Raw genomic sequence first — 115,343 nt, forward strand, 5'->3', positions numbered from 1 at the left:
TTTTCGAGTCGCTGTGGCGGTTGGAATTTTGCTTAGAACCTCTAACCTCATCCCCTTTCCCCAGGTTACCTCTTTCATCATGTTGGTGCGCCGTTCTCTCTCGAATGCGGGTGCAAAAGTAGTCGATTACTATATACACTCCAAACTTTTTACAAACTATTTTTCATTTATTTTTTAACCGGAGACAATGTTATATAATGTACGCACAAAGAAAGAGAAAATTATGCATCTGACTTTCCGCTTATCTTATAATGAATGAAACCTCGCTTTGGAAAAGTTAGTTTCTCGCTTGGAATATTTAATCGTTCGATATCTATTCTCTATTCGTTCGACAATTGTCTAATGAATAGAGAACGCCTGTTTAATGAATAGAGAATGATTGTCGAACGATTAATTATTCCCACAGAAAGAATAGTTATAACATTGGGAGATTTGCAGGGAGGTCGGGGAAAACTCAGAAAAAAGATATATAAATAGGATCTGTTTACTTCTCTTACCCCAGTTACAATAAATAGTAATAGAGTCTATACCAAAGTTCTAACAGCAAAGAGACATATCTCCCGAAATAATTCAAGGCAAAAGAATGGTTAGTATCAATAAGTTAACTATATTTGCTGTCTGATAAAAACTTACGAAATATAGATATGAAACAATTTTTTAAAATGATGTTCGCCTCAGCACTAGGTGTTTTTGTTGCTGTTGGCCTGATTTCCATTGTATTTGTATTCACTCTGATTGGTATTGCAGCCAGTGTAGGCAGTACTCCTGATTACACCCCAAAAAGCAATACCGTATATAAATTAACGCTTGAAGGAAACCTCTCCGACAATACCGAAGAAAACCCAATCGCTATGCTGATGGGTGAAACAGATAAGTCTCTTTCATTAAAAGATATTCTTTCCTCTATCCAGACTGCCAAAGAAAACAAAAACATTAAAGGCATATATATAGAAGCAAAAAGTCTTAGCACCGGCTCTGCCAGCCTAGAGGCCATACGCAGAGCATTGAATGATTTCAAAGAAAGCGGAAAATTCATTATTGCTTATTCTGATAATTATACGCAGGGTTGCTATTATCTATGTTCTGTTGCCGATAAAGTCTTCCTGAATCCACAAGGTACGTTAGGACTTGTCGGAATGGCTTCACAAACGATGTTCTATAAAGATTTATTAAAAAAGGTCGGCGTAGAAATGATGATATTTAAAGTCGGAACTTACAAGGGCGCTGTTGAACCGTTCATGCTCGACAAACTAAGTGACGCCAATCGTGAACAAATCCAATCATATATAAGTACCATTTGGGACAATGTAACCAACGGCATTGCCGAATCCAGAAAAATCCCGGTTGCCGACATCAATAGCTTTGCCAATCAAGGCTATGCTTTCTCTGCGGCCGAAAAAGCTGTCGAATGCGGCCTGATTGATGAATTGAAATACCGTCCCGAAGCCGAAGAATTCGTAAAAGAGCTGGCCGGACAAAGCGACAAACGCCTACAGACTGCCAGCCTTTCAAATATGAAAAGCATCAAAACCATCAGTCGTGAAAAGGCAGACCGTATAGCAATCCTGTATGCAGAAGGCGAAATCAAACCCGAAACTCCCTCTTCACCTTATAATACGGAACAGGCTATTACGGAGAAAGTAGCTTCCGAACTCATCAAGTTAAAAAATGATGAAAACGTAAAAGCCGTTGTTTTCCGTGTCAACTCACCAGGTGGAAGTGCCTTCGTATCCGAACAAATCTGGCGCCAGGTCATTGAATTGAAAAAAGTAAAACCGATTGTTGTTTCCATGGGCGATGTAGCCGCCTCGGGAGGTTACTATATTTCGTGTGCCGCCAGCAAAATTGTAGCTGAACCCAACACGCTTACCGGTTCTATCGGTATTTTCGGTATTTTCCCGAACGTAACGGGTTTATTCGATAAACTGTCGCTTACTACCGATATTGTAAAAACAAATACATACGCAGATTTGGGAGACATGAGCCGTCCGATGCGTGAAGACGAAAAAGTCCTGATTCAATCATTTGTTGAGAGAGGATATGACACATTCATTACCCGTTGCGCCGATGGCCGCGATATGAGCAAGGAAGCAATCAACGAAATAGGGCAAGGACGCGTTTGGACCGGCGAACAAGCAAAAGAACGTGGACTGGTTGACGAACTCGGAGGTATAGATAAGGCTATCGAGACTGCCGCCTCTTTAGCCGACCTGACTGATTACAGCCTGACTTATGTTTCCGGTTCCAAAGATTTCTGGAAAGAATTCATCGAAAAACAACTCGGTGAAGTAAAAGTTTCTGTTGTAAAAAGTGTATTGGGCGAAGAATATGAGTACTTCAAAACACTGAATAATATCAAATCGACAACCGGAGTCCAGGCGCGACTTCCTTATGATGTTAAACCATTATAATCCGAGATGCCGACAGAAAACGACATAAAAATACACTCTCTGCTTTCTCCCTTTTCCTTCCTGTATGGAATAGGAGTCCGGTTCCGCAATCAGCTGTTCGACTGGCGACTGCTGTCTTCGGAGTCATATCCTATACCTATTATATGCATTGGGAATCTGGCTGTGGGAGGAACAGGGAAAACACCTCATACCGAATATATCATCCGTTTATTAAAGGATGATTACAGGATAGCCGTACTCAGCCGGGGATATAAACGAAAATCTTCCGGTTTTATCCTGGCAAACGAGCAGAGCACAAGCCACGAGATTGGTGACGAACCTTATCAGATGAAACATAAGTTTCCCGATATTCTCGTGGCCGTAGATGCCGACCGTCGCGAAGGTATCGGCAAACTGCTGGCACTTCCTGAAGAACAGCGTCCGCAAGTCATCCTTCTTGACGATGCCTATCAGCACCGCTACGTCGCCCCTTCATTCTCTATCGTCCTGACTGACTACCATCGTTTGTTCTACAACGACAAGCTACTCCCCGCCGGCCGCCTGCGTGAACCTATCTGCGGAATACGCCGGGCAGACATGGTTATCGTCACCAAATGCGAGGAGGATATGAAACCTATCGAGTACCGCATCATTGAAGAAAACATGAAGTTGCTGGCCCACCAGTCCATCCACTTCACACATATCGCTTACGATGAAATTAAACCGGTATTCGGGAATCAGGGCAAACCGCTCAGCCGGAAAGACATTCAAAAAGAAGACGAACTGCTGGTTATATCCGGCATCGCTTCTCCCGAAGGGTTCATCAAAGAAGTCGGAAAGTTTTCCGACAAGGTAACGCCGCTGATTTTTCCGGACCATCATGCCTTCGAAAAATCCGATATACGACGCATTAAAAATACCTTTGATAAAATGAAGTCATCCGCCAAATACATTCTGGTTACAGAAAAAGATGCCGCCCGGCTATTGGATAATCCGCATATTCCGGAAGATTGGAAAACGTGCATGTATTATTTGCCGATTACCATCGAATTCTGCCTGGACAAGAAATTTGACGATGAAATCAAAAAACATATAACAACTTTCCATAAAGATAATTTGTTACGATAAATAAAAGATGAGCAAAAGAACAGAAATTGCAACATTAGGCGAATTTGGTTTAATCCGCCACCTTACAGAAAAGATAGAGTTAAAAAACGAAAGTACAGTAAAAGGCGTTGGCGATGATGCCGCAGTACTAGACTATAAGGAAAAGCAGGTATTGGTAACAACCGACCTTTTACTTGAAGGCATTCACTTCGACCTGACGTATGTTCCGCTAAAACACCTGGGATATAAATCTGCAGTCGTCAACTTCTCCGATATTTATGCAATGAACGGAAAACCGAAACAGATAACGGTCTCCCTCGGTATATCCAAACGTTTTTCGGTAGAAGAACTGGAAGAATTCTATTCGGGTCTCCAACTGGCCTGTGATATTTATGGAGTTGACATTGTAGGTGGTGATACTTCCGCATCTTTGACCGGCCTGTGCATCAGCATTACATGTATCGGTGAAGGTGAAAAAGAAAAAATAGTCACCCGCAGCGGAGCAAAAGATACCGACCTTGTCTGCGTATCCGGAGACCTGGGAGCCGCCTATATGGGTTTGCAGTTGCTTGAAAGAGAAAAAAGGGTATTTAAAGGAGAAAAAGAATTTACCCCCGACTTCACCGGCAAGGAATATCTACTGGAACGCCAGTTAAAACCGGAAGCCCGCAAAGACATCATCGAGTTGCTTGACAAAGCCGGTATTGTTCCTACCTCCATGATGGACATTTCGGACGGCCTTTCTTCCGAATTACTTCATATATCAAAGCAAAGCAATGTAGGTTGCCGTATCTATGAAGATCGCATTCCTATCGACTACCAGACAGCAGCTATGGCAGAGCAGTTCAACATGAATTTATCGACGGCAGCCCTGAATGGCGGCGAAGATTATGAGCTTTTGTTCACCGTCCCTCTAACCGCCCACGACAAAGTTTCTGAGATAAAAGGAGTTAAAGTCATCGGTCACATTACCCGTCCCGAACTGGGCAATTATCTGGTAGGCCGTGACGGTGGAGAAGTTGAACTGAAAGCCCAGGGCTGGAATTCACTTAATGAATAATTTTTATCATTTTTTCCACCAAACTATTGCATATTAAAAAAAAGTCCGTATCTTTGCACCCGTTAAACAAAACAACGGTGCCATAGCTCAGTTGGTAGAGCAAAGGACTGAAAATCCTTGTGTCCCCGGTTCGATTCCTGGTGGCACCACTGAAAATCAAGCAGTTACAATCAAAAGTAACTGCTTTTTTTGTGTCTTTTCGGTGGTTTTTTCCTTCAAATCCCATTATTTTCTGTGTTTTTTGTGGTCTGTTTACAGAGGCATGTAAACCATGAGTGCTACAATTAGTATCGTATGTCACAAATACGAATCACCTTTAATGATTAGAATCTGTAAAGATAGAAAAATGAAGTATGAAAGCATTGGAGTCTCACTTGAACCTAGATATTGGTTTATAATGTATGATTTTAATATAATTCTTATATCTTTGTTGTTGAATATTTGAAACTAATCTACCATGAAAAAATGTATTTTATTTTTATTCGTTGCCACCCTCCTATTCTCGTGTTCCAAACCTAAAACTCCCTTAAAGACAGGAGAGATAGAGAAGCAAAGCTATATCTTTTCCATCAAAGGGACAGATACCTTGCGGCTTGACAAATATGATATTCCTTCCCAAAGGGTAGATAAACCCTGTGTACTTTTCGTCTTTGGCGGAGGTTTTGTAGGAGGTTCCCGGACATATGAAGCAAATATTGATTATTTTGAGAAGCTGGCCGAAAGAGGATATGTTGCCATCGGCATCGATTATCGTTTGGGATTGAAAGATGTTAAGAACAAAGATATATCCGGGCCCGATGAGATTACCGGATTATTGATACATGCGATTCATATAGCTGTCGAAGATTTGTTCGACGCCACCAATTTTGTATACAATCATGCTGCCGAATGGGGAATTGATAAGAATAAGATTATAGCCAATGGGTCGAGTGCCGGGGCCGTAACCGTATTACAGGGAGAATATATGATAAGCCATAAAGCCGAACTGACAAAACGATTGCCAGAGGGCTTTCGCTATGGAGGCATTATTGCTTTCGCCGGCGCTATTGCTAGTGAAAACGGCGACTTGACCTGGCCGGTAAAACCGACTCCTATCCAGCTTTTCCATGGAGATGCCGATAAGAATGTCCCTTTTGATAAGGCTGTATATGGAAATGCGGGATTGTATGGTTCGAAATATATTGCTAAACAATTAGACGAGATGCAGGCGCCCTATTTCTTTTTTGAAGTAGAAAATGTAGCACATGAAATGGCCGAGTCGCCTATGAAAAATAATCTGGACGAGATTACGACCTTTATAGAGAAGTATGTCGTAAAGCAAAAGCAATTTATCATCAACACCAAAGAAGAGATGATAGGGAGTCCTGAATTGAAGAAGGACTTCGACTTTATGGATTACATCCAAACCAACTATCAGTAATAGGTTATGCTCCTCCGCGAGCAGTTCCTTTATAATTGGTTTGTTCCTAAGAGAAGTTCTCTTTCTTGAATCAGCTCGTGCCCTTGTAATGAGATTATCAAATACAATTTCCGAGAGATTTCATCTTTGAGGAGTTTGGAAATTACGTTTTGTCGGTATCCGAAGAAGGCATCCTTTTCAGACACCTTCTAAACGTACAGGCTATTTATTTACAAATTCAAAATCATACTTATTGTATCTATCTCCAATATTAGGGTATTTCTGTACAAGTTGCTTTATCTCTGTCATATCCTCTTCCGACAACTCGATATTAGCAGCCTGTACATTTTTTTCTAAATATTTCATACGTTTCGTACCTGGTATGGGTACAATATTTTCACCTTGCGCTAATAACCAAGCCAAAGCAAGCTGAGCAGGAGTAATGTTTTTACTTTTCGCAATAGTTGCCAGTCCGGTAGCTAAATTGCGGTTATTCTCCCAATGTTCACTATTATAACGAGGTAAATGCTTTCGAAAATCATTTTCTCCTAAAGCATTAACATCAATGGTATTAGTGACCAATCCTCTGCCTAGTGGAGAAAACGGAACTAGAGTTATTCCCAATTCTTTAGTTAAGGGTAGCATCTCTTTTTCCACATCACGGGTTAATAAGGAATACTCACTTTCAACGGCTGATATAGGATGAACAGCATAAGCTCTCCGCAATGATTCGGATGAACATTCGCTTAATCCTAAATAACGCACTTTCCCCTCTCTCACCAGTTCAGCCATAGCACCAACGGTTTCTTCAACTGGTATTGCCGGGTCTATCCGATGTGCATAGTATAAGTCTATGGCTTCAATATTCAACCTTTTCAAACTGCTTTCTACTGCTTGTCTCATATATTTAGGAGATGCATCCACATAACTCTCGCCACCGGTAAACACACTGCCTTGATTATTACGTAAACGGAAACCGAATTTCGTTGCAATAAAAATCTGATTTCTTCTTTCACCCAGTACCTTAGATAGTAATCGCTCATTAGCACCATTGCCATACACATCAGCTGTATCCCAAAAGTTGACACCAAGCTCCAATGCACGGTACAATGTTTTGATGCTTTCTTTTTCATCGGCTACTCCATACGCAGCACTCATCCCCATGCAACCTAATCCGATAGCGGACAGATTCTCTCCTGTTTTACCTAATTTTCTGTACTTCATAATTCATATTTCTAGTCGGCACAAAATTAGGGAGAGGCATTCTGATTGAATGATACAATTCAAAGCATCATTTGCACAAATCAAATAATTGCCTGTTCTCTGATTTCACTAGGGGATTTACCGGTATGCTTACGATAAAATTTACTGAAATAAGAGACCGTTTCGAATCCCAAACTATACGCTATTTCTGATATAGAAAGATTACTGTGTAACAAATATTGCGTACATTCTTTGGTAATTCTTTCCGCAATCATCTCAGAGGTTGTTTTTCCTGTCGTATCTTTAACTACTTTATTTAAATGATTAATATGCACAGACAGGCGGTTTGCATAATCGGCAGGAGTACGTAAATTTAATATCGCGTGCGGATAATCAACCGGGAATTGCCTGTCTAACAATTCTATGAATAATTCAGTAATACGCTGTGAAGCATTCGGGAACGACTCATACTGATTGAAATCTTGCATTTTCAAGGCTGTATGTATCAACAAATGAAGGTAGCATCGCAACACATCAGACTTATTTACATAGTCGGATTGGTTTTCTTCCTGCATCTGCATGTATATATCCAGTACTTTATCAACTTGTGTATCATCCAAAAAGAAAACTTTATCTCCTGTTATTTTAAACAATGGAGTATTGGCTAACGAACCGTTTTTTTCTTCCGACTGCACAAACTGTTCATTGAAAATGCAAAACATTCCTTTCTGTTCTTCGCTGATTGATTCCCAAGCATAAGGAACCAAAGGATTGGAAAACAACAATGCAGGCCGGTTTACCAAAATCCATTTATCTGCATAATATAGTTTTCCCACACCTATAATCAATGTAATTTTATAAAACTCCCTATAACTGAATTGCACTGTTCCAAAATTACATTGCCGGGAGAAAATATTAAAATAGGGTTTCTCCTTAGAATAGGTAGCATCCGGTTGAGAGGTACGAAGCTGTATCCTTTTATAGAATTGCGAAATACTTTCAGGCATAATAACGAGTATTTATTGCAAAATAAACAATTATTATTCAATGGACAGCTTACTTTGCAGGTAATAACACTATTAAATCCTCACACTCTTCGATTAAATAGTATGCAATGAAAACTAAAGATTCAGAATCTGATGCATTATCAAAATGCAGTATCGGCTTATTCTTAGGTTCGTAAAATGCTTCCCCACCTGTTAGCAATTGAGGTTTTTCTCCTTCAACCTGGAACAATAAAGTACCTGAAACAACATGCCCCACAACTGAGCAAGGATGTAAATGATACTCAGCCTTTCCACTTTGCGGAATAACGACTCTTTTAATTTCGACTTTTGATAAACCTTGCTTTTCCTTCAATTGAATAGAAAGAAGATTGGTTCTTGCTACGTTATTCTTTTCCATACTTGTGCAACAATTTAAAATGATTAATACAATGAATACTGCTATCTTATTCATGATAGATTTGTTTGCTGCAAAGATAGGACAGAGCAAGAGCTTATTTCATTGACCTATGTTAAGAGATTTAAGACGGCTCAAGGATTCAGGTTTTATTCCAAGATATGATGCTATATGATATTGTGATACATGTTGTTCTATATTAGGATAAGTTTGTAGAAGTAATTTATATCTGTCTAAAGCGTTATCCATAAACAATGATGTCTCTTTCCTGCATTTTTTAATAAAGAGAGTGTCTGCTATATATTTTCCCAATTTATACCACTCATTCGAGGCTTGTAGTAATTGGTCATAATTAGTTTTAGATAAACAATATATAACCGAGTCTTCCAATGCCTGTATGCTTCCTACACTTGCCTCTTTAGTTAGAAAACTTCTATAAGATGTGATAAATGAACCTTCAAAATAAAAGTCACTGATATAATCGTCTCCTTCCTTTTCTATGTAAGAGCGTAAAACTCCCGATTCCACAAAGCCTATAAATCTACAGATTTGTCCCTGATGCAATAAATAGTCTTTCCGCTTCAAAAAAACTTTATCGCATGTATCTATCAGCCTTCCATATAAATCGGACGATAGACCAACTTCATTGATTAGAAAGTTCTCTAATATCATATTTTATCTATGCCGCAACGCCCCCCATTTAATACACCGTTACTATTTCCCCCCTCTCCTTTCGAGTTGAGAAACGTTCGGGTTGTTCTGCGATATATCCCAATGGTATAATCGCTACCGGATATTTTTCAGCAGGCAATTGAAAGTTCGTTCTAAGTAAGTCCAAATCAAAGTTACAAACCCAGCAACTACCTAACCCCATTTCTGTAGCAGCAAGACAAATATGTTCTGTTGCAATGGCGGCGTCGATGTCTGCATGATTTTTATTATCAGACTTCCGTACCCAGGCTTCTGATTTATCAGCACATACCACGATATAGACTGGCGCTTTTGCAAACCATTCCCTATTATAACATTGCTGTACCTTCTTTTTCTGTTCTTCACTGATTACGACCATGAAATGCCACGGTTGATAATTTACCGCAGAAGGAGCTAAGCGGGCACATTCAATAATATAATCTATCTTATCCTGCTCGACCTTATCCGACTTATAATTTCTTGCTGAAAAGCGTTTCTTTGTTAGTTCTAAAAAGTCCATACCTTCGCTGTTTTTAATATTTGGAGTAAAATATCTGTAAAATTACGCTTTACAAACTATATTTGCTACATGAATAGAGAAAATTTGTAATAACTTCACCCTTTTAAAAACAAAATCACTAAAAGACAAAATCATGGCTACAATTTTAAAATCAAACGACAGAAACTTTCAGGAAAATCCGAACAGGATTGAGCCTTTCAAATTATTCACAGACATCTCCAGAATCCAAAAAGGAGTGAAACCGGAAAATTTAAATTTCGACTTGCGGCAACTGAATCCCGGACAATACTGCTCTGCGTACCATTTCCACCGATATGCAGAAGAATTATTCTTAATAATCTCCGGTTCTGCCACCCTAAGAACACCCAAAGGGTTAGAAGCCGTAAGCAGCGGCGATTTGATTTTTTTTGAAAAAGGTGAAACCGGAGCACATCAATTATACAATCACACGACAGAACCCTGTGTATACCTTGATATAAGGACATTTATCGGACACGACATTTGCGAATATCCGGATTCCGATAAAATATATCTTGTTCCGTCAGGTGAGATATTCAATAAATCCGCCCAATCCGCTTATTTTGACGGAGAAGAAAATCCCCAGGAGAAATGGAGGGAACTTCAATGAAGCCAGACAATATCACCCGCGAAGAATTATGGGCCAGACAAAACCTATCAGCTACCGGCATCGATTACGCCGTTTGGGAACGCGATAAAACCATGCTCCTGCAAATGGCGAAAATAAATCGTACCTGTACCTTCGTTGTCGATGTCTACAAATGCAGATATGCTTTCGCATCTTCTAACTTTTCCGACTTGCTGGGATATGACAACCATAAAATTGCCACTCTCGAAAAACAGGGCGACTATCTGGAATCACGTATCCATCCGGACGACCGCCAGCAACTGGAGGCTTTCCAAATCCGGTTGGGAGAATTTATTTACAGCCTCCCTGCCGCAGAACGCAACAACTATTGTAATATTTACAGTTTCCGTGTCCGTAACATCCGTCAGCAATACGTACGTGTCATCAGTAAACATCAGGTAATGGAGCAGGACGCAACAGGAAAAGCATGGCTTATATTAGGGAATATGGACATTTCACCCAACCAGGAAGAAACAAATGGGGTAGATTGTACCGTCCTCAACCTCAGAAACGGAGAGATGTTCTCCCCTTCCCTCCCGGCCTGTCAACAGCCTGTTCTCACTCCGCGGGAAACGGAGATATTACATCTTATCCAGGAAGGACTGCTAAGTAAGGAAATCGCTCATAAACTATGCATCAGTATCCATACGGTGAATATCCACCGTCAGAACCTGTTACATAAATTAGGAGTTCAAAACTCCATCGAAGCTATAAATGCCGGATTGGAATCAGGACTGTTAAACCGGTTTACGGCATCCACTCCACCACACCGGTAACCGGATATTGTTTCCTCCACTCCTCAAATTCAGTATAACTCCGCACACCGTCACGGATAACGGCCTGATAATACTCCACTCCCATGACCTTTTCCGTTACAGGTGTTTCAAATTTCAGTTGCAGGATAGCCCGTCTTGTTTCATCCGTCAGAACAGCAGCGATTCGCCTGGCTACCTTTTCAAAATAACCGTCATATCGGGAACCTTTTCGGATATGAATCATATCTATCTGCCAAAGTTCACCCTCCGGTTCCTGAAACCAGGCATGCCACTCCACGCACTCTTCAACCGTATGTAACAAGTTCGCACACTCTATTTTTTTGACAGACGGATTCTCCGCCATTTTTGCCATCGCCCGGAAACTGTCTGATAATTCCAACGGAGAGGTATAAATATGAAAATCAATATCCCGGTGCGTCATCAGTAACCCCGTACTTAAGGAACCAACCAGATTGATTTCAGCCCCTACGCTTTCCCAGGCGGGGATAACGCCGCTGTCCTCCACTACTTTCCAGGCCCGCTGCTGATTCAGCCGTGCTATATCGAGAATATCCATTTTTGTATTTTTAATGTGCAGCAAAAGTATGAAAAAGGCCGGAGATATAGTTATAAATCACTATTTAATAGCCGGGCCGGTTCATGTAACTTTGCCCGTCCTTTTCAATCATTTTAATATAACAACAAGACAGCTATGGCATTCAACGAAACAGAAAAACAGGAAAAAGAATATTTACAAAAGATACTCAGTATCATACACGCTACGATTAACAATACCGACAAATCAGTTAAAGACCATGTAGACACCCTGCAAGAATACAAGGATTATTTATGGTCTAACAAAGACATAGACCCGCACGAGATTCGTTCCATGCGCGAAAGTATCCTGAATCATTTCGCATTGGGAGAAAACGTCATCGATAAACGCAAACGGTTAGGCCAGATTCTCGATATTCCCTATTTCGGACGGATAGATTTCAAAGAAAAGAAAGACGGCAGCCCAACCACACCTGTTTATATTGGAATACACACATTCTACGACTCCATAAGCAGGACCAATCTGATATACGACTGGAGAGCCCCGGTTTCAAGCATGTTTTACGACCATGAACTGGGTGAAGCCTCCTACACCTCCCCGACCGGTGAAGTCAACGGCAAAATATCGCTCAAACGCCAGTACCGCATCCGTAAAGGCCGGATGGAATATATGATTGAAAGTTCCCTCACCGTCCATGACGACATTCTACAGAAAGAACTCAGTGCCAATGCCGACGACAAAATGAAGAATATCGTAACGACTATCCAGCGTGAGCAGAACCAAATTATCCGTAACGAAGAAGCTCCCGTACTTATCATACAAGGAGTAGCCGGTTCCGGTAAAACCTCCATTGCCTTGCATCGTATCGCTTATCTGCTTTACACCCTGAAAGGAAATATTTCTTCCAGGGATATTCTGATTATATCCCCCAATAAAGTCTTTGCCGATTACATATCCAACGTACTACCCGAACTCGGAGAAGAGACAGTTCCTGAAACCAGCATGGAACAAATCCTTTCGGAATTACTCGAAAATAAATATAAATACCGGAATTTCTTCGACCAGGTAACCGAATTGCTGGAAAAACCATCCCGGGATTTTATCGAACGAATACAATACAAGGCATCGTTCGATTTCATTTCCCTGTTGGACAAATTCATCCTCCACATGGAAAACAATTATTTCAAGGCTACAGATGTCCAGCTCACCAGACATATCACCATCCCCGCCGGCTTCATCGAGGAACAGTTCAAACGATTCAACCGTTATCCGATGCGACAACGGTTTGAGACAATGACCGATTACATACTGGATATGATGAAAATCCAATACAACATATCCGTAACCACGTCAGAAAAGAACCTGCTGAAAAAAGAGATAAAAAAGATGTTCGGCGGAAACAACGATCTTCAGGTATATAAAGACTTTTTCAAATGGACCGGGAAACCTGAAATGTTTAAACTGCGCAAAGGCCATATCCTTGAATATGCAGACCTTGCCCCGTTGGCCTACCTGCACATGTCGTTGGACGAAAACACGACATATTCCCATATCAAACATCTCCTGATAGACGAAATGCAGGACTATTCGCCCATTCAATTTAAGGTAATTCAAAAACTTTATCCCTGCCGGAAAACTATTCTCGGCGATGCATGCCAATCGGTAAACCCCTACGGTTCATCGACAGCCGAAATGATTCGCAAAGCATTTGCAGCAGGAGAGGTCATGAAATTATGCAAAAGTTATCGTTCGACCATCGAAATAACCGACTTTGTCCAAAAGATACGCTCTAATGACGAACTGATACCGGTTGTACGTCATGGCAAAAAGCCGGAAATTCTCCGGTTCGGAAATGCAGAAGAAGAAATATCCGCCATCGTTCATTTGGTTTCTGTATTCAGAGAATCAAAATACAATTCATTGGGAATCGTATGCAAAACTGAATTACAGGCAAAAGAAATGGCAGAAAAACTTCAAAAACAAATCGAAGACATATATTTCCTGTCCAGTCAAAGTTCCGCTTTCATAAACGGTACCATCGTCACTTCTTCCCATATGGCTAAAGGGTTGGAGTTTGATGAAGTAATCGTCCCCCAAACCAATAAGACAAATTACTATTCGGAAATCGATAAAAGCATGCTTTATGTGGCAGTAACCCGAGCGATGCATCAATTGACAGTGACATATTCAGGGGAACAAAGTGAATTTATCCGTACGGCTACTCAACACTAAAATCCTCGGATTTGAACCCACTATAATATCTTCCCGAAAAAGCGGTGAATTTCAACACACAATAATCCGGGTCGGTAACACCTTCTTTATAATACATTGTATCTCCCGGCAACCAGATTAATTCTTTGCTTGCCGGGTCGGTCAGGACTTCGATTGTTCCTTTCAGCATCACGCCTTTGAAAAAGCGCCGGTCGCAAAAGTAAATACAGGAACGGTCATTCTCCCTGAACTGAGCCACACGCATGGAAGATGTATTGGTAGTAAAATAAAATGTACGGATTCCTTCCCGTTTACGAGGTTGAAGCATTGCTTTGATATTAGGGAAACCTTCCTCATCAACCGAACCAAGGAATGAAACTGTCTGTTTGTCAACAATATTACCTATCGTCTTTTCCGGATCTCTCATAATTAAACTGTTATTCGTTTATAATAAGGGCAAAAATAGAGTATGAAGCTATCCCAGATGCAACAGTAAACAGGGAGAAAATGTCACTTTTTACGGTTTGTGCATTTTTCTGTATGCCAATGGAGTTTGTCCGGCATGTTGACGGAATGACCGGATAAAATAAGATACAGTTTCATAGTTCAGCTGGGCGGCTATTTCCGAGACGGGTAAATCAGTATAGGTCAGCATCCTTTTGGCCTCTCCCATCACTTTGTTATGAATATATTGTTTGGCACTGACCTGCATGGAGGCCGTAATCATTTCATTCAGGTAATTCGGCGTAATACATAATTGATCAGCATAATAGCTGACTGCACGATGTTCTTTAAAAGACTTGTCGACCCAACGGATAAAGTTAGTAAGATGAAGGCTACGCCCCTTCACTATATCCGTTTTCCCTTCTTCCTCCTTGTATCCCCTGTCAAGGAGCATAAGAACCTCATAAAGCAGTGCCCTCAACACATGGTCACCATTCCTGGAGGACAGACCGATCTCATCCCTAATATTACATATCTGTTGGAAGATACGATCGGAAACTGATTCCGAAAGATGTATTTTTGCCGCAGTTTTATCAGGTTCAAAATAACTGAGATGCTGAACGAACCGCTCGTCTTTGAAAAAAGAGGAAAGAAACTCTTCCTCGAAAATAAGTGCATACCCATTTATAATATGGTCTTTATCCCAATTACGTATCTCCCCCGGCTTTGAAAAAATCACATCACCAGGACAGACGTCATACTGTTGGTTATCAATCGAAAAAGAGCCTGACCCTCCGGTGACAAAAGTAATGTCATAGTAAGTCAGCGTATGCACCGGATTGATATCCAGAAACTTCTTGATGTTTTTCAGTTCGACAACATCCACCAGTAACTCACTACCATACTTGTGCTTATAAAATGTATAGCGGGGTACATAAAGAGCCGCCAGTTCGTCAAGATGATGCGTTGAGCCTTGTTCTATAATCATTGTACAATATTACATTAAGAAAAAGAATGTATTACCCGTTTAATTCATTACGGCAAATATACAGATTTGTTTATTTCGAATTGGACCAAAGCCTGCCCCAATATATAATAATATCTAAAAAGCATTGATTATTGGTGACTTTTATTGCTTGACAGCATCTGAAATATCAAAATAAGCATTTAATTTGCATTCCATATCGAGGGTAATATTCATAGGCTATATTTATATGAAATGCTATATTAAACGATGCGATCCCCATGCGGGAAACCCAATGGTAAAATTCGTTTATTTTATATTGGTAGTAATTCTTTTCTCTATCATATCTCCGGTGAAGGCAGGAAATCCTACCAACAAAGAAGATATAGATTTCATGGTTGACAGTCTGGACAAAGAGCTGGATGCAATGCCCCGTGACTCTTTCTACCTGTATAAAATAGTAGGATTAGAACTCCTTCTGTTCGACTCACCTAGATTTCTATATTATGCAGAATTGAAGGAAAAAGAAGCCAGACGTCAGAACCGGTTCGACTTTGTATGTGAATCATACAGCGACAGGGCACTTTATTACAGTAATCAAAATAACATTGATTCATTCTATTACTGGAAGAACATAATGGATCCGATTGCTTTGGAATTCAAGGAATTCAATTATTATTTCTATCTGTCAAATTCGGAAGTCAATCTTTTATTGCAAAACAAACGTATTCAACAAGCAATTCAGACTGCAAAAAAAATGTATGAGACAGCCAAAGAAAATGAAAGCCTGGAAGGATTGGTTGCGTCAAACATGAGTCTGGGAAATGCCATGTTTGCAGCCAAAAGAAACAAAGAAGCCATAAATTCCCTTGAAACGGCTTTATCCTTAATTCCCGTGAACGAAACCGGCTGGAAAGGCTGGAAAATAAAGACATATCTGGGGCTTATCTCTATTTGCAACAGTATAAACGAATATTCAAAAGGACTGGATTATATCAGACAATATGAAGAATTAATTGAAGAAGTCAGAAAAATACGTGTCGACAACAGCGGGAAAAAAACTTACATGCTAAACGAATGGATGGAGTTGCAGACATGGAAAGCTAATTTCTATATAAAGTTAAAAAAATACGCTGAAGCACAGGTTATTCTCAAAGAGGTAAAGGAAAGCTATCCGGATCTTTCAGAGAAAAATCAGATAGATTATCGTTTGGCTGTAGCCAATTACTACGAAGCAACAGGAAAATACTATGAAGCTTTCAATGAATTCCAGAAGGCTTACCATCATCCCGGCCAAACGACTCCAAATGAAAATCCTGAACTTTTGGAACAAAATGCCAACCTGCTGGCTCATACAGGGGCATTGAATGAAGCGATCAAATCGTATCAGGATTTGAATATCCTGAAAGATTCGCTAAATAATGCTTGGCTAGACTCACAACTGAATGAATTCAGAACGATATACGATACCGATCAATTACAACTGAAAAACAGCGAACTGGAACTAAAGAACAAACATAATTTATTACGGGCAAGTTGGATCATCCTGGCAATGTTGATAGTTACTCTTGTTTTCATATCCATATTTTACTTCCGCCTGGCACGAATCAAAAAGAAACTGCAAAAATCGGAAGACGAACTGAAAAAAGAAAGAGACGAACTCATCATATCAAAAGAGAATTTGAGAATCGCTAAAATAAAAGCGGAAGAAGTAAGAGATATGGCCCTCAAAGTGGAACGCAAAGAATCATTTTTTGCCAACATGAACCACGAAATACGCACACCACTGAATGCAATTGTCGGTTTCTCCAATTTACTGGCATCTGACGAAGATATCAGTGCGGAGGAACGTTCCTTATTTATCAATACGATTAACCAGAACTGCGAATCATTACTAAAATTAATAAATGACATTCTTTACCTCTCGCGAATGGAATCAGGGAAAATGTCTTTCTCTTTAGAAAATTACAACTTATCTGAGTTGATATCTGAAGTATATAGTACACATCAGGTGTCCATTCCCCGGAATCTGGAATTTATAAAATCTGTTCCCGGGAAAGCATTATTTGCACGTGTAGACAAAACCAGACTGAAACAAGTCGTCTCCAACTTCATCAACAATGCAGTGAAGTTCACTCCGGAAGGACATATCAGGATCGGTTATCAACTGGACGAAACAAATCGTGAAATAGTCTTATTTGTAGAAGACACCGGACAGGGCATCCCGGAAGAACACCAGAAAAAGATATTCGAGCGTTTCTACAAAATGGATGACGCCGACAAAGGAACCGGGCTCGGTCTGTCGATCAGTACAATCATTGCCGAAAAACTCGGAGGTCATCTGGATCTCCGCTCAGAAGTAGGAAAAGGAAGTTGTTTCTCAATTGTATTGCCTTACGACGAAAAGCTAAATGCCTAATATCTTCCGGCAGGCAATGTAAAAGTCTCCTTATCCGTCAGATAACCGTCTGAAGATTTCAGGCGGACAGACAGCACTATTTCTCCGGCTTTCAACTTGGGAGAAGCATGCAAGGTGACAGTATAACTGACTCTTTTATGCGGCGGTAATTGACGGATAACAAGAGGTTTTGAAAGTTTCACATATTTGCCTCCCTGTTCAACCTTGATAACAGGCTCAATATTGTAAGCCGTTTGTCTGCCTTCATTCGATAAGATAAACGAGATACGGCAACTTTCTCCTGCATCTACGATCTGGTTGTTATTCCGGTCTTCCAGATAAATATCCTCAATAACCAGATAGGGGACCTGATACTCTCTGGCACTCGCTGTATTCCTGTCACGTTGGTTTTGAGAGGAAGCGGCAGCCGCACCCAGAACTGTTCCTCCGACCGATCCCACAAACGAACCGATCGCTTCTCCGCGATATCCTCCGGCCGCATGCCCGATCACTGCACCGGTAACCGTACCCGCCAACATCCCGACCTGCGAACCCACTATCGTACGCGATGTCGGATCCATTGTCGCACAACCCGTGCCAATCACAGGTATCATCAGAAACAGGAGCCAATTCTTCATTCTCATATCAACATTTTTTATTTATCCGCTAAAATACAAACATTTAGCGGATAAAGGCTGATCAAAAACGTTATAATATTCGTCTAAACAGAAAACCGCCCTTGTTTCATCCGTTGAAAGAATTAATCCAGTGTCAGATTGAACTCGTCTTTCAGTTTTCCCAAGACAGGATTTACGGTCAATAAATGTTCGAACTTCTCGGTTGCCGTATAGGCTAAATGCTTTTCGTTCGTTTCGATAATCCGGACACGCATCTGAATACGGGTATTTCGTAGTTGCGTACGCAAATAATTCAATAAATCCACACAACCATTACTCAGTTCATCCTGCTGACCGGGATTATGCACACCTACTTCAAAGAAATAGTTTTCCTGCAAAACAGGCTTACAGTTGATCATCGTATTCTTCAGATAAACTTTCTTATCGATAATTCCGCTTGTCGCATAAGCATCCCAACAACGCACCAGGTCTTCTTCTGTGAAATGGTTGACCATCTCCTGTACTGTCCGGTTTTCCTGCTGCCCCATCTGGTTCTTCGGTTTTTCCACACCGATTTCCTTCAGTGACGTACCCAAATGTTGCGGACGGGAAGGACGTTTAGGAGGAGTTGCAGCAGGAGGCTGCGGAATAGCTGTTGCCGAAGAAGGCATATTTGAAGTCACTACACGACCATTGTTATTACCCGTATCAGCCGGTTGCTGTGAAGCCGGCAAACCGGGATAATTGGATGGTTGAACTGGCTGACGGACAGGTTGCCCCTGCGGCGAAGCCTGTGTGCCCTGAGAAACAGGCTGTCCAGGAGCACCGGATGCGATCGGTTCAATTACTCCTTTTTTTTTATCGTCGGCCGTCTGCCCTGCATTACTCAGCTGGCAAAGCTGGATAAGCGTCAGTTCCAACAGCAAACGTTTGTTACGGCTGGCACGATAATTCAGATCACAGGTATTAGCCAGTTCGATCGCCTTAAAAAGCAACTGATCCGGACAGCGTTTTGCCATCTCTTTATATCTTTCGCGGATCGAGGCTCCGACTTCAAACAAAATCAGAGTTGCCTCATCCTTACAAACCAGCAAATCACGGAAATGGGCGGCCAACCCGGTAATGATATTCTGCCCGTCAAATCCTTTGCTCAATATTTCATTCAGGATCAGGATAGACGAACGTACATTTCCTGCCAAGATTGCGTCCGTAAGACGGAAATAATATTCGTAATCGAGTACATTCAGATTGTCGATGACAGCCTGATAAGTAATATTGCCATTGGTAAAACTAACTACCTGGTCGAAAATAGACAGAGCATCACGCATACCGCCATCAGCTTTCTGGGCAATTACGTTCAATGCTTCCGGCTCAGCAGTCACATTTTCCAGAGAGGCGACATATTCCAGATGTTCCACCATATCGGCAATCGAGATGCGGGAGAAATCATATATCTGGCAACGCGACAGAATAGTCGGAAGTACTTTATGCTTCTCCGTAGTCGCTAAAATAAACAGGGCATGATGCGGCGGCTCCTCCAACGTTTTCAGGAAGGCGTTGAATGCAGCCGAACTCAACATATGAACCTCATCGATGATGAATACCTTATATTTTCCGATTGCAGGCGGGATACGCACCTGGTCAATCAACGAACGGATATCGTCGACCGAGTTGTTGGATGCAGCATCCAGTTCATGAATATTATAGGAACGCTGTTCATTGAAAGCCTGGCATGATTCACACTCGTTACAAGCCTCACCGTCTGCTGCCGGATTCAGGCAGTTTATTGTCTTCGCAAAGATTCGTGCACACGAAGTCTTCCCGACACCACGCGGTCCGCAGAAAAGGTAGGCATGTGCAAGTTTGTTACTTTGTATTGCATTTTTTAGTGTAGTGGTAAGAGACTTCTGCCCTACAACACTACGGAAGGTTGACGGGCGATATTTTCTTGCCGATACAATATAATTGTCCATTCTTTGCTTTTTTATTAACAACACAAAGATATACAAAATAATTCATTTACCTTTGCAAAAACGAAGTTCCATGTCACGCATAAAAGACTTTTACAACAAGTATCTATCCAGGATAAATGCCTATTGGCTGGTTATCATCGGATTTCTGATCCTCACTTTTACGGTGGGCGACAGCAATTTGTATAAGCGGTATACGTACGACGAAAAGATCCGCAGCCTGGAAAGAGAGATCAAACATTATCAGAAAGAGATCGAGATAAACAGTAAGAAACTGAACGATCTTCGTACCGACAAAGAAGGTTTGGAACGCTTCGCCCGTGAAGAATATTTCATGAAGAAGCCGAACGAAGACGTCTATATCATCAAAAAGAAATAATGAATCAAAAAGCAAGAACAATCATTTTCAGTATGGCCGGTTTACTGATACTGGCCGGGGCAGTCCTTTTCCTTACCAAATGGTTTCTGGCACCTTACCTGTTTGCCGTCGGAGCTGCCGGAATGGCTGTATGCTTCCTGACGCTCCCTACTAAAGATATGGAGTTTCGCGAACGCAGGTTGCACCGTTTTAACATAATAGCCTCTGTCCTGATGATCTGTGCCTCCGGGTTGATGTTCAAAGATATGAAAGAGTGGATTATCTGCCTGACAATTGCAGCCGTACTATTACTCTACTCATCATTCGTTTCCGGAAAGCAACAAAAATAATCCTATCAATTTTCCCCACCCTATTTTATTATGTGGGGACTTTTCCCCTTCTATATGGGGAAACACCCCCATTGCAGTGGGGAAACACCCCCATTAGAGTGGGGAAATACTCCCATTGCAATGGGGTTTATTCTCTGCATAACAATAAATAAAACGGTATGATACAAAAAAAGCTGTTACATTTAATGCAACAGCTTTTTGTATATCGTTTTGATACTACTTATTTTCCGCTGGAATAACTCTTATTCAACAAGTCGATCAATTCGTTTGTGATATCGTAAGCATCGCCGGCTAACAAAATATTATCATCTGCGGTGTTACTGAAAATTACCTGATATCCTTTTTCTTTATTATATACTTTCAATTTTGAAACCACTGTATCACGAAGTTGTTCGTTCAGCTTCTGGCGTTCCTGTAGCAGTTCCTGTGACAGTTTATTGTCCAATGACTGTATTTCCTGTTCTTTCTTCATCAGACGTTCCTGTTCCTGTTGAGCTCTTTCGCGAGTAAGGAAAGCGTTGTTTTCCACTTTACGATAGAATTCCTGAACTTCATTCTGCAATGCACGTGCCTGCTGTGTTACATTAGCACGCGAATTTTCTTCTTTTTTCAGGAGCTGTTCATTCAGATCCTTGAAATAATTATAATTAAGTAAAAGCGAATCTACATTGACATAGGCTATAGGAAGGAGGTTTGTTGTATCACCTTCTCCGGATGCAAATGTTTTTGTTACTGTCGATTCTTTCTTGTCGGAAAATTGCATTATGAACAATATCACGACAGCCACCGCGAGCACACCATTAATTACGTAGTTAATGTTCTTCATAAAGTGTAAATTAAATCCTTATTTTATTCTTCTATTTCTTTTACTCTATCATATAGATTCTTTTGCTTCTTCTGTTCGCGGTCTTGCGTCTTGGCACAATGGATGCCTTTTTTACTCAGTGCTCTGTTACCTCCGACATGCGTATTCGGGAACCTTCCCCCCTTCTTGAATATCACTTTTACAGCAAGTAACACAACACAAATAACAAGAATTATGACCGTTAATAATATCGTTGTAAGCATTTTCTCTATATTTGTGGACGCAAATATAAGAGTTTAAGTGATTATAAAGTATCTTTTTGGTATTTAATTCTACTTTTTTTCATACATAACTCCTGAAACGATCGCATTATTAACTATATAGTAACAACTATAATATATTGTAACATTATGAAGATTACTGACTTAAAGCCTGAAATCGTCTGGAAGTTTTTCCACCAGGTAACACAAGTGCCCCGCCCTTCAAAGAAGGAAGGCAAAATGATCCAGTATCTGGAATCGTTCGCAAAAGAGTATAAAATCGCCATAAAGAAAGATGCAGCCGGAAACATCCTGATGTCGAAACCTGCAACACCCGGATATGAAAAGCTGCCGGTTGTTATCCTTCAGTCGCACATGGATATGGTTTGCGAGAAAAACAACGGAACAGTTCACGATTTCGACAACGACCCGATCGAAACAATTGTAGACGGAGACTGGCTGCGTGCTAACGGAACAACTCTGGGAGCCGACAATGGTATCGGTGTTGCCGCCGAACTGGCTATCCTGGCTTCCAACGATATCGAACACGGACCAATCGAATGCTTGTTTACTGTTGACGAAGAAACTGGCCTGACCGGAGCAAAAGCTCTTGAAAAAGGTTTCATGACCGGAGATATCCTGTTGAACCTCGACAGCGAAGACGAAGGCGAAATCTTTATGGGTTGTGCCGGAGGAAAAGATACACAGGCCGTGTTCCATTGCAAACAACGCCCGACCAACCCCAATATGCTATATTTCAAAATTGATGTAAAAGGATTGAACGGCGGACATTCCGGCGGTGAAATACATAAGGGGCTGGGTAATGCAAACAAAATACTGGTTCGTTTCCTGTATTTATTGAACAATGAAGCTGACTTCACTTTGTGTTCGATTGAAGGTGGTAATCTGCGCAATGCGATAGCCCGTGAAGCGCATGCAGTCATCGGACTTTATTCGGAAGATAAAGAACAGGTTCGCGTACTGCTCAATAACTATACGGCGGATATCGAAAACGAACTGAAACATATTGATCCTAACGTACAGATCACCATGGAATCGACCGACCGTCCGGAATTATGCCTGTCTAATTTCGATATGGAAAAGGTAATCTGGGCTTTGCATGCTTGTCCTCATGGCGTTATCGGCATGAGCCATGACATCGAAGGATTGGTTGAAACTTCTACCAACCTGGCTTCCGTAAAAATGAGACATGAAGCCGAAACAGAACAATTGATAATCACTGTCGGAACCAGCCAGCGCAGCTCCATCGAATCATGCAAAAACATGATTGCCAACCAGGTAGCCTCCGTATTTAAACTGGCCGGAGCGATTGTTACCCACGGTGACGGTTATCCGGGATGGGCTCCTAATCCGGATTCCAAAATCCTGAAAGTCGCACAGGATACATATAAACGTTTATTCAATAAGGACGCCAAGATCATGGCTATCCATGCCGGACTGGAATGCGGACTGTTCCTCGAAAAATATCCTAATCTGGATATGATTTCTTTCGGACCGACTTTAAGAGATGTTCACTCTCCGAACGAACGGATCGAAATTAAGACCGTCGGTTTGTGGTGGACTCATCTTTTAGAATTATTAAAAAGCGTACCGGCAAAATAAAATTAAATATTCTGCGTTATAAAAAGAGGATTAACACTTTAATCGTGTTTTTCCTCTTTTTTTATGTTAATGCCTGAAAACATTCTTTATAAATCGTTTGTTTATAAAGAAACAAGAACACAAAGGCATACATTTTAACATTTAGAGAAAATGAAAAGAATTACAGCGCCGTTGCTTATAATATGTACACTTTTACTCAACCTGTTGGCTGGATGCGACGGGCTGGACGAAAATTATTCGACCAATCCGAATCACCGGTTGAGTTTCTCGACAGATACCTTATCATTCGATACTGTCTTTACCACGATAGGCTCAGCCACTAAACAATTCATGGTTTACAACAAAAACAGTGAACCGCTGAATATAGAGAGAATCATACAAGCTTCGCCTGCTACCAGCGGATTCCGTATCAACGTGGACGGACGAAAAGGTGACAATTTCGACAATATCAGAATTGCAGCCAAAGACAGCATGTATATATTTGTGGAAGTCACTGTCAATCCGAATGGAAAAGACCAACCGTTATTAATCCAGGATTCAATAGTGTTCACCTACAACAGCGTGAAACAAACAGTTTTACTGGAGGCATGCGGACAGGATGTCAAGCTGATAAAAGGCGGACAGACATTGAGTGAAGACACCAAGCTGACAGCCGAACGTCCTTATCTGATATACGACAGCCTGATGATAGACAAAGGTGTGACAGTTAATATCGAAGAAGGCACCACTTTCTATATGCACGACAAAGCAAAGATCATCGTTGACGGAACAATCGTTGCGAACGGAACCATGGATAAACCGATAGTCTTCCGCGGTGACCGTCTCGATTTCATTTTGAACGACGTGCTCCCGTACGACCGTACACCGGGACAATGGGAAGGAATTGTATTCAACAGTGAAAGTTTTGACAACGTATTTAATAATGTAATAGTAAAAAACGGAAACAATGGTATAACCTGTAAAGCATCCGACCCGGAAAAGTCGAAATTGAAGATCAGCAATTCGCAGATCACTAATATGGACGGAAGCGGATTAAGAGCTGTCAATTGTAACATAGAAGCAGCAAACAGTGAATTTACAAATGCAACAGCAGATGTTATGGTCTTAGCCGGAGGAAAATACAACTTCACACATTGTACAATAGTGAACTACATGTCATTAAAATCGCGCCATTCACTATCACAGGACGGTGAGAGCAGCCAGACATTACGCATATTGGATAATTTCAAAGTTAATGACATAGGCCCATATCCCTTGCTAGAAGCTAATTTTGACAATTGCATAATCGACGGAAGCTATAAAGCCAGCAACAATCTGAAAGAAGGAGAATTGCAAATCGTATCCGATGAGAAATACATTTTACGTAGTAGCAGTTCCAATTATCTGTTCAATCATTGTGTCATAAAATTACAGAAGATTTCAAATGATAATTTCAAAAATGTTATTTTCATTACTGAAAACGATGAAAATAAAATGGAGTACCGGATGACCGGCGGAGAAAAGAACAAATATATGTACGATTTCCGTCCGGATAAAGAAACAACTCCCGGCGTAGGTAAAGCCGATTTGTTTGTTTCCCAGAAATATCCGGTCGATCGTAACGGCGTCAACCGACTGACAAACAACGGGCCGGATATAGGTGCTTATGAATTTGTTCCTAAAGAAGAAGAATAAAAACAATTAAATATGACCAGAACCTTAGCTATATTAATTTGCGTTCTCGCCTTTCTCTCCCATCCGATAAACGCCCAGCCCGGATTCAGGGTTATGAGTTACAATGTAGAGAACCTGTTCGACACCGAAGACAATCCGGACAAGAACGATAATGACTTCCTCCCATCAGGTAATCATCATTGGACACGCGGACGATATTACCATAAACTTCAGCAAATAGCCAAAGTGATCAGCGCCGCAGGTGAATGGGATACTCCCGCCCTAATCGGCCTCTGTGAAGTGGAAAACGATTCCGTCCTGATCCATTTGCTGAACCGGACACCTTTGAAACAACAACAATACCGGTACTGTATGACACACGGTTCAGATACAAGGGGAATAAATTCTGCCCTTCTTTATCAACGAACTCAATTCGGATATATCAGCCATAAAGAGCACCCGGTACTCTTCACCCATAAAACACATAAACAGACACGTAACATTCTCCATGTATGGGGAAAAATAATAACCTCCGACACATTAGATGTATTCGTCTGTCATCTTCCTTCGCGCTACGGAGGAGAAAAGGAAAGCGAAGCCGACCGTTTCGATGCTGCCCGTACATTAAGGTATCTGTGCGACTCCTTGCTACAAATCCGGAAAACGCCTCAACTCCTGATCATGGGAGATTTTAACGACACACCGGAAAACGCCAGTATCACACAAATACTGTCTGCCGGAAAAATCTCCGAAAATCCGGAATCCGACAAACTCTACAACCTTTTTGCCGATCCCCATGTCCTGAACAATCCCGGAACCCACAAGTATCAGGGAGAATGGAATCAGCTGGATCATATCGTCGTATCCGGCAATCTGATCGATAAAAACTCCCTCATGCATGTTGTTCCCGGAAGCAATCGAATATTCATGCCTCCCTTCCTGCTCACGGATGATAAGACCTGGCACGGCAAACGACCTTTCCGCACCTATTACGGTTTTAAATACGAAGGCGGTTACAGTGACCATTTGCCTCTCATTACCGACTTTTTACTATCTTTGCCTAACAAAGATTGAATTAAAACAGACATGCAGATACACCATATACTGGCAGGGATTATCCTCCTCGCCGGAATAACAAGTAACATAGCCGAAGCCCAGCAACTTCGCAAACCGATGGATATTCCGGTCTTGCTAAGCGGGAATTTCGGAGAACTGAGAAGCAATCATTTCCACTCGGGAATAGATTTCAAAACACAAGGTGTCGAAGGGAAACCGATCCACTCCGTGCAGGACGGATATGTTTCACGCATCTCCGTAAGTCCCTGGGGATATGGCAACGGCCTGTATATTACACATCCGGACGGCACGACTACGGTTTACGGTCATCTTCAGAAATTCTCTCAAAAGATCACCGCTTATCTCAAAGAAAAACAATACGAACAGGAAAGTTTCAATGTAAACCTGAGCCTCACTCCGGATGAACTTCCTGTTAAAGAAGGCGAACTCGTCGCGCTGAGCGGAAACACGGGAAGCTCCGGCGGTCCGCACCTCCATTTCGAAGTGCGCGACACAGAGACGGAAGAACCGATGGACCCGATAGAATACTACAAAGATTTAATAAAAGATACTCAGGCTCCCAAGATACAGGGAATCATGGTCTATTCAATGCCTGGAAAAGGCGTCGTGAACGGAAGCCGCCGGAAACTGGAACTAAAACCGGTCACAGCCAAGAACGGAAAACAAACACTGACCGGAAAGATTGAAGCCTGGGGAGAAATCGGGCTGGCTGTAAAAGGATACGATTACATGGATAACACCTCCAATATTTATGGTATCAAAGACATCACACTGACGGCAGACAGCCAGGTTATTTTTCATAGCAACCTGGATCGTTTCGCTTTCGATGAGACACGCTATTTGAATAGTTTCACTGACTTTGAAGAATGGAAAGAACACCGTTCGTTCTATATCAAAAGTTTTGTCGACCCGGGAAACCGGCTTCGTTTCATCGAAAGCCTTAACCGCGGGATCCTGACTATCGACGAACCCCGCACCTATCACCTGACTTACAAACTGGCAGACGCTTTCGGCAACACAACCCAGCTTTCTATCCGGATCGAAGGTAAAGAACAACCGATCCCGGAAATCGACACGGAAAACGCCGAATTATTCCATTGGTGGAGCGACAACCGTTTCGGAGCCAAAGGAATCCGCCTGACAATCCCGAAAGGAAATCTTTACGACGACTTATATTTCCGCTATTCCGTCAAAGAAGACAGCGCTGCGCTGGGTGCCACACATATATTACACAACAAACCGGTCGCTTTCCACAAATCAGCCAAATTATCCCTCCGATTGCAAACAGACACACTGGATAACAAACAGCAATACGGTATTGTCCGACTGCAAAACGGACGCCGGTCATGGACCGGAGGTGTCTACCGCAACGGCTGGGTCGATGCCGATATAAAAGAAATGGGAAGCTACACGCTCGGTCAGGACCTTGTCCCGCCGACCATTACACCTCTCAATCCGGCAACATGGGTTAGCCAGCAAGCCATCACACTCAGACTGTCGGACAACCTGAGCGGCGTACAAACATACCGGGGTGAAATCGACGGTCAATATGTTTTATTTGAAATGAATAGTAAGTCCGTCATTACCTACCACTTCGATAAAGAGCGGCTGGCAAGAGGGAAACACACGCTGAAACTGGTCGTAACAGATGCCTGTGGAAATCAATCTACTTATACTTATCCGTTTACGTGGTAAAAAATAACTTTTTCTTTTTTCTTGAAAATAAGGCTGCGAGCCATTGTTTACAACAATTAATTTGTATCTTTGTTTTCTCATAAATTAGGAAATAACACATATATAAATGCAAGATATTTGGGTATGGAAAACAACGAACTGCTAGAAATGGTAAGAAGTAAAGCGCAAAGCTGGCTTACCAAAAGTTATGATGCCGAAACAAAAGCAAAAGTTCAGGAATTATTAGACAGCGAAGATCCGACCGAACTGATCGAATCTTTCTACAAAGACCTTGAATTTGGTACAGGAGGTTTAAGAGGTATCATGGGTGTAGGAACCAACCGTATGAATATTTATACTGTCGGTGCTGCTACACAGGGTTTGTCAAATTATCTGAAAAAGGAATTTGCCAATCTGGATCAGATCAAAGTTGTTATCGGCCATGATTGCCGTAACAATAGCCGCAAGTTTGCCGAAATCTCGGCAGATATCTTCTCTGCTAACGGTATAAAAGTGTACCTGTTCGAAGACCTTCGCCCGACACCGGAAATGTCTTTTGCTATCCGTAAACTGGGATGCCAGAGCGGTATCATCCTGACAGCTTCACATAACCCGAAAGAATACAATGGTTACAAGGCTTACTGGGACGACGGTGCACAGATGATCGCTCCGCACGACCGTAACACGATCGCCGAAGTAAACAAGATCCGCAATGCCAGCGACATCAAATTCAAAGGCAATAAAGACCTGATTGAAATCATCGGTTCTGAAATCGACAATTTGTATATCGACGCTTTGACAACTATTTCCCTTTCTCCGGAAGCAATCAAACGTCACCATGACATGAAGATCGTTTACACCCCGATCCACGGAACCGGTGTAAAGATCGTTCCGGATACATTGAAAGCATTCGGATTCACTAATATCATCCATGTTCCGGAACAAGATGTTGTAAGCGGTGACTTCCCGACAGTTATCTCTCCGAATCCGGAAGAACCGGCAGCGTTGGCTATGGCTGTTGAGAAAGCGAAAGAAACAGATGCCGAACTGGTAATGGCTTCCGACCCGGATGCTGACCGCGTTGGTGCAGCTGTTAAGAACAATGAAGGCGAATGGGTATTGCTGAACGGTAACCAGACAGCTTTGATGTTCGTTTATTACCTGATTACCCGCTGGAAAGAATTAGGCAAGGTAAACGGCAAAGAATATATCGTAAAAACAATCGTTACAACCGAGTTGATCCGTACGATCGCTGAGCGCAATGGTGTTGAAATATACGACGTTTACACCGGTTTCAAATGGATTGCCGACGTAATGAAGAAAAACGAAGGAAAGAAAAACTACATCGGTGGCGGTGAAGAAAGCTACGGATTCCTTTGCGAAGACTTCGTTCGCGATAAAGATGCAGTTTCTGCATGCGCTATCCTGGCAGAAATCGCAGCATGGGCAAAAGATCAGGGTATCACCATGTACCAGTTGTTGCAGAACATCTATGTACAATATGGTTTCTCTAAAGAAAAAGGTATCTCTGTTGTGAAAAAAGGCAAGAGCGGTGCAGAAGAAATCGAAGCGATGATGAAGAACTTCCGCGAAAACCCGTTACAGGAAATCGCAGGTTCCAAAGTTTCATTATTCTATGATTATGCTTCACTGAAAGGTTACAGCTACAACGATAACGAAACGATCACACTGGATATGCCGACAACTTCCAACGTTCTGCAATACTTTACTGAAGACAATACGAAAATATCTATCCGTCCGTCAGGAACAGAACCGAAGATTAAATTCTACTGCGAAGTTCATTCAAAAGTAAAAAGCCTGGAAGATTTACCGGAAGCAAACAAAGCTGCCGAAGAAAAGATCAACCAGATCAAAGCTTCTTTGGGTATCTGATCAGATAGTTAAATAAAAAAAGCGGGACAAGAGGTTTGACTTCTTGTCCCGCTTTTTTTACTACGTACATTCAGAACTTATTGTATTATTCCGATTTCAAATCTTCTTTCCCAAAACAAAGCGGTAAAAGCGATACCGCACTTGGAGCAACCATCACATCCTTTGTTCCGCAAAGCAACACTTTCACAGACTGACCATATCGCTGTTCTGTTTCCAACAGTACCTGCCGGCAAGCACCGCAAGGCGAAATACTTTCCACCTGTTTCCCTCCTGTTGCCGCTGCAATCGCCAGGGCAACTACCGGAATATCGGGATACTGATGTCCGGCATGGAACAAAGTAACCCGCTCCGCACATAAGCCGGATGGGTAAGCCGCATTCTCCTGGTTACTTCCCGTCACAATTGTCCCGTCAGCCAGTAACGCTGCCGCCCCGACATGAAATTTTGAATAAGGAGCATATGATTGTTCCGTTGCCTTCAAAGCCGCATGAACCAAAGGCAGTTCCTCATCCGGAACTTCGTTCAGCGAATAAACCGTTATTTTTGTTTCCAGTTTGATTTCTTTCATAAGACTAATGATTAGATAAACAAAGATAGTAAATTTGTATCTTTGTCCGATAAAATACGAATAATTCCAAATCAGGATATGCAAATACCCTTACTCACACCCCAAAAAGACCCGATGGGCGCCGCTATCGCAGATTATTTCGCGAACGGTAAAGCTAGTAAACTCCGCGTTTTTTCTTCCATGTTCGATGAAGATGAAATCCCGGTTAAACAGTTATTCCGCAATTTTACGGAAATGCCGGCACTAGAACAGGATGCACTCCGCATGAGTGAAGGCAGAATACTCGATGTCGGTGCCGGAAGCGGCTGCCATTCGCTGGCATTGCAGGAAATGGGAAAGACGGTAAAAGCCATCGACATCTCACCTTTGTCTGTAGAGGTCATGCAGAAAAGAGGCGTAAAGGATGCCTGCCTGGAAAATTTCTTCAACAAACAGTTCAGCGGCAGCTTCGATACGATCCTGATGCTGATGAACGGTTCGGGGATTGTCGGAAAGATAGCCAATCTCCCGATTTTCTTCAATACCTTAAAACGCCTGCTTGCTCCCGGAGGTTGTGTATGGATGGACTCTTCCGACCTCCGTTACCTGTTTGAAGATGAAGATGGCAATCTCGACATAGATATTGATGATGACTATTACGGAGAAGTGGATTTCCTCATGCAATATAAAAACATCAGGGGCGACCGATTCGACTGGTTATACTTAGATTTTCAGACGCTCAGCCTGCATGCGGCAAACAATGGGTTCAAAGCAGAGAAGATACGGGAAGGAGAACATTATGATTATCTGGCTAAAATTAGCAGGATATAAACCAGTATTTTATAGATTATTTAGAAGAATAATATATCCAGCTTCATTATCTTTGCGAAAATAAATACTTTAGGAGCTCGTTTTATGAAACTAACAATACGGATTTTTTGCCTCTTATTTTTCATTGCTACATTAGCGGAGGCAGCCACCCAGCGCAAAATACCTTCATACGAAAAGTATATAAAAACATACAGCGCTCTGGCTATAGAACAACAAAAGAAGTACAAAATTCCCGCCAGTATCACTCTGGCACAGGGATTACTGGAGTCTGGAGCCGGACAAAGCGACCTGGCACGCCGCTCAAACAACCACTTCGGCATCAAATGTCATTCCGACTGGCGCGGCGGACGAGTTTACCATGACGACGACCTGCGCGGAGAGTGTTTCCGTAAATACAAACGGGTAGAAGATTCGTATGAAGATCATTCCAAATTTCTGAAACGTTCGCGTTACGACCAACTGTTCCGGCTAAAAATAACCGACTATAAAGGCTGGGCCAGAGGTTTGCAGAAATGTGGTTATGCAACCGATCGCGCTTACGCCAATAAACTAATCAAAGTGGTTGAAGATTACGAGCTTTACCGCTTCGATTCGGGCAAAGAACATAAACCGACACGCGAAGAAAGAAAACAACAAAAATATCCTGCCGTAAAATATACGATATACCGGACGTATGGTTTGCTATATGTATATGCCAAAGACAATGACAGCTTCGACCAGATTGCACGAAATCTCGATTTCAGCGTCAGGGATCTGAAAAAATTCAACGAAGTGCCCGAAGACTTCCCCTTGCAGAAAGGCGACATCGTCTATCTGGAAAAGAAGAAGAAAAAGGCAGACAAGCCTAATTACGACCATGTTGTACAAATCGGAGAATCCATGCACAGCATCGCACAGAAATACGGAATACAGATCAAGAGCCTGTATAAGATGAATAAAAAAGACAAAGATTACATTCCTGAAGAAGGAGATGTGCTTAAACTTAGATAAGTAACATAAAAAAATAGTATCTTTGCAGCCAAATATGTAAAAACAATGAGTGACCAACGTTACAACCTGCGCGGTGTATCCGCTTCAAAAGAAGATGTTCACAATGCAATAAAGAACATCGACAAGGGAATATTCCCTAAAGCATTTTGTAAGATCATCCCTGATATATTAGGCGGTGACCCTGAATACTGTAACATTATGCACGCTGACGGAGCCGGAACAAAATCATCCCTGGCTTACATGTACTGGAAAGAAACCGGTGACTTGTCAGTGTGGAAAGGTATTGCCCAGGATGCACTGATCATGAACATCGACGACCTGCTGTGTGTAGGTGCGGTCGACAATATACTTGTTTCTTCCACTATCGGACGTAACAAACTGCTTATTCCCGGCGAAGTAATCTCCGCCATTATTAACGGAACGGACGAACTGCTGGCCGAACTGCGCGAAATGGGTGTAGGCTGCTATGCTACCGGAGGCGAAACGGCCGATGTGGGCGACCTGGTTCGCACGATCATCGTCGACAGCACCGTGACTTGCCGCATGAAACGTGCAAACGTGGTTGATAACAGTCATATACAGGGTGGCGACGTAATTGTCGGAATGGCATCTTACGGACAGGCTACCTACGAAAAAGAATATAACGGCGGAACAGGCAGCAACGGTCTGACCTCTGCCCGTCACGACGTATTTGCCAAATATCTGGCAACCCAATATCCCGAAAGCTACGATGCAGCTGTTCCCGATGAACTGGTTTATTCAGGCGGACTGAAACTGACCGACAAAATCGAAGAACTGGGTATCGACGCCGGTAAACTGGTGCTTTCCCCTACCCGTACCTATGCTCCGGTAATCAAAGTATTGCTGGATAAACTGCGTTCGCAGATACACGGAATGGTACACTGTTCAGGCGGAGCACAAACAAAAGTAATGCACTTCGTAGAAAACAAGCGTGTAACAAAGAACAACCTGTTCCCTATCCCTCCTCTTTTCCGCATTATTCAGGAACAGAGCGGAACCGACTGGAGCGAAATGTACAAAGTGTTCAATATGGGCCACCGCATGGAGATCTATCTGTCGCCCGAACATGCTGAAGAAGTGATCAGCATTGCCAAGAGCTTCAACATTGATGCACAAATCGTAGGCTTCGTGGAAGAGGCGGATAAGAATGAATTGATTATTGAAAGCGAAAAAGGTCGCTTCGTATATTAATCTGATAAATGGCTGATAATAATTTATTAGGAAGACTGGACGGATTAGTAAGCCGTTTTGAAGAAGTCGGAACACTGATTACCGACCCGGCAGTGATAGCCGATATGAAACGGTTTGTAAAACTCAATAAAGAGTATCGCGATCTGGAGAAGATCGTGACTACCCGAAACGAATATGTCAATACATTAAATGGTATAAGTGAAGCACGGCAGATGCTCGATACCGAGCAAGATCCTGAAATGAGGGAAATTGCCCGCGAAGAGTTGGATGCCTGCAATGCCCGCATTCCGGAACTGGAAGAAGAGATCAAGCTGTTGCTTGTTCCAAGCGATCCGGAAGACGATAAGAATGCTATCGTTGAAATTCGTGGCGGAACGGGAGGCGACGAGGCCGCCCTTTTTGCCGGCGACCTCTATCGCATGTATATCAAATACTGCGAAGCCAAAGGTTGGAAAGTCGCCCTGTCAAGTTGCAGCGAAGGTTCGTCGGGCGGATATAAAGAAATTATTTTCACCGTTAGCGGTGAGAAAGCATATGGTACGCTCAAATATGAATCGGGCGTACATCGTGTTCAGCGTGTACCCAGTACCGAAACTCAGGGACGTGTACACACCTCAGCAGCTACCGTGGCTGTGCTCCCCGAAGCAGACGAGTTTGATGTTGAAATTAATGAAGGTGAAATTAAGTGGGATACTTTCCGCTCGGGAGGTGCCGGCGGCCAGAATGTGAACAAGGTCGAATCGGGCGTACGTTTGAGATACGTCTGGAAGAACCCGAACACCGGCGTGAGCGAAGAGATCCTGATCGAATGTACGGAGACGCGCGACCAGCCGAAGAACAAGGAACGCGCACTTACCCGCCTGCGTTCTTTCATTTATGACAAAGAACATCAGAAATACCTGGACGACATTGCCAACAAACGCAAGACAATGGTATCGTCGGGCGACCGATCCGCGAAGATCCGGACATACAACTATCCGCAAGGACGTATCACCGATCATCGTATCAACTACACAATCTATAATTTATCTGCTTTCATGGACGGCGATATACAAGCCTGCATCGACCAACTGACCGTTGCCGAAAATGCAGAACGCCTGAAAGAAGCTGAACTATAACAATTTCACTATTTGACACAAGACAAGATGAACAAGCAACAATTATTCGAAAACATTAAAAAGAAACAATCTTTCCTTTGCGTAGGATTGGATACAGATATAAAAAAAATCCCGCAGCATTTACTCTCTGAAGAAGATCCGATCTTCGCTTTCAACAAGGCAATCATCGATGCTACAGCCGATTACTGTGTAGCTTACAAACCGAACCTGGCTTTCTACGAAAGTCTGGGCGTGAAAGGTATGCTTGCCTTTGAAAAGACTGTTACTTACCTGCGTGAAAACTATCCGGACCAGTTCATTATCGCCGATGCGAAACGTGGCGATATCGGCAACACATCCGAAATGTATGCCCGCTCTTTCTTCGACCATATCAAGGTGGATGCCGTTACAGTGGCTCCTTACATGGGTGAAGACAGCGTAAAACCGTTCCTGATCTATCCCGAAGCATGGGTAATCCTGCTGGCGTTGACTTCAAACAAAGGCTCACAGGATTTCCAGATGACGGAAGATGCCAACGGCGAACGTCTGTTTGAAAAAGTATTGAAGAAATCGCAGGACTGGGCTACCGACGAACAGATGATGTACGTTGTCGGTGCAACTCAGGGAAAAATGTTTCTGGACATCCGTAAGTATGCTCCCAACCATTTCCTGTTGGTTCCGGGTGTCGGAGCACAGGGTGGCAGCTTGCAGGAAGTGGCTCAATACGGAATGAACGATCAGTGCGGTTTGCTTGTTAACTCTTCACGTGCGATCATTTACGTAGATAAATCCGAGAATTTTGCCTCATTTGCCCGCGAAGCAGCACAAGCTGTGCAGCGTGAAATGGCAGGATATCTGCATGATAAGGGAATTATTCCCTGCAAAGCATAGGCTATCCCAATATTTTTCACCATTTTTGCAAACTGCTTTGTTCTTAGTGGAGCAGTCTCAATTCAAAATACAATATAACAAAATAAGTAATGGAGTTATCAGCCCAACAAATAGCGGACTTTCTTGGTGGAACCGTTGATGGCAACCCGGAAGTGAAAGTTAGCAACTTCTCAAAAATAGAGGAAGGACAACCCGGAACACTGACGTTCCTGGCTAATCCCAAGTACGAACATTATATCTATAATACAGAAGCAAGCATTGTTCTGGTGAATAACGACTTTTCTCCGGCTGAACAGATCACCGCAACTTTAGTGAAAGTTGAAAATGCATATTCTGCTCTTGCCATGTTACTCAACCTGGTAGAACAGTCAAAACCTAAAAAGGCCGGTATTTCTTCGGCTGCTTTCATCGCAGCCTCTGCGACAATGGGAGAAGATTGCTTTGTCGGCAACTTTGCCTATATCGGAGAACATGTAAAGCTGGGTAAGAACTGCCAGATATATCCCAACGCATACATCGGTGATGACGTGACTATCGGAGATAACTGCATTCTTTATCCGCATACAACCATCTATAACGGATGTAAAATCGGAAATAATTGTATCCTCCATGCCGGTTCTGTGATTGGTTCGGACGGTTTCGGTTTTGCTCCCGAAGGAGAGAATTATAAAAAGATCCCGCAACTGGGGAATGTTGTATTGGAAGACAATGTGGAGATCGGGGCCAATACCACGATCGACCGTGCCGTAATGGGTTCAACCATCATCCGCCGCGGTGTGAAACTGGATAACCTGGTGCAGATCGCCCATAACGTAGAAGTCGGAGAAAACACTGTAATGGCAGCCCAGGTAGGTATCGCCGGTTCAGTCAAGATCGGCAGCCATTGTATGTTTGGCGGACAGGTAGGACTGGCCGGACATATCCATATTGCCGACGGCGTCGTATTCGGTGCACAATCCGGTGTGATCAGCGACATCAAGGAAGCTAAGACTGTATTGGGCGCTCCGGCAATCGATGCGAAGAACTTCATGCGTTCAAGCGCCGTATTCAACCGCCTGCCCGATATGTACCGTACACTGGGACAGTTGCAACGCGAGATCGAACAATTAAAAAAGGAAATCAATAAATAATTAATATACGTATGCAGAAACAAAAGACGCTAGCCAAGAGTTTCTCGATGCAAGGTAAAGGCTTGCATACCGGACTGGACATACAGATCACGTTCAATCCGGCACCGGAAAACCACGGATACAAAATTAAACGTGTTGACCTGGAAGGACAACCTGTTATTGATGCGTTGGCAGAAAACGTAGCCAGTACACAAAGAGGTACCGTTTTATCAAAGAACGGCATCCAGATCAGCACTGTAGAACACGCAATGGCAGCATTATATGCCTACGAAATCGACAACTGCCTGATTGAAGTGAACGCTCCCGAGTTTCCGATTCTGGACGGTAGCTCACGTTTCTTCTCCGAAGAGATCCGGAAAGCAGGAATCGTTGAACAGAACGCTCCGAAAGATTTTTACATCGTAAAACATAAGATCGAAGTAAAAGACGAAGAAACAGGCTCTTCACTGATCATCCTCCCTGACGAGAAGTTCAGTGTGAATGTGCTGATCTCCTTCGATTCGCCCGTTTTATCCAATCAGTTCGCCACCATGAACGATCTGAGCGAGTTTCCCGAAGAAATTGCCGCTTCCCGTACATTTGTATTCGTTCGCGAAGTGGAAATGCTCCGCCAGAACAATCTGATCAAAGGCGGTGACCTTGACAATGCAATTGTTATCTACGACCAGAAAATGCCGCAGGAAACCCTTGACAAACTGGCAGACGAAGTCGGCATACCCCACAAAGACGTATGCGACCTGGGTTATATCAACAACAAACCGCTGGTATTCGACAACGAACCGGCACGCCATAAACTGATTGACGTACTAGGCGACCTGGCACTGATCGGTAAGCCTATCCGCGGACGCATCATCGCAACCCGCCCCGGACATAAGATCAACAACCAGTTGGCCCGCATGATCCGCAAGGACATCAAATTAAACGAAGTACAAGCTCCGATTTACGATCCGAACGTAGCTCCGATCATGGACATCAACCGTATCCGCGAGTTGCTTCCGCACCGTTACCCCTTCCTGCTGGTCGACAAGATCATTGAAATAGGCGGTAACTATATCGTCGGAATAAAAAATATCACGACAAACGAACCGTTCTTTACCGGACACTTCCCGCAGGAACCTGTTACACCGGGTGTATTGCTGGTTGAAGCGATGGCACAGACCGGCGGTTTGCTCGTTCTGAATTCAGTAGACGAACCGGAACGCTATTCCACTTATTTCATGAAGATCGATGGCGTTAAATTCCGTCAGAAAGTAGTACCGGGAGATACACTGATCCTGCGTCTGGAACTGCTGGCTCCTATCCGCCGTGGTATTTCCACGATGAAAGGTTATATCTTCGTTGGCGACAAGCTGGTTTGCGAAGCTGAATTTATGGCTCAAATCATTAAAAACAAATAATAATAACAGAAGAAGGCAATGAATCAATCCCCTTTAGCAGTCGTTCATCCCGAAGCAAAGATCGGTCAGAATGTAACGATAGATCCTTTTGCAGTGATTGAAAAGGATGTAGTAATAGGCGACAATTGTCATATTTATTCACATGCAGTCATTCTCGACGGGGCAAGGATCGGAGACAACTGTTCCATCTTCCCGGGAGCTGTAATTGCCGGTATTCCACAAGATCTCAAGTTCAAAGGAGAGCAGACCACCGCTGAAATCGGAAAAAATACGACGATCCGCGAGTGTGTCACTATCAACCGGGGAACAGCATCAAAGGGAAAGACCATAGTCGGAAGCGATTGCCTGATTATGGCATATTCCCATATCGCACACGATTGCGTACTGAAAGATCATATTATCCTCGGGAACGCATCTCAGATAGCCGGAGAAGTGGAGATTGACGATTTTGCTATTGTCAGCGGCGGCAGCCTGGTCCACCAGTTTACCCGCATATCGAAACACGTGATGGTACAGGGCGGTTCCCGTATCGGTAAAGATATTCCGCCTTATACGTTGATCGGCCGCGACCCGATTGTTTACTGTGGCATCAATATCGTAGGATTACGCCGCCGTGGATTCACCAACCAGCAGGTATTCCTGATACAGGATATCTACCGTACGTTATATACCCGTGGCCTGAATAATACGGAAGCCATCAAGGCTATCGAAACCGAATACGAAGCCAGCGAAGAAAGAGACTTGATACTCAACTTTATCAAGACTTCCGAACGCGGTATCGTAAGAGGTTCGATCGACGAATAATAATCTGCCAATCAGGCAATATGCCAATACGCCAATGAAAATATCAACAGATAGTATTTTTCTTGGCATATTGGCATATTATTTTATTGGCACATTATTTTTATTTTACTACTTTTGAACCAACAAAAAACTAAAAAGACTATGGTATTTAGATTCCTCATTCTATCAGATGAAGTAGATGACTTCAAACGCGAAATCAAGATTGATGCGGAAGCAACTTTCCTTGATCTGCACGACGCCATCCTTGAGTCGGTTGGCTACACGAAAGATCAGATGTGCTCTTTCTTTATTTGTGACGACGATTGGAGCAAAAATACGGAAATTACATTAGTAGAAATGGACACCACTTCGGAAGTGGATAACTATATAATGGCTGAAACTCGTCTGGAAGAATTGCTTGAAGACGAACACCAGAAACTTATGTTCGTTTTCGACTATATGACCGAACGTGCTTTCTTCATGGAACTCCGCGAAATAGAGCCGGGCAAAGATCTCGACAAAGCAATCGTCAGCAAATCTATTGGTATTGCACCTGCTCAAACAGTAGACTTTGAACAGTTCGAAACCAAAAACGGAAGCACAGAGATCGGCGAAGACTTTTACGGTGACTCGGAATACGACATCGACGAACTGGACAAAGGCGGTTTCGAAGGCTTAGGCGACGTACCGATGGAAAACCCATACGACGACGAGCGTTTTTAATTGATGAATTCTCTTGTCATATTACTCGGGCCGACAGGAGTCGGAAAGACCGAACTGAGTTTGCGCGTAGCAGAACATTTCGGTTCGCCTATTATTTCCTCCGACTCCCGTCAGCTCTATAAAGACCTTCCTATCGGAACGGCAGCCCCCACCGCCGAACAAATGGCAAGAGTAAAACATTATATGGTCGGGACACTGGACCTGACCGATTATTACAGTGCCAGTAACTTTGAAGAAGACGTAATCTCCCTCCTGGAAACACTCCACCGCACAACTCCCACCGTTGTAATGACAGGCGGTTCCATGATGTACATCGACGCCGTATGTAAAGGCATTGACGATATTCCAACCGTCACCCCCGATATACGTGAGGCTATTTACGCCCAGTTCGAGCGTGAAGGACTGGAAAATATCCTACAGGAGTTAAAAGAATCCGACCCTGTCCATTATGAAGAAGTAGACCGGATGAACTACAAACGGGTAATCCATGCCGTCGAGATATGCCGGATGACGGGAAAGCCTTATTCTTCTTTCCGCACCAATATAAAGAAAGAACGCCCTTTCAAAATCATTAAAGTGGGACTGACACGCGACCGCGAAGAATTACGCGACCGTATCAACCGCCGTGTCGACCAGATGATGGTTGACGGCCTGCTGGAAGAAGCGCGTAAAGTCTACCCTTTCCGCCACCTGAACTCCCTCAATACGGTCGGCTATAAAGAACTGTTCAACTATTTCGACGGAGAATGGCCGCTCGACCTGGCCATAGAGAAAATAAGACGCAACTCCCGTGTCTATGCCCGCAAACAAATGACCTGGTTTAAGCGGGATGAAGAGATCAAATGGTTTCATCCGGACGAAGAAACAGAAATATTACGGTATCTGGATGGGATAATAAAAAACCAATAGCATGTTAAGGATGGAATGCTTTCTTCAAACGATTTATCAAACCAACTATCATACTATCATTTAAAATCATAAGACACTAACTACAAGACTATTACCCTATGACAGTTGTTATTATTAACTATCATATAACTATCAGGCAACTATCATAGCCTTATCCAAAAGCCCAGTGTAAGCTTCTTTTTTTGTTGAAGTATATTGTTTATTTTCAAGGAAGTAATTACTTATGTTGTTCGAGACCCGGGTCTCAAGGTTGCCAACACCCGGGTCTGAGCATCGTCAACATCCGGGTGTCAAACAGGATAAAACGGGCATCCTGACAACAATAAATAGTTGTTTCGATGAAATAAGTCTATATATTTCGGCAAAAAAGACTTTAAGGTAGAGGCTTTTTAATAGATATAGGAACGATAGTTTAGTTAAAACAATGTAAATATGATCGTTGCATGATAGATAAATGATAGTCAACAGCAACAACCATCATAGACTAACACACTCATTATACGCATATTACATCAAATTATGATAGTATGATAGTTGAATTCTAAATTAAGCCCATCCCACCCACGCAAAAGAAAGTCAGAGGGATATACTGCCTTCTACAAAACCAGGATCGAATAAAAACAAAGGTATTAAGAGATAATCATAGCTGGTTCACAGATATTTGCTAAATTTGATGGAAATAGCAACTATAATATGAATAAAATAACGGTAAAGAATACAGAAATAGTCTTTTACAAGAAAGATCAGGAGGATTATATCTCGCTAACCGACATTGCTAAAATTCGAGATGCGGAGAACCCTTCACAGATAATCAGCTTGTGGTTAAGGACTTACAGCACGATCGAATATATCGGTCTGTGGGAAATGCTGAACAATCCGAGTTTTAACCCCCACATTTATGAGGGGTTTAAAAACGAATCGGCAAAGCCTCATTTCTGGATGTCGCCTCAAAAGTGGATCAGCGAAACAAATGCCATTGGGATGACCTCAAAATCTGGACGCTATGGCGGAGGGACATATGCCCATTCTGATATTGCCTTTAAATTTGCAGCATGGATTTCGGCAGAATTTGAACTATACCGTTACGGAGTTCAAACGACTGAAAATCGAGGAGCAAAAAACGCTTGGTTGGTCTGCGAAGCGAGAATTAGCAAAAATCAATTACCACATTCATACAGACGCCATTAAGCACAATTTGATTCCTGCCGAACTCACAGCAAAACAAACTTCGATTATTTACGCTAGCGAAGCTGACGTGCTGAATATGGCACTGTTCGGAGTGACGGCAAAGGATTGGCGGGAGACTAATCCAGATCTCAAAGGCAATATCCGCGACTACGCAACGATAAATGAGTTGATTTGTCTGTCAAATATGGAAAACCTTAATGCTGTATTTATTAATGAGGGAGTTCCACAACGTGAACGACTGATAAAATTGAACAAGATTGCTATTCAACAAATGCAGGTTCTGGCAGAGGTTGAGGGAAGAAAAATGTTGAAGTAAATTGGGAACACAAGGTTGGGAGGTTATAACTATCGCTCCCGTAAAATTGTGGAAGCAAGTCGATCGTCCAGAGAATTTAGTCGCTATTTTAAAGCGTAAGTCGGTATTGATGTAAAATAGTCAAAATAACCTTCCCCATACAACGAACCCACCTTCAGAAATACATTCATCCAATGAATGAATTCCCGAGGTGGGTTCATTTTATGCCGATTACTTATTTATTTCTTAAATACCAGGTATACTGCCGCCACCAGAAATAGGCAAGCCAGCGCATGATTCCATTTAAACGATTCTCCTTTAAAGGCGATCGCACTGAAAGCCACGAATACGACAAGCGTAATAACCTCCTGTATTACTTTCAATTGTATCAGATTGAACGGTCCGCCATTCTCCCTGAATCCCATTCGGTTTGCCGGTACCTGAAAACAATATTCGAAGAAAGCGAGAAACCAACTGAATAAGATTACACCGATCAACGGCAAATGTTCGAACCAACTGAACTGCTGTTTCATCTTTAGGTGACCGTACCAGGCACATGTCATAAAAATATTTGATACGACCAATAACAGAATAGTATAAAAACCCTGCATAACTTATCTATTTTTTTGAGGAAGATAATCCTGTTGTACATTCGACATACTGTTCCAGATGCTGTAACGTGCTTCCGGATTTATAGCTTCGAGCCGGGCCAGGACCTCTTTCATATCCGAACGGCTGGAACCGGACTCATACGGACAGTTCTTTATTTGTTTACGATACCCTTTCCATTCGGCAATACGGACCAGTTCTTTTTCTTCAACCAAGCACATCGGACGGATGATCTCCATATCGAACTTATCCATCTTCAACCGCGGAGGCATAGTCCCGAAAGCCCCCTGATGGGTTATATTCATCAGTAATGTTTCGATAATATCATCCTGATGATGCCCCAGGGCGATCTTATTGCAATTATACTTCTTGGCTATATCGAACAAGGCCTTTCGCCGTGTCCAGGAACAAAGAAAACAAGGAGACTTACGTGTATCGGTAGAAGCGTCGAAACTCGTTTCGTGAATAATAAACGGCAACCCGTGTTCATCGGCACAGCTTTTCAGATACTCCGCATCCGAGCAATAAGGAATATTCGTCATCACCACATGCGCCACGACCACTTCAAAGCGGGGATTATAGATTTTTGAACGGCGTCCCAGCAGGTCGACAAGGGCCAGCGAATCCTTTCCGCCCGACAATCCGATCAGGATGCGGTCGCCATTTGCGATCAGGCTATATTCGAAAATTGCCCTCTTCACTTTCTCTTCTATTTTCCGGAACAGGAGTTCTTCTGCTGTCAGCTTTGCCATATCTACTCTAAATCGGGCACAAAAATAGATATTTATCCAATGAATTGTACGCTTAACTAAAAATATTATTATCTTTGAATCAGTATAATTATATCATAACAAGAGACAATGAGCCGGTTATCTAAAAAACTGTTTTACACAATTGGAATTACATTTCTTTGCTGCAGCCTGCAGGCACAGAGCCTGGACCAGGCCAAAAAACTATACAACGAAGGGCAATACGCTGAAGCTAAACCTGCTTTCGAAAAACTGGTGAAACAAGCTCCCAGTAACTCGTCCTATAATCATTGGTATGGTGTGTGTTGTTACGAGACCGGAGATCTGGCCGGTGCCGAAAAACATCTGAAAGTGGCAGTCAAGCGCAAAGTTCAGGACGCTTATCGCTATCTGTCGGATGTTTATTATCAGACCTACCGTTTTGATGAAGCGGCGGAAATGATGGAAGAGTACATCGACCTGCTGACTAAAAAGAAACAGGACACACAAGCATTCGAAGAAAAACTCAGCCTGGCTGAGAACGCCCACCGGATGATGGAAAAAACGGAAGATGTACAGATTATAGACAGCATCGTTGTCGACAAAGATGATTTTCTGGCAGCTTATACACTGAGCGAAGAAAGCGGCACATTGACATCTTTCAAAGATTTCTTCCAGACAAATGAACCTGTATCCTCAACGGTTTATATGAACCAGAAAGGCGACAAGATTTATTATGCCCATGCAACAGATAACGACCGATACTGTCTTTTCACCCAGTCCAGATTGATGGACAAATGGGGGGATGAAAAACAGTTGCCGATGAATATCAACAGCAATAACGACGATAATTATCCTTTCGCTTTGTCTGACGGAGTCACCATCTACTATGCCTCTCAGGGAAACGGTTCATTGGGAGGATACGACCTGTTTGTTACGCGCTACAACATCAACTCCGATACTTATCTGGCACCGGAGCAGTTAAGCATGCCTTTCAACTCACCGTTCAATGATTATATGATGGTGTATGATGAGACCAAGGAGTTGGGATGGTTCGTTTCAGACCGCTTCCAGCCCGAAGATAAAGTATGCGTTTACCTGTTCATCCCGAACAATGAACACAGCCGCGTAGAAAGTGAAGATATCGAAATGAAACGTGCCCGTGCCGCCATCACTTCCATTCAGGACTCATGGAAACCGGGAAGCGACTACAGCAATCTGGTCGAACTGGCCCATAAAGAAATACCTTACGGGGAAGCGAAAATCGAAAAAGATTTCGAGTTCGTGATAAACAACAGCCTGGTTTACTATAAACTGGACGATATCAAAAGTCCGGAAGCAAAGAGTTACTATGGAAAAGTTGTTTCACTGAACAAACAGATAAAAGAACTGAATGATAAACTGGCCGACCTCAGAGCCTCCTATTCTTCCGGGAACAGTGCAAAGAAGGAACAGTTGAAACCGGCAATTCTTGAAGCGGAAGAGCAATTGAACAGTCTGCTCGACCAGCCTGAAGAGTTGGAGAAGAAAGCTCGTAATACGGAGATAAACTATTTAAAAAGTAACAGATAATTCAACCGCGACTATTATGATCTGGGAAATAACCATTATTGTCTTTTTGATGCTGGTAGCCATCGTGCTTATCCTGCTGGAAATATTCCTTTTGCCGGGAATAACAATTGCCGGTGTCGGAGGATTTCTTTTCGCGGCATCAGGCGTCATTTATGCCTATACGGTAGGTGAAACGGCCGGACATATCACATTGTTCCTGTCATTAACAGCCTTTGCCGCCTCATTTGTATGGTTATTACGTGCCCGGTCATTCAACAAGGTCGCCCTGAAAACGGATGTCGACTCCAAACTGACTTCAAGCCGTGACCTGGGCATCGAACCGGGTGACGAAGGTATCACCCTTTCACGCCTTGCCCCTATCGGCAAAGCACGTATCAAGGGCATCACCGTCGAGGCGAAGTCGATGGATGAATTGATAGACGAAAACACGCCGGTCGAAGTACTGCGTGTCGACGGTTATAACGTATTGGTTAAGAGAAAAGAACAAACAGATATTCACGCTTAATTAAATTTATATGGAAGAATTGAACTATTTGCCTTTTATCCTACTGGGTGCAGCGGTATTGCTGCTGGCAATTTTCTTTTACTATGTGCCGTTCCTGCTATGGATCTCGGCCAAAGTATCGGGTGTAAACATCTCGCTGATACAGCTGTTTTTGATGCGTATCCGTAATGTACCTCCTTATGTTATCGCCCGTGCCATGATCGAAGCACACAAAGCCGGTCTGAAGTCGCTGACCCGTGATGAACTGGAAGCACACTATCTGGCAGGCGGACATGTTGAGAAAGTGGTTCATGCACTGGTATCTGCCTCCAAAGCAAATATAGACCTGCCTTTCCAGATGGCAACCGCTATCGACCTGGCAGGCCGTGACGTATTCGAAGCCGTCCAGATGTCGGTTAACCCGAAAGTGATCGATACTCCTCCTGTAACTGCCGTTGCGAAAGATGGTATCCAGCTGATTGCCAAAGCCCGTGTAACCGTTCGTGCCAGCATCAAACAGTTGGTCGGTGGTGCCGGTGAAGAGACCATCCTTGCCCGTGTCGGTGAAGGTATCGTATCATCCATCGGTTCATCCGAAAGCCATAAAACAGTATTGGAAAACCCGGATTCAATCTCCAAGCTGGTACTCCGCAAGGGGCTTGATGCCGGTACGGCTTTTGAAATCCTGTCCATCGATATTGCGGATATCGACATAGGTAAGAACATCGGTGCATTCCTTCAGATGGACCAGGCACAGGCCGATAAGAACATCGCCCAGGCTAAAGCCGAAGAACGCCGTGCAATGGCTGTTGCCCTGGAACAGGAAATGAAAGCAAAAGCTCAGGAAGCCCGCGCCAAAGTGATCGAAGCAGAGGCAGAAGTTCCGAAAGCAATGGCAGAAGCCTTCCGCTCCGGAAACATGGGTATCATGGATTATTATAAGATGAAGAACATTGATGCCGATACATCTATGCGTGAAGCAATAGCCAGACCGACCAGTGCTCCTTCAAAACCGCTTAAAGACTAATCAGATGAGAGTAATTCCCGAATCCGAATTAATTATAAATGCAGATGGAAGCGTATTCCATCTGCATCTTAAGCCGGAACAGCTGGCAGACAGAGTAGTCCTGGTAGGCGACCCCGACCGGGTGTCAACCGTTGCCTCTTACTTCGACACACAAGAATGCGAAGTATCCAGCCGGGAGTTTCACACTATAACTGGTACCTATAAAGGAAAACGTATCACAGTTGTATCCCACGGCATCGGAACGGACAATATAGATATTGTACTGAACGAACTGGATGCACTGGCTAATATCGACTTCTCCACCCGTACCGTAAAACCGGCATTCAAACAATTGACTTTGGTTCGTGTCGGGACATCGGGAGGTCTGCAACCGTTTGTTCCTGTCGGCACGTATGTTGCTGCTGAAAAATCTATCGGTTTCGACGGTGTCATTTACTTCTATGCAAATACCGAACGTGTCAGGGATATAGCTTTTGAGACTGCCTTGAAGGAACAATTGGACTGGAAACTGTCCGGCCTTTCTCCTTATGTTGTACCTGCCGATCATTCCCTGATCGAACAAATCACCGGAAACGATATTATCCGTGGCGTGACGATAGCTGCAAACGGATTTTATGGACCGCAGGGCCGTGAACTCCGTCTGCCTCTCGCCGACCCCAAATTGAATGAAAAGATTGAAGCATTCAATTATAATGGAAGACAAATCACGAACTTCGAGATGGAAAGTTCTTCGCTTGCCGGTCTTGCCGCCCTGATGGGACATCGCGCCATGACAGTTTGCTGCATCATTGCCGGCCGGGTAGACAAGAACATGAACACCAATTATAAAGGGTCATTAACCGGATTGATTGAAACGGTATTGGAACGCATCTGATCAACACATTATGAACTGGGAGAAAACAATCATCGATTCGTTGGAATGGGGTAAAGAGATTTCCAACCGGGAAGAAAAACAAAAAGTAGCCGACAAGATCGCCTCTATGGTAAAAGACGGCGACATTATCGGCGTAGGTTCAGGATCAACAGCTTATCTGGCATTATTAAAAATAGCCGACCGTATCCGGACCGAACAGTTACATATCCACGCCATTCCTACTTCCCAGGAGATAAAAATGGCTTGTGCCAAACTCGGTATCCCCCAGACAAGCCTGCTTGAACACAAACCGAACTGGACTTTTGACGGGGCGGACGAAATCGATCCCAATCATAATATGATCAAAGGACGTGGCGGTGCCATGTTCAAAGAAAAACTATTGATTAGTTCCAGCCCGCAAACCTTCATTATAGCTGATCCTTCCAAAATGGTTTCGAAGTTGGGTTCACGTTTTCCCGTTCCGGTAGAAATCTTTCCGGATGCATTGATACATGCAGACCAGGCTCTCCGGTCATTAAGTCCGGTTGACATAAAACTCCGGATGGCACAAGGCAAGGACGGTCCGATAATCACCGAAAACGGGAATCTGATACTCGATGTATGGTTCGACAATATACCCGACAATCTGGAGAATGCAATCAAGTCCATCACTGGTGTGATAGAAAGCGGACTTTTTATGCATTATGAGGTAAAGATCATTTCATAAATCCCTGATCTTTTAAAACCTTTAACAGTACTTCGGAGAAATACTCATTATTCTTTTTCGTATAACGAACATCGGTAAACACCTGTGCCAATGTTTCCTTATTGTTCTCCTTCACAAACTGTTTATTGACTTCCAGTGCTTCCTTTTCACCATATAATTCGTCTATCATATCCGGAGTATAATCTACATAAGTCTCCTGATGAACCGCGGCAGCCAAAGGGAGTCGTTCCACCTGTTCCGGCAGCGGCATAGCCGGATAACCGACAGTTACAGTAACGATAGGCACTACCAAACGAGGCAAAGACAAGACTTCGATAATTTTATCAGCATTATAGGCAGTCGTTCCCAAATAGCAGATACCCAAACCTTTCTCTTCAGCTGCATCACAGAAAGCCTGTGCAAACAGCATCGCATCAATTGTAGAAGCAATGAAAGTCTGCAAATTATCAAACCCGGCTTCCGCTTTCCGTTGTTCCGCCCATTTCACAAAACGGTTGGCATCGGCACAGAAAGTCAACACAACCGGAGCCATCGTAATCATTGGCTGATTAAAATGAGCCGGAGCCAGTTTCTCCTTATTGGACTGGTCACGGGTAACAACCACACTGTATAACTGCATATTACCGGTATTGGAAGCACGGGCTGCCACTTCCAGCAATTCATTCAACAACTCTTCGGGAATATCCTGCTCTGTATATTTACGGATAGTCCTACGATTTTTCATTATATCTGTCATATCTATACTTTATTATAAGAAGTCCATCAATAACAAAGTCCCAACAACCAGATCGGGAGTTTGTTGTTCTGACTTTTGGGTTGACCGTAGATAGCAGCAAAAGCATTATCCAACTCTTTGATCCGATCATAATCCATCAACGGATCGCCAACCATGAAAATATATTTGTCGTTTATCAGAAAGTCATTATTCTCAAACAACTCAACCGTTGCAAAATTCGATAACTGGTCGACAAAGAAAGTCTCTCCCAATACCACACGGTCATTCACATCCTCTTCGAAAGCCATCAATAAATTGGTATTACCTATATAAGTTTTTTGAAGACGACTCTGAGTCTGCTTTTTAGACTGGTAATATCTTATGCAAACCGCATCCGTCAGATAATCAAAATACCGCTTGACATCTGTCCGCTCCAACTTCAACTGAGTAGCCAAGTCGGCAACGTCAGCCACATCGGGTATCTGGCCGGAAATAGACATCATTAACCTTTTAATATCCTTCAATTCTCGATATTCCAACGGATAAAGAGGCGGCAGATCAACATCGACCATCTCTCTCACCCGATCCTGCAAACGGAATGGAAAAGCATCCGGATCATCCCAATAAAACGGATAACAACCATGTTCCAGATAGTTACGGAAGATAGGGGCTACGACAATCTGGTCGTTCACATTCCTCGATATTTCCACATGGTTTTCCAGCAAATCATCCAGAGAAACCGGAGGCAAATCCAAGACACATTCATACGAAAGGTATTCCCTGAACGACATGGTAGCCAATGTATAACAAGACACTTGGTTCTTAAATCCTTTCTTCACCTTTGAAACCGGAAGTAACGAAGAAGAAGCAAAAACAATATTCAGATTCGGACAACGATCCAACAACTTCCTGGTCTCAGTCATCCAATCGGCATAACGATGCACGCTGTCCAAAAACAGGTGTGTACCTCCCTCCTTATAGAACTGCATAGCCACGTTGACCATTTTCTCCCGTTGAAAAAGAATGCTGTCCAGATTCAAATACAAGGCTTTATCCGAATCATCGAAAGCCTGTTTTATCCGTTGCAGCAGCAAGGTTGTTTTCCCGACACCTTGCGAGCCAAAAATTCCAATCAGACGATCATCCCACTGTATCTGTTTATAAAGATATCGCTGAAAATTGCATCTTATCCCCTTCAGTAATTGCTGATGGTTTACTTGGTATATGTCCATAAACTAAACTATTTGATACAAATGTAATACATTATGATAAATAAACATGTAAATTTGCATGACAAAAACCAATAAGAGAATGGACAAATCAAAAGTTTACTTTACCAATCTTCGCACAACTCCATCCAGTAACTTGCTGGATAAAATGGAGCGTCTTGTTAAGCGCGCCGGCATTACAAACATTGATTTTAAGAATCAGTTTGTAGCAATTAAGATTCATTTCGGAGAACCGGGGAACCTGGCTTACATCCGCCCCAATTATGCCGCCCGCATGGCGACTTTGCTTCGTTCATTAGGAGCAAAACCCTTTCTTACAGATTGTAACACATTATATTCCGGCCGCCGCTCGAATGCCGTAGATCATCTGGAGAGCGCCATGGAAAATGGTTTCAACCCTATCTCAGCCAAATGTGAAGTGATTATCGCAGACGGACTGAAAGGAACGGATTACCGCGAAATAGAAATAAACGGTGAATATTGCAAAGCTCCAAAGATCGGAGCTGCCATTGTCGATGCAGATATTGTACTGACCATGAACCACTTCAAAGGACATGAACAGACAGGCTTCGGCGGTGCTTTGAAAAACCTGGGCATGGGTTGCGCCAGTGTCGGAGGTAAGCTGGAATTACATTCTGCCTCCCAACCGATCATAGACCGCGAAAACTGTAAAAGTTGTAATATCTGTGTAAAACATTGCGCTCATGACGCCATTCACCTGGATGGCAACAAAATAGCAACAATCGACTATGAGAAATGTGTCGGTTGCGGCCAGTGTGTTGCCCTTTGTCAATATGACGCAGCAGTCATGGGTGATGGAGACACGTCAGAGCGACTCAACTATAAAATTGCCGAATATTCAAAAGCAGTACTACTCGATAAACCGAATTTCCATATCAGTTTTATCATGAATGTCTCTCCCGAATGCGATTGCTGGAATCATAATGATGCCGCCATCGTACCCGACTTGGGTATCGCCGCATCATTCGACCCGGTTGCTTTGGATAAAGCCTGTGCCGATATAGTCATCAACGCTCCGATCCTGGAGACTGGTAACCGCCTTTCGGACTCGCCTCATCACGACCATTTGGAAGGATGCGACAAATTCCACATCATGCACCCGGAAACCAACTGGCAGGCCGGACTGGAACATGCCGAAAAAATCGGACTGGGAACTCAGGAATATGAACTAATAACCGTATAACTTAGCTGACAGTTGACAGTTTTGTCACTGGTATCTCTGTCAACTGTCAACTGTCAACTGTCAACTAATATATGATTAATCAAGAAACAATCTGTGCCGTATCGACAGCCCCCGGAGCCGGTGGCGTAGCTGTTATTCGTGTATCCGGCACTGAGGCTATAACAATTTGTGACACAATCTTCACTCCTAAGATAGAGGGAAAGAATCTTCAGAACCAGAAAGCCTATACCTTACGCTACGGTAGTATCCGCCGCGGGGAAGAGTTGATCGACGATGTACTTATCGCCCTTTTCCGCGCCCCTCATTCATTTACAGGAGAAGACACTGTCGAGATTACTTGTCACGGTTCGGTTTATATCCAGCAACAGATCCTTCAGCTACTGATTGAAAAGGGATGCCGTTCTGCACTCCCCGGAGAATATACACAACGTGCTTTCCTGAATGGAAAGATGGACCTGAGCCAGGCGGAAGCTGTAGCCGACCTGATCGCATCCACATCAGCCGGTATGCACAAACTGGCTATAAACCAGATGCGCGGCGGTTTCAGTAATGAATTGACCAAACTACGCAGTCAACTACTCGATTTCACTTCATTGATCGAGCTGGAGCTTGATTTCAGCGAAGAAGACGTCGAGTTCGCCGACCGCACCAATCTGAAGCAACTGGCAACTGGCATCGAACAACTGATCCGCAAACTGGCTGATTCATTCAGTGTCGGAAACGCCATCAAAAACGGTATTCCGGTTGCTATTATCGGAGAGACAAACGCCGGTAAATCAACCTTGCTCAATTTACTCGTCGGCGAGGAACGTGCCATCGTTTCCGATATCCACGGAACAACCCGCGATGTGATAGAAGATACAATCAATCTCTCGGGAGTGACTTTCCGCTTTATCGACACGGCCGGAATCCGCGAAACCAACGATACCATTGAAAGCCTTGGTATCGAACGTACTTTTCAAAAGCTCCGCCAGGCATCCATTGTTCTTTGGGTGATCGACCTGAACACTCCGGCGGAACAGATTGAAGAACTGGCTAAAGTGATTATCCCTAAAGCAGAAGACAAAAAGGTGATCCTTGTTTTCAACAAATCCGACTTGCTTTCGTCTGACGAGCTAAAGATCAAGCAGCAATTGCTCTGCAATATACTTGCTGACCGTATATATATTTCCGCCAAACGACAGGAAAATACCGAAGTACTCAAGCAGCATCTGATCCAGGTCGCCGCTTTACCCGAAGTATCTCAAAACGACATCATCGTCACAAACATCCGCCACTACGAAGCCCTAACAAAAGCCCACGAAGCCATCCTCCGTGTAATCAACGGACTAGAAATGAATATCTCCGGTGACTTCCTAAGCCAGGATATCAGGGAATGCATGCATTATCTGGGGGAGATTACGGGACAGATTAGTAATGATGAGATATTGGGGAATATTTTCGGGAAGTTTTGCATCGGGAAATAAGTAATGATTTGTTTCAGAGGGTCATTCAAAACATCTTCCCCTCTGCACGAAAGCGCAAAAGGGAAGATATTCAATTACTTTCTCATCAATTTCTCAACTCCTTGCCAATCATATCCCCAGTAAACTTTACCGTCACCGGCAAAGCTCCAAACATTCATCACTTCACGAAGCCTGTAAGGAAGTTCCTTACCCTCACGAATATACTGTTTGGATTTACTACGAAAAAGACGATTGCACATTTGCTTGTCCTTCTTTTGCGATTTACAACACGCAATAGTACTGGCAGGAGTTTTTTTTCTACTTCTACTCATTTGTTTGTAAGATCTTTAAGCCAATAATAATGCATGGCTCTATTAAACACTTACAAACCGTCAAGAATTGTTTTACCTTTCAACATCATATTTCTTTTCATTAAACATTAATCTTCTGATTCTTTGATGATACGCAAAGTTTCTTTCTTATATTCCTTGCGGTCATACTCCGCTCCTCTACACATCCAACAACTACACGGAGTTCCCGTAGTTTTATAAACCTGCGCCCATTTATCCTTTGCCAATTCAAACCAATGAGGATGTTCATAACAGCTACCATCTTCACGGATAATGCAATGTCCATAAGCGGCATAAAGAATCATACGAACCCTAAACACACGTGCCATTTGCCGGCATCTCCAAAATTTTGTTCTTTTGTCCATCGTCTCTTTGTATTAAAGTTAGGATGAACAATGATATTGCTTTCGTGAGACTTAATGTATCCATAATCAGTATTCAATTTTATCGTAAGTGCAATATTACAGAAAATATCGGAAATCATATCAAAAGAGACGTAATAAAAATATTCTACCACATCTACCATTCCTCACCCAAACTCTCATCAACAAAGCATTTCCCCAATGGTGGCAGATAAAAAAATATCTACCACCATCAACTCATATCTACCACTATTCCCTACTTTTCAACCACCAAATACAACCGTCCCCTACTCGCCAGCTGCGTCATTAACCCCAGTTTCTTCAGGAAGCGGCCGAAGACGGAAACATTACTCATCGGAAGTTTTACTCCGCTCTTTTTCTGCAACGAGAGGTAAATTTCTCCGGCAGAAGCCTTTACACCTTCTTCCTTATGTAGGGCCGGACGATAATATTGAAAGAACAGATCCTCAAACAAAGGACGCTGTTGAAACTCTTCATTCGCCTGCATCTGCAACGCTTCTTCTTCGTGCGTCAGCCAGTAACGTTCGTTATTATTCAGAGCGGTCACAGCTTGCGCGTAGAGTTGGGTATACTCGACCGGCTGTGCATTGTCTATCATCCCCTTCACCTCAATGCAGATGAAACGACGGCTACCGGAAGGATCACCCAATAAATCCGTATGGTTGCTCGTGGCAATAAACGAAGCATAACGCTTCACCGACTCCACCTGTGTGGCATAAGGCTTGCGCAGATTGACTACCGGCTTCTGCAACAGATGCTTCAAGAAGCCTTGATGCTTGACGCTCACCTGGTCGAACTCATCCATATTTATCAAGCCAAAACGGGTAAGATACAATTCGGCATCCCGTTTTTTGCTGAAATCGATACTGTCCGTGTAATACTTATTCAAATCCGGAGGTAACAGATTGAAACAGAAAGTGGACTTTCCGCATCCCTGTCCGCCCACCAACAAAGGAGAGAGACTGTTGCCGTGCTGTTTGTCACGCCCCTGCCAGTGCGCCACCATAGACAGAAACCAGGTGTAAAACAACTGTTCCCACCGCACATTGTCGCACGGAATGCGTGCAGCCAGCGGACGGATACGGTCCTTGCCGTCCCACGCGGGTAAACGGGCCAGATAATCTTCGATGGGCGTATAATCCGGGACACGGTCCGAAAAGACAAAACGCCGTACATCCCTGTCCCACAACTGCAAACCTTCCTTTTGAGCATTCAGAGCAATACTGTTCAGTACGCGGTCCGTCACCGGACGATAGTCGAAACAGAATGTATTTTTCTCCCGATATTCCGGTCCGCCGGACATCAGATTGTAACGAAAATCATAACGGCGATTCATAAACTCTTCCATTTTCAACGCTTGTAACTGCTCAGGTTTATGAAGCGGTGTACTGCCAAAATCCGAACCGGGGGCTAACTGGTAAGCATGGCCCAACGTCTCCCGTATCTCCACCTCCGAAATCAGATTCCCCCAATAGAGCAACGTCCACTTCACACAATCTTCCTCCTCCACCCCGGCTGCAAAACAGAGTTTACCGAGCGTGACCAACATAGGTTTGAAATCCACCTTCAGATCCAAATCACCATACTCCTCCAGGGCCCGTTGTAAAGCAAATTCATATTGAATGGCAACATAACGATATTGCTCATAAAGCGTCTTCCCGGCACTCTCGACCGGCATCCGTTTTTCAAATCGTTCCTGATAGGCACTTTCTTCAGGCATGGCGACAGGCTGCTCCAGATGAATGGCAAGCGCATCGGGATTGTAAAACACATCGGCATCAAAACTAAGGCGACACCCCTGTTCCAGTGCCGGGCGGTTCAGTTCGATGGGATAAGAAAGGCGCGGTTCATACGTTTTGAGAGCATGCCGGTAAGCGTGCGCATGAAAAATTTCGGCATCGGTCCGCAAACGCGGAAGCGACCCGTCGGGATAGGTATAAGCCACCACAAACTTCACACTCCGTCCACTGGAACCGATCATAGCGAACAAGGTCTGCGGATATTCAACGATTTTCCGTTTCAAGTCCAAAGCTTCGTCCATGCTCTTCAACCGATTGATTTCCAGCAATACCCAACCATTATACTCCTTCAATTCGCCTTTCCGGAAAGTCCCGGCAAAGAGTAACTGAGGTAATTTCCGGGTAAACGAATAACGCCTGTCGGGATAGGCCCGCCTCAGCCTTTCACGAAAGAGCATAAGTTTCTCCCTCGTCTGTTCGTCCTTTATCCATGCTACAATTTCCTCCATGCCCATCGCCCGTTGCACAACACGATCCCGATAGACTGTCTGCTTGGTTATCTTCATTTTATATGTTGTTTGAGAGAATTACTAACTGACATTGATTTGTTTTTCTGATGAAAAAACTTTAGTTTATTGCTGTGAAAACTTTAGTTTCTTCAGCAGGAAACAAAATTTTTGTCAGCAGAAAACCATTGTTTCCACCAGAAGAAACTTTTTGTACCTCCCTATCCCTTTGTCCATCGGTAGCCTGTCTTCCAGGAATCAAAGGTTGGTTCTTCCTCCACCCCGTTATTAAGAAAAACTTGTTGGATATAATGCTGGTCTTCGGGCGAAAAGATTCTTTCTTTGCGCTTAAACTGATAAAACTTATTCTTACCGTACGTCATCAGCAAGCGTTGCTTGATGCACTTCGCCTCCTTATAAGGAATCCGGTCTAACAGGTGATCCATGCCGACGGCATATTGCACGGGAGTATCCGCCATAAAGGCCTTACAATCTCCATCGGAATTGGTACATGCCGGATTCACAACAGAGATCGACCAATGTGTATCGGGAATAAAACGGACAATCTGGTGCCGCAAACAGTGGTCCGCGCTTTTGCAGTTTCCGTTAAAACAATGTGCAAAACCTGTCGGGACCATAGCGTAATCGAGCTTTTCTATCATATTTGCTTTTGTTTTGAATGTCTTCCAAATATAACACATATCCTTCCCAAAAGCAAATAAAATATGTATAAAAACAGGTATATAGTGGTAGATATTGAAGAATAGTTGTAGATTATTTTCCATCTACAATCACTGCATAATACATTTATTTATAAAGCTCATAGAATATAATTGTAGATACTGTAGATATTATAACAAACTAAAATACATAAAAGCAATAAAGATAAATCAAGAAAACATTTCACTATCCTATTTCAACATCTCAAGAGGAATAATCATCTCCTTTTACCTTTTTATAGCAGATTGTTTTATATCTTTGTTACAGAAGACACCCCAGCTTGGAAGTCTTATTTCAAAATCAGATTAGAACTGAATGAACAGATTGTACTGAAAATCCAATTGCTCTATAAATAAAACTATGCTTGCATACACATATATTGAACAAGGTAAATTTGAATTACGAGACAAACCGGAACCCAAAATTACGGATACACGGGATGCAATCGTACGTGTGACTCTTGGCAGCATCTGCACCAGCGACCTGCATATCAAGCACGGTAGTGTACCGCGTGCAGTACCCGGAACAACAGTCGGACATGAGATGGTAGGTGTCGTGGAAAAAGTGGGAACAGATGTCACATCAGTCAGACCCGGCGACAGAGTGACTGTGAATGTCGAGACTTTCTGCGGGGAGTGTTTCTTTTGTCACCACGGATATGTCAATAACTGTACCGATCCCAACGGTGGTTGGGCCTTAGGTTGCCGTATCGACGGCGGGCAGGCGGAATATGTCAGAGTACCCTATGCCGATCAAGGACTGAACCGTATCCCCGGCACAGTCAGTGATGAACAGGCTCTATTTGTCGGTGATGTACTTGCCACTGGTTTCTGGGCAACTCGTATCTCAGAGATTACAGAGAAAGACACTGTCCTCATCATTGGTGCCGGTCCTACCGGTATTTGCACTTTGCTCTGCTCAATACTGAAGAATCCGAAGCGTATCATTGTCTGTGAAAAGTCTCCTGAAAGGATTCAGTTTGTCCGTGAACATTATCCCGATGTATTGATAACGACACCTGATAACTGCAAAGAATTTGTACTCAAAAACAGTGATCACGGCGGAGCTGATGTTGTTTTGGAAGTGGCAGGGACTGAAGATAGCTTCCGGATGGCATGGGAGTGCGCTCGTCCCAATGCGATAGTCACTATTGTGGCTCTTTACGACAAACCTCTGCTTTTCCCTTTACCTGATATGTATGGTAAGAATTTGATTTTCAAAACAGGTGGAGTAGACGGCTGTGACTGTGCAGAGATTCTAAGACTGATTGAGGAAGGTAAGATAGATACCACTCCTCTTATCACCCATCGCTTTCCGTTGAACGAGATAGAGGAGGCATATCGTGTTTTCGAAAACAAACTGGACGGTGTCATCAAAGTAGCTATTTATTAAAGACTTGTTTAATGCCTGTTAAAACGACCTGTTATATGAATAAAACGATTGTGTGTCTAACCGAAAGTTATAAATAAGAATATGCCTGTTATCGAAATATCCTCTTTATCTCATCCCGGAGTTGAGATGTTCTGTACCCTCACCGAAGCTCAGTTGCGCAACCGTATCGAGCCTGATAAGGGTATTTTCATCGTAGAAAGTCCAAAGGTTATCACAAGAGCTTTGGACGCAGGCTTTGAACCTTTAGCCATTTTGTGTGAGCATAAACATATCACAGGAGATGCTTCCGAGATCATTGAACGCTGTGGTAATCTGCCTGTCTATACAGGTAGCAGAGAACTACTTGCTACATTGACCGGCTATGTTCTGACACGAGGTGTTCTTTGTGCCATGCGTCGCCCTGCGGTACGCAGTATGGAAGAGGTATGCCGGGAAGCCCGACGCATCGTCGTTATCGACGGAGTTGTTGATACAACCAATATCGGTGCCATTTTCCGTTCGGCAGCTGCCTTTGGAATCGATGCCGTATTACTGACGCGTAACTCTTGTGACCCGTTGAACCGCCGTGCAGTCAGAGTATCGATGGGAACAGTCTTTCTTGTACCATGGACCTGGATGGATGGTTCTCTCAGTGACTTGGGCAAGTTGGGATTTCGTACTGTAGCCATGGCGCTCACGGACAACTCTATTTCCATTGATGATCCGGTCCTGGCAACCGAACCCCAGCTGGCTATCGTAATGGGTACCGAGGGAGACGGACTTCCACCGGAAACAATTGCCGAAGCTGACTACGTAGTCCGTATCCCTATGTCGCACGGTGTCGATTCACTCAACGTAGCCGCTGCGGCTGCCGTAGCTTTCTGGCAGCTTCGTGCTCCACGAATATAGTCACACAAACTTAAATAATTCATCCAATTACGACATAATATAAAGACAGATCATAAAAAACTAAACATCATGGCAGATAACTATCTGGAAAGAAAATATCAGGAATATCAGTCTCAAAAATCTTCCGCTACAAAGAGCGGCTACGGCAAGAAAAAAACAACTCCAACCCACAAGATGCGCAGAGTCTTCGTGACAGGAGGCGCTGACGGTATCGGAAAAACAATTGTCAAGGCGTTCCGTATGGCCGGGCACCGTGTAGCTTTTTGTGGCCGGAATGAAGAATCAGGAAAAGAAACAGCCGAAAAAACCGGTACCACTTTTTATCACGTAGATATCAATAATAAAGAAGCTCTTGAAAACTGTATGCGCCATATCCTGGAAGATTGGGGCGACCTGGATATCATCATCAACAATGCCGGCATCAGTAAATTCGCCTCTCTCACAGAAACCAGCGTGGAAGATTTCGACCAGACTTTATCAGCAAACCTGAGACCGGCATTTATTACCTCCCGTCTGCTCGCTATTCACCGTCAATCACAAACGACACCCAACCCGTACGGCCGGATTATCAACATATCGTCCACTCATTACGCAACAAACAGACTTAGCAGTGAAGCATATGCTGCATCTAAAAGTGGCATATGCTCATTAACACAGACACTTGCCATGTCTTTATCACCTTGTCATACAACGGTTAACTCCATTATTCCAGGTTGGATACAAGCAGACGATTACGACCAGATCGACCCGGAAACCCATCCCATACCCTTTTCCGGACGAATGGGAAAACCGGAAGATATAACCCGTATCTGCCTGTTCCTTTGTCAGGAAGAAAATGATTTCATTAACGGTGAAAACATAACAATTGACGGGGGGACAGCTAGCAGACTCCACGACCATCATTGAAAAACAACAACTTTAAACGATTATTCTTTTAAAAGATTGTACCTTTGCCCCAACATAAAATTATATCATTATGAGACTGACACGCAAACAGACAATCTGCGATATTCCTATCCTGAAAATCAGGGATTATTTTGACCACATCAGACCCGCTCTGATATCTCCGGAGATGATAAGCGAGCAATTCGACCTCAACAAAGAGAAAACGAAAGAGCTTATCGATGTCTTATTATCCGAAGGATATATCGAATCAGCCAAGAAGAAAGGGAAGTATCAACTGACCATTAAAGGTCAAGCCCTTTGTGTAGCCCGGTATACCAATCCACTCAACAAGGAAAAGGCCGATAAACTATTTCAGGAATTCATGGAACGGGTCGAAGAGATCAACAGTAATGAGTTTTACCTGTATAGAGTCTCCAAAATCGTTTTATTCGGCAGTTATATTGATCCTGAAAAAACAGATTATTCAGACATCGACATTGCGTTTGAACTCTCCCGCAAGGCCAAAAGCCATGAGGAATTCATGGAAATGGACGAGCAAAGAATTAAGGAAGCAGAACTCGCCGGAAAATCTTTCCCTTCCTTCTTCGATCAAATCGGATACACGGAACGCGTCGTACTGCTCAAGATGAAGAACAAATGCCGGTATATCAGCCTGCATCGTATGTATGACGGAATATTGAATATTACGAAAACCAAACAAGTTTATCCCTAAAGAGTAGTCATAATCTGATATTCCTTTATATATTTGTTTTCTACAAACAAACAATATACATATATAAAGTTCGAAGATCATGAAAACAAAAACATTCATAGCACTTGCACTGATCATCAGTTCCATATCCTTTTGTAGTTGCGGAAGTTACATGACCGGCAAAAGTGCTATCATGAAGGTTGAAAAAGGGATGGCTAAAAAAGAAGTCGTCAGTTTGCTCGGTGAACCCGACTTTCGCCGGTTCGATGAACAAGTTGAAGAATGGGAATACAAGAAAACAAATCCGCTGACAGCGGAAACAACCATCATCATAGTCAACTTTATCAACGAAAGGGTGAGCAATATGAACTCATTCGACGGTGATAATTATCCGGTAAACCCTCCGGTCGCCATTTATCCTCCCGGTGATATCGATTATGGAAAACATCCCTATCCATCCCGCCCGGATGACCACAGAAGACCATCCAGGGCTATAAACGAAAAAGACTTTCAGCAATTATACAACAAGGTCAAACAGAAACCGTTTAAAGACGACCAGCTGGAACTTCTTGAAATGGGGGTTACCAATAAAAATTTCACCTGTAAACAGTGCATACGCCTCATGTCCATCTACACTTTCGATGATGATAAACTGGAAGTATTGGAAATAGTGGCCCCGCATATCGTCGATTCCGAGAATTACGAAGACATCATCAAGTCGCTGAGCTTTCTTTCCAGTGAAGAAAAAGCGAATAAAATATTGCGCCGATCCCAGAAATGAACAAGTTCCATCAGTTACCTTTTCCGGCTACGCATTTTCATTTGCCGGAAAAGTTTACTTATCCATTCCATTACACACCTCATCCTTTATGCGTAGCGGCAGCAGCCGAGGTACAAAAATATCTGCAAAACAAGGATGAATGGAAAAGTGATCTGGAGCAGGGGAAGATGTTCGGTGTCCTGATCGTACAAACCCAGACAGGAGAGACCGGCTATCTGGCCGCTTTTTCCGGTATTCTGGCGGGAAAAAATCTGCATGATTATTTCGTCCCTCCCATTTACGACCTTCAACAACCGAACGGTTTCTTCCGGATCGAAGAAGATCAGATATCTGCTATCAACGCTCGCATCAAAAAGGCCCAGACGGATAAAAACTATCTGGCAACCAAGACACTACTGGCAGAAACAATCGACCAGGCAGAAAAAGCAATCAATACAGCCAAAGAAGAGCTGAAAGAGGCCCAACAAAGACGAGAAGAAAGGCGCAAGCATACCTCCAATGAAAACGAACTGGCAAACATGGTACGTGAAAGCCAGTTTCAAAAGGCCGAATTAAAACGGCTAAAAAAACAATGGGATGAACGTATTTCCGCCATACGATCTGAAGCGAAGAAATTAGACCAGGCGATAGAGCAGCTGAAAACAGAACGCAAAACCCGCTCAGCCGCTCTCCAGCAACAACTTTTCGAGCAGTTTCGGATACTAAATGGGAAGGGGGAGACGAAAAACTTATGTGAAATTTTCAAAGAGACTACACAACAGGTCCCTCCTGCCGGAGCCGGAGAATGTGCAGCACCCAAATTGCTACAATATGCCTACCTCCATGACCTGAAACCTGTTGCTATGGCAGAGTTCTGGTGGGGCAATTCGCCTAAAAGAGAAATACGCCATCATGGATATTTCTATCCGGCTTGCAAAGGGAAATGCGAACCGATTTTAAAGCACATGCTGCAAGGATTGAATATAGAAGAAAACCCGCTACTAAACGACTTGCATCGTGACACGGAACTCGAAATCCTGTTCGAAGATAACTGGCTGGTAGCAATTAACAAACCTGTCGGAATGTTATCTGTTCCGGGCAAAGCGGATATAGACTCTGTCTACCATCGACTAAAAGCACGTTATCCCGAAGCAACAGGACCTATGATAGTACACCGCTTGGATATGGCAACCTCCGGTATATTACTGGTTGCCAAAACAAAAGAAGTACATCAGAACTTACAGGCACAGTTCAAAAGCCGAATGGTAAAAAAGCGTTATGCCGCGTTGCTTGACGGAACAGTCATACCCAAAGAAGGCATTATCGACCTTCCCCTCTGCCTCGACCCTATGGATCGTCCCCGGCAGATTGTGAGTACGGAACATGGCAAACCAGCCATTACCCAATATAAGGTTCTTGCCCACAACGGGAATCGGACACGCATTGCTTTCTATCCGCTTACAGGACGGACGCACCAGTTGCGTGTACATGCTTCCCACCCACTAGGCCTCAATGCTCCTATTATCGGTGACGAATTATATGGCAAAGGAGCCGACCGCCTTTACCTGCATGCGGAGTTCCTTGAATTCCGGCATCCGGTATCAGACCAAATCATCCGGATAGAAAAAAAAGCCGGATTTTAAATTCTAAAACAGGACAATCATGAAAGAAAAGCAACAACAAACAATGTATGAAGCTACTTCCATTAGAGATTACGACGAACTAATCCAGCTATGGGAAGCATCTGTACGCAGCACTCATCATTTCCTGACGGAAGATGATATCCAATATTACAAACCTCTGATAAGAAACGAATATTTCCGTGCAGTAGAACTCTACATTATAAGAGACAGAAAAACAGAGCAAATCACCGCCTTTATGGGATTAAGCGACGAACTGATCGAAATGCTTTTTGTTCATCCTGCACAGCAAGGAAAAGGCTTGGGAAAAACATTGCTTGAATATGCCATACGGGAAAAGAAGATGCAGAAGGTAGATGTAAACGAGCAAAATACCCAAGCCCTGCATTTTTACCAGAACAGAGGATTCGAAGTTATAGCGCGGGATGCTATCGACGGACAGGGAAAAGCTTATCCAATCCTGCATATGCAGTTAAAACCGGTCCGCCTGAGAAAAGCTGAAGCAGGCGATCTTCCGGAACTTCACTCCGTCTTCGAGCTGAGTGTAAGAAATAATTGTAAAAAAGATTATACGCCCAAACAAATCGAAGCTTGGGTACAACGTGCCTCTCCCGAACGTTGGCAGGAATTATTCACAAGCGGCCTGCAATTTATCGTTGCAGAAGAAACAAAATCTTTCCGGATAACAGGATTCACTTCTTTTAATAGCCAAGGATATTTACACAGTATGTTCATACTACCCCAATTCTGTGGTAAAGGTATTGCCACCATGTTATTGGATTTTGCAGAAGATTTTGCACGAAACAATCATATACCCAACCTCTTTTCAGAAGTGAGTATTACCGCCCGTCCTTTTTTCGAAAAACGAGGGTTCATTGTAGAACAGGAACAGCTTGTCAAAGTAAATAATGTTGAAATGAGCAATTTCCGGATGCGGAAGTCCTTATATATATAATGTACGTATAAAGGATATCAAAAAAGAGGTAAATCAGAAATGATTTACCTCTTTTTGTAGTCGGGATGAGAAGACTCGAACTTCCGACCTCCACGTCCCGAACGTGGCGCGCTAGCCAACTGTGCTACATCCCGTTTTTGATTACGGCTGCAAAGGTACAACTATTTTTGAATCCGCAAACACTTTCGATGTTTTTTTTCAAAAAAATATAGCATTCATCCCTTCAATTTCTTCAAATGCATTTTTTTCGACATTTTTTTCAGGAAACATTTGGAATGTATCATATTTTCCCTACCTTTGCACCCGTTAAACAAAACAAACGGTACCATAGCTCAGTTGGTAGAGCAAAGGACTGAAAATCCTTGTGTCCCCGGTTCGATTCCTGGTGGTACCACTGAAAATCAAGCAGTTACTTTTAAAGTAGCTGCTTTTTTTGTTTTCTGAGACAAAATACTTATTATTTATATTGTATCTTTTAATTTGGCTAAATGAGGAGTGGCAATATCGTATTTTATCCCGTAGGCAATCATATCTTCAATCATTTGCCGTACCTCTTTAGGAGAATGACTCACATGACCGTCAAACATAAGTTGTAAAGCCTCGTTGCCATATATCTTCCTGGCAATCGGAACACTTAGAAACAAAGGCAATCGATACAATTTATTTGCTTTCTCTTCCTTGGCAGCATATCCACGCTTCAAGCAAATAGAAAAACCCTCACGAATGGCGCAGATAGTAGTTCGAATAGTAGCGGAGTCATTCACAAACCTGGCTGCACTGCCTGCACTCAATATTCCGGCAGTCAATCCCGCCGCCGCAGCGTAATGGGTAATTATCCAAAGTAATATCTGTCGGGACAGGACAGGTTTCAGATGTGCTTCGTTCAACGCCTGAACCATTTTCCGCACACGGGGAGTCATCTCTCCATCCACCTCCCCGATAGGAGTATGGGAATATTTCATTCCCGAAATAACACAATGTATTCCGTTCGCCTCTCTTCCACCTCCTACCATGAATGGAAAGCCGAAAAAATACTGTTCAGGTTTCAGAAAACGGGCAATCTCATCAAAACAATCCCAATTATTCTGAAAGAACATCACATGCGCTTTGCCGGCGGACACACCTAAAACCGGCAACACATCCGGTAGTTGTATCTTATTCGTTGCCACAATTATGTATTCAAAATCATTCCGTGCATCCAGTCCGTCAACCACATGAGGACGAAAGACTGTATCAACCGTCTTCTTTATACCGCTCCTAAAATCCTGACAAATAATATGAATACCTTGTTCATCTATCAATTGTTTCTGTTCCTTCCGGACAAGTAACGTAACATCGTGTCCGGCCTCTGCCAATTGCCAGCCATACGTACAACCTATTACTCCGGCACCATAAATCAATATCTTCATAATCTATTACTTTTAGTTTCCCGTTCTCCATTGATAAAAACAGAATTGAATAAAGAAAGATATTCCGAATAAGAATCACAAATAGAAAGATATTCCTTTGGAGTGTACCCCATAAAGGTTTTGAAATCTTTTATCAGATGCGATTTATCACAATATCCCCAATCATAAGCCAACTGGTTCAAACGAATTTGCGAACCAGCATGTAAACAATGTAAAGCATTCCGGAAACGTGCTATTTGCAAAAACTCTTTCGGATTTAAACCTGTATATTCAGTAAATACCCGTTTGAATTGCTTATATCCGAGACAAGCAGACTGAGAAAGCTCCGTAATATCCTGCTGTCCGTCATTAATAGACTGAACAACCGCATTCATTCTGGCAAACCGCTCGGAAGTAAAACCGTATAACTTTTTTAACAGATATTGTTCTATCAGATATACACATTGGTTATTATCCTCCGTTTCCATTATCCATTTCTCCAATTCAATCAAAGATGCATCTCCCAATAACTCTACATCTACATTCTTATCCCGCAAATTATTCATAGGAATCCCTAATACAACCCGTGCTGCAACCGGTTGGAAAATAACCATAACCAGATTGAGATTACCGGAATAAACAACATCAGTGTACGAAACAGATTGTCCGCACAAACTGGAACGAGGCTGCATCTCCTGATGCAAAGTTGAATAGATTTTGTCACCCCGGTGGAACGCAAGCACAGCACAACCAGATGGCACATAACGCTGCGAACTTCGTTCCGCGTTATCAATCGCCAAAAACCAATACTGTTTCACGTATGGCCTTAACAGCTTGGACGGTTGTACTAGCTGAAATTTTTCCATTTTGCTTTATTATGCCAGCAAAAATAATCCTTCTTTACTGGAAAGCGGTGTAAAAAAAGGACTTTGTTATTATTCAAAGATTCGTATGTTCCACCATCAATTCATGAATCTCTCCGACATGAAGAAGCAAATGGTCTAAATAGCCTTCTATCATATCCTTTAATGTTACTTTTGTCCCTTCAAAATCACACCAATAACTATCCAGCTTGCTTTTATCGACAGATTGAATCACCTGAATGATATGTAAATTATAGAATTTCCATAACTGAATCAAATTAGACCAATCTGTATGTTGATAATCTTGCAAAGCTATCCACAAATCATTATCCTGACGGTAATCCGGAAAAAAAAGTAAATCCTTACTATACTGCAACCTAACCATTCGTTGATGATTATTAGAGGCCGAATCAATCAGGTGGCCCAGTATTTGCTTTATAGTCCGATTTTGGCTATTCCGCCTTAAGGTTATAGCTTCTACAGACAAACTGTTTAATACACCTTCCTCCGTTTCGATAACCCTGGCTATACCAGTTGTTATAGCAGTAAAATCTTGTTTTTGCATAATTCTTTAATGTTGAATATTCTGCAAAAATAAGCCGTTAATGCATTTGGTACTTGTAAAAAACTGACTTTATAAGGCTTCCTCTATGGAAATCAATGATATTTAATACTATTCAACCTACAATCCTTTGAAAAGAATGTTGAATACGGAGAACGTGAAGACAGGTATTGAGTAGGCGAACAACCCGAGAACTCCCTGAAGTCTTTTACCAGATGGGATGGGTCATAAAATCCGCACAAATAAGACAAATCAGTAAATTCCATCTCCGGATTATCTTGCAACATATACAAAATTCGTTGAAAGCGAATAACCTTATAATATTCTTTCGGATTCATTCCTACGTATTCTGTGAAAATCCTTTTGAATTGCCTATATCCCAAACAAGCGTCCTTTGCCAGAGTATCCACATCTGTTTGAGGATAATTAGCAATCAACCGGATAACACTTTCTATCCGATTGTAGTTATGACCGATATCAACTAGCCGTCTCATTAAAAATGATTCGATTTGCTGAATACAAACCTGAGCCTCCCTTTCACTCGAAACAATACGTTTAAGATGGTTCAACTCTGCATCCTCTAAATCCTCCACATCAACATAACGATTATACAACTCACTCATCGGACATCGTACAAAAGGATTCAAACCTAAAGGATGGAAGATAATCGCAATCATATCAATATTCCCCTTCGAAATCAGATTTCCGGATATTGAGAACTGTCCCCGGACAAAATTCTTGGGTTGCCAGCCTTTCGATTGAATATTCAAATTATCTCCCCGATGGAAAACAAGATGTACGCATCCTGACGGAATAGTCTGTATTAATACAGGTTCTATTCCATCAGTTTTCAATACCCAATAATACTTTATGTATCGGGATAACAATGGAGAAGGATATAAAATCTTACTCTCTTTCATTCTTACGCATCACTCCATATCAAACATATCCGGCTCTTCGCTTCTGCTCTTGCTTTTATCTTTTTTCTTGTTCATGTTGCCGAAGTTGTAAGTCAGCGTGAAACCTACACGTCTTCCGCCACGCCAGTTCTCAGAGTCCTGCCAGAAACCGTCGCCGGCTGTAACGGTACGGAATTTGCGGGAATCCAACAAGTCTCGGGCATTAATGCTCAAGGTCAGTTTATCGCTCAGGAAAGATTTACGCAAGCCCAGGTCGACCGAATAATTCGGTTCGCGATGTCCCTGTGCCATCAACTGTTTGGAATTATAATTACCTGTTCCCTGCAAAGAGACGCCCCAGGGAAGGCTGAAGTTGGCAATCATACGGACGTTCCAGGCAAAACTCTCATCCGTATCTCCGATAACCGGTGTTTCCGCACCTTGCGGCAGATAACTGAAACCATCCAATTTAGAATAATAGAGGTTGACTGTCGTTGTCAAATCGAGTATCTTGAATAATTTATCCTTCCCTACGATTTCCAGACCGCTGGCCTGCGATTTTGCCACATTCTCACTGGTGGTATACATTACATTGTCTTCCGTATTCAGAAAACGGATGCGCTGGATTACATCATCCGTCGAACGATAGTAACCGGATAAAGACAAAGTATGTCCCGATTCCCAACTCTTGATATAATTCAATTCAAATGAGTGAGAATACTCCGGTGTCAACTCCGGATTACCGAAAGAGATATTGGAAGCATCGGATATATTACGGAAAGAGTTCAACTGTCCTCCCCACGGACGACGCAGACGGCGTGTATAATTCACCTGCAACTCATTGTTTTTCGGCAAGGAATAAGAAATGAACGCACTCGGGAAAAGTTTAAAATAATCTTTTTCAAAAGCCTCGGAGGCTTTGCCGTTAAACTCCTGGTCGAAATCAAGCGAACGGGTATCCACCCGCCAGTACTCACCGCGCAGACCGGCCTGGTAACTTAATTTATTCCATTTTCCGCCGTATGTCATATAAAGAGCATGTACATCCTGATTATAAAGGAAGCGGTTGTAAAGCGACTCGTCCTGTCGGATATCTTCGGCTGTCGTTCCGGTATAGGTATCAACCGGACTGGCATTTCGCTGAAAAGTACCCTTATAGCCGGCCTCGATGCGGGCCATATCGGATATTTTATTGGTGTAGTCGGCCTGGACTTCCCAGGTTTTGTCCTTTATATCATTCTCCTGAGTCTGATAAAGAGGATTAGCGGTTTGGGAAGGGTCCGTATAGACAGTCGATTGCCGGAAAATATCCATTCCGTCCCGTCTCCACTGGTTATTGCTGACCGTCAGGTCGATGTTACTGTTTTCCGAGAACTTATGAACATAATTCAGTTCCAGATTATACATTTTCATATCCGAATCGCCATTGGTCATACGGTCGCTGGTGTAGATTGTATTCTTCTGACTGTCGATAGAGTTATAATGGATATTCTCACTATTGTCTCCACCACCGGTCATACCGGTTACATTAAATGCCAGGTCATCGCTTTTAGTGATATGCCAGGTGGCGCCAAAACGTCCGAACCAATTATTATGCTGCCGTTCGGAATCATTGGTCTGGTCGAGAAAACTGTTGTCCGTCGTATTCAGACGACTCGTGATGCCTCCTCCCTTAAACTCACGGTTACGGTAATTCAGATTGGCATAAGCATCCACTTTACTACTGCTGTAATTGATGTTACCACTCGCCTGATACCCTCCGTCCGTATCGGCTCCGACTTTTACGCTTCCGTAATAACCGGGTTTCCGGTCATCCTTCAATATAATATTGATAATACCGGCTGTACCCTCAGGGCTATATCTGGCAGAAGGGTTGGTGATAACTTCTACCTGCTTGATATCTCCGGCCGGCATCATATCCAGAATATCCGCCTGGTTATCAGCCGTTAGACCCGATGCTTTACCATTAATCCAAATCGTTACACTGGAGTTTCCCCGCAACGACACCGAGCCTTCATTATCTACTTCTACAGACGGGATATTGGATAACAGGTCGCTTGCCGAACCACCTTCGGCCGCAATATCCTGCGTCGCATCAAAGACTTTCCTGTCAATCTCGAACCGCATCTGAGGCCGTTTCGCCACCACTTCCACTTCTCCCAATTGATTGGCATCTTCTGTCAGTGTCAACTCTCCCAGACTCAAAATCTGGTTGTCGCTACTGATAGAAATATTTTTAGACACTTCTTCATAGCCGATATAAGAAAAAGTAACTACATATTCCCCTTTCTTCAATCCGCCGATAGTGTAATTTCCGTCACTCCCGGTAACGGAACCCTGCACTATCTTATCCGAACCTTTTGCCTTAACCTGCACTGTAACAAACTCCAACGGTCCACCCAGTTCGCCGTCCATTACAATACCTTTAATCTTTCCATCCGTTTCATTTGCAAACATGTCCGGAGCAAAACACAAAAGCATTCCGGCCAGCACAATACTCATCTTCTTCTTCATCATAGTCCAAATATCTATCTATTCCAATTTTTTGTCGCTTTGTTTGACTGGTTATTAACAGAATAGTTTATTCGGAACAATAAAAAAATAAGCAAATATACCTTAATAAAAAACACTTTCACTGGTTTGAAATTGATTATCATCACCAGTAGATATTCAGAAGCAAACACATTTAAAAACGAATATTTTTCAATCTACAATATAATATTTTATCTATTTTCATTTATTACCAATTGGTAAGTTCATCCGGGGGTTAAAGGCCTACCTTTGCGGGCGTTATTATTAAAAACTAATTGATATGCAGAGGGATAGCCTTGATTTCAAAAGCATGAGCGTAGGAAAACTATTTACCAAATTACTGGTTCCTACCATTATGGGGATGGCCGCATCGGCACTATTTACCGTTGTAGACGGTATTTTCGTCGGGAACGGGATTGGGAGTGATGCTATGGCAGCGGTCAATATATCCGCCCCTATTTTTATGATTATTACCGGAGTCGGATTGATGTTCGGCATGGGAGGCGGGATACTCACTTCCATCAATTTGTCGCAGGGTAAAAAGAAAGTTGCGAATATTAATTTTACCCAGTCGGTCATCGCATTGGTATTCATCAGCCTCGTTATGACGTTGTTGCTAACGATATTTCCGCATAAGATAGCCACCCTCTTCGGCTCCGATGAATATCTGATGGATATGGTGGTTGAATATTTATTCTGGTTTTCCATCAGCCTGCCGTTTACGGTACTGGTGGTTGCCCTTCCATTTTTTATCCGGCTGACGAATCCCAAGATATCCATGTGGGCGATGCTGGCTGCTACCGTTGTGAATATTATTCTCGACTATTTGTTTATTTTTGTTTTCAAATGGGGATTGTTCGGGGCAGCGATTGCAACAGATATAGGTGAGTTTGTTGGTGCCGCCATTATGATTGTCTATCTGTTCCGGCATTCGATAGCCATACGGTTCGTGTGGTTGAAGCTGAGTGTCAAGAGTTTGCTGTTGACGCTCCGGAATGTAGGTTATATGATTAAGCTCGGCTTTTCCGTATTCCTTAGTGAGATAACGATATCCGTTATGATTATTTCCGGCAACTATGTTTTTATGGATTATATGGGAGCCGACGGCGTAGCGGCTTACAGTGTCATTTGCTACCTGTTCCCAATCATATTCATGGTTTTCAACGCAACCGTACAGTCCGCACAGCCGATTATCAGTTATAACTACGGATGCGGACAGATGAAACGTTCGGATAACGCTTTACGTTTATCCATGCTTTTCACTTTGGCATTCGCATTCAGCATCATGCTCCTGTTTATATGTTTTACCCGGAGCATCGTTACTCTTTTCATTCCCGATACAGCTTGTGCAGCATGGGGATATGCAGTAGCCGGCTTACCGCTGTTTGCTACCGATTACCTGTTTTTCGGTATCAACATCATCATAATCGGTTATTATACCAGTATCGAACGGTTACGGCGTGCGATATCACTGACAGTTTTACGGGGAATATTGCCTGTCGTATTCTTTTTCACATTACCTTTACTACTGGATGTCAATGGTATATGGCTGGCAGTAGCAGCAGGGGATATTACCACAACAGTTGTTATCGTCATTTTATTAATTGTAGATAAAGTACGTAGGAATGGATAAATTAATTGAAGAAATAGACAACCGGTGTAACCTAAGCGATACGGAAATGACATTGCTCCGGCAGACACTCCGTATCCTGCATTTCCCCAAAGGCAGTATTGTCATTGGGGAAGGCAAGACGGACGATTCCATCTATTTTCTGGACAAAGGTGTATGGAGAGCCTACATCGAAGAAGAAGGCGAACAGCAAACCCTTTGGTTTGCTATCCCCGGGGAAACCATATTCTCTTCCTGGGGATATTTCCGCGGACATCCTTCACGTTACACAATCTGTTCGTCGAGTGACAGTATTGCCATCGAAATGAGAAACAGCACAATACAAAAACTGTCGGAGTCTTCGCCGGCTTTTCTGAAATGGATACAAGGTCTTCTGATGGATATACTCGTTAATGAAGATGATGTTCTGGTCGATATATCCAGCCCGAAGGCGGAAAAGCGTTACCTGGCTTTCATCAAAAAGATGCCGGAGTTGTTTAATAGCGTTCCTTTGAAAGAGATAGCCGGATACATCGGTGTAACTCCCCAGTCACTCAGCCGCATCCGGGCCGGGCTGAACAAAAACAAATAGAAAAGAAAGTAACCTTAACAGCCAACGTTTTAACAGACATTAGCTGTTAAGGTTATTTCATATTATAAACAGACGCTTTCTATTGCGCGATTTTATTTATTCCAGATATAGCGATAATTAAATCTTCGGTTAGGAGCCGCATCGCCATCTACACACAATGATATAGGATCTTTCAAATTTGCGGGATTATCAGTCCATTTAAAATCAAAGACAAATGAATCATCAATTAATCCCAAATCTGCACGAGGTATTGATAATTCCAATTGATTTCCATTCACCCGATATGACAATGTATTTACTTTCTTCCACTCTCCGGCTTGTTCATCATACCTCATTAATTCTGTCAACTGCGCATCAACAACCTTTTTATTTACTATAAAATCATAACCGTACCAGCCGGTCGAAGCATTATTATCCGCATCGATAAGTAATAACATCCAGTTCGGATCAGAAAATGGGGACAATTTATCCATCGTTTCCACATAAAAGAATATATTATCCTTATCTACTGCTACTTTCGATAAAAAAATATCATTTCTACCAGAATTATTTACATAATGATTTCCGCCATATCCTTTATGGTCACGATGAGTTACATCTCCTTTGGTATCCCGATATTCAACCTTGACTTTATCCCATTCCTTAAATGTCCCGTCTATTCGGATTTTCTGGTATCCACTACTCTGTGGTATGGGACGAACTCCTTTATAACGACGAATATTCTGTGCCATCTGCATATAATAGTTGTCCGTATAGCCACCTTTCATCGGTTGGATTGTACGATTAAATTCTGCATTATACTGATCTACAAAATAAAACGGATTTTTACGTCCCAAAAATTCTGTCGGTCCGGGTAATTCGGACCCGGGAGCTTTCCCTGAGTTATATTTTCCAGCAGTCCATTCATTCCAGTCATTCAAATACAGAAACTGAGGATCGTTTTTCAATGCTTCATCCCAGCGATCCTGAAAATAGATACCGTATGCTGTAGGATCATTTACAGTCTTCCCTAGCCAGGAGACATAAGTCGGTTCAGGCATATCATGGTCATTCAACTTCGGTTCCTTTTTATCACGAGTCCAGGATTTTCCGATTATGGAAATAGGATGTTGAGCCGGAGTAACCACAGCTTGTTCTTTTTCTCCCTGATAAGTTGCGACCAAATCCGACGGAGACATTTTACATACTCGTTCGTCACCCAAATCGTAGCCAAAGCTCCAGTTTCCTTCTGTTCCGACAAAACGTTCACCAGCCCACTCATAGTATCCCCACCACATGGTTCTGAGCGTGAAAAAATCTTTCACATCCTGGGTATAATCCGTATAAAACTCGTTTATGTAATCCGGATCATTATAGTGAGGATGTGAAGGGTCAGTCAATGCTTTGGGATCATAATGAGGATTCGGGTTCTTCACACCTCCGCCATTAGCATCCATTGTCGGTTTTCCGTTATACAACAGTAAAGGTTTATCCCCCCAGTAGAACCATAAATCCTTATATTTATTTTCTTTATATACTTTATCATATAAATCTTGTACAACAGAAATCACAGGTCCGTTGAAAGCCCAAAAACAAAATTGAGGGACTTTGTTACCTTCCGCTTTCATTTTTTGCATCGTTGTAAACAGAGTTTCCCACTCATCCCAATAACGGACTGCATTTGTTACATCCATAACTAATACATCCACACCGGCATCGGCCAGCATCGACATATCTTTACGAATCACATATTCATCACGACTAAGGAAATATCCCAATTCAGGTTCCCCCCAATGGTAAGAACCTTCTGTCCATGCCGGATGATTAGCATCCAGACGAGCTTCGGGAGCTTCTTCCAACACCTTACTTACATCAGCACGATAAGGAGCCTTCAAATTAGCCAAATTATCCGAATGCCACGTGATATAAAAAATACCAACCACACGACGCTTATCATCTTTGACATTTCCGACCTCTTCCTGTGTCGGCATAGTCCGTCCCAAAGCATCTGTTGCCACCCAGGTATCAGAATAAGTATCCCAACAAGAATCAGGCATATTCACATTCGAATGAACGGTATCCTTTTGATTTCCACATCCCGACAGGGCCATTATCCCTATCAGTCCAAAAGTCCATAATTGATTTATACAAAGACCATTAACATGTTTCATAATCTATAAATTCAGAGTTTATAAAAATAAGACAAAACTGATTCAAAACGAATTATATATTTCTTTATTCTTTATAAATTTCTATTTGGTATACTCCCGATGGAAATTTATAAAGAGACACTTCCTCCTCGCTTCCAATAAGTGGATAATCAGCCTTATTAAAAGAACGTTTGTTTACATGTATCTTTTTACTATCAGGTAATGCTACAATGCCTGATGTATTAGGAGGTAATGTTATTATCCATACCAAACTATTTTCTTCTTGGGACCATTCGCTTGCCGTTCTCCCATAAGGTGTTTCTATCGAAGCTTTTGCCCAGGAAAGATAAGATGTCATTGTTGGTTCAAAGTGTATAACTTTAAAACCCGGACCTGACACATCCGGTCGTATGCCTGCTATATCTTCATAAAACCAAGTGTCATAACCACCCTGCATGGGATGATTAAGTGAAGATCCTGCCAAACACATTTCCTTACTCTTTCCATTTACCGGAAGAATCTCCCAAAGAGATGTAGCATCAGCATCCGTCCACATATAAGCAAAACTATTCTCACCTGTTTTAGTAAACATATCCCATGCCATTTTACTATTGCCAAAACGTGATAATGCTTGCCCAATACGTCCTAGACCAAATATTCCCGTATGCATAAAACCATCATATTTTTCTTTCATATTCCTGACAATCGCATCAGAAACAGCTTTTTCATCTCCGGCAGGAACCAGTCCAAAATCAAGAGCCATTGCATCAGCAGTCTGACTACCGAATGTTGTACTTTCTTTATCGTAAAATTCGGCAACAAAAGCAGCTGCAATCTTATCCTTCAAACCACTGTAATATCCGGCATCATCATTCTTTCCTAATATAGCAGCCGTTTTAGCCAAAATCGAAGCATCAAGATAATGGAAAGCTGTAGAACTCAAAGCAACAGGACAATCAATCGCATTATTTCCTTCCGGCGGACACCAGTCACCCAATCCGTAAGGTACAATATGTTTGGTTGAAAGCGTATCATTAAGCGTTAAACTCTCCACGTGATCCACCCATTGTTTCATTTCCTGATAATATTTATGCAAAGGCTCTTCATTGCCGAAATATAAATAAGTGTACCAGGGTAATTGAACTACGGCCGTCCCCCAATCCGGAGAAGCAACCCCACAAAGACGTTTTCCCGGAGAAATCATATATGGGATTCCCGGCGCTTTATCTGCAAAATAAAATATTGTATTAAAAAGTTTTTGATGAAGTGTATTTTTCTCAAATGCGGAAGAAGTCGAACTGATATCTTCCATATATTTCATCCAAAAATTATTCAGGTCAAAATTATAATTCTCAAAAGGAGCTACGGTATGTGCATCTCCCAACCAACCACATCGTTCTCTGTGAGGACAATCCGTCGGCAAACCATGCGTATTATTGAGCATTGTCCTGACCGCTAACTCATGCAATTTATTAATTTGTTCATCAGAACATTCAAATTCACCTCTCTTATTGACATCCGTATGTACAACAATTGTCTTTATCCAATCCAATTCAGGCTCTGCTGCCAGACCGGAAAGTTCCAAATAGCGATAGCCATGGTAGGTAAAACGAGGGTTCCAGACTTCACGACCGTTTCCGGCACAAATGTATTCATCTGTTTGTACAACACCTGTAGCAAAGACTCCGGTTGTATTATATTCGATTGAACCATCCTCACGAAGAAGTTCCCCCATCCGCATTTTCAAATGTGTTCCTTTTGGCTGATTTACCGTTATTTGTGGTACACCGGCAATATTAACCCCAAAGTCAAATATCCAATTTCCGGAAGGATCCTTCCATTTTTTTACCGCTCTAATTTCATTCTTCAAACAAATAGATTCCATAACATGAGGAAACAAATTCACCGGAATAACACCTTCTGCAACTACAGCATTTTTCCATCCATTCAGTTGAGTTCCAACTTCTGACCAACCTTTAATTTCCTTTGTAGCATCATACACCTCACCAGCATATATATTACCCTTTAACACAGGTCCGGAAGTCCACAGCCAGGATTCATCTGAAACAATCATTTCCTTAGAACCATCCTCATAAGTTATTTCCATTTGTAATCTAAAAAGAGGATCGCCATATTTAGCCCAAGGTCCCCAGACACTGTTTTGCCCGTACCAACCTTCACCAAGTATCACACCTAAACAATTTTCACCTTTCACTAACCCGGATGTGATATCAAATGTAGAATACAGGGCATACTGCTCATAATTCGTTTGCGCAGGGTCAAGGATTCGTTTTTTATCGACAAGTTCACCATTCAAATAAAGATCACCACATCCTAAACCACAAAAATAGACAACGGCTCTCTGTAGTTTCGATTCTGCCTTCCCTGTATCAAATACTTTACGAAAATAAGGCATCGGACTATCTTTTTTCCAAACAGAAGTTATCCACTTAGCTTTCCAATCAGACGTATTTAACCCCAAAGAGAAAAAAGAAGGCTCACTCCAGACCGTTACTTGTCCTTTTCCATCCCAAATGCGCAAACGCCACCAATAAAGTGGCCCTCTTTCTAGTATTGCGATATCCGGACGTACATTCACTTGCTGTTCTGAAACAGTCTTTCCTGAATTCCAAATATAATTACCATCCTGCAAATCCTCTCGGGAAGAAGCAACCTCTATTTCCCAAGCAGACTGAATAAAGCCATTCTCCTCTGACTCGATTTTCCAACTAAAAACGGCTTCATCTATTCCTTCCGGGGTTACCAGACCACGGCACTTCAAATCCACCACCTTCGCTTTACTCCCGGCACAGTTCTCAGTACATCTCAACCCTAAAAGAGAAATGAAAAGTAATAATAAACAAAAACTCTTTGACTTCATACATTTCCTATTTTAATCATATCAGATGCAAATATCATATAAAGATATATTTAAAGACTTCTCCATATCTATAGAGGAGGGCGATACAAGAAATTCTTGGAAACTCCTGTATACACCCTCTCTATCATTTATCGAAAAGTCATTTAAATCGTATATTTCTGATATTTATTGTAACATCAGCATTTGTACCGAAATCACAACGCATATAATCACCTGAATTACCCCAGCCGACAGTAGCCATTCCGGCTGTATAGTCCTGTTCAAATGTTGTCCATTCTTCTGCTGCCGGAAACTCTATCGTTGTCGAATTAGCTTCAGATGGTCCGGAAGACGAAGTACACCAGAATATTTGTAACTTAACACTTTTAGTAGACTTATATCGGAATACCATGGTAGAACCTTTTTTTGCGGCAGCTAAGCCATTTGAATAAATATAAGGGTCCTCTCCTGTTGTTACAATCGTATATTCATTTGAATTCTCCGGATTAGAAGCAACCAATGTCATATCATTAATTGTAGCCTGGAAAGTTACATATTCCACATCGGGATAAACAACATCATCCGGATCAATAACCGGAGTAATCACATACTCTTTTTCTACAGACTTTCCACCATCCGCTTGATTCACTGCATAAACCGTCAATTTTGTTTCAGCGATAAAACCGGTAACAACATATACCCCTGTTTGAGTTGCATCAATTGTAACTACCTGTTTCACATTATTTTTATCCAAATATGAAACTATCAGGTCAACTCCCACAAATGTCTCATTTGTCCAGGAAATCTTTGCGCCACCACTTGCCGGTTCCATTTCAACGGTTTCGATTACATAATCTTTTGCCTCCTCTATACCCTGAGGAACACCTTTCACCATTACAGAAGATGAGGATTCTCCACCATATCCATAAGATGTCAAAACAAACTCATGTTCTTCCGTATCTGTAAATCCTCCAACAACAACCGATACGTTGCTATTAGCATCAGCACTATATTTACTAACCTTTTTATTCACATTTTCTCCTTGGGAATTTCGATAGGAAATCAATGTATAATAATAATTGGCATCTGTTGGATTCACCCAATTCAATGTGACAGAACCAATAAAAGGTATACACTCCACATTGCTGACAGGATCTATATGGCCCTTATTATTGTCATCATCGTCGCATGCATAAATAAAAAGCGAGATGAACATTACTAATAGAATATATTTCTTCATTGTATACTTTTTTTAATTATATCTTCAATTACCATCCCGGATTCTGCCAGTTAGCACCCGTATGTTTCAACATCTTGGCTACTTCTGTCTGTTTAATCGGGTAGAGCAAATATTTATCTGCATTTGTCCCGCGCGATGCAAGTTTGATTCGATTGTATGTGAAAGTACCATCCTCCTCTTTTACAATTTTCATACCTGTCACAAAATCATCTGTTTCATTTAAAATTTTCCAACGACGAACATCAAAGAAACGATGTTCTTCGAAAGCTAATTCTACACGACGTTCATTTCGATAACGTTTTTCAAAAGAATCTTTCGACATACCTGACGATAATGCCGGTATACCGGCACGAACCCTGATTTTATTAACAGCATCTCTGGCAGATAACGCCTCTGCCCCTACTTTGGATACCACTTGTCCATCTGGACCTACAGCCTGATAAGCAGCCTCTGCAAAATTCAAATATAATTCAGCCAAGCGAAAAATACGCATAAGTCCATCTGCATCCTGCCCGATTCCGGATTTGAAATTATTGAATTTACGCATATAATATCCCGTACGAGTATAACGGATATCCGTCACCTTATCAGAGATACCACAATTTCCACCCACATATGTTTCTACAACATCTCCATTAGGTTGATCTAAATACCGAATAGTCCCATTATAATAAACCGACGCATAGAAACGAGGATCACGATTCGCATACGGATTTTTCGGATCATAAGAAGAAGCCGTATTTAATATCGGCCGCAAATGCTCTGCATCCGAATAACCTAAAATGGGTTGAGTACCATCAATCATTTCATAACTATCTACCAACTCCTGCGAGGGTCCGGCTCCAGCCTTTTCCATACCATTTGTAATAGGAGTCCCGGCAAACTTCCAGACATTTGAACGCCAGGAGGTCGTTTCATAGATAGTTTCCCTATCCCATGAACGGCTAGGATCTGAACGAGTAATGAAATAATAGGCATATGCATTCTGAGCGATTGCAGGATCCGGAGCCTGACTATACAACTCAAAACCATGTTGCAAACAAAGATCTAAAGCCTCTTTGGTAATTTCTGTTGTTTTCTCCCATGTGTATTTACTGCTTCCGTTCTCATTCCATAAAGGACTTGCTGCATATAAAGCCGTCTGAGATTTCACAGCACAAGCAAAAGCACGTGTCAATTTTCCTCTTTCGTTATCATTTATTTGCCAACGAAAACCAATTGATTGCCCTTCGGACTCTACCGTAGCCAAAGCCTTATCACATTCTGAAATAATAAAATCTGCACATTCCTCAAAAGAGGCACGTTTATCTGTCGAGAAATCATGATTCGTCTCGTAAGGAGTTTCTATTAGAGGAACTCCCCCATAACGTTTTATCAATTGTAAATAATAAAACGCACGTGCAACACGAACCTCGGCAATCCAACCATTTTTTTCTACTTCATTAAAAGTATAAGTGGCCATTTCCGGATCATTTATACAAAGCAAAAAAGTATTACAACGACGAATACCTTCAAAATAATGCGACCAAGGATCCATATAACTGGCTGTTAAAGGGTTATATTCAGGAGTCGTATATCCTTTATACCACTTGGATACCGGTCCGTCCTGGTTGTCATTTGCATCATGGGCTTCATCACAAAAAGAAGCCAAAGGAGTATTCGTATTTTCATACGTAAATCCAACCTGAGGCATATATCCCAAGCAATTGGAGTAATAAGCAGATGTACGTTCATATCGATTAAAAATATCATTCAACGACACACGCCCATCGGAAGCTATATCCAAATCTGCACAGGAAGAACAGCACAATGTAAAAGTAACAACTAATATATTTATCAGATTCTTCATAATATCTATATTTAAAATGTTAAGCTCACTCCAATATTATACACTCTATATGGTTGGAAAGTACCCATGTTAGCTATTTCCGGATCTATATGTTTTGAGCGCATATTATCGATTGTAAACAAATTCTGTCCACTTAAAGAAAAACGGATTTTTTCTGCAAAAACCTTCTTTGAAGTATTCAATGGTAATGTATAAGCAATCTCCGCGTTCTTTAAACGCAAATAAGATGCATCCATAATAAAGAAACTGTTTGGCTGATGGTTGGTAGATGCTTTCAACGATAAAGCCGGATAAGTTACTTCTTCTCCATTATTCCAACGTTCAGGAGTCCATGCTTTTAAATGAAGGTCTGTAAATACACCCTGATATTCCGATTCATATGCACCTACACCACTTATCGTTTTTGAATATTTACCAACACCTTGAAATAAAAGATTAACTTCAAAGCCCTTATACTTAAAACCTCCGGAGAAACTATAGTACTGCTGCGGTATAGAAGTGTTTAAAATCGGAGCTTTATCTTTTTCATCTATTATTTTATCACCGTTTAAATCCTGATAGATAAAATCACCGACACGAGGAGTTCCGAAAGCATAACTCAAGCCGCTCTTTTCAAGTTCTTCCTGAAAATTAAACATGCCATTGCCATTGCTGTAATCAATCAAATATCCCCACTGTTGCCCATAACTAAATCCCTCTGTACGGTACGGATAAGCATACTCATTTGAATAAGGAGATTCATTAATACTAATAACCTTGTTCTTATTATAACTGAAAGCGCCGCCTACATAAAAAGACCAATCTTCATTAATCTTTTTATCATACATTGCTTCAATTTCAAAACCATGATTTTCCATTTTACCCGTATTCGTTTTTGGATAGTTGGAAAGTACAGTTCCTTGATATTCCGGAACTAAACCGGCACTACTTACCAGCATATTATCGCACAAAGATTTATACCAGTCAAAAGAGATGGTCAATTCATTGAACAGCCCCAGATCAAAACCATAATTTTGCTTTTTCATCTTCTCCGCCATCAAATCCGGATTACCTTTTAATCCTTCATTACCACTTACATCAATATAATCCAGATATAAAAATCGTTCCCCACCCAGCTGATCATTTGCTGTAATACCATACGAGGCTCTTAATTTCAAATTACTTAACCAAGTCCAATTCTCCAAAAAAGCTTCGTCCGAAACAACCCAGGCACCGGAAATAGCCGGAGTAGCAATATACCGGTTATCCGGGTGGAACTGTTCAGAACCGGAATATCCCAAATCCGCTTTTACAAAATAACGGTCTTTATAACCATACGTTGCTGTAAGTCCTAAACTTTCACGTTTATATGGCAACATACCGGAACCAGAAGAGACCTCTTTCTCTTGTTGCAAATAAAAAATATACCCCATGGCGCTAATACTATGATCATCAAACCTACGTTTATAATCCACATTTGCATAAAGATTCAAATTGTAATAAAATGTAGAACTTTTTCCGTAAGAAAGAGGAGTATTGTTGTCTGAACCTAATAATGAAAAATCCAACTTTGACAAGTCTTTTGAACGGACATAACGTTCAAAATTCTGAGTTGTAGTTGTTTGATTCACAGAATTAGTTTGATAAGCCATTGTCCCGCTTACAGAAAGACCTTTAGTAAGAAAACTCATATCCAAAGTCAAACCTGCTTGAGCGTTTATATTGGCAACAAGAGCCTGAATATAACCAGAACGGTTCAGCATCCCGTAGACAGGAGTTTTCTCATTATCATGTGTTACAACTTGATTACCGTTACTTAGACCGTCTCCTGACGGAGTTAATGGACCATACATCGTGGGTGGCAAATTAAATATATGGTTATAAATAGTCTCATTACCATAACCAGCAGTCTTTTCTGTTTTAATATTACCGGACAACCGCATGAAACCACTTAAATAATCATTTATTTTCACATCAATATTCGAACGGAAATTAAACCAGCTATTTTTAGGAGTCGGATCATACTTCGAACCACTTTCATTAGCTGTTTTAAACGGCAATTGCTGATGCATATAATTCACATTAGAAAAATAACGAACTCTCTCAGTTCCCCCTTTTACATTTACACCTACTCTGGACATTAAAGTCAAAGGACGTATAAACATTTTATACCAGTTATTATTTGGATATAATTCATTACCTCCAGCTTGGAACAACTCGGTATCCGTCTTAGAAAACTGGGAATACCCCCCCAGACCATCATTATAGCCTGCCTGATTTCTCATTGTAACATAATCGGATGAATTAACAAATAAAGGTTCTTTTGTCATTTGCTGGAATGACTGGTCAAAATTCACCTCTACTTTTGTTTTTCCAATGTGTCCCTGCTTAGTCTTAATCGAAATTATCCCATTTGCTCCCTGAATGCCATAAATAGCCGTTGTAGCAGCATCCTTCAATATAGTTACCGACTCTATTTCTTTAGGAGTAATATATGTATAATTCGTATTAGGACAAATAATTCCATCCACAATCACTAGCGGTTCCCGTCCATTAATGGTAGAAAGCCCTCTGACCAATTGTGTTACCCCTGTTGACGAAGAACTCAATGCTCCACGGGATAATTCAGCATTTGTTTCTATCGTCGTCAACCCCGTAAACCGACCTGCAAAAGTTTTTGTCAGATTTGATTCAGGAGACTTATCCAAATCTGAACCTAAAACTCTGGAAACAGCTCCGGTTACCGCCCTTTTAGGTAACGACATATATCCCAAATCTATGACCTCATCCATTTTTTCAGCATCGTATGACAACTGAATAGATTCCAATCCTTCGTGATTTACGACAGATACTTTTTTATCATCATAACCGATATATGAAACTGTAATATATTGGCTTCCATCCTTTATATCTATTTCATACGTACCATCAACTTTTGTCAGATATTCGCATTTTCCGTTTTCCGACTTCAAAAGAGCCCCGGAAATCGGCTTTCCAAACTCATCAATGACAAACCCTTTTAATTGAATAGAAGGATCTTGTGCCCAACCTAATATTCCCGGAGAACTCAAGCAAGCACAAATAGCCAATATGGATATTTTATTTTTTATGTAGCTCATAATTTAGATTCTTTTCAAGTTATACAGAATATTACCATCCCTGATTTTGCCAGGAGACTCCCGTTGTTGACTCCAAACGGGACACTTCGTCCAATGGTAATGGCAATAATAAATCTCTATTCTGATATCCACCACGTGGATTTGTAGATATATTATATCGTTGATAATTGAACGAGCCATCATTATTTTTTGTAATTCTCATTCCTGTCAACCACTGGCATGTAGCATTCAAATTACCTTCAGGCTTCTGCCAACGACGTAAATCAAAATACCGAACCTCTTCCCAAGCTAATTCAACGCGTCGCTCATTGTGAACACGTAAAATCATTTCATCTTTCGACAAACCGGCTGGCAACGCAGGCATATTTACACGAGCCCTTATCTCATCCACGGCAGCTTTAGCTTCTGCCAAATGCCCTGATTCTGCTGCTGCTTCCGCATAATTCAGAATAATTTCTCCTAACCGGAAAAATTTCCAGTTTGAATTATTTATTTGATTTGTATTTGAAGCCTGGGGAGTAACTAATTTCCTATGATAATAACCGGTACGACTATGAGCTCTGTCAGACGGATCCAGACTAATTCCATGTCGGCCATTCACATAAGTTTCAACAGTAAATACTTCTCCATTATTCCAGATTAAAGAATCACCATTACATAAAACTGTTGCTGTCAAACGCGGATCACGATTTTCATACGGATTTTTAGGATCATATATTTTATTATTAGGATTATAATTCGGTTGCATATGCTTTTCATCCAAATAAGGTTTAGCCAAATCCAGTATAGGCTGCCCATCTGTTGTTTCGAAAGCATCAACCAGCTCCTGAGTAGGACATGTTCCACATTTATAAGTACCATCCATAGAACTTCCTATATAACCGACATGCCATACGAAAACACCTCCGGCACGATGTTGCCAAATTGTTTCTTTATCACGTGGTTCTGCTGAATAGTCTGCATTTTGACAAACCAACTGATGAAAAGCAGCAGCGTCATATGTTCCAAATGTTGAAGGATTAGTACATGTGGTAAATAATGCATACCCATTCTTTTTCAATTCCTCTACTGCCTGTTTATTCATCTGATATGCTTCTTCCCAATGATCTTCTCCTGCATTAAACAAAGGACTGGCTGCAAACAACATCATTTTAGATTTAACAGCCCAAGCTAATGCTTTAGTTGCCCGCATTGCTTCATCTTCCGTTGTAATACGCCAGGGTAGTTCCGCACAATTGAGACCGGCATCACAGTCTTCTGCTATAAATCGGGCAACATCATACACGGCTTCCCGTTTCAATGTAGAAAAATCAGCATCAAACGCTATGGTTTTATCCACAATAGGGACTTTGCCAAACCATTTAACCAACTCTGAATAGAAAAAAGCACGCATAACGTGTGCCTCTGCGGTAAAACGGGCACGTTCTGCTTCACTATTTACAGCCGCTGTCCCTATATTTTCCAAAAACTGGTTGCACAAACGTATTTGTTGCCAATATCTGGACCAATAAGCATTATTGGCTGCACCATGTCCATCGTGCATATCTCTTATCGGATGGGAAGACGCTGATTCATTCGCATTATACATTGATTGAATACTTGTTCCCTGTACTTCTTCCGAAGACCACCCTTCATCACTACAAGCTGTCACTAAAGGATCAAAAAACCAATAAGCATATCCCTTTTGAGGAATATTATTATAACAAGCATTCAACAAAGCACCTACTTTATCCGGGTCTGCATATATTTCCTCCATAGTGAGCGTTCCATCAGGAGCTACATCCAGGACATCAGAACAAGAATTCAATGTTCCCAACAGAACAATTGAAGATATTAAGAAATATGTTAGTTTCATATAACTCTCCTTTCAATGATTAAAATGTCACATTAATACCAAAATTCATCATCTTAGTAATCGGATAATTAAGCTCTGCACTTTGCTCCGGGTCAATTGCATCAGTTTTCATGGCCTTCCATGTCAATAGATTATTCCCGTTTACATAAACTCGTGTACTATTAATTCCGACTTTTTTCAAAAGTTTTTTAGGCAATGTATACCCCAGTTCTATATTCTTCAAACGCAGGAAAGAACGATCCATAATAAAGAAATCATTTGCCTTCTGGCTAGTTCCGGGTGAGGATGCCAAGGCTGGATATTTAATTTCTTCACCATTAGCATAACGTTCAGCAGTCCAAGCCTGCAAATGATAATCACTGTAGAAACCAACCAAACCGAACTCTGTAGCTCCCCAACCAGTATATACACGGGATGCTTTAGCTATACCGGAAAACAAAAATGAAAAATCAAAATTCTTCCAGTTTACAGAACCAGAAAAGCCATAAGTAATACGAGGTATATCACTATACTTGATCGGAGCCTGGTCCTTCTCATCAATTACACCATCTTCATTTACATCCACATAAAGAAAATCACCCAAACGAGGAGTTCCTCCTACCTGATAAGTAGCCAAAGCGTTGTCCAGTTCTTCTTCTGTATTAATATATCCATTACCATTACTATAGTCTATTTTATATCCGAAACACTGTCCTATACTGTAACCTGTACTTCTGTAACGATATGCATAATCAGCCGTTTTTTGTGCTTCATCCATAAAACGTTGGGTATTCTTATTATACGCGAAATTTCCCTTTACAGTAAATGACCAATCATCGTTTAATCGCTTATTGTAAGTTGCCTCCAACTCATATCCATGATTATCAATACGTCCCATATTGACTTTAGGCAGATTACCAAGTGCTACTCCCTGAATTTCAGGTACCGTACCACGAGAGATCAAAACTCCTTCACGTTTTTCTTTAAAATAATCAAAAGTTAAAGACAGTTCATTAAACAGCTGTATGTCAACCCCATAATTCTGTTTATAAGCAATTTCCCAACTTAAATTGGTATTTCCTAATTTCCCTTGTGAAATGGCTTGCCCACGTCCTAAAGAAGGAATAACTCCACCACCACTCGTAATGTTACTTATATACAAGAAACGTGTACTACCTAATTTATCATTACCCACTTTACCATAAGAAGCACGTAACTTCAAATTAGAAATAGTCTTATTATCTTTCAGGAAACTTTCATTACTAGCCACCCAACCTGCGGAAAAAGCAGGGAAAAAACCAAAACGATGTCCTTTTGCAAATTGCTCGGAACCGTTATATCCAATATTTACTTCAGCCAGATAACGAGAATCATATCCATAAGTAGCACGCGCTGAAACACCTAACATATTATAAGGTAAATCTGCTGCATATTCCTGCCAATTATCACGCTGAACCAGAGCCATCCCTGTGACATCATGCACTCCAAATTTCCGGGCATAATTCAATGAATACTGCATATTCATATAATAGTTGGTCGCCATAGACTTTGAGAGAGAAATAGCATTATTTTCATTCGTTCTCACTTTTGTATAATAAGATTGGTCTTCCGCCGTTCTGGCAACCGACACACCATAAGCATCATACGATCGGACTCCCTGTAAAGTAGTCACAGCTTTTGAATCAAAAGAAATCATAAATTTATTACTAAGTCCTTTCGTTATGAAATCTAATCCCCAATCCACGATTAACGATGAATTCAAATTAGTATTCGTTTCCTGCTGATATCCTCTACGGTTTATTTCCCCATAAGTATTGCGGTCCTGACCAGACTGATTAACAACCTCACCAGCCGGAACAGATGTTCCATCTATCAACGTATAACCCTCTTGAGTCAGTGGTCCCGGATCTGTCGGAGGTGTTCCCCAAATATAAGCCCTCATATTTTCAATCATAGCAGCGACACTTCCTCCATAAAGAGTTTTTGTTTGTGGAGTATTTACCTTTTCCAAATAAGAAGCCAGATTCAAAGAAAGCTTTAAATTTGAAAGTACTTTATAATCCAGGTTTGCGCGAAAATTATAACGATCCGATTTATAACTCGGATCATATCCCAGATCCTTCTCCGATTCCGTGCGGAATTGGCCTCCTTGCCCCAAATAAGCAACATTCATGAAATAGCTCAATTTTTCTGTTCCCCCACTCAAATTCACGTTAACACGAGTTTGAGGAGCCCATTTTTTAAAAAATTCACTATATACATCCCTATCCGGATAAAATACAGGATCTTTACCAGACCTATACATATCGATCATATAATCGGTGTAAGGCAAATCCGCTTCAGAATATCCATCATTGCGAAACGCCTGATTACGTAACTCTGCAAATTCCCAGGAGTGAATACGATCTGCCTGGGCAGTAAATTGCTGCAAACTATAATCCGCAGAAATACTTAATTCTGTTTTTCCAACCTCACCACGACGTGTGGTAATCATTATAACACCATTAGCACCACGAACGCCAAATACTGCGGTAGCAGATGCATCCTTTAATATAGATACGGAAGCAATTTCATTCGGGTCTAACGTAGAAATATTATCACGTGGCACACCATCTATTAAAATAAGAGGAGTTGCTCCATTTGTGGTACTAGCCCCACGCAAATAAAATGTAACATCATCTCCTCCCGGTTGTCCGGATGTCTGCAAAGCTGTTAATCCCGGTAGACGTCCAGCCAAAGCTGTTGACAAATTCGCAGCAGAACTTTGTTTCAGTTCTTTCGTCTGTATTGCAGCGACTGCTCCGGTTACAGACACTTTCTTTTGAGAACCGTATCCTACCACTACTACTTCTTCCAGTGTTTCTGTATCTTCAAGCAATGTAATGGATACAGATTTCTGACTCCCTGCCTTTATTGTCTGGGTCACATATCCAATATAGGATACACGCAACACAGACTGTGGAGTTACTTTAATGGAAAATTTACCATCTGCATCGGTAACAGTTCCGTTTGTAACACTTTCCATAATATTTACACCAATCAACGGGAAACCGTCTTTATCCAGGACAATACCTGTTAATAGCGAAGTTTGTTGTTGAACTCCTGCCTTTTCATTTTTTTCCGGTATAACATTAGATTTTTCCGAATACCCATAGAAAGGGGTTAACAACAATGAGGTGATCAGCAAAGCTGATTTGCCTCCTAATTTTGTTAATCTGACATTTTTCATAAAAGATTAGCTTATTGTACATTATAGTAAGCAAGCTTAATAACAAAGTATATACACAATTATTCATGTGCATTTGAGAGATTCATAAGTTCTCATTTTTTGACAAAATCAAGAATACTCATTTCAGAAACGGTTCAACATCTTTACTTCAATTTTTACCCTAAAATTCTTATGAAAGGGTAAAAGATCAACAATTCTCGTTCACATATTGCAATAAAAGTTTGTATTATTATTATAATTAACTGAATTCTAGCCAAAGAATACTTCGGCAAAGGCATAAAGATTTCACTACGGAGCAAAAACTATGTTTTTACTCCGTTCAAATGACGATTTAACAAAAAACAAATAGGATTTTCCAGGATAAAGAAGCTTATTTTTATCCTGTTTCTTTATATATAGGAATGGATGATTTACAAAGGATAGTCAAAATAGCACTTTTCAAAAGCACTAACCAAATACAAGATTTTATTATAGAATAGTATAATTGACAAAAAGATTTGTCAATTATACAGGTTATAACCTGTATAATTGACAAAAAGATTTGTCAATTATACAGGTTATAACCTGCGTTTTTTCGGTTTCATTAATTTGTTTCATCTGTTCTACACGGTATATATTTTTACTAATATCAAAGGAACAAATTCTTTTTTTATTAAATATTAAAAAAATGATTTTTCAAGTTTCATTTTTGACAAATACATCTGATATAAATATTTCTTATTTCAAATGCATTCTCAATCTCTATTTTTCCAACAAATAAATCAATATATCTCCGGGGGAGACCAATAAAGTAGCTGTATACGATTCAGCAGGAACAAGACTTCCATCTTTTAATACACGTTTCACGGAGGGATCTGCATAAAAGGTAAGCTCCATTGTATCCATCAGACTCCTGTTTACAATAGCAAGATATTTCTTACCTCCATTTTCCAGCAATGAAATAATGGCTCCATATCCATGTGTATCCAAAACCTTCACCTTTTCAGGAAGACTGGTCAAACGTGTCGTACCTCTCGGTATAACACTTCCTGTATGTCTGACCGACAAAACTTTTGCACCCAAAAAGATTCCGGCAATTGATCTGATCTCAGCATTCATATCTTTCACCAAATCATAAACTTCCGTTCGCTTACCATCCAAACCAATCGGTCCGTGTTGATAATCATAAAAAGAATCACCAGCCGGTGTCCAATAAGTAAAATACTGTAACCCTTGGGCTCCATAAACCAGATTACTATATAGTTGTAACCGTAAAGAAGCGCGTGTCGGAACAGGATATGGTCCATGTTTGGTAGCAAGAGTAAACGCCCAGAAATCCTTACCGATTTTCCTTGCTTCATCTGAGAAATCTTCCAGATTTTCATACCATTCAGCTTTCAAAACATTATCTCCAAGAACCGGATAATGGTCGAAAGAAAGAAATGGTAGAGGAACCTCTTTATTAAAACGGGTAATATATTCACGATAATTCTGAACACCCAAAAACCTCAAATGCTCCTCACCTCCTGTCGGAAATAAGTTCAGATAGCAAAATTTGCGATTATCTACAGCTTGTATTCTTTTAGCCCAATCACCTAGCGCTGCAAAATCTGCAACAACAGGCTCATCCCGTAAAAAATAACCTGCAACCGCCGGATGTTCCATAAATTTCCGAACAGTTTTTTCTGGTTCTTTACGTAACTCAGGACAAGCTATTATCAGCTGCACACCTACTTTATGTGCCGCGTCAAGCGCTTTTTCCACTTCTTCCAAACTTGAATACTCACTAAAGTTTATAGTAAATCCTGCCTCTTTCAGTTCCTTGAAACGCTCAACGGTCGCTTCATTTGCCCTTATGCCATACCAGGCTACTATGGGTATCTGTGCCGATAAATCCAATCTTTCCTGTGCTTGTCCTATTCTTGTAAACAGTAACAATAAAAAGATCATTCCCAATAAGAAATAATGTTTCATAAAATATTTTTTACTAATTATCCTTCTCATTTCAAACTAAGATCCAACCTTTTTCCTGCATAAACTGGTAAAATCATCAGGATAAGACGATGGTCAGCCACCGAACAATTAATTTTTTTACCATTAAAACGGACTTCAGCTTTTTTCACATGTGCAGGAAGAGGTATGCTTATTTTACCCTCACCGGCAACATACATCTGATAGCGAGACATATCATTATCTACAGGCGAAAATGTTAAATCCACGGGGGTATCTGCAAATTTATAATGAGTTCCGTCAAGAGTAATTTCATTACACTGCTGTCCTGAAAATGCAATCAATTGTTGACCGTCTAAACGAAAGCCTAAAGATAAACGTCCTATATATGATACCTCATGCCCGTTAATTTTTGCCTGTTTCAATTCTATCCGATCTGATGGAAGAGGATTTTCAAGCAATACTTTTTCATCATCTTCCTGATTTCTTGAGAAACCTCCAAACCAACTTTCAGCATGTGTACGATAATGTGCTACTACCATGGTTGTAGAATTTGGGAAAGAAGAAACAAAGTATTCACCAGTCCTTGAAAGATACGACGGATTATCATTTACCACAAACTTTCCGGTAGAAGGATAAGCATTACAAGCATTTAGTATTTCAAACAAAGTACGGGTTTCATACCCCAAGCTTGCCGATTGGTCATCACGTGGACGGAAACCACAATAACAAGTAATTCCTCCATCAGGATATTTAAGCATTGTCCCAACCACTTTCTTGTCTGAATAAGCTATAATCTCCGCATTAGAAACGGGAGTTACCGGATAAATCCGGTCTACAATAAAATCTGTCAAGATTGACTGATCCGGAACATCAGACAAACTCCCGGAAAAATCAATCATTTTCCCGGATGCAATTTCCCCCATATAACAATCATGGTTATACTGAGCTCCAAACAGTCTCTGCCACTGCCTGGTACAATTTTCCCCACTTTTATCGATCAGAGGCGGAGTACTGAACCAGACAACTTTTCCACCAGCTTTAACAAAACGTTCCATCATATCCAGTAATCCTTTTTCCGGTAACGGCTCAAACATAACAACCAATGTTCCGTACTTTTTTTCTGCGACCTGGATATGTCCGTCCGATTGTACAGATCCCATTTCAAGCAATTTATCAGTTGTCAGATAATTTGCATATCCATATTGCGTCATCCAACTTCCAAAACGCGGTTCCACAGCAACCAAATTCATCGGATAAAGAATCAACACTTCAGTATCGCGGTGCACATTTCCTGTCATTAAGCGGATTGGCTCACTCGGACTGGCACCATACGCATAATTTATAGCCATTTTACGTTCCAGAGCTTTATCCGGCATTCCCCAGGCTGCTGCATAGGCATTCGGATATTTATTGATAACACCTATGGATGCAGCCATTGCCGCCCCGTAATAATTACGGTCACTCCAACCACCTTCTGCAAAATCATTACCGGTCGGTTGCAGATATTCACTCCATTTAAAATAATCATAACAAGCAGCAGATGCCTGATGTACCGTATTACCCCAGATAAAATTGGATGTATATTCATATTTATAACGATTGCCATATAATTTCTCACAATTCCAATAGTCTATCGTAGGACTCTGTGCCCATGATGCATGCGCCGACGTACTCAATTCATGCCCAAACAGCTTTTCACCATAAACTTTCGCATTTTTGAATAAGTTGACTACATCATCATTCAACATTCGATAATAACGGTCACGTAATAAAAATGTACGATGTATTGCATCCGGTGTTTCTCCCAAAACATATTGAATATTGACAACAGCATCAGTTGTAGGACGGAACATCGGAGCTCCGTAAGCAAAATAGAGCATGTAGCGATCATCAAATTTCTGGTTATACTTCTCTTCATACCGGCATGCCATATTTTTAGTCAGATAACGTTCTGCAAACTGACCTTCTTCGTGATGTCCAAAATAAAACCAATCTTGTTGAATATGCATTTCATCAGAATACAGGGAAGTCAAATTTACTTTTTTATCATGGTACTTCTTTAATAAGTTACTCAAGAAAGCCGGAGCTTCCGGATCAAAGTAATCCATTTCCTGAGTTTCATATTCTAACATAACCATAACCCGATCAAAACCTGCACATTGGATTCCATCACCATAGATACGCAAGCGCTTCATCGGAATTGTTCCCTGATCAGAGCCATTGATAGAATCAATCTCCTCATATTTCACATTTTCCAATAAAACAATATCATCCGGATTTACAGATCGCATAGATGTAGATACCACCTTTTCTTTAAAAGCATAAGCCTTTACACCCTTAAGTTTTACCGGAGTTTGTCCCTTATTATTCGTCCAAAACAACTGCTGCCACATCTGCAAGCTGAATTGTCCTGTACGGGGATTCCTCAATCCGACTTTATAAGCAAGCCAACGACCGCTGTTGCCCGTTTGATTTTTATATGCCAAACCCAATTCAAGCGGACTAAGCAGGCTCAAACAAAGTCCCATATCCTGTTTAGAAACAAAATCGCTGACAACTTTTATTTTATCAACATATTCATCCATATCAGGAGTTAAATTTCGTTCCGTATTCTTATCTGTACGATATTGACGGAAAAATTCATCAAACGCAACAATCAGTTCTTTTGATCCATAACTCTTTCCTCGTTTACAAACATCACGAAGACTTTCCAAACGAGAATCATACCCCAACGAATTATCTATTTTTTTATCAGGATCTGTTAAATCGTTTAGTTGTTGATCACTTGTCAGAATAATTGTTTGCGCCTCAACAGTACTGGTTGTCAAGGCAATTCCCACAAACAAATTTAAAATCCATTTTACAATTGTGCTTCTCATAATTTAAAAATTTAATTAATTTGAATATTACACAACAAAAATAGGACTCCTTTATTACTATCAATTCACAAATCTGACATTTATGCCTACAATATTGACACATGAATCGTTACAACAAATGTTATTCATATTTTGGGGAAACAATAGGATACCGGGTAAGTTTTTTACTAGAGGGACATAAAAAAAGCCACCCTGTAACAGGATGGCTTATTTTTTCTATCTTGGGGTGAACGATGGGATTCGAACCCACGACCCTCGGAACCACAATCCGATGCTCTAACCAACTGAGCTACGCTCACCATTTCAGTCTCGTTGAGTATTTCTCTTTAAGACGGTGCAAAGATAGATGTTTTTTCTTATTCCGCAAGCGTTTTCAAAGAAAATTATACAAATATTTTACTTGTAAATCGCTTTCTTCCCGGCTAACAGCGTGTTACGCATCAAAGAAATGATTGTCATAGGACCAACACCTCCCGGAACCGGCGTAATATAAGAACATTTAGGGGCAACTTCGTCGAATTTTACATCGCCGGTCAGCTTATAACCGCTCTTAGTAACACTACTCGGCATACGGGTAGTGCCAACATCAACAATCACGGCACCGTCTTTCACCATATCGGCTTTCAGGAATTCGGGAACGCCCAAAGCAACGATGATGATGTCAGCGTTCAGGCACATTTCTTTCAGGTTCTTTGAACGGCTGTGACAAACAGTTACCGTACAGTTTCCCGGATAAGTCTTCTGCATCATCAGCATTGCCATCGGTTTGCCAACGATATTACTGCGTCCCAAAACCACGCAATGTTTGCCACTCGTTTCGATTTCATAACGTTTCAGCAATTCCAGGATACCGGCCGGAGTGGCAGAAACAAAACAAGGAAGACCGATCGACATACGTCCCACGTTGATCGGATGGAATCCGTCAACATCTTTACGGTAATCGATCGCCTCAATAATCTTTTGCTCTGAAATATGTTTCGGAAGCGGAAGCTGCACAATGAAACCGTCTACATCCGGATCGTTGTTCAGTTCGTCTACCCGGCGAAGCAACTCTTCTTCGGTTACATCGTCCTCATAGCGAATCAGCGTCGATTTGAAACCGATTTCTTCGCAAGTTTTCACTTTACTGGCTACGTAGGTTTCACTTCCTCCGTCATGACCTACCAGAATAGCTGCCAGGTGGGGAATCTTACCTCCTGCGGCTTTGATCTGGGCGACTTCTTCCGCCATCTCTTTCTTCATCTGAGCAGAGACGGCTTTTCCGTCCAGTAATTGATAATGATTGTCTTCCATAATATATCTCTTTAGTTTTTATCTTTTAAACGATGGGAATTTCTTACTTCCCGGTTTGGCAGCAGTAAGCATACGCATCATCTTACGGGTTTCATCAAACTGCTTGATTAGTTTGTTTACCTCCTGGATAGTCGTTCCGCTACCTTTGGCGATACGCTGACGGCGTGAACCGTTCAGGATAGCCGGATTAACACGTTCGTCCGGCGTCATAGAATAGATAATCGCTTCGATGCTCTTGAAGGCATTATCGTCAATATCGATATCTTTCAAGGCTTTACCAACACCCGGAATCATAGAAGCAAGTTCTTTCAGGTTACCCATCTTCTTGATCTGCTGGATTTGGGAGATGAAGTCGTTGAAGTCGAACTGGTTCTTAGCAATCTTCTTCTGCAAACGTTTTGCTTCTTCTTCATCGTATTGTTCCTGGGCACGTTCTACCAAAGAAACGATATCACCCATACCGAGGATACGGTCGGCCATACGTTCCGGGTGGAAAGTATCCAATGCATCCATCTTCTCACCGGTTCCGACAAACTTAATCGGTTTATCGACTACCGTACGGATAGAAAGGGCGGCACCACCACGGGTATCACCATCCAACTTAGTCAGAACTACACCATCGAAGTCAAGACGTTCGTTAAATTCTTTGGCAGTGTTCACCGCGTCCTGTCCGGTCATGGAGTCGACAACGAACAATGTTTCGTCCGGTTGGATAGCACTTTTGATAGCGGCAATCTCTTTCATCATCTGCTCGTCGATCGCCAGACGACCGGCCGTATCGACAATCACTACGTCGTTACCCTTGGCACGGGCTTCGCGGATAGCGTTCATCGCAATCTCTACCGGATTCTTGTTTTCCAGTTCCATATAAACAGGAACACCAACCTGCTCACCGACAACACGCAACTGTTCGATAGCCGCCGGACGGTAAACGTCGCAGGCAGCCAGCAACGGCTTCTTGTTTCTTTTGGTTTTTAACATATTGGCCAGCTTTCCGGAGAAAGTGGTCTTACCGGAACCCTGTAAACCCGACATCAGGATAATAGCCGGATTTCCACTCAGGTTAATATCGATAGCCGTTCCTCCCATCAGGCTGGCAAGTTCGTCATGAACGATCTTAACCATCAACTGGCTGGGCTTAACGGAAGTAAGTACGTTTTGTCCTAACGCTTTTTCTTTTACCGTATCGGTAAATGACTTGGCTACTTTATAGTTTACGTCGGCATCAAGAAGGGCTTTGCGCACATCTTTCAGTGTTTCAGCCACATTAATCTCGGTGATCTTGCCTTCACCTTTCAGCAGTTTAAACGATCTGTCTAACCTTTCGCTTAAATTTTCAAACATATTCGTATGTGTATTTATTTTTTTCTTTCTAATTTCTAACGTAATAGGGTGCAAAGGTAAGAAAAAGGATGTAAACCTCTAAATCTTTTTATTCTGCCAAGCTGCTTTTTTCAAATAAATTACACTTGCCAGCAGCAGTCCGGTGTAATAAACAACTTCGGTCAGAAAACAAATAGCAACCGGAAGATGTAAACGCATCCCTGCCACATAGATAAACAATGTATAAAAGACAAGTGTCACCAACTCCATCGCAAAGGCAGAACGGGTATTTCCCGTACCTGTCACACCATTAAATACGATATTAGCGACAGCCGCTATCAGCAAGGCTCCGGCAATCACATAAAGCGAAGGTATCGAAGCATGTATCAAAGAGGCGTCATTCGTATAAACCGACAAGATAGCCGATGGGAAAATACAGGTGATAAAAACACATACAGCCACAATACCCAATGAGATATAAGAAAGCCGTCGGATAATCGGGATAACCTGGTCAGTATGTCCCGCACCAATGCTGTTACTGACAAAAGAGTTGGTTGCCGTGGATAAAGAATTAACCGGAATCAACAGAACGATATACACACTGCGCACAATATTGGCAATCGCCAACTCCCGTTGCCCCAGATGCTCCACGGCTACAAAAAGCATGAAATAAGTGCTCAACGATATAAAATACTGTAACATGGTAAATATAGAAATACTTAACACCCGTTTCAGCAACCTGATATCGAACGACCGGAATTGATTCAATGCATATTTCTTTATATCCACCGTCAGACGGGTATAAACCAAAAAGAAAACAATCGACACCCCCTCTGCTATCACCGAGGCAATAGCCGCCCCTTTGATACCCATTTCAGGAAAACCACCTTTCCCGAATATCAGCAGGTAGTCGAGCAGCACATTCGTCAACGCCATCACAATAGCATTCAAAGTCAGTACCTTTGTCCGGGTTATACCGATAAACAACGCCCGGAACATCACATTGACGAAAGAGAAAAAGAATCCGAACACACGCCAGTCGAGGAACTCTTCCGTTGCTCCCAAAATCGTATCGGAAGAAATCATGAACCGCATAATATCTTTAGCAAAGAGACCGGAGAAAGTAAACATCACAGCCGCCAGTGCCAACAGAAAAAATACCCCCTGTATCATGACCGGTCCTACATCACTGTACCGCCGTTCACCGTTTCTGCGGGCCATCACAATCTGAGACCCCGTACTAAATCCGAAAGCAATCGTAAACACACAAATATAATAGAGCCCACCCATCGCGGAGGCTCCCAATTCAACTTCCCCTACCCTTCCCAGGAAAGCCGTGTCGGTCACATTAATAATGTTCTGCGCCAACAAACTCAGAAAAATAGGATAACTTACATTCCAGATTTGTTTGTTCGTATACATATTCTACTCTTATTATTTTCTAAATGGGGAAACACAAGACCATAAAAAAAGCCCGCCGGCAACCGGCGAGCTTCTTTATTGTTGTTTAAAAACATTCTAAATGCTGCTACCGATGCTCTATATCAGTCTATTTGTTGCTGTATCGGGAAACACAACAGCCGGTTTAAATGTTTTGGCTTCTTCAAAATCCATCATGGCATACGACATGATAATGATGATATCGCCAGGCTGTGCCTTGCGGGCTGCTGCACCGTTCAGACAAATCACGCCCGAACCGCGTTCGCCTTTAATGATATACGTTTCAAAACGTTCACCGTTATTGTTGTTCACAATAGCCACCTTCTCATTGGCAATCAGGTTGGCGGCATCCAGCAAATCTTCGTCGATAGTGATACTACCGATATAATTCAGATTAGCTTCCGTTACCGTCACCCGGTGAATCTTTGATTTAACTACCTCTATAAACATCGTTTTCTGTATAATTTGATTACCATTAAATGTCCCTCAAACGAAAGTAGGGTCTTTTGCATTTAAAATAAGGGACTTTTGTTTTCAAAATAAGGGACTTTTAAAATCAAAAGTCCTGACTTTTTTTCGAAAAGGTAATCACCTTATTTATCAGCTACTTATACTTTATATTATCAATCAGGCGAACTTCACCGCAATAGACCGTGATACAGCCGACTGCATAATCGGTATCCGACCAGTTTTTGATCGACTCCATGGTGTTTCCGTCTACGATTTCATAATATTCCACCCGCATAACAGGGTCGGCATTAATCGTATTCACAACATAATCAATAACCTCCTGTACGCTTTTTCCGGCTGCAAAGTTAGTACTTTCTTTTAACGTACGTGCTATTAACGGTGCTTTTTGACGTTGTTCCGGTGTTAAACGAACGTTACGACTGCTTAAAGCCAGCCCGTCGTCCTCACGCAGAATCGGGCAGGCGTTAATCTTTACAGGAATATTCAACTGTTTTACCATGGCACGGATCACTGCGATCTGCTGGAAGTCTTTTTCCCCGAAGTAGGCATTATCCGGCTCTACGGCATAAAACAGCTTGCTGACAATCTGGGCCACCCCGTTAAAATGTCCCGGACGGCGCGCCCCTTCCATCACGGCCGATACTGTTCCGAAATCAAATGTGCGGGTATCCGGTTCAGGATACATCTCCGCCTCTGTCGGAGCAAAAACATAATCACAACCGGCCGGCTCCAATAATGCACAGTCCTTATCCAACGTGCGGGGATAAGTCGCCAAATCATTTTTGTCGTTAAACTGGGTCGGATTTACGAAAACGCTGACAACGCACACATCGTTTTCTTCCACGCAACGCTTAACCAGGCTCAGGTGTCCGTTGTGTAATGCTCCCATGGTGGGAACAAAGCCTATTTGCTTGTTATGCTGCCTTTCTTCGGCAAGATAACGCTTCAATTCTTGAATGCTGTTTACTATTTTCATCTTTTTAGATGCTTATTGACGGTGCAAAGCAAATAAATAATTACGGTAAATGAAAGAAATTTATTATCTTTGTGCCGTCTTTATAAAACTAGTTTACAGAATGGATGCAAAAAAAATCTTGTTTATAGCTCAAGAAATAACACCCTACCTTCCCGAATCTGAGATTGCAACAATATGCAGGAATCTGCCGCAAGGCATTCAGGAGCGTGGTCGCGAAATCAGAACTTTCATGCCTAAATTCGGAAATATCAACGAGCGACGCAATCAGTTGCACGAAGTGATCCGCCTGTCGGGTATGAACCTCATCATTGATGATACGGATCATCCGCTAATCATTAAGGTAGCATCCATTCAGGCCGCACGCATGCAGGTGTACTTCATTGATAATGAAGACTTCTTCCAGCGTAAACATACTGTCAGCGATGAAGAGGGAAACGAATACGAAGATAACGACGACCGTTCGATCTTCTATGTACGTGGAGTACTGGAAACAGTGAAGAAACTTCGCTGGATACCGGATGTGATCCACTGCCACGGATGGATATCTGCACTGACTGCATTATACATAAAAAGAATGTATGCAGACGATCCATGTCTTAAAAATGCAAAAATAGTCTATTCTATTTATAATGATGATTTTAAAACACCGTTAAGAAAAGAACTGGCTCAGAAACTGAAAACAGACGGAGCCAAAGACAGCGACCTGAAAGGTATTAAGACAGATACCAGCTTTGTCGGCTTGACGAAACTGGCTATCGACATGGCTGATGGTGTGATACAAGGTAGTGAAACGATCAACCAGGATGTACTGGACTATATTGCAACCAAGAAAGATACTCCGTTCCTTCCTTATCAGTCGCCGGAAACTTATATGGATGCATTCAACGAATTTTACGATGTCGTATTAGATTCTAAATAAGTGAGAGAAAATGATGAAGATCAAGCCTTTATTAATTGGCCTGGGCTTAGGAGTAACAATCCTGAGTGGGTGTAGTGATGATTTGAATCTGGTTGGCTCGACAATTCAGCCTGACGGAGACAAAATGCCCGTATATGTAGATACTTTCCAGATGCAAGCGACAACATTGCTGATGGATTCGGTATATGCAAGAACTACTAATGGACTTCTCGGGGAGTTCTATGATCCGTTGTATGGTAACGTGAAATCTGATTACATCTGCCAGTTTTACTGCCCGGATGACTTCAAATTTAAGCATGAACCTATTAATGGACAGATTGACTCTATCGATTTTAAAATCATGTATCAGAACGGCGCCTGGGTGGGTGACTCTTTAGCTCCTATGCGTGCTCAGATATATTTGGTAGACAAAGAACTGGAAAGAGATTTTTATACGAACTTCGATCCGCTGGAGTATTGTGACATGCAGAATTCATTGGGCATGCAAACATATACTGCATATGATAATTCTGTACCTGACAGTATTCGTAATGCCACTGATTCTAATGGTGATCGCACTTTTATTCCGACTGTTACAATCCGGATGCCTAAGGAGTTTGGTCAGAAGTTCTATGATGAATCAATCAAAAATCCAAGTACTTTCAGCAGCCAGGAGAACTTTAATAAATTCTTCCCCGGATTGTATATAACAAATACATATGGTAGCGGTAATATTCTGCAAATTACCTATTCAACTTTCTCGATCTACTATAAGTACAGTTTGAAAGGCAGCCAGGGTCAGGATTCCACCGCATATTCCAGTGAAACGTTCAATGTAACCAAAGAAGTATTGCAGTTGAACCGTTTCAAAAATACAGATTTGACTCCGTTGTTAGAGGAAAATGATTCAATTGCTTATCTGAAAACACCGGCAGGTGTATATACTCAATTAACAATTCCAGCTCAGGATATAGTTGAAAGAATCGGAGACCGTGTTATCAACAATATACCTCTGACAATAAAAGCACTGCCGCAGGAAAACTGGCAATGGGCTCTCTCCGCTCCTTCAAATTTACTGTTGCTGCCTAAAGATTCTTTGGCTACTTTCTTTGTTAATAACAAGATAGAAGATAAAAGAACATCATTCCTCGCCAGTTACAGCACTAGTAGTCGATCTTATTCGTATGATAATATCTCCAACTTGATGCAGGAACATATAAAGAATAATCCTGACAAGGATATGGTATTGCTTTTGGTTCCAGTTGAACGTCTTACAGCTCAATCAAACAACTATTACGGACAATCTCAACCATATACCACTGCTATAAATAATTATTTACTTCCTTCCGGAGTCAAGTTGCTCAAAACAAAAGAAGCGACAAAAATTGTCATAACGACAACGGAATATAAGTAAATTCCCGATCATAAAAAAAGCGGATAGCTCTAACAAGGACTATCCGCTTTTTTTGTTTCACCTCTTACTTCGATTTATTTCCGGGGTCGATTTACTGGTTAAAACGAGCTAAATCTCGTTTTAAACGGAGTCTATATTCGTTTTAAATGAGATTTTACCCGTTTTAAACGAAGTTGAAGTTCGTTTAAAACGAGATTTAAGTACATACAAAAAAATAAGGCCGACTCCTTATGGAATCAGCCTTATCCTTTTAATTCAATCACGCCTCTGTTTTCTTCTTAGCCGTTTTCTTTTTTAGCTTTTCAAGTTCAGTCTGGAGTCCTTCTATCTCTTCTCCCTGATTCTTGATTGTTGTCAACAGTGAGTTCAGTTCTTCGTTATCTATTGTTTCCGGGAACTGGGCATTTACACGGGCTATAAAGTCAGACAGCACATTCATATAGTTATTGAATGCATCATATGGATTATCATACGGACTAAAACCGCTACCTCCGTGCTTTGTACTCATATAAAAGAAATGGTCGCTGCTTTGCAAGTAATTCCAGTCTTGTTTGATACGGCGTTCTTCCACCAGGCGGACACGTTCACTGATACCGTTGATCTTGCGGAACGCCTCCTGCTGCAAAACGTTACCTAACCAGGAACTACAGTCTCTTTCTTCGTCAACCCATGACATCGGATAAGGAACAGAGATAGAATCAACCGGTTTCAACAGAGAGAATACTTCCGACGGTGTAGAGAAACCGATTCCCTTATCAGCTGCAAAGCGAGGTAAAGCCTTGAAGAAATCAAAAATACCTGTTTCTGCAGGATTCAATGATCCCAATACTTCATAATTCATGAACAGGTTGATGATTTGTTCTGAATCCGGAGTAGCTGCAATCCAGGAAATATATTTATCGGCAGTCAACGGATATTCGTTCCAGTTGTAATTATTGAAACGCATGGACAAGTCTTCACTAAAGCGGTCGTTCTTCAGCAACAACTTCAACTGAGGCTGTATGCAAGAACTATACATATAGTTCGGGCTCTTCCATCCCAGGATATGCTTTGCACCTTCAGTCAACATTCCCTTGAAGCCCATCTTATAGACTGCATCTGAAATATCATCCGAATAGATCAATTCCGTATTGCGGAACACTTTCGGTTTCACACCGAACAGATCGTGTATCTTTTCTTTATGTTTCTTTACCTGATCCTGAAATTCTTCCACATTCTCACCCAAAGAAGCCAGTGAATGAGCATATGTCTCGGCCAGGAATTCAACATTACCTGTTGCAGCCAGTTCCTTGAAGCTGTCGATTACTTCCGGAGAATAAATCTCCATCTGTTCCAAAGCCAGACCGGAAATAGAGAATGCAACTTTAAATTTGCCTCCACTTGTTTTGATCATTTCCAGAATTGCCTTATTAGCCGGCAGGTAGCAACGTTCAGCTATGCGGCGCATAATTTCTTCGTTCTGGAAGTCATCATAGTAATAATGATCGTTTCCAATATCAAAGAAACGGTATCTTTTCAGGCGGAATGGCTGATGTATCTGAAAATAAAAGCAGATCGTTTTCATAATATAGTTGTTTTAATTTTTGTCTTGTCGTTATTTATTAATTACTTGATCGTAGATACGGCGAACTTTCTGTCCGGCATATTCCCACTTAATATTATCTACCTCTTTCTTTCCTTCCACTTTCAGGAATTCATGCATAGCCGGATAGGTAATAATTGAATACATGGCATCTGCCATTGCTTCAATATCCCAATAATCCACTTTTACTGCATAGTCCAGAATTTCCGCACAGCCCGACTGTTTTGAAATAATAGAGGGGACACCACATTGCATAGCTTCAAGCGGAGAGATACCAAAAGGCTCAGACACGGAAGGCATCACATATACATCGCTGGCTTTCAGCACTTCGTACACCTGTTTACCTTTCATAAATCCGGTAAAATGGAAACGGTCGGAAATATTACGTTCGGCAGCCAAACGGATCATTTTATTCATCATATCACCGCTACCAGCCATCACAAAACGAGTCTTAGGTGCTTTAGCCAATACCTTTGCGGCTGCTTCCACGAAATATTCGGGGCCTTTCTGCATCGTAATACGGCCAAGGAAAGTAATTACTTTGTCCTTTACACCTTTCTTATCCTGAATCGCCAGGATTTCAGGACTCATAGGTTCTACGGCGTTATGTACGGTCGTCACCTTAGACGGATCCTGATGATATTTTTCAATCACAGTCTGACGTGTCAGATTACTTACGGTAATGATATGATCTGCATTATCCATACCATTCTTTTCGATTGCATACACATCCGGGTTTACATTACCGCGGCTTCTGTCGTAATCGGTTGCATGCACGTGGATCACCAACGGTTTGCCACTTACATTCTTCGCATGGATACCGGCCGGATAAGTCAACCAGTCATGTGCATGGATCACATCATATTGTTCCGTACGTGCAATCACACCGGCAACAATCGAATAGTTGTTGATCTCTTCCAGCAAATTATCCGGATAACGTCCGGAAAACTCCATACAGCCAAGGTCATTCACCTGGCGATAACTGAAGTCTGCATATATATGGTCACGAAACTCATAATACTTCTGAGGATCCATAAACTTGGACAAGCGATTTTTCACATGCTCCATGTCTACGTCACGCCACACGATCGGGACATTACAAACTCCTATGATTTTAAGGAAACTCTGGTCTTCATCACCCCAGGGCTTCGGTATACAAAATGTTATATCCATATCCGGCTGCATAGCCATGCCTCTGGTCAGTCCGAAACTGGCCGTTCCTAATCCTCCCAGGATATGAGGAGGAAATTCCCATCCAAACATCAATGCTTTCATCTGGTACTCGTTTTATTCGGCGTTATACTTCTTCAATAAATCCACAACCCTGAGGATAGCGGCCACATTCATCGCAAACGAAATAGCACCACGGCCGGTAAACGGTGGGTTGCCATCAAACAACTCAGGTATTGTACCAATGCAATGCAATGACATTTCATCCTCCATGCTTATCAGCATACGTTCGGCAAAAGAGACTCCGCTCTTTCCAAACACCCGGAGATAGGCTTCGAGATAAGCTCCCAATAACCAGGGCCACGCTGTTCCCTGATGGTAAGCCAAATCTCGTTCATATTGCGGACCGACATAATAGGGTCTGTAGCCTTCACTCTTCGGACTGAGCGAACGCAATCCTTTAGGTGTCAGCAATTCTTTTGTAACGATATCCACGACACTGCGTTTCTGCACTCTCGTCAACGGAGAATAAGGCAATGAAACGGCAAAGATCATATTAGGACGTACACTCCAATCCACAATGGAACCATTCACTGAGTCAAACAGATAATTGTATCCGTTCACAAACGTATCCTGGAAAGATGTATCCATCGCTTTGATCAGTTTGTCGTATTTTTCAACAGGTATGCCACCCGTCAATTCCGTATAGAAACAAAGGGCATTATACCATAATGCGTTAAACTCTACTATATAACCGGAACGGGGCACAACAGGTTTACCGTTTATGGTGGAGTTCATCCAGGTAATTGCTTTATCACGGCCATTGGCAAATACCAAACCGTTTTCCATCACCTTCATATCCGGATGTTTCTGGCCGGAAATAAACTCCAGTATCTCGTTCACAAATTCAGCATATAACTCTTTCGCACGCTCCACGCCTGCTTCTTTGGCATATTGCTGAATCGCCCAGATAGCCCACAGGAAGACATCCGGCTCGTCTATTTCACGAATAACGGAGTCTTTTTTATTTTCAGTCATATAAGCTCTGATCGCCGGCATTGCCGTATGCATGATCTTTTCAAAACGTACCGGATCAGCGATTGACAGCGTACAGCCGGGAAGCGCTACGAACAAGTCTCTTGCACGAACCTTGAACCAGGGATAACCGGCTAACAGGTAAGCGTCGTCTTCTTTCGGACGGAAATAGAATTGCTGCGCGGAATTTTTCAAACAGTTAAAGAAGCTGGTACGCGGTGTACGGGCGTTCACCTCATTTTCATACAAGCTCTTCAAACGTGTGGTCGCTACCGGACTATCACCGGCACTGAATATGATCGATTCGCCTTTTTTAATCGGTATTTCAAAATAACCGGGAACATACAGGTCTTCTTTATACGGATAACCTCTCTCCTGTTCTTTCGGATATTCGATTCCGTTATACCAGTAAGGCTCATAAACAAACTTTACTTTCTTATTAAACTGCATATACAATTCCGGATATCCATGATACATGCAGGTCTTTATCCCATTAGGAACTTCCGTATACGACTGATTCACATTCCCGTTTGCCTGGGTCAGTGATTTTACGCTACGAAAAGCAAGGAAAGGACGGAAACGGAGAGTTGTGGCCGAATGGGCATCTTCAAGCGTGTACTTGATCATGATACGGTTTTCATACAAAGAAAAAACTTTTTCCTTTGAAAAAATAACTCCTCCAACCCGATAAAGTGTACGTGGCACTGTGTCAGAACTATACTCGCGGATATATTTATGCCCCTTAGGGCTAAAATTGTCCCCTTGGTATTTATGTAAACCCAGATTGAACTCCGCACCATGTTGAATCACTGTTTCATCCAGTGAAGAAAGCAATACATGGTTATCGTCGTCTATCTCGGGTACAGGCATAACGAGTAATCCGTGGTATTTTCGTGTATTACAATCAACAACAGTCGTACAATGATAAGCCCCCGTCCGGTTGGTTCGGAGCACTTCACGGGTCAACGACTCCTCCAGGTTTATCATTACTGTTTTGTCAAATTTAAGATAACTCATATTTGTATTTGGTTTTAAGTTTATGCTTATATAATTAAAATGCTATGATATCCAGACCAAATGTATCACTTAAAAACTAAAAAAACAAACTTGCTTTCATATTTATTTAGAAACTCGTTTTTTTCAAAACAACAAAGACATTGATAAATAACCTTTTAGAAAACACAGCACGACTGGGGATGTGTTGTCAAACACATCTTAAGTTGTTAAAAACAGCAAATACACCACACCATGAATATCTTAGACTTACTCTAAAAATACACAAATTTCATTACTTTCGGACAACTACACCGGATTACGGAAACAAAACATTTATCACACAGGTTATAAAACAAGGAATCATATGTAAAGAGCATAATTTCCTCGCGTAGCAATTGCCTGTCGATAATTATCGGCAGACCTGGTCACAATTATCGGCAAGTTTGCCCACAATTGTCAGCAGGCTTGCTCACAATTATCGACAGGCAAATATATAACGAGCTAAATCGGAAATCTACAGGGAAATTATTCTGTAACACAGGTATTTTTTTCCATATTTGCATCTTAAAAAGAAATATCCGGGAAATAAAATAAGAACTATAATATATAATGTATAAGAAATATGACACAAACAGTAAATAATCCGTTCTTCCAATCATACAATACTCCATTTGTAACTCCGCCTTTCAACGAAATAAAAACCGAACATTACGAACCGGCATTCGATAAAGGAATCATACAGCTGGAAAAAGAAATTCAGGAGATAGTAGAAAATAAACAACCGGCTACTTTTGAAAACACGATCGTCGCACTGGAAAGGAGTGGGAAGCTACTTGAAAAAGTAAGTTCGGCCTTCTTCAATGTGCTTAATGCAGAAGCAGACGATGAGATGATGGAGATCTCACAACGAGTCTCCCCGAAATTGTCGGAAAGCTCTAATAATATCTTTCTCAACGAGAGACTGTTTGCACGGGTTAAAGACGTTTACGAGCAAAAGGAACAGCTAAACCTGTCAACCGAAGACGCCAAACTACTGGAAGAGACTTTCGAATCATTCTCCGTACGAGGTGCAAATCTAAGTCCGGAGGATAAGGAGAAATATCGCAAACTCAGTACCGACCTTAGCATTTTAACCCTGACTTTCGATCAAAATGCATTGAAAGACAAAAACAGATACGAACTACTCCTTACAGAAGAAAAAGACCTGGCCGGACTTCCCGAAAGCATCCGCGAAGCTGCAACATATAGGGCAAAGGAAAAAGGGAAAGAGGGTTGGCTGTTCAACCTGTCTGCCCCCAGTTACATTCCTTTTATGCGTTATTCGGCTCTGCGCCCTCTGCGTGAAGCAATGTACCGGGAATACATGAGCGTCGGAAATAAAGGGGATGAATATGATAACAAGGAAATTATCCGCCGGATCGTCAACATCCGGTTGGAAATAGCCCGGCTTATGGGACACAATACCTATGCTGAATATTCGCTCAAACGGACAATGGCAAAAACACCGGCCAACGTATATAAATTGCTGGAACAATTACTGGAGGCTTATAAACCGGTCGCCACCAACGAATATAATACAGTACAGGGTTTTGCCATGGGTATGGAAAAAGAAAATATCACCGTCATGCCCTGGGACTGGAGTTATTATTCAGAAAAACTGAAAGACATCCGTTTCGATGTAAACGATGAAATGACACGTCCTTACTTTGAACTGAACAATGTCAAAAAAGGCGTATTCGGACTTGCCACACAGCTATACGGCATCACATTCAAAGAGAACAAGGAAATACCGGTTTATCATCCGGAAGTAGATGCTTATGAAGTATATGACGCCGATGGCAAATTCCTTTCCATCCTGTATACTGATTTTCATCCGCGTGACGGAAAACAATCGGGAGCCTGGATGAACAGTATCAAAGAGCAGTATCACGAAGCCGACGGAAGCGACAGTCGTCCACAGATTATCATCGTCATGAATTTCACACGTCCAACGGAGACAAAACCTTCTTTACTGACTTTCGACGAAGTAAATACGCTTCTGCATGAATTCGGACATGCCCTGCACGGAATGTTTGCCGAAGGAAAATACGCCAGCCTGTCCGGTACAAATGTATATCGCGACTTTGTCGAACTGCCTTCACAACTAATGGAAAACTGGCTGACGGAAAAAGAATTTCTCGACCAGATCGCCGTACATTATGAAACAGGCGAAAAAATCCCGCAGGAACTGATCCGGAAGCTGGTCGATGCATCCAACTTTAACACCGGCTATTTCTGCTGCCGCCAGTTAAGTTTCGGCATGCTCGATATGGCATGGCATACACAGACCGAACCGTTTGAGGGAGATGTCATCGCCTTCGAAAAACAGGCTTGGGCACGGACCGTTATCGTTCCGGAAGTTGCGGGCACATTCATGAGCAGTAGCTTCGGACATATCTTTTCCGGAGGCTATGCCGCCGGATATTACGGATACAAATGGGCGGAAGTATTGGATGCTGATGCATTTTCTGTCTTCAAAGCTACAGGCATATTCAACAGGGAAACAGCTCGCTCGTTCCGTGAAAATATCCTTTCAAAAGGAGGAACCGAAGACCCGGCAATCCTGTATAAACGCTTCCGCGGACAGGAGCCGACTATCGACGCCCTGCTCATAAGAAACGGCATAAAACAGGCTGAACCGAAAGCAAATAGCAATTGATATAAAAATCGCTAAACATACAATAGTTAAATCAATTATATTTACCTTTGCCAGCTAAAGTAATAAGTACAAAATCAGGTAAACAATGTGCGAAAAAACAGAGAAACAATATGAATTAGATAAACGTTATCTGCGGATGGCTGCCGTTTGGGCTGAAAATTCATATTGCAAACGACGTCAGGTCGGTGCACTGATAGTTAAGGACCAGATGATCATTTCCGATGGATACAACGGGACACCTGCCGGTTTTGAGAATGTCTGTGAAGATGAAAATAATGTGACCAAGCCCTATGTGTTACATGCCGAAGCGAATGCAATAACAAAAGTGGCGGCATCTTCAAACAGCAGTAAAGGAGCGACGATCTATGTTACTTCGGCCCCTTGCATCGAATGTGCCAAACTGATCATCCAATCGGGCATTAAGCGTGTTGTATATTCAGAAAAGTACCGGATGGAAGACGGATGCAATTTATTGCAACGTGCCGGTATTAGTATAGATTATATTGATATAAACGAATAAATATACGTTTTTATGGACAAAAACAGAAGGTTGACCATCTGGTTACCTGTTATCATTGCAGCAAGTATTGCTCTCGGAATTTTTATCGGGAACAATTATCTTTCTCTTACACAACATGGCAAGCGCCGTATGTTCTCCAGCGGGAATAAAATAAATGCCATACTCGATATTATCGATGAACAATATGTCGATACCGTTAATATGGCAAAGCTGGTGGAAGGCACCATACCTAAAATATTCAGCGAACTGGATCCGCACTCCGTTTACATATCTGCCGAAGACGCAACGATAGTGAATGAAGACCTCGAAGGGTCGTTCAGCGGTATCGGTGTTTCTTTCAATATGCAGACAGACACGATCCTGGTGATCAGCGTCATTACCGGGGGGCCGGCCGAAAAAGCCGGATTATTACCGTTCGACCGTATCATTACGATCAACGATTCGATCTATTCAGGAAATAACACCAGCCAGGCAAAGATTATGCGTACACTGCGCGGAGCAAAAAACAGTACGGTTAAACTGGGAGTGAAACGCGGAGGTGAACCGGAACTGCTTTATTTCGATGTTACACGCGGTGATGTTCCGGTCAACTCTGTAGATGTTTCCTACGAAGTAAGTAAAGGTATCGGCTATATCAAAGTCAGCAAGTTCGGACGAACCACTTATAACGAATTTATTACAGCTATCGCTAAACTGAAAGAAGCAGGATGCAGTTCTTTCGTTATCGACCTGCGTGGAAATACAGGAGGTTATATGGATGCCGCCATCAATATGGTCAACGAATTCATGCGGGAGGGACGACTGATCGTTTACACGGAAGGTAAGGCCTTCCCCCGTAACGATGTCTATACAAACGGAACCGGCACTTGCAAAGAGGCTCCGATCGTTGTCCTGACAGATGAGTTCTCGGCTTCTGCCAGCGAGATTTTCTCTGGAGCGATCCAGGATAACGACCGTGGATTGATCATCGGACGCCGTACGTATGGAAAGGGATTGGTTCAATCACCGATCAAACTGAGCGACGGTTCTGAAATCCGCCTGACAATCGCCCGTTATTATACTCCTTCCGGAAGAAGTATCCAAAAAGATTATGAAATGGGTAATTCAACCGATTATGATCAGGATATATACAACCGATTCATCCATGGTGAATTCGATTCAGCCGACAGTATCAAGAATACGCATACGGAAAAATATAACACCATGATGGGACGTACGGTCTATGGCGGCGGCGGTATCATGCCGGATATATTTATTCCACGCGATACAAGCGGAATTACAACGTATTTCACAAGTATCGTCAACAGTGGCACGCTTTATCTATATGCACTTGAATATTCAGACCAGAATCGTGAAAAATTATCTTCGTTCACGACTTACCAGGATCTGTACAAGTATTTGCAGTCGCAGCCATTGCTATATGACTTCACTAACTTTGCTGCAACCAAAGGGATCAAGAAACGCCCGAACCTGATCAATATATCAGGAAAGCTGATCGAAAGCCAGTTGCAGGCATATATCGTACGTAACTTTTTCGACGAAGCCGGATTCTATCCGATCTTCCTGAAAGACGATCCTACGTTATTACGTGCTATCCAGATCATAAACGAAGGTAAATCTGTCCCTACATTAGAAAAAAAAGATGCAGACAAAGGAATTGCAGGAATCCAAGCAACAACTCCGAAAATACATAGCCTCGCTAAAGAAATCGTACAAGAAGACTACATTGCTTGATCTTTCCGAAGAAATAATGAAGCGGCTGGAAGAGACTGAACTCTTCCGGCAGGCTTCGTGTATCGCTTTATACAACGCGATACACGGCGAAGTCCAAACGGCCGGTTTTCTTGAAAAATGGTTTGAAAAAAAACGACTTCTCCTACCGTTGATTGTAGGCGATGATCTCCGCCTGTTACCCTATAACGGTACTGACAGCCTTAAACCGGGCATTTTCGGCATTATGGAACCCATTGAACAGGAAACAACTGTCGATGAATCGGAAATAGACCTGATCATTGTTCCGGGTGTAGCTTTCGACCGGCAACTGAACCGCATGGGACGCGGTAAAGGATACTACGACAGACTGTTATCCACATTGCAAGCACCCAAAATCGGTATATGTTTCGATTTTCAGCTACAAGACACAGTCCCTACCGAATCTTTCGATAAGAAAATGGATATGATCATTACGGAAAAAGAGATTATCAACGGATAATAATATCGTGTATAACAGTTGCCCCGGCATACTCATTCAGACTCTTCACCAACCGTTCACGGCATAAAGTCAGCTCACTTCTCAAGACAGCAGAAGTCAACGATACATATAATATATGATCGCGTACATATATATTACGGGTATATTGCATAACCATCGGTCCGAGCACTTCTTTCCAGGCACGTTCCACACGAATTTCCAGAATCTTTTCATAAAGTTCCGTATTATCTTCAAAGAAATCTCTCAGGACTTCACCGATCGCTTGTGTATTCTTTCGCTTCATAGCTGATCCTCCATCGGTTGGACTTCACCCTGTTCTACTCTGAACAAAGCATAATCATGATTCATTGCCTGCAGGATTTCATCCAGGTATTTCCGGTTGGTATCGGTAATAAATATCTGCCCGAAGCTATCTCCACTGACCAGCTTGATGATCTCAGCCACTCGTGCCGCATCCAGTTTATCAAATATATCATCCAGAAGCAAAATGGGAGTTGTCTGCCCTTTTCGGGTCAGAAAAGCAAACTGAGCCAACTTCAGTGCTATCAGATAAGTTTTATTTTGTCCTTGCGAACCGACCCTACGGATTAATTGTTCGTTCAATGTCATTTCCAGTTCATCCTTATGAACACCGTTGGAAGTATATCCCAAAATACGGTCACGCTCCCTGTTAGTTGCCAGCGACTCAGCCAGATTCCGGTCTGCCAGTTGGGATATATACCCCAATCCGACCTGTTCGGTAGAACGGCAGATAGTTTGATAGTATTCGCTAAAAATAGGAATAAAACTTTCCACCAGCAGCTGGCGCTTCTCGAACACCATCCGCCCATACATATCCAATTGCATTTCCAGCACTTCATACAAAGAAGTGTCCACACTTTGATTCTTCAAAAGAATATTCCGCTGGAGCAAAGCCTTGTTATATTGTATCAGGGCATGCAGATATTGTTTGTCCTGTTGCGAAATGATCAGATCCAGAAAGCGGCGGCGTTCGTCACTCCCTCCCCGGATCAGATCCGAGTCGGCCGGCGACACCATAACCAAAGGCAGGAGTCCGATGTGTTCCGACAACTTATCATATTCCTTTTTATTCCGTTTGAACTGTTTCCGCTGGCGGCGGCGGATAGCACAGAATATATCCTCGCTTCTCCCTTCATAATCATATTCACCCTGGATAACGCACATGTCCTGATCATTATTTATAATCTGACTATCAGGAGTATTGATATGACTCTTGCAAAACGAAAGATAGTGGATCACATCCAGCAGGTTCGTCTTCCCCATCCCATTGTTTCCAAAGAAACAATTCATTTTCGGAGAGAAAGCGACTTCCGCCTGAAGAATATTTTTATAATTGAGAATAGAAAGCTTTTTGAGTATCATCTGTACCTTATTAATCGTACAAAATTAAAAAATATACTTCTAAGTATAGATTATATCAGTAAAAAAAACTACTTTTGCGCTTTGAATTGCCATTGGCATAAATCAGTAGATAAAAATAATAAATAACTATAACACATTATGGCTACTAAGGAAAAAAACACCAACACGGAGTTAGAAGTAGAAGAAATTGTTTCAAGATCAGAGCAGTTCATTGAAAACAATTCAAAAAAGATCATTTACGGAATTATAGCTATCGCACTCGTTGTTGGAGCTGTTTTAGGAATTAAACACGGTTATTTGATTCCTCAGGAAAAGAAAGCAGCCGCTGCTATATTTAAAGGAGAACAGTATTTCGCTAAAGATTCTTTCAATCTGGCTTTAAACGGTAATGGCGCTGACTTTGACGGATTCGAAGGTATCATCGACCAATATGGAAGTACTGCTTCCGGCAACCTGGCAAAGGCTTATGCAGGTATCTGTTATTTCAAGATGGGAGAAACCGAAAAAGCTCTTGACAAACTGAAATCATTCAGCGGAGACGACAATATGATTTCTCCGGCTATCATCGGCCTGATCGGTGACTGCTATGTAAATATGGGTAATGTAAAAGAAGGTATCAGCTATTTCGAAAAAGCGGCTAAGAAAGCAGACAACGAAGTGATCAGCCCGGTTTATCTGAAAAAAGCAGGTATCGCTTACGAAAACCAGAAACAATACAGCGATGCAGTCAAAGCATACACTACGATCAAAGAAAAATATTTCAACTCAATGGAAGCTGCCGATATTGACAAATATATCGCTCGCGCTTCTGCTGCAAAATAATATTATCACTACGATATGAACTATATAAAAGGATGTCCATCAAAAAAGACATCCTTTTATTTTAAATAGAAAGTTATGGCTACAGCTTATCAAAATTTATCAGACTACGACTTCAACAGTGTTCCTGACGGTTCAGAAATGACGTTCGGTATTGTAGTCGCAGAGTGGAATAAGCACATCACCGAGAAATTACTGGAAGGTGCCTGCAACACTCTGGAAAAACATGGTGTAAAACCGGAAAATATCTATGTGAAACGTGTACCGGGTAGTTTCGAACTGACTTTTGGTGCAAAACGCATGGCTGAAACAAAAGATGTAAACGCAGTGATCGTTCTTGGCTGTGTTGTCAGAGGCGATACTCCACATTTTGATTATGTTTGTTCAGGCGTTACACAAGGTGTTACCGAACTAAACCTGATGTATGATATCCCATTCATTTTCGGTCTGTTAACTACCGACAATATGCAGCAATCGGAAGATCGTGCAGGCGGTAAGTACGGAAACAAAGGGGATGAAGCAGCAGTGACCGCATTAAAAATGGTTCATTTTTCTGACTAAACGCTTGCAGGTTTCAAAAATAATCGTACCTTTGCACTGCAATTGAAAATAATAGGGGCAGTTACCAGAGTGGCCAAATGGGGCTGACTGTAACTCAGCTGTCTTTCGACTTCGGTGGTTCGAATCCATCACTGCCCACTACTATTTCAAAAGCAATAAAAATTGCGGAAGTAGCTCAGTTGATAGAGCATTAGCCTTCCAAGCTGAGGGTCGCGGGTTTGAGCCCCGTCTTCCGCTCTCTGAAAAAAGGATAATCGAAAGGTTATCCTTTTTTTATATATTAAAAGTCCCGACTTTCACAAGCCGGGACTTTACCCGATAACTAAATCAAAAACTATGAAAAAATGAAGCTGATCAACCTCTCCCAATGAAAAAAAAGAAAAAACATAAATTTAATCATAGGCTACGAGTATTCTAGAAAAAGTAGTCCGACAAACGTCTTCATCAGACTACCCAAAGAAGAATCACTTCTTCTTTCTCTTTTTCATAGATAAGGTATGCCTATGCATCTATATACTTTAATACCTTTTATTTTTATCATTTATCTCTGATGCAAAGAAATAACAAAAAAAGAGAGCAAGCAAGTAAAAACAAGGCATGAAGATGACAAATAGAAGCCACCTTAGGACAAAATCGTTTTTGTCCGTTATTAGACAGCTTACCTATAAAATCAAGGGTTCCCTTTCCAATGAGAACGACGAAATTCACTGGGAGTCATATGATATACTGCTTTGAAATTACGAACAAATGTCCGGGAATTATTAAAGCACGATTCTGAAGCAACCACTTCAATCAATTTATTAGAAGGATCAAGCAATAAAGTAGAAGCATAAATAACACGCTGTTTATTTATATATCCATGAAAAGCCACATCATCTTTCAACCGAAGAACCTTATTCAATGACTTTTTCTTAACGTTACATTGACGGACAATGATATTTACAGTTATATCTTTATCCAGAAAATGCTTTTCAGTCACTACATACTGATGAATCTTATTATATATTTTCACAAATTCTGTATTATCTGAAAACTTTGATATTTTAGGATGGGGTATATTTCTATCCAATATAAATATAAGAAGACAAAAGTCAGGACGTTCTATTTCAAAGAAATGTATTTTAATCTTTTCAATCATGGGTTTACTATATTAATTATAATATTTTAGGGCAGACCCGATATAGCTTATAGTAAAAACCTAATCAATATATTAGATCCAGAGTTAACAATAACAAATTCAAGCCCTATACATAAACAAATATAGGATTTAACATTTGCTTATCCAAAGAAAATATCTAAATAACATTCTATCCCCCATTTTTCTAGTCATTTTGCTTTTTATTTATAACTTTGGGGCAACATAAATCTATAAACGATCTACAGAAGATGAACGAACAGATAAAACAGATAGCGGAGCGCCTGGCCGGTCTTCGTGATGCATTGGAGATAGCTCCTGAAGAAATCGCCAAGGTCTGTAACCTGACCACAGAGCAATATCTGGAACTGGAAAGCGGCAA

98 protein-coding genes, 6 tRNA genes and 1 pseudogene (1 of these 105 running past the window's edge) are annotated in these 115,343 nt (G+C 41.9%); 57 read left to right on the forward strand and 48 right to left on the reverse strand.

The annotated features are described in order from the left end of the window. Positions 1-644: 644 nt before the first annotated feature. The 6 genes from sppA (at position 645) to NBH14_RS05935 (ending at position 5,977) form a co-directional block, all read left to right on the forward strand. The gene (gene sppA / locus NBH14_RS05910; RefSeq protein WP_186958153.1) at positions 645-2,411 is read left to right on the forward strand and encodes a signal peptide peptidase SppA; all 1,767 of its coding nucleotides are present in this window, start codon (positions 645-647) and stop codon (positions 2,409-2,411) included. Positions 2,412-2,417: 6 nt separating this feature from the next. Then, complete coding sequence (gene lpxK / locus NBH14_RS05915) at positions 2,418-3,518, forward strand: tetraacyldisaccharide 4'-kinase (RefSeq protein ID WP_186958154.1); 1,101 nt, start codon at positions 2,418-2,420, stop codon at positions 3,516-3,518. 7 nt (positions 3,519-3,525) lie between these two features. Then, positions 3,526-4,557, forward strand: coding sequence for a thiamine-phosphate kinase (gene thiL, locus NBH14_RS05920; protein WP_186958155.1), 1,032 nt, complete (start codon positions 3,526-3,528; stop codon positions 4,555-4,557). A 76-nt stretch (positions 4,558-4,633) separates the two neighbouring features. Continuing rightward, positions 4,634-4,706, forward strand: a tRNA-Phe gene (locus NBH14_RS05925). 170 nt (positions 4,707-4,876) lie between these two features. Next, a complete protein-coding gene (locus NBH14_RS05930; RefSeq protein WP_255502234.1) occupies positions 4,877-5,002 on the forward strand; it encodes an Arm DNA-binding domain-containing protein in 126 nt (41 codons plus the stop codon). A gap of 12 nt (positions 5,003-5,014) precedes the next feature. Beyond that, positions 5,015-5,977, forward strand: a complete 963-nt coding sequence (locus NBH14_RS05935; protein ID WP_186958157.1) for an alpha/beta hydrolase — start codon at positions 5,015-5,017, stop codon at positions 5,975-5,977. 201 nt (positions 5,978-6,178) lie between these two features. Here the strand turns inward: NBH14_RS05935 and NBH14_RS05940 are convergent, their stop codons facing one another. From NBH14_RS05940 to NBH14_RS05960, 5 genes are all read right to left on the reverse strand, one after another. Continuing rightward, the gene (locus NBH14_RS05940; protein WP_186958158.1) at positions 6,179-7,180 is read right to left on the reverse strand and encodes an aldo/keto reductase; all 1,002 of its coding nucleotides are present in this window, start codon (positions 7,178-7,180) and stop codon (positions 6,179-6,181) included. Positions 7,181-7,260: 80 nt separating this feature from the next. Continuing rightward, positions 7,261-8,166: a helix-turn-helix domain-containing protein gene (locus NBH14_RS05945; protein ID WP_128133633.1), complete on the reverse strand. Its 906-nt coding sequence runs from the start codon at positions 8,164-8,166 to the stop codon at positions 7,261-7,263. Between the two features lie 49 nt (positions 8,167-8,215). Continuing rightward, positions 8,216-8,617 (reverse strand): cupin domain-containing protein, encoded by a 402-nt coding sequence (locus NBH14_RS05950; RefSeq protein ID WP_233566966.1) that lies wholly within the window; start codon positions 8,615-8,617, stop codon positions 8,216-8,218. A 45-nt stretch (positions 8,618-8,662) separates the two neighbouring features. Further along, positions 8,663-9,232, reverse strand: coding sequence for a Crp/Fnr family transcriptional regulator (locus tag NBH14_RS05955; protein WP_128133634.1), 570 nt, complete (start codon positions 9,230-9,232; stop codon positions 8,663-8,665). Positions 9,233-9,260: 28 nt separating this feature from the next. Continuing rightward, on the reverse strand, positions 9,261-9,770 hold the full coding sequence (locus NBH14_RS05960) for a nitroreductase family protein (RefSeq protein WP_186958159.1): 510 nt from the start codon (positions 9,768-9,770) through the stop codon (positions 9,261-9,263). Positions 9,771-9,903: 133 nt separating this feature from the next. Here NBH14_RS05960 and NBH14_RS05965 point away from each other — a divergent pair, with 133 nt between their 5' ends. Then, a complete protein-coding gene (locus NBH14_RS05965; RefSeq protein ID WP_186958160.1) occupies positions 9,904-10,398 on the forward strand; it encodes a cupin domain-containing protein in 495 nt (164 codons plus the stop codon). After that, a complete protein-coding gene (locus NBH14_RS05970; protein ID WP_186958377.1) occupies positions 10,395-11,192 on the forward strand; it encodes a LuxR C-terminal-related transcriptional regulator in 798 nt (265 codons plus the stop codon). Before NBH14_RS05965 ends, NBH14_RS05970 begins: the two co-directional genes overlap by 4 nt. On the opposite strand, the gene NBH14_RS05975 is transcribed toward NBH14_RS05970, so the two are convergent. Continuing rightward, the gene (locus NBH14_RS05975; protein WP_186958161.1) at positions 11,164-11,748 is read right to left on the reverse strand and encodes a phosphoglycerate mutase family protein; all 585 of its coding nucleotides are present in this window, start codon (positions 11,746-11,748) and stop codon (positions 11,164-11,166) included. The two genes, NBH14_RS05970 and NBH14_RS05975, sit on opposite strands and share 29 nt — an antisense overlap. A 135-nt stretch (positions 11,749-11,883) precedes the next feature. Here NBH14_RS05975 and NBH14_RS05980 point away from each other — a divergent pair, with 135 nt between their 5' ends. Next, on the forward strand, positions 11,884-13,959 hold the full coding sequence (locus NBH14_RS05980) for a HelD family protein (RefSeq protein ID WP_186958162.1): 2,076 nt from the start codon (positions 11,884-11,886) through the stop codon (positions 13,957-13,959). Here NBH14_RS05980 and NBH14_RS05985 read toward each other — a convergent pair. Beyond that, complete coding sequence (locus NBH14_RS05985; protein WP_128133640.1) at positions 13,946-14,365, reverse strand: pyridoxamine 5'-phosphate oxidase family protein; 420 nt, start codon at positions 14,363-14,365, stop codon at positions 13,946-13,948. The genes NBH14_RS05980 and NBH14_RS05985 overlap by 14 nt on opposite strands. 90 nt (positions 14,366-14,455) lie before the next feature. Then, positions 14,456-15,370, reverse strand: coding sequence for a helix-turn-helix domain-containing protein (locus tag NBH14_RS05990; protein ID WP_186958163.1), 915 nt, complete (start codon positions 15,368-15,370; stop codon positions 14,456-14,458). 226 nt (positions 15,371-15,596) lie between these two features. Between NBH14_RS05990 and NBH14_RS05995 the strand changes: the two genes are divergently transcribed. Continuing rightward, a complete protein-coding gene (locus tag NBH14_RS05995; protein ID WP_186958164.1) occupies positions 15,597-17,765 on the forward strand; it encodes an ATP-binding protein in 2,169 nt (722 codons plus the stop codon). On the opposite strand, the gene NBH14_RS06000 is transcribed toward NBH14_RS05995, so the two are convergent. Both NBH14_RS06000 and NBH14_RS06005 read right to left on the reverse strand, forming a co-directional pair. Then, positions 17,762-18,388, reverse strand: a complete 627-nt coding sequence (locus NBH14_RS06000) for a YMGG-like glycine zipper-containing protein (RefSeq protein ID WP_010800380.1) — start codon at positions 18,386-18,388, stop codon at positions 17,762-17,764. The genes NBH14_RS05995 and NBH14_RS06000 overlap by 4 nt on opposite strands. A 116-nt stretch (positions 18,389-18,504) precedes the next feature. Then, a complete protein-coding gene (locus tag NBH14_RS06005; protein WP_186958165.1) occupies positions 18,505-20,334 on the reverse strand; it encodes a DNA polymerase III subunit gamma/tau in 1,830 nt (609 codons plus the stop codon). Positions 20,335-20,404: 70 nt separating this feature from the next. Between NBH14_RS06005 and NBH14_RS06010 the strand changes: the two genes are divergently transcribed. Together NBH14_RS06010 and NBH14_RS06015 are read left to right on the forward strand one after the other, a co-directional pair. Continuing rightward, the gene (locus tag NBH14_RS06010; RefSeq protein WP_007653878.1) at positions 20,405-20,710 is read left to right on the forward strand and encodes an FtsB family cell division protein; all 306 of its coding nucleotides are present in this window, start codon (positions 20,405-20,407) and stop codon (positions 20,708-20,710) included. Next, positions 20,710-21,039: a hypothetical protein gene (locus NBH14_RS06015; protein ID WP_128133645.1), complete on the forward strand. Its 330-nt coding sequence runs from the start codon at positions 20,710-20,712 to the stop codon at positions 21,037-21,039. The genes NBH14_RS06010 and NBH14_RS06015 overlap by 1 nt, the downstream gene beginning before the upstream one ends. A gap of 220 nt (positions 21,040-21,259) precedes the next feature. Here the strand turns inward: NBH14_RS06015 and NBH14_RS06020 are convergent, their stop codons facing one another. Further along, positions 21,260-21,865 carry an OmpH/Skp family outer membrane protein gene (locus NBH14_RS06020; protein WP_186958166.1) on the reverse strand — a complete coding sequence of 202 codons (606 nt, stop codon included), beginning with the start codon at positions 21,863-21,865 and terminating at the stop codon, positions 21,260-21,262. A 23-nt stretch (positions 21,866-21,888) separates the two neighbouring features. Then, a complete protein-coding gene (locus tag NBH14_RS06025) occupies positions 21,889-22,107 on the reverse strand; it encodes a hypothetical protein (RefSeq protein ID WP_010800383.1) in 219 nt (72 codons plus the stop codon). A gap of 147 nt (positions 22,108-22,254) precedes the next feature. On the opposite strand from NBH14_RS06025, the gene NBH14_RS06030 reads away from it, so the two are divergent. The 5 genes from NBH14_RS06030 (at position 22,255) to NBH14_RS06050 (ending at position 30,024) form a co-directional block, all read left to right on the forward strand. Continuing rightward, a complete protein-coding gene (locus tag NBH14_RS06030; protein WP_186958167.1) occupies positions 22,255-23,727 on the forward strand; it encodes an aminoacyl-histidine dipeptidase in 1,473 nt (490 codons plus the stop codon). Between the two features lie 150 nt (positions 23,728-23,877). Then, positions 23,878-25,401, forward strand: a complete 1,524-nt coding sequence (locus NBH14_RS06035) for a NosD domain-containing protein (RefSeq protein WP_186958168.1) — start codon at positions 23,878-23,880, stop codon at positions 25,399-25,401. Between the two features lie 12 nt (positions 25,402-25,413). After that, positions 25,414-26,454, forward strand: a complete 1,041-nt coding sequence (locus NBH14_RS06040) for an endonuclease/exonuclease/phosphatase family protein (RefSeq protein ID WP_186958169.1) — start codon at positions 25,414-25,416, stop codon at positions 26,452-26,454. 12 nt (positions 26,455-26,466) lie between these two features. Further along, positions 26,467-28,152, forward strand: a complete 1,686-nt coding sequence (locus NBH14_RS06045) for a M23 family metallopeptidase (RefSeq protein ID WP_186958170.1) — start codon at positions 26,467-26,469, stop codon at positions 28,150-28,152. 123 nt (positions 28,153-28,275) lie between these two features. After that, the gene (locus NBH14_RS06050) at positions 28,276-30,024 is read left to right on the forward strand and encodes a phospho-sugar mutase (protein ID WP_128133650.1); all 1,749 of its coding nucleotides are present in this window, start codon (positions 28,276-28,278) and stop codon (positions 30,022-30,024) included. 85 nt (positions 30,025-30,109) lie between these two features. Here the strand turns inward: NBH14_RS06050 and NBH14_RS06055 are convergent, their stop codons facing one another. After that, positions 30,110-30,592: a cytidine deaminase gene (locus NBH14_RS06055; RefSeq protein ID WP_186958171.1), complete on the reverse strand. Its 483-nt coding sequence runs from the start codon at positions 30,590-30,592 to the stop codon at positions 30,110-30,112. Positions 30,593-30,670: 78 nt separating this feature from the next. On the opposite strand from NBH14_RS06055, the gene NBH14_RS06060 reads away from it, so the two are divergent. The 12 genes and pseudogenes from NBH14_RS06060 to NBH14_RS28775 all read left to right on the forward strand — a co-directional run bounded on the left by NBH14_RS06060 (position 30,671) and on the right by NBH14_RS28775 (position 42,153). Then, a complete protein-coding gene (locus tag NBH14_RS06060; RefSeq protein ID WP_186958172.1) occupies positions 30,671-31,402 on the forward strand; it encodes a class I SAM-dependent methyltransferase in 732 nt (243 codons plus the stop codon). 84 nt (positions 31,403-31,486) lie between these two features. After that, entirely contained in the window at positions 31,487-32,392 is a 906-nt protein-coding gene (locus tag NBH14_RS06065; protein WP_186958173.1) for a glucosaminidase domain-containing protein, read from the forward strand. Positions 32,393-32,437: 45 nt separating this feature from the next. Then, entirely contained in the window at positions 32,438-33,604 is a 1,167-nt protein-coding gene (locus NBH14_RS06070; protein WP_186958174.1) for an AIR synthase related protein, read from the forward strand. 8 nt (positions 33,605-33,612) lie between these two features. Beyond that, the gene (gene prfA / locus NBH14_RS06075; RefSeq protein WP_186958175.1) at positions 33,613-34,722 is read left to right on the forward strand and encodes a peptide chain release factor 1; all 1,110 of its coding nucleotides are present in this window, start codon (positions 33,613-33,615) and stop codon (positions 34,720-34,722) included. 27 nt (positions 34,723-34,749) lie between these two features. Continuing rightward, positions 34,750-35,592: an orotidine-5'-phosphate decarboxylase gene (pyrF, locus tag NBH14_RS06080; protein WP_128133668.1), complete on the forward strand. Its 843-nt coding sequence runs from the start codon at positions 34,750-34,752 to the stop codon at positions 35,590-35,592. An 89-nt stretch (positions 35,593-35,681) separates the two neighbouring features. Next, complete coding sequence (gene lpxD / locus NBH14_RS06085; protein ID WP_186958176.1) at positions 35,682-36,722, forward strand: UDP-3-O-(3-hydroxymyristoyl)glucosamine N-acyltransferase; 1,041 nt, start codon at positions 35,682-35,684, stop codon at positions 36,720-36,722. Positions 36,723-36,733: 11 nt separating this feature from the next. Further along, entirely contained in the window at positions 36,734-38,119 is a 1,386-nt protein-coding gene (locus tag NBH14_RS06090; RefSeq protein WP_046147734.1) for a bifunctional UDP-3-O-[3-hydroxymyristoyl] N-acetylglucosamine deacetylase/3-hydroxyacyl-ACP dehydratase, read from the forward strand. 18 nt (positions 38,120-38,137) lie between these two features. Then, entirely contained in the window at positions 38,138-38,923 is a 786-nt protein-coding gene (gene lpxA / locus NBH14_RS06095) for an acyl-ACP--UDP-N-acetylglucosamine O-acyltransferase (protein WP_007653902.1), read from the forward strand. Between the two features lie 141 nt (positions 38,924-39,064). Further along, positions 39,065-39,625, forward strand: coding sequence for an IS1096 element passenger TnpR family protein (locus NBH14_RS06100; protein WP_128133654.1), 561 nt, complete (start codon positions 39,065-39,067; stop codon positions 39,623-39,625). A gap of 3 nt (positions 39,626-39,628) precedes the next feature. Next, positions 39,629-40,534 carry a tRNA (adenosine(37)-N6)-dimethylallyltransferase MiaA gene (miaA, locus tag NBH14_RS06105; RefSeq protein ID WP_186958177.1) on the forward strand — a complete coding sequence of 302 codons (906 nt, stop codon included), beginning with the start codon at positions 39,629-39,631 and terminating at the stop codon, positions 40,532-40,534. Between the two features lie 693 nt (positions 40,535-41,227). Continuing rightward, positions 41,228-42,038, forward strand: a pseudogene (locus NBH14_RS06110) (KilA-N domain-containing protein). 1 nt (position 42,039) lies between these two features. Then, positions 42,040-42,153, forward strand: coding sequence for a DUF4177 domain-containing protein (locus tag NBH14_RS28775; RefSeq protein ID WP_350464042.1), 114 nt, complete (start codon positions 42,040-42,042; stop codon positions 42,151-42,153). A 103-nt stretch (positions 42,154-42,256) separates the two neighbouring features. Here the strand turns inward: NBH14_RS28775 and NBH14_RS06115 are convergent, their stop codons facing one another. Beyond that, the gene (locus NBH14_RS06115; RefSeq protein ID WP_186958178.1) at positions 42,257-42,628 is read right to left on the reverse strand and encodes a DMT family protein; all 372 of its coding nucleotides are present in this window, start codon (positions 42,626-42,628) and stop codon (positions 42,257-42,259) included. Between the two features lie 3 nt (positions 42,629-42,631). After that, positions 42,632-43,378 (reverse strand): tRNA 2-thiocytidine biosynthesis TtcA family protein, encoded by a 747-nt coding sequence (locus NBH14_RS06120; RefSeq protein ID WP_186958179.1) that lies wholly within the window; start codon positions 43,376-43,378, stop codon positions 42,632-42,634. Between the two features lie 108 nt (positions 43,379-43,486). Here NBH14_RS06120 and NBH14_RS06125 point away from each other — a divergent pair, with 108 nt between their 5' ends. The 5 genes from NBH14_RS06125 to rpiA are packed head-to-tail and all read left to right on the forward strand — an operon-like array spanning position 43,487 to position 48,017. Next, positions 43,487-44,926, forward strand: a complete 1,440-nt coding sequence (locus tag NBH14_RS06125) for a tetratricopeptide repeat protein (protein WP_128133657.1) — start codon at positions 43,487-43,489, stop codon at positions 44,924-44,926. A 16-nt stretch (positions 44,927-44,942) separates the two neighbouring features. Further along, positions 44,943-45,431: an NfeD family protein gene (locus tag NBH14_RS06130; RefSeq protein WP_007653913.1), complete on the forward strand. Its 489-nt coding sequence runs from the start codon at positions 44,943-44,945 to the stop codon at positions 45,429-45,431. 10 nt (positions 45,432-45,441) lie between these two features. After that, entirely contained in the window at positions 45,442-46,437 is a 996-nt protein-coding gene (floA, locus tag NBH14_RS06135; protein ID WP_128133658.1) for a flotillin-like protein FloA, read from the forward strand. Positions 46,438-46,441: 4 nt separating this feature from the next. Then, positions 46,442-47,311, forward strand: a complete 870-nt coding sequence (locus tag NBH14_RS06140; RefSeq protein WP_186958180.1) for a nucleoside phosphorylase — start codon at positions 46,442-46,444, stop codon at positions 47,309-47,311. Positions 47,312-47,321: 10 nt separating this feature from the next. Beyond that, positions 47,322-48,017 carry a ribose 5-phosphate isomerase A gene (rpiA, locus tag NBH14_RS06145; protein ID WP_186958181.1) on the forward strand — a complete coding sequence of 232 codons (696 nt, stop codon included), beginning with the start codon at positions 47,322-47,324 and terminating at the stop codon, positions 48,015-48,017. Here rpiA and NBH14_RS06150 read toward each other — a convergent pair. Continuing rightward, a complete protein-coding gene (locus tag NBH14_RS06150; RefSeq protein WP_186958182.1) occupies positions 48,007-48,753 on the reverse strand; it encodes a nitroreductase family protein in 747 nt (248 codons plus the stop codon). The genes rpiA and NBH14_RS06150 overlap by 11 nt on opposite strands. 26 nt (positions 48,754-48,779) lie before the next feature. Continuing rightward, positions 48,780-49,964 carry an AAA family ATPase gene (locus NBH14_RS06155; RefSeq protein WP_128133662.1) on the reverse strand — a complete coding sequence of 395 codons (1,185 nt, stop codon included), beginning with the start codon at positions 49,962-49,964 and terminating at the stop codon, positions 48,780-48,782. A 79-nt stretch (positions 49,965-50,043) separates the two neighbouring features. Here NBH14_RS06155 and NBH14_RS06160 point away from each other — a divergent pair, with 79 nt between their 5' ends. Next, positions 50,044-51,165, forward strand: a complete 1,122-nt coding sequence (locus NBH14_RS06160) for a DUF362 domain-containing protein (RefSeq protein ID WP_128135745.1) — start codon at positions 50,044-50,046, stop codon at positions 51,163-51,165. A 74-nt stretch (positions 51,166-51,239) separates the two neighbouring features. Beyond that, positions 51,240-52,631, forward strand: a complete 1,392-nt coding sequence (mnmE, locus tag NBH14_RS06165) for a tRNA uridine-5-carboxymethylaminomethyl(34) synthesis GTPase MnmE (RefSeq protein ID WP_186958378.1) — start codon at positions 51,240-51,242, stop codon at positions 52,629-52,631. A gap of 74 nt (positions 52,632-52,705) precedes the next feature. Here the strand turns inward: mnmE and NBH14_RS06170 are convergent, their stop codons facing one another. The 4 genes from NBH14_RS06170 to NBH14_RS06185 form a co-directional block, all read right to left on the reverse strand. After that, entirely contained in the window at positions 52,706-52,942 is a 237-nt protein-coding gene (locus tag NBH14_RS06170) for a hypothetical protein (protein WP_233567603.1), read from the reverse strand. 107 nt (positions 52,943-53,049) lie between these two features. Continuing rightward, positions 53,050-53,325 (reverse strand): hypothetical protein, encoded by a 276-nt coding sequence (locus NBH14_RS06175; RefSeq protein WP_186958278.1) that lies wholly within the window; start codon positions 53,323-53,325, stop codon positions 53,050-53,052. A 253-nt stretch (positions 53,326-53,578) separates the two neighbouring features. Then, the gene (locus NBH14_RS06180; protein WP_186958279.1) at positions 53,579-55,648 is read right to left on the reverse strand and encodes a BT4734/BF3469 family protein; all 2,070 of its coding nucleotides are present in this window, start codon (positions 55,646-55,648) and stop codon (positions 53,579-53,581) included. Between the two features lie 161 nt (positions 55,649-55,809). Beyond that, positions 55,810-56,250, reverse strand: a complete 441-nt coding sequence (locus tag NBH14_RS06185; protein ID WP_128135741.1) for a DUF6078 family protein — start codon at positions 56,248-56,250, stop codon at positions 55,810-55,812. A gap of 418 nt (positions 56,251-56,668) precedes the next feature. Between NBH14_RS06185 and NBH14_RS06190 the strand changes: the two genes are divergently transcribed. The 7 genes from NBH14_RS06190 (at position 56,669) to NBH14_RS06220 (ending at position 63,540) form a co-directional block, all read left to right on the forward strand. Further along, positions 56,669-57,700: an alcohol dehydrogenase gene (locus tag NBH14_RS06190; RefSeq protein ID WP_186958280.1), complete on the forward strand. Its 1,032-nt coding sequence runs from the start codon at positions 56,669-56,671 to the stop codon at positions 57,698-57,700. 81 nt (positions 57,701-57,781) lie between these two features. Next, positions 57,782-58,588 carry a TrmH family RNA methyltransferase gene (locus NBH14_RS06195; RefSeq protein WP_186958281.1) on the forward strand — a complete coding sequence of 269 codons (807 nt, stop codon included), beginning with the start codon at positions 57,782-57,784 and terminating at the stop codon, positions 58,586-58,588. Positions 58,589-58,657: 69 nt separating this feature from the next. After that, complete coding sequence (locus tag NBH14_RS06200; protein ID WP_186958282.1) at positions 58,658-59,494, forward strand: SDR family NAD(P)-dependent oxidoreductase; 837 nt, start codon at positions 58,658-58,660, stop codon at positions 59,492-59,494. A gap of 70 nt (positions 59,495-59,564) precedes the next feature. Beyond that, entirely contained in the window at positions 59,565-60,206 is a 642-nt protein-coding gene (locus tag NBH14_RS06205) for a nucleotidyltransferase domain-containing protein (protein ID WP_128134589.1), read from the forward strand. Positions 60,207-60,285: 79 nt separating this feature from the next. Continuing rightward, positions 60,286-60,966, forward strand: a complete 681-nt coding sequence (locus NBH14_RS06210; protein ID WP_186958283.1) for a DUF4476 domain-containing protein — start codon at positions 60,286-60,288, stop codon at positions 60,964-60,966. After that, positions 60,963-62,588 carry an RluA family pseudouridine synthase gene (locus tag NBH14_RS06215; RefSeq protein WP_186958284.1) on the forward strand — a complete coding sequence of 542 codons (1,626 nt, stop codon included), beginning with the start codon at positions 60,963-60,965 and terminating at the stop codon, positions 62,586-62,588. Before NBH14_RS06210 ends, NBH14_RS06215 begins: the two co-directional genes overlap by 4 nt. 19 nt (positions 62,589-62,607) lie before the next feature. Next, positions 62,608-63,540 (forward strand): GNAT family N-acetyltransferase, encoded by a 933-nt coding sequence (locus NBH14_RS06220; protein ID WP_186958285.1) that lies wholly within the window; start codon positions 62,608-62,610, stop codon positions 63,538-63,540. A 60-nt stretch (positions 63,541-63,600) separates the two neighbouring features. On the opposite strand, the gene NBH14_RS06225 is transcribed toward NBH14_RS06220, so the two are convergent. Continuing rightward, positions 63,601-63,674: transfer RNA gene (locus NBH14_RS06225), tRNA-Pro, on the reverse strand. A 187-nt stretch (positions 63,675-63,861) separates the two neighbouring features. Between NBH14_RS06225 and NBH14_RS06230 the strand changes: the two genes are divergently transcribed. Continuing rightward, a tRNA-Phe gene (locus tag NBH14_RS06230) sits at positions 63,862-63,934 on the forward strand. A gap of 67 nt (positions 63,935-64,001) precedes the next feature. Here NBH14_RS06230 and NBH14_RS06235 read toward each other — a convergent pair. The 5 genes from NBH14_RS06235 to NBH14_RS06255 form a co-directional block, all read right to left on the reverse strand. Beyond that, the gene (locus NBH14_RS06235; RefSeq protein WP_186958286.1) at positions 64,002-64,949 is read right to left on the reverse strand and encodes a ketopantoate reductase family protein; all 948 of its coding nucleotides are present in this window, start codon (positions 64,947-64,949) and stop codon (positions 64,002-64,004) included. Then, positions 64,946-65,794 (reverse strand): AraC family transcriptional regulator, encoded by an 849-nt coding sequence (locus NBH14_RS06240; RefSeq protein WP_128134592.1) that lies wholly within the window; start codon positions 65,792-65,794, stop codon positions 64,946-64,948. The genes NBH14_RS06235 and NBH14_RS06240 overlap by 4 nt, the downstream gene beginning before the upstream one ends. Before the next feature lie 73 nt (positions 65,795-65,867). Beyond that, positions 65,868-66,356: a DinB family protein gene (locus tag NBH14_RS06245; protein ID WP_186958287.1), complete on the reverse strand. Its 489-nt coding sequence runs from the start codon at positions 66,354-66,356 to the stop codon at positions 65,868-65,870. 92 nt (positions 66,357-66,448) lie between these two features. Beyond that, positions 66,449-67,273, reverse strand: coding sequence for an AraC family transcriptional regulator (locus tag NBH14_RS06250; RefSeq protein ID WP_186958288.1), 825 nt, complete (start codon positions 67,271-67,273; stop codon positions 66,449-66,451). A gap of 9 nt (positions 67,274-67,282) precedes the next feature. Then, positions 67,283-69,769 (reverse strand): TonB-dependent receptor, encoded by a 2,487-nt coding sequence (locus tag NBH14_RS06255; RefSeq protein ID WP_186958289.1) that lies wholly within the window; start codon positions 69,767-69,769, stop codon positions 67,283-67,285. Between the two features lie 295 nt (positions 69,770-70,064). Between NBH14_RS06255 and NBH14_RS06260 the strand changes: the two genes are divergently transcribed. Together NBH14_RS06260 and NBH14_RS06265 are read left to right on the forward strand one after the other, a co-directional pair. Next, positions 70,065-71,417: an MATE family efflux transporter gene (locus tag NBH14_RS06260; RefSeq protein ID WP_186958290.1), complete on the forward strand. Its 1,353-nt coding sequence runs from the start codon at positions 70,065-70,067 to the stop codon at positions 71,415-71,417. After that, positions 71,410-71,985, forward strand: coding sequence for a Crp/Fnr family transcriptional regulator (locus NBH14_RS06265; RefSeq protein WP_007654061.1), 576 nt, complete (start codon positions 71,410-71,412; stop codon positions 71,983-71,985). The genes NBH14_RS06260 and NBH14_RS06265 overlap by 8 nt, the downstream gene beginning before the upstream one ends. Before the next feature lie 92 nt (positions 71,986-72,077). Here NBH14_RS06265 and NBH14_RS06270 read toward each other — a convergent pair whose 3' ends face one another. The 15 genes from NBH14_RS06270 to panC all read right to left on the reverse strand — a co-directional run bounded on the left by NBH14_RS06270 (position 72,078) and on the right by panC (position 98,538). After that, positions 72,078-74,135, reverse strand: a complete 2,058-nt coding sequence (locus tag NBH14_RS06270) for a glycoside hydrolase family 71/99 protein (protein ID WP_186958291.1) — start codon at positions 74,133-74,135, stop codon at positions 72,078-72,080. A gap of 64 nt (positions 74,136-74,199) precedes the next feature. After that, positions 74,200-76,995: a family 78 glycoside hydrolase catalytic domain gene (locus NBH14_RS06275; RefSeq protein ID WP_186958292.1), complete on the reverse strand. Its 2,796-nt coding sequence runs from the start codon at positions 76,993-76,995 to the stop codon at positions 74,200-74,202. 139 nt (positions 76,996-77,134) lie between these two features. After that, positions 77,135-78,214, reverse strand: a complete 1,080-nt coding sequence (locus NBH14_RS06280) for a DUF4959 domain-containing protein (protein ID WP_250817259.1) — start codon at positions 78,212-78,214, stop codon at positions 77,135-77,137. A gap of 28 nt (positions 78,215-78,242) precedes the next feature. Continuing rightward, positions 78,243-80,063: a RagB/SusD family nutrient uptake outer membrane protein gene (locus NBH14_RS06285; protein WP_186958295.1), complete on the reverse strand. Its 1,821-nt coding sequence runs from the start codon at positions 80,061-80,063 to the stop codon at positions 78,243-78,245. Positions 80,064-80,074: 11 nt separating this feature from the next. Continuing rightward, on the reverse strand, positions 80,075-83,161 hold the full coding sequence (locus NBH14_RS06290; RefSeq protein ID WP_186958296.1) for a SusC/RagA family TonB-linked outer membrane protein: 3,087 nt from the start codon (positions 83,159-83,161) through the stop codon (positions 80,075-80,077). Positions 83,162-83,192: 31 nt separating this feature from the next. Beyond that, entirely contained in the window at positions 83,193-85,016 is a 1,824-nt protein-coding gene (locus NBH14_RS06295) for a RagB/SusD family nutrient uptake outer membrane protein (protein ID WP_186958297.1), read from the reverse strand. A 19-nt stretch (positions 85,017-85,035) separates the two neighbouring features. Further along, entirely contained in the window at positions 85,036-88,224 is a 3,189-nt protein-coding gene (locus NBH14_RS06300; RefSeq protein WP_186958298.1) for a SusC/RagA family TonB-linked outer membrane protein, read from the reverse strand. Positions 88,225-88,965: 741 nt separating this feature from the next. Next, positions 88,966-90,177: a hypothetical protein gene (locus NBH14_RS06305; RefSeq protein ID WP_186958299.1), complete on the reverse strand. Its 1,212-nt coding sequence runs from the start codon at positions 90,175-90,177 to the stop codon at positions 88,966-88,968. A gap of 26 nt (positions 90,178-90,203) precedes the next feature. Next, positions 90,204-93,035 carry a hypothetical protein gene (locus tag NBH14_RS06310; protein ID WP_186958300.1) on the reverse strand — a complete coding sequence of 944 codons (2,832 nt, stop codon included), beginning with the start codon at positions 93,033-93,035 and terminating at the stop codon, positions 90,204-90,206. Between the two features lie 222 nt (positions 93,036-93,257). Then, positions 93,258-93,334 (reverse strand) — tRNA-His (locus tag NBH14_RS06315). A gap of 97 nt (positions 93,335-93,431) precedes the next feature. Continuing rightward, positions 93,432-94,328: a bifunctional methylenetetrahydrofolate dehydrogenase/methenyltetrahydrofolate cyclohydrolase FolD gene (gene folD / locus NBH14_RS06320; protein ID WP_186958301.1), complete on the reverse strand. Its 897-nt coding sequence runs from the start codon at positions 94,326-94,328 to the stop codon at positions 93,432-93,434. 18 nt (positions 94,329-94,346) lie between these two features. Further along, complete coding sequence (ffh, locus tag NBH14_RS06325) at positions 94,347-95,672, reverse strand: signal recognition particle protein (RefSeq protein ID WP_186958302.1); 1,326 nt, start codon at positions 95,670-95,672, stop codon at positions 94,347-94,349. 78 nt (positions 95,673-95,750) lie between these two features. Continuing rightward, a complete protein-coding gene (locus NBH14_RS06330; RefSeq protein WP_186958303.1) occupies positions 95,751-97,073 on the reverse strand; it encodes an MATE family efflux transporter in 1,323 nt (440 codons plus the stop codon). Between the two features lie 117 nt (positions 97,074-97,190). After that, the gene (gene panD / locus NBH14_RS06335) at positions 97,191-97,541 is read right to left on the reverse strand and encodes an aspartate 1-decarboxylase (RefSeq protein WP_007654090.1); all 351 of its coding nucleotides are present in this window, start codon (positions 97,539-97,541) and stop codon (positions 97,191-97,193) included. A 154-nt stretch (positions 97,542-97,695) separates the two neighbouring features. Further along, positions 97,696-98,538, reverse strand: coding sequence for a pantoate--beta-alanine ligase (gene panC, locus NBH14_RS06340; protein WP_007654091.1), 843 nt, complete (start codon positions 98,536-98,538; stop codon positions 97,696-97,698). A gap of 100 nt (positions 98,539-98,638) precedes the next feature. Between panC and NBH14_RS06345 the strand changes: the two genes are divergently transcribed. Then, positions 98,639-99,457, forward strand: a complete 819-nt coding sequence (locus tag NBH14_RS06345) for a glycogen/starch synthase (protein ID WP_186958304.1) — start codon at positions 98,639-98,641, stop codon at positions 99,455-99,457. Positions 99,458-99,470: 13 nt separating this feature from the next. Then, complete coding sequence (locus NBH14_RS06350) at positions 99,471-100,850, forward strand: DUF4270 domain-containing protein (protein ID WP_186958382.1); 1,380 nt, start codon at positions 99,471-99,473, stop codon at positions 100,848-100,850. A 259-nt stretch (positions 100,851-101,109) separates the two neighbouring features. Here the strand turns inward: NBH14_RS06350 and NBH14_RS06355 are convergent, their stop codons facing one another. From NBH14_RS06355 to NBH14_RS06365, 3 genes are read right to left on the reverse strand one after another with little or no spacing between them, the layout of a single operon-like run. Next, positions 101,110-102,414: a glycoside hydrolase family 57 protein gene (locus tag NBH14_RS06355; RefSeq protein WP_186958305.1), complete on the reverse strand. Its 1,305-nt coding sequence runs from the start codon at positions 102,412-102,414 to the stop codon at positions 101,110-101,112. 30 nt (positions 102,415-102,444) lie between these two features. Then, positions 102,445-103,707 carry a glycosyltransferase gene (locus NBH14_RS06360; RefSeq protein WP_186958306.1) on the reverse strand — a complete coding sequence of 421 codons (1,263 nt, stop codon included), beginning with the start codon at positions 103,705-103,707 and terminating at the stop codon, positions 102,445-102,447. A 12-nt stretch (positions 103,708-103,719) separates the two neighbouring features. Then, positions 103,720-105,654 (reverse strand): glycogen debranching enzyme N-terminal domain-containing protein, encoded by a 1,935-nt coding sequence (locus NBH14_RS06365; protein ID WP_186958307.1) that lies wholly within the window; start codon positions 105,652-105,654, stop codon positions 103,720-103,722. Between the two features lie 601 nt (positions 105,655-106,255). Here NBH14_RS06365 and NBH14_RS06370 point away from each other — a divergent pair. From NBH14_RS06370 to NBH14_RS06385, 4 genes are all read left to right on the forward strand, one after another. After that, positions 106,256-108,331, forward strand: a complete 2,076-nt coding sequence (locus NBH14_RS06370; protein WP_186958308.1) for a M3 family metallopeptidase — start codon at positions 106,256-106,258, stop codon at positions 108,329-108,331. 85 nt (positions 108,332-108,416) lie between these two features. Further along, entirely contained in the window at positions 108,417-108,851 is a 435-nt protein-coding gene (locus NBH14_RS06375) for a dCMP deaminase family protein (RefSeq protein WP_007654099.1), read from the forward strand. A 12-nt stretch (positions 108,852-108,863) separates the two neighbouring features. Continuing rightward, complete coding sequence (locus NBH14_RS06380) at positions 108,864-110,585, forward strand: S41 family peptidase (protein ID WP_186958309.1); 1,722 nt, start codon at positions 108,864-108,866, stop codon at positions 110,583-110,585. Continuing rightward, complete coding sequence (locus tag NBH14_RS06385; RefSeq protein WP_494546199.1) at positions 110,542-111,063, forward strand: 5-formyltetrahydrofolate cyclo-ligase; 522 nt, start codon at positions 110,542-110,544, stop codon at positions 111,061-111,063. Before NBH14_RS06380 ends, NBH14_RS06385 begins: the two co-directional genes overlap by 44 nt. On the opposite strand, the gene NBH14_RS06390 is transcribed toward NBH14_RS06385, so the two are convergent. Beyond that, the gene (locus NBH14_RS06390; RefSeq protein WP_007654102.1) at positions 111,053-111,346 is read right to left on the reverse strand and encodes a DciA family protein; all 294 of its coding nucleotides are present in this window, start codon (positions 111,344-111,346) and stop codon (positions 111,053-111,055) included. The genes NBH14_RS06385 and NBH14_RS06390 overlap by 11 nt on opposite strands. After that, positions 111,343-112,446 (reverse strand): DNA replication/repair protein RecF, encoded by a 1,104-nt coding sequence (gene recF / locus NBH14_RS06395; RefSeq protein ID WP_186958311.1) that lies wholly within the window; start codon positions 112,444-112,446, stop codon positions 111,343-111,345. The genes NBH14_RS06390 and recF overlap by 4 nt, the downstream gene beginning before the upstream one ends. A gap of 138 nt (positions 112,447-112,584) precedes the next feature. Between recF and NBH14_RS06400 the strand changes: the two genes are divergently transcribed. The 4 genes from NBH14_RS06400 (at position 112,585) to NBH14_RS06415 (ending at position 114,063) form a co-directional block, all read left to right on the forward strand. Beyond that, positions 112,585-113,268, forward strand: a complete 684-nt coding sequence (locus NBH14_RS06400; protein ID WP_007654107.1) for a tetratricopeptide repeat protein — start codon at positions 112,585-112,587, stop codon at positions 113,266-113,268. A gap of 75 nt (positions 113,269-113,343) precedes the next feature. After that, positions 113,344-113,826, forward strand: coding sequence for a 6,7-dimethyl-8-ribityllumazine synthase (ribH, locus tag NBH14_RS06405; RefSeq protein WP_007654108.1), 483 nt, complete (start codon positions 113,344-113,346; stop codon positions 113,824-113,826). A gap of 55 nt (positions 113,827-113,881) precedes the next feature. Beyond that, positions 113,882-113,964: transfer RNA gene (locus NBH14_RS06410), tRNA-Tyr, on the forward strand. Positions 113,965-113,990: 26 nt separating this feature from the next. Further along, positions 113,991-114,063: transfer RNA gene (locus NBH14_RS06415), tRNA-Gly, on the forward strand. 433 nt (positions 114,064-114,496) lie between these two features. Here the strand turns inward: NBH14_RS06415 and NBH14_RS06420 are convergent. Continuing rightward, positions 114,497-114,964, reverse strand: a complete 468-nt coding sequence (locus tag NBH14_RS06420) for a helix-turn-helix domain-containing protein (RefSeq protein ID WP_186958312.1) — start codon at positions 114,962-114,964, stop codon at positions 114,497-114,499. Between the two features lie 248 nt (positions 114,965-115,212). Between NBH14_RS06420 and NBH14_RS06425 the strand changes: the two genes are divergently transcribed. Beyond that, positions 115,213-115,343 carry the beginning of a helix-turn-helix domain-containing protein gene (locus tag NBH14_RS06425; protein ID WP_007654110.1) on the forward strand. It continues 424 nt past the right edge of the window, so 131 of the gene's 555 nt are visible here — the first part of the coding sequence; its start codon is at positions 115,213-115,215; the stop codon falls past the right edge of the window.

It is taken from the genome of Parabacteroides caecihominis (assembly GCF_023656785.1).
Lineage (GTDB): Bacteria > Bacteroidota > Bacteroidia > Bacteroidales > Tannerellaceae > Parabacteroides > Parabacteroides segnis.

What these genes read in the sequence shown, in the direction of transcription:
- sppA (WP_186958153.1), top strand. Translation starts at nt 645, where the DNA reads ATGAAACAATTTTTTAAAATGATGTTCGCCTCAGCACTAGGTGTTTTT.
- lpxK (WP_186958154.1), top strand. Translation starts at nt 2,418, where the DNA reads ATGCCGACAGAAAACGACATAAAAATACACTCTCTGCTTTCTCCCTTT.
- thiL (WP_186958155.1), top strand. Translation starts at nt 3,526, where the DNA reads ATGAGCAAAAGAACAGAAATTGCAACATTAGGCGAATTTGGTTTAATC.
- NBH14_RS05930 (WP_255502234.1), top strand. Translation starts at nt 4,877, where the DNA reads ATGATTAGAATCTGTAAAGATAGAAAAATGAAGTATGAAAGCATTGGA.
- NBH14_RS05935 (WP_186958157.1), top strand. Translation starts at nt 5,015, where the DNA reads ATGAAAAAATGTATTTTATTTTTATTCGTTGCCACCCTCCTATTCTCG.
- NBH14_RS05940 (WP_186958158.1), bottom strand. Translation starts at nt 7,180, where the DNA reads ATGAAGTACAGAAAATTAGGTAAAACAGGAGAGAATCTGTCCGCTATC.
- NBH14_RS05945 (WP_128133633.1), bottom strand. Translation starts at nt 8,166, where the DNA reads ATGCCTGAAAGTATTTCGCAATTCTATAAAAGGATACAGCTTCGTACC.
- NBH14_RS05950 (WP_233566966.1), bottom strand. Translation starts at nt 8,617, where the DNA reads ATGAATAAGATAGCAGTATTCATTGTATTAATCATTTTAAATTGTTGC.
- NBH14_RS05955 (WP_128133634.1), bottom strand. Translation starts at nt 9,232, where the DNA reads ATGATATTAGAGAACTTTCTAATCAATGAAGTTGGTCTATCGTCCGAT.
- NBH14_RS05960 (WP_186958159.1), bottom strand. Translation starts at nt 9,770, where the DNA reads ATGGACTTTTTAGAACTAACAAAGAAACGCTTTTCAGCAAGAAATTAT.
- NBH14_RS05965 (WP_186958160.1), top strand. Translation starts at nt 9,904, where the DNA reads ATGGCTACAATTTTAAAATCAAACGACAGAAACTTTCAGGAAAATCCG.
- NBH14_RS05970 (WP_186958377.1), top strand. Translation starts at nt 10,395, where the DNA reads ATGAAGCCAGACAATATCACCCGCGAAGAATTATGGGCCAGACAAAAC.
- NBH14_RS05975 (WP_186958161.1), bottom strand. Translation starts at nt 11,748, where the DNA reads ATGGATATTCTCGATATAGCACGGCTGAATCAGCAGCGGGCCTGGAAA.
- NBH14_RS05980 (WP_186958162.1), top strand. Translation starts at nt 11,884, where the DNA reads ATGGCATTCAACGAAACAGAAAAACAGGAAAAAGAATATTTACAAAAG.
- NBH14_RS05985 (WP_128133640.1), bottom strand. Translation starts at nt 14,365, where the DNA reads ATGAGAGATCCGGAAAAGACGATAGGTAATATTGTTGACAAACAGACA.
- NBH14_RS05990 (WP_186958163.1), bottom strand. Translation starts at nt 15,370, where the DNA reads ATGATTATAGAACAAGGCTCAACGCATCATCTTGACGAACTGGCGGCT.
- NBH14_RS05995 (WP_186958164.1), top strand. Translation starts at nt 15,597, where the DNA reads ATGAAATGCTATATTAAACGATGCGATCCCCATGCGGGAAACCCAATG.
- NBH14_RS06000 (WP_010800380.1), bottom strand. Translation starts at nt 18,388, where the DNA reads ATGAGAATGAAGAATTGGCTCCTGTTTCTGATGATACCTGTGATTGGC.
- NBH14_RS06005 (WP_186958165.1), bottom strand. Translation starts at nt 20,334, where the DNA reads ATGGACAATTATATTGTATCGGCAAGAAAATATCGCCCGTCAACCTTC.
- NBH14_RS06010 (WP_007653878.1), top strand. Translation starts at nt 20,405, where the DNA reads ATGTCACGCATAAAAGACTTTTACAACAAGTATCTATCCAGGATAAAT.
- NBH14_RS06015 (WP_128133645.1), top strand. Translation starts at nt 20,710, where the DNA reads ATGAATCAAAAAGCAAGAACAATCATTTTCAGTATGGCCGGTTTACTG.
- NBH14_RS06020 (WP_186958166.1), bottom strand. Translation starts at nt 21,865, where the DNA reads ATGAAGAACATTAACTACGTAATTAATGGTGTGCTCGCGGTGGCTGTC.
- NBH14_RS06025 (WP_010800383.1), bottom strand. Translation starts at nt 22,107, where the DNA reads ATGCTTACAACGATATTATTAACGGTCATAATTCTTGTTATTTGTGTT.
- NBH14_RS06030 (WP_186958167.1), top strand. Translation starts at nt 22,255, where the DNA reads ATGAAGATTACTGACTTAAAGCCTGAAATCGTCTGGAAGTTTTTCCAC.
- NBH14_RS06035 (WP_186958168.1), top strand. Translation starts at nt 23,878, where the DNA reads ATGAAAAGAATTACAGCGCCGTTGCTTATAATATGTACACTTTTACTC.
- NBH14_RS06040 (WP_186958169.1), top strand. Translation starts at nt 25,414, where the DNA reads ATGACCAGAACCTTAGCTATATTAATTTGCGTTCTCGCCTTTCTCTCC.
- NBH14_RS06045 (WP_186958170.1), top strand. Translation starts at nt 26,467, where the DNA reads ATGCAGATACACCATATACTGGCAGGGATTATCCTCCTCGCCGGAATA.
- NBH14_RS06050 (WP_128133650.1), top strand. Translation starts at nt 28,276, where the DNA reads ATGGAAAACAACGAACTGCTAGAAATGGTAAGAAGTAAAGCGCAAAGC.
- NBH14_RS06055 (WP_186958171.1), bottom strand. Translation starts at nt 30,592, where the DNA reads ATGAAAGAAATCAAACTGGAAACAAAAATAACGGTTTATTCGCTGAAC.
- NBH14_RS06060 (WP_186958172.1), top strand. Translation starts at nt 30,671, where the DNA reads ATGCAAATACCCTTACTCACACCCCAAAAAGACCCGATGGGCGCCGCT.
- NBH14_RS06065 (WP_186958173.1), top strand. Translation starts at nt 31,487, where the DNA reads ATGAAACTAACAATACGGATTTTTTGCCTCTTATTTTTCATTGCTACA.
- NBH14_RS06070 (WP_186958174.1), top strand. Translation starts at nt 32,438, where the DNA reads ATGAGTGACCAACGTTACAACCTGCGCGGTGTATCCGCTTCAAAAGAA.
- prfA (WP_186958175.1), top strand. Translation starts at nt 33,613, where the DNA reads ATGGCTGATAATAATTTATTAGGAAGACTGGACGGATTAGTAAGCCGT.
- pyrF (WP_128133668.1), top strand. Translation starts at nt 34,750, where the DNA reads ATGAACAAGCAACAATTATTCGAAAACATTAAAAAGAAACAATCTTTC.
- lpxD (WP_186958176.1), top strand. Translation starts at nt 35,682, where the DNA reads ATGGAGTTATCAGCCCAACAAATAGCGGACTTTCTTGGTGGAACCGTT.
- NBH14_RS06090 (WP_046147734.1), top strand. Translation starts at nt 36,734, where the DNA reads ATGCAGAAACAAAAGACGCTAGCCAAGAGTTTCTCGATGCAAGGTAAA.
- lpxA (WP_007653902.1), top strand. Translation starts at nt 38,138, where the DNA reads ATGAATCAATCCCCTTTAGCAGTCGTTCATCCCGAAGCAAAGATCGGT.
- NBH14_RS06100 (WP_128133654.1), top strand. Translation starts at nt 39,065, where the DNA reads ATGGTATTTAGATTCCTCATTCTATCAGATGAAGTAGATGACTTCAAA.
- miaA (WP_186958177.1), top strand. Translation starts at nt 39,629, where the DNA reads ATGAATTCTCTTGTCATATTACTCGGGCCGACAGGAGTCGGAAAGACC.
- NBH14_RS06115 (WP_186958178.1), bottom strand. Translation starts at nt 42,628, where the DNA reads ATGCAGGGTTTTTATACTATTCTGTTATTGGTCGTATCAAATATTTTT.
- NBH14_RS06120 (WP_186958179.1), bottom strand. Translation starts at nt 43,378, where the DNA reads ATGGCAAAGCTGACAGCAGAAGAACTCCTGTTCCGGAAAATAGAAGAG.
- NBH14_RS06125 (WP_128133657.1), top strand. Translation starts at nt 43,487, where the DNA reads ATGAGCCGGTTATCTAAAAAACTGTTTTACACAATTGGAATTACATTT.
- NBH14_RS06130 (WP_007653913.1), top strand. Translation starts at nt 44,943, where the DNA reads ATGATCTGGGAAATAACCATTATTGTCTTTTTGATGCTGGTAGCCATC.
- floA (WP_128133658.1), top strand. Translation starts at nt 45,442, where the DNA reads ATGGAAGAATTGAACTATTTGCCTTTTATCCTACTGGGTGCAGCGGTA.
- NBH14_RS06140 (WP_186958180.1), top strand. Translation starts at nt 46,442, where the DNA reads ATGAGAGTAATTCCCGAATCCGAATTAATTATAAATGCAGATGGAAGC.
- rpiA (WP_186958181.1), top strand. Translation starts at nt 47,322, where the DNA reads ATGAACTGGGAGAAAACAATCATCGATTCGTTGGAATGGGGTAAAGAG.
- NBH14_RS06150 (WP_186958182.1), bottom strand. Translation starts at nt 48,753, where the DNA reads ATGACAGATATAATGAAAAATCGTAGGACTATCCGTAAATATACAGAG.
- NBH14_RS06155 (WP_128133662.1), bottom strand. Translation starts at nt 49,964, where the DNA reads ATGGACATATACCAAGTAAACCATCAGCAATTACTGAAGGGGATAAGA.
- NBH14_RS06160 (WP_128135745.1), top strand. Translation starts at nt 50,044, where the DNA reads ATGGACAAATCAAAAGTTTACTTTACCAATCTTCGCACAACTCCATCC.
- NBH14_RS06170 (WP_233567603.1), bottom strand. Translation starts at nt 52,942, where the DNA reads ATGAGTAGAAGTAGAAAAAAAACTCCTGCCAGTACTATTGCGTGTTGT.
- NBH14_RS06175 (WP_186958278.1), bottom strand. Translation starts at nt 53,325, where the DNA reads ATGGACAAAAGAACAAAATTTTGGAGATGCCGGCAAATGGCACGTGTG.
- NBH14_RS06180 (WP_186958279.1), bottom strand. Translation starts at nt 55,648, where the DNA reads ATGAAGATAACCAAGCAGACAGTCTATCGGGATCGTGTTGTGCAACGG.
- NBH14_RS06185 (WP_128135741.1), bottom strand. Translation starts at nt 56,250, where the DNA reads ATGATAGAAAAGCTCGATTACGCTATGGTCCCGACAGGTTTTGCACAT.
- NBH14_RS06190 (WP_186958280.1), top strand. Translation starts at nt 56,669, where the DNA reads ATGCTTGCATACACATATATTGAACAAGGTAAATTTGAATTACGAGAC.
- NBH14_RS06195 (WP_186958281.1), top strand. Translation starts at nt 57,782, where the DNA reads ATGCCTGTTATCGAAATATCCTCTTTATCTCATCCCGGAGTTGAGATG.
- NBH14_RS06200 (WP_186958282.1), top strand. Translation starts at nt 58,658, where the DNA reads ATGGCAGATAACTATCTGGAAAGAAAATATCAGGAATATCAGTCTCAA.
- NBH14_RS06205 (WP_128134589.1), top strand. Translation starts at nt 59,565, where the DNA reads ATGAGACTGACACGCAAACAGACAATCTGCGATATTCCTATCCTGAAA.
- NBH14_RS06210 (WP_186958283.1), top strand. Translation starts at nt 60,286, where the DNA reads ATGAAAACAAAAACATTCATAGCACTTGCACTGATCATCAGTTCCATA.
- NBH14_RS06215 (WP_186958284.1), top strand. Translation starts at nt 60,963, where the DNA reads ATGAACAAGTTCCATCAGTTACCTTTTCCGGCTACGCATTTTCATTTG.
- NBH14_RS06220 (WP_186958285.1), top strand. Translation starts at nt 62,608, where the DNA reads ATGAAAGAAAAGCAACAACAAACAATGTATGAAGCTACTTCCATTAGA.
- NBH14_RS06235 (WP_186958286.1), bottom strand. Translation starts at nt 64,949, where the DNA reads ATGAAGATATTGATTTATGGTGCCGGAGTAATAGGTTGTACGTATGGC.
- NBH14_RS06240 (WP_128134592.1), bottom strand. Translation starts at nt 65,794, where the DNA reads ATGGAAAAATTTCAGCTAGTACAACCGTCCAAGCTGTTAAGGCCATAC.
- NBH14_RS06245 (WP_186958287.1), bottom strand. Translation starts at nt 66,356, where the DNA reads ATGCAAAAACAAGATTTTACTGCTATAACAACTGGTATAGCCAGGGTT.
- NBH14_RS06250 (WP_186958288.1), bottom strand. Translation starts at nt 67,273, where the DNA reads ATGAAAGAGAGTAAGATTTTATATCCTTCTCCATTGTTATCCCGATAC.
- NBH14_RS06255 (WP_186958289.1), bottom strand. Translation starts at nt 69,769, where the DNA reads ATGATGAAGAAGAAGATGAGTATTGTGCTGGCCGGAATGCTTTTGTGT.
- NBH14_RS06260 (WP_186958290.1), top strand. Translation starts at nt 70,065, where the DNA reads ATGCAGAGGGATAGCCTTGATTTCAAAAGCATGAGCGTAGGAAAACTA.
- NBH14_RS06265 (WP_007654061.1), top strand. Translation starts at nt 71,410, where the DNA reads ATGGATAAATTAATTGAAGAAATAGACAACCGGTGTAACCTAAGCGAT.
- NBH14_RS06270 (WP_186958291.1), bottom strand. Translation starts at nt 74,135, where the DNA reads ATGAAACATGTTAATGGTCTTTGTATAAATCAATTATGGACTTTTGGA.
- NBH14_RS06275 (WP_186958292.1), bottom strand. Translation starts at nt 76,995, where the DNA reads ATGAAGTCAAAGAGTTTTTGTTTATTATTACTTTTCATTTCTCTTTTA.
- NBH14_RS06280 (WP_250817259.1), bottom strand. Translation starts at nt 78,214, where the DNA reads ATGAAGAAATATATTCTATTAGTAATGTTCATCTCGCTTTTTATTTAT.
- NBH14_RS06285 (WP_186958295.1), bottom strand. Translation starts at nt 80,063, where the DNA reads ATGAAGAATCTGATAAATATATTAGTTGTTACTTTTACATTGTGCTGT.
- NBH14_RS06290 (WP_186958296.1), bottom strand. Translation starts at nt 83,161, where the DNA reads ATGAGCTACATAAAAAATAAAATATCCATATTGGCTATTTGTGCTTGC.
- NBH14_RS06295 (WP_186958297.1), bottom strand. Translation starts at nt 85,016, where the DNA reads ATGAAACTAACATATTTCTTAATATCTTCAATTGTTCTGTTGGGAACA.
- NBH14_RS06300 (WP_186958298.1), bottom strand. Translation starts at nt 88,224, where the DNA reads ATGAAAAATGTCAGATTAACAAAATTAGGAGGCAAATCAGCTTTGCTG.
- NBH14_RS06305 (WP_186958299.1), bottom strand. Translation starts at nt 90,177, where the DNA reads ATGAAACATTATTTCTTATTGGGAATGATCTTTTTATTGTTACTGTTT.
- NBH14_RS06310 (WP_186958300.1), bottom strand. Translation starts at nt 93,035, where the DNA reads ATGAGAAGCACAATTGTAAAATGGATTTTAAATTTGTTTGTGGGAATT.
- folD (WP_186958301.1), bottom strand. Translation starts at nt 94,328, where the DNA reads ATGGAAGACAATCATTATCAATTACTGGACGGAAAAGCCGTCTCTGCT.
- ffh (WP_186958302.1), bottom strand. Translation starts at nt 95,672, where the DNA reads ATGTTTGAAAATTTAAGCGAAAGGTTAGACAGATCGTTTAAACTGCTG.
- NBH14_RS06330 (WP_186958303.1), bottom strand. Translation starts at nt 97,073, where the DNA reads ATGTATACGAACAAACAAATCTGGAATGTAAGTTATCCTATTTTTCTG.
- panD (WP_007654090.1), bottom strand. Translation starts at nt 97,541, where the DNA reads ATGTTTATAGAGGTAGTTAAATCAAAGATTCACCGGGTGACGGTAACG.
- panC (WP_007654091.1), bottom strand. Translation starts at nt 98,538, where the DNA reads ATGAAAATAGTAAACAGCATTCAAGAATTGAAGCGTTATCTTGCCGAA.
- NBH14_RS06345 (WP_186958304.1), top strand. Translation starts at nt 98,639, where the DNA reads ATGGATGCAAAAAAAATCTTGTTTATAGCTCAAGAAATAACACCCTAC.
- NBH14_RS06350 (WP_186958382.1), top strand. Translation starts at nt 99,471, where the DNA reads ATGAAGATCAAGCCTTTATTAATTGGCCTGGGCTTAGGAGTAACAATC.
- NBH14_RS06355 (WP_186958305.1), bottom strand. Translation starts at nt 102,414, where the DNA reads ATGAAAACGATCTGCTTTTATTTTCAGATACATCAGCCATTCCGCCTG.
- NBH14_RS06360 (WP_186958306.1), bottom strand. Translation starts at nt 103,707, where the DNA reads ATGAAAGCATTGATGTTTGGATGGGAATTTCCTCCTCATATCCTGGGA.
- NBH14_RS06365 (WP_186958307.1), bottom strand. Translation starts at nt 105,654, where the DNA reads ATGAGTTATCTTAAATTTGACAAAACAGTAATGATAAACCTGGAGGAG.
- NBH14_RS06370 (WP_186958308.1), top strand. Translation starts at nt 106,256, where the DNA reads ATGACACAAACAGTAAATAATCCGTTCTTCCAATCATACAATACTCCA.
- NBH14_RS06375 (WP_007654099.1), top strand. Translation starts at nt 108,417, where the DNA reads ATGTGCGAAAAAACAGAGAAACAATATGAATTAGATAAACGTTATCTG.
- NBH14_RS06380 (WP_186958309.1), top strand. Translation starts at nt 108,864, where the DNA reads ATGGACAAAAACAGAAGGTTGACCATCTGGTTACCTGTTATCATTGCA.
- NBH14_RS06390 (WP_007654102.1), bottom strand. Translation starts at nt 111,346, where the DNA reads ATGAAGCGAAAGAATACACAAGCGATCGGTGAAGTCCTGAGAGATTTC.
- recF (WP_186958311.1), bottom strand. Translation starts at nt 112,446, where the DNA reads ATGATACTCAAAAAGCTTTCTATTCTCAATTATAAAAATATTCTTCAG.
- NBH14_RS06400 (WP_007654107.1), top strand. Translation starts at nt 112,585, where the DNA reads ATGGCTACTAAGGAAAAAAACACCAACACGGAGTTAGAAGTAGAAGAA.
- ribH (WP_007654108.1), top strand. Translation starts at nt 113,344, where the DNA reads ATGGCTACAGCTTATCAAAATTTATCAGACTACGACTTCAACAGTGTT.
- NBH14_RS06420 (WP_186958312.1), bottom strand. Translation starts at nt 114,964, where the DNA reads ATGATTGAAAAGATTAAAATACATTTCTTTGAAATAGAACGTCCTGAC.